Raw genomic sequence first — 115,343 nt, 5'->3', positions numbered from 1 at the left:
GGCGCCACTCCTGCCAGCGCGTTTGTAAGCGCAGGTGGCGGGCCATGTCGGGCTGAAAGGTGCTGTGTTCGGTTAAGAAGGCCTGCAGATCGGCGGTCGACCCCGGATGGAGCGCTTTGCGCGCCAGCAACGCCGCGCCGATGGCTGACAGCTCCGGCACGTCGCTGCGCATCACCGGGCAGCCGAGCAGATCGGCCTGGTATTGCATCAGCCAGTCATTGTTGGTCGGCCCGCCGTCCACCATCAACGCCGTCAGGGTGAATTCCTCATGCTGACGCATCGCCACCACCACGTCGGCTATCTGATAGGTGATGGACTCCAGCGCCGCACGGATCAGATGCGCGCGTTTCACCCCGCGACTCAGGCCGCAAATCACGCCGCGGGCGCTGTCGTCCCACCAGGGCGCGCCAAGACCGGTCAGCGCCGGCACGAAGTAGACCCCGAGGGTTGAGTCGACGGAGGCGGGGAGGGTATTCAGCTCATGGGCCAGCTCGGCGGCAGAGAGTTCGCTCAGTCCGGTGCTGTCCGCCATCCAGGCGACGGCATCGCCGGTGTGGGGAATATTCCCTTCCAGGCCCCACACCAGCTGGTCACCATCGTGCCAGGCGACAGTGGTCGCCAGCGCGTCGATATCGCACTGGGCCGATTTGACCGGGGCCATGACCGAAGAGCCGGTGCCGTAGGTGGCTTTGACGCAGCCGGCCTCGCCGAGCGCGTGGCCGAACAGCGCGGCGTGGGAGTCGCCGATCATCGCCATGATCGGAATACCGTCCGGAATGGCGGCCAGTCCTTTGGTATGGCCGAAGAGGCCGCTCGACGGTTTAATGTCCGGCAACGCCGCGCGCGGAATGCCGAACAGCGTCAGCATCTCGTCGTCCCACTCGCCGCGGTGCAGGTTCAGCAGCTGGGTGCGGGCGGCATTGGAGTAGTCGCAGCAGAAGGCTTCTCCGGCGGTCAGATTCCACAGCAGCCAGCTGTCGATGGTGCCGAGGCAAATCTCACCGCGTTCGGCGCGCAGGTGGCCATCGACAGTCGCATCCAGCAGCCAGCGCATTTTGGAGGCCGAGAACAGCGGGGCGATTGGCAGGCCGGTGGCACACTTAATGTGCTGTTCCTGGCGATCGTGACGCAGTGTGTCGCAGAACGCGGCGCTGCGGGTGCATTGCCAGGTGATCGCCGCGTTAATCGGTTCGCCGCTGTCGCGATACCAGCCGATGGCGGTTTCCCGCTGGTTGCTGATGGCCAGCGCGGCGACGTTTTCCGCGCCAACGTGGGCCACCGCGCTGGCGATCACCGCCAGCGAGGCGGTAACCAGCGCTTCGCCCGATTGCTCCACCCAGCCGTCGCGCGGCGTTTGGATCGCCAGCGGCTGCGAGAATTTGACGATAACCTTGCCCCGGCTATCCAGCACCACCGCTTTGGCGTTGGTGGTGCCTTCATCCAGGGCAATGATGAACTCTTTTGCTGTCGCCTGCATCGTGCTCTCCTCGGTCACTCGGTGTCCTGGAACCGCGGAGACGAGGAATATCTCCCACCGTCTCCTGCGTCTGTGCAGGCCATGTTGTGACATTTCGTTATCATCTTTTTAATCACTGAATATATATTCGATAGTGATTATTTATTTGATACCTTAAGCCACAAACCCGGTGACGGGCTACCGGAAAAATCATCAATTGTGCTGGCAATCACATTTCGCCGATCGGTGAAAGCGGCGGCTGGCGGCTGGAGTGGTTGATTAACTGATTGAATTTAAATGCATTAGCAGAGCCAGCCCTGAAGCTAAAAAAGCACGTCAGGGCGGCAGAAAGGAAAAGCAGCGCGGCAGGTTAGTCGCTAACCAGCATGCGAGCGGTAGGATAATCGGTGATTAAAACATCAATGTAGCCGCCGGTGAGGGCGCCTTTGATGGCCGCGACTTTATCGGTACCGCCGGCCAGCGCGACCACGTTCGGGCATTTTTTGACCTTCTCCAGCGCCATACCGATCACCGGATCTTCATCATCGCGTAACACCGGATGGCCGTTTTTGTCGTAGTAGTGCAGGCAGATATCACCCACCGCGCCGCGCGCCGCCAGCACCTGCAGCATATCTTCATGATAGTAGTTACCGGAGGTTTTCAGCAGCTGGGAGGGTTCGAGAATGCCGATACCGACGATGGCGATATCCACTTCATCAAAGCGCGACACCACGTCAGCGACGTCTTTGCTGGCCAACAGCCGGTTGCGCTCCTCCATGGATCCCTCGATGCTCTGTGACGGCAGCAGCCAGGCGTCGCAGTTCAGGCGCTGGGCGAGGGTCTGGGTAAGAATCGTCGCCTGCACGTTACCGTTTGGCCCGACGCCGCCGAGCAGCTGGATCACGCCGCTGGCTTTCAGGTTTTGCGCATGAACTTCATCGACCATCGCGCGAATGGTTGAGCTCCACGAGGAGACGCCAATCAGATCTTTTGGCCGCAGCCGGGTTTCCAGATAGTGGGCGGCGGCGGAGCCAATCGCCCGCTTGATGGTATGATCGCTGGCCTCTTCCTCGGTATCCACCACCACCGCCTGCTTAAGGCCGTAGCGATCCTCAAGCCCTTTTTCGAGCTTCAGAAAGATGTTGGACGGCTGAACGACGCTGATCTTGACGACGCCTTCTTTCTGGCAGCGGGTAATGGCGCGGGAGACAAATGACTGAGACAGCGAGAGAAGTTGGGCGATATCAGACTGCTTTCGTCCTTCCAGATAGTAAAGCGTGGCAATCTTAACCAATAGCCGTTGTTCATCCTGCTTAGCCATATTAATCCTCGAAAATCATTTATCGCCTTTCTTCAGGCGGTTAGCTGCAGCCATTATCGTAGTGACTTTTATCATACGCGAAAAAAAATCAGACTTAAGTGTGACAGGCGTCTAACTTTTGCCAATCCTCAAAATCGGCTATGGACAAAAACAAAACAGCCAGGCCATAATCGAATAAAGAATCATTATTGAATATATATTCAAGGCGATTTCGAGTCAACGTGTTTATCCGGGCTTCGCCTGGAGCGGGAGGCAGAATGTTCCTGAGTAGGGCGCTGTGGCAGAAGGCTTACCACCCGGCATGGGGATATCTGGTTTTTTTAGTCCTTGCTGGAATAAATATTCCATGCTGAAAATAAATTCAGAGGTATGAAATGAATCCCTACAGATATGATATTCAGACGCTGGAGCGTAAAGCCCGCGCGGTGCGGCGCCACATTGTGCGCTTAAACGCCAATAGTCCGGCCGGCGGCCACACCGGGGCTGACCTTTCGCAGGTCGAACTATTAACCGCGCTCTATTTCCGCGTCCTTAACGTCGCGCCGGACCGGCTCGACGACCCGCAGCGCGATATCTACATCCAGTCGAAAGGCCATGCCGTGGGGTGCTACTACTGCGTCCTGGCGGAAGCCGGTTTCTTCCCGGTTGAATGGCTGGAGACCTACCAGCATGCCAATTCCCATCTCCCTGGCCACCCGGTGCGGCAGAAAACGCCGGGCATCGAGCTGAACACCGGCGCGCTGGGTCACGGTTTGCCTGTTGCGGTGGGGCTGGCGCTGGCTGCGAAGAAAAGCAACAGCACCCGCCGCATTTTTTTGATTACTGGCGACGGCGAGCTGGCGGAGGGGAGCAACTGGGAAGCCGCCCTGGCGGCGGCGCACTACGGTCTGGATAATCTGGTCATTATTAATGATAAGAACAACCTCCAGCTGGCCGGGCCGACGCGCGAAATCATGAATACCGATCCGCTGGCCGATAAATGGCGCGCCTTCGGTATGGAAGTCAGCGAGTGCCAGGGTAACGACATGGCCTCGGTGGTCGCGGCCATCGAGGGGCTACAGCAGACCGGTAAACCGAACGTCATTATTGCCAACACCACGAAAGGCGCGGGGATCTCCTTTATCCAGGGGCGCCCGGAGTGGCACCACCGGGTGCCGAAAGGCGAAGAGATCGCTCTGGCGCTGGAGGAACTGAAAGATGAGTAATACAGAACACCTGGCTAACGTCATGGTCGAGGCCTTTATTGCTGCCGTAGAAAACGGCGTCGATCTGGTGCCGGTGGTGGCCGATTCCACGTCGACGGCTAAAATCGCCCCCTTTATTAAGCAGTTTCCCGGTCGGCTGGTGAACGTCGGCATCGCTGAGCAGAGCATGGTCGGCACCGCCGCGGGGCTGGCGCTGGGCGGCAAAGTGGCAGTGACCTGTAACGCCGCGCCGTTTCTTATCTCGCGGGCCAATGAGCAAATCAAAGTGGATGTCTGCTACAACAACACCAACGTGAAGCTGTTCGGCCTTAACGCCGGGGCCAGCTACGGCCCGCTGGCCAGCACCCACCATGCCATTGACGATCTGGCGGTGATGCGCGGCTTTGGCAATATCCAGATCTTCGCCCCCTCCACGCCGCGCGAATGTCGGCAGATCATCGACTATGCCCTTGCTTATCAGGGCCCGGTCTATATTCGTCTCGATGGCAAGGCGCTGCCGGAGCTGCTTGACGAGTCGTATCGCTTCGTTCCCGGCGCCGTGCTGACCCTGCGTGAAGGCGAGGACGTCGCGCTGGTGGCCACCGGATCGACGGTGCATGAGGTAGTGGAAGCGGCGCAGCAGCTTGCCGACCTCGGTATCCAGGCGAAAGTGGTCAGCGTGCCGTCGATCCGCCCCTGCGATACCGCGGCGCTGCTGGCGGCGCTCCGGCCGTGTGGTTCGGTGATCACCGTCGAGGAGCATAACGTCAACGGCGGGCTGGGCAGCCTGGTGGCGGAGGTGTTGGCGGAAGCGGGGGTGGGCATTGCCCTGCAGCGGTTGGGGATCCTGGACGGGGAGTACGCCGCCGCCGCCGATCGCGGCTGGATGCGCCAGTACCACGGGTTTGATGCCGCCGCCATCGTTGCCCTGGTGCAAAAAAGGGGCTGATGGCCTGAACGCCCGTCGCGTGAAGCGCGGGCGTTTACTGCTGCAATGCGCAAAGCGTGATGACCTGCTCCTCCGACGCTATCCAGTGCAAGGGATAGCGTTGCTCCGCAAACTCAAGCGCTAAGGTGCTTGCCGTTATGTCCACGATCTGAAAATCGGCGAACCCCAGCGCGCGCTGATTTGCCGCAGGCGTCGCCTTAAACCCACTCTCTTTGGCCGAAAACGCCAGCGTCAGCGCCAGCGGAAAGGGCAGGCCGCTGCGCAGCAGCGCCGTTTTTTCCGCCGGACTGATAATGCTGCTCTCCAGCTCCGCCGACAGCTGGGGGGTAAACCGGCGCTCGATATCGACCCCCACCGGCCGATCGGCAACCACCGCCAGCGCGCGCTGGCCGCAGTGGCTGATGCTGCCGAACCAGGGCGTGGGCCACAGCGGCTGGCGCCGATCGCCGATGGCGGGGAGCCGTTTCTCCCCCACCTCGCGCAGGGCGTATGCCGCGGCGATGCGTCCGGCCAGATGCTCCGCCTGCCGCTTGCGGCCCCAGCCGGTCAGGCTGGCGTGATAGGGCAGCCAGAACAGATCTTCAGGCTGGAAAGTCGCCGGGTCGAAGTCGATCTGCTGGATGGTATAGCCGGCCAGCGGCAAAGTGGTGTGATGGTGGCGCATAGGGTAAGGTTACCGCGGTTGTCCCCGCCCTTTATCCTGCAAGGGCGGGGGAGGGAGAACCCGCTATCAGAAGTGGGTGTTGACGCTCATATACCAGGTGCGGCCCGATTCGTTATAGGTCTCGGCACCGGCGCCATACATATAGCCGGTGGTGCCCCCGGTGGTCTGGGCGTTGCCCGCGCGCCAGTGACGCTTGTCGAAGACGTTATCCACGCCGCCGGTCAGACTGACGTATTTGGTGACGTCCCAGGTCGCGCTCAGGCCGAGGATGCTGTAGGGGCTGACCTCGTTCTTCTCGCTGCCGGTAACCGGTTGACCCTTGTAGTTGTACTTCTTCGGCTCCTGCTTGCCGTACCAGGTGAAGGTCGACTGCAGCGAAACGTCATCGCGTACCTGCCAGCTCAGCGTAGAGTTCAGCGTATATTCCGGGATAATCGACAGACGATCGCCGGTCTCTTTGTTCTTACTCTGCAGCATGTAGGTGATGTTGTTGGTCCAGTTGACGGTCTCGCTCACCGGCACGTTCAACGTCCCTTCCAGGCCTTCCACCACCGCTTTTGGTACGTTTTCCCATTGGTAGAGGTCGGTGCCGCTGCCGTTGGTATAGACCGGGGCATAGCCCGCTTCAATCTTGTTGCGGTAGTCGTTGCGGAACCAGGTGACGCCCGCCAGCCAGCCGTCGCGTTTAAACTCGAGGCCAATCTCTTTGTTGATGCTGGTCTCGGCTTTTAAGTCGTCGTTACCCTGCAGATAGCAGCCGGATTTACTGGCGTAGCAACCCTGGCCTTTGCTGTAGAGAATGTAGTTCGGGTTGGTCTGATACAGGCTCGGCGCTTTATAGGCGCGTGCGATACCCATCTTCAGCGTGAAGTCGTCCCACAGGCCCTGCGACAGGTTGAGGGACGGGCTCCAGTTATTGCCGACGATGCTGTGATGATCGAAACGCAGCGCCGGGGTCAGCATGGTGGTGTCGGTCAGCTCCATGTTGTTCTCAGCGAACAGCGAGAAGATTTCCGCCTGCGAGTATGGGCTGCGGCCAGTGCTGTCGTAGCCCGGGATGCTGCCGCCCGACAGCGCCTGGGTGTTGGAGGCGTTATCCTTCATCCGCTGCTGGTTCCACTCGCTGCCCAGCGTCAGGTTCTGATTAACCAGATAGTCGAAGGGAATGCTGACTTCACTGTGCAGCATCACATCCGACAGATCGATATCCGAGAACTGATTACTGTTAAAGATCCCCTCGGTGCCCCCGGCCAGGCCTTCGCCTTTGCGCGAGTTGCGGGTGCGCTCGTACTGCGCCCAGTTGCTGGTGGTCACCCCGTTGTCCCAGGCGCCGTTCCAGGTGACCGAGTAGGTGTTGCGATACAGACGGTTGGTCTCTTTACCGTAGTTCTCTTTCACCAGGTCGTTGGTGTTGGTGTTCTGGGTGTCGCCGGCGTAGAGGTTGCCCTGGCGGCTGTAGCCGGCTTCAAACTCCAGCGACTGCATCGGGGCGAATTCCCAGCGCACCAGACCATCGATGTTTTTATTTTGTACCCCTTCGCGCCCGGCAGGCAGGGTGTCGGCATAGATCCCGGTACGTTCGGACTGATGGCCCTGGTTGATATCCCAGGCGTCGGCCTGCGTTTTGTCGAGGTTACCGAACAGGCGGAAGCTGAAATCGCCGCCCAGCGGGCCGCTGAGGCTGAAGTTAGTGCGTTTGGTGGAGCCTTCATCCTTGTGCTCCGGGGCGTTCATATAGGTGTTCCATGAGCCGTGCCACTCATCGCCGGTTTTTTTGGTGATGATATTCACCACCCCGCCGGCGGCGCCGTTGCCGTAGCGGGCGGCGGCCGGGCCGCGAATGACTTCGATGCGTTCGATCATCTCCGGCGGCACCCAGCTGGTGTCGCCGCGGGTGTCGCGCTCGCCGCGCCAGCCAAGGCGCACGGAATTGCGGCTGGTGACCGGCTTGCCATCGATCAGGATCAGGGTGTTTTCCGGGCCCATGCCGCGGATATCAATCTGGCGGTTATTGCCGCGCTGGCCGCTGGTGGAGTTGCCGGTCAGGTTGACCCCCGGCATGGTGCGAATGATCTCCGAGACGTCGCGCGCTGGCGGGCGTTTGCGGATCTCATCGGCGGTGATCGTGGAGACGCCCGGCGCCTGCAGATTCTGCTCGGCGGCGGTGACCACCATGGTCTCTTCAGCCGCGCTGTTTTTATCGTCGGTGGCGGTTTCCGCTGCGCTTAACGGAAAAGCAACCCCGTAAATTCCCAGATTGACCAGCAAGGCCAGGGATTTGATCCTGTTATTCATTGTTATTCCTGCTCTTTAGTCGCCACGTTCCCCAAACGCCCCTTCCCACCGGGAGGGGAGGCGGCATAAATGTTGCCGGAAGAGGGCAAAGGCACTCCGTCGCTAGCTGAATAAGCTCTCTTCGACATGTTTTGTGAAAGACGCGCTTCCCACGGCGCGCTAATACGCTATTGCAAATGCAAATAGTTATCAATAATATTATCAATAAAGAATTACAATTAATTAAAAAAGTCACGCTATACATAGGGTTAATGACAGAATGTTAAGGACAGGAAGCGAGGAGTGGTGGCAAACCCTGCAGGGGCCGCAGTGCCGCGCAGTGGATGGCGCCATCGAGGTGACGTTCTGGTGGCGGGATCCGGCGGGGGATGAAACGCACTCTCCGCGCCGTCGGGTATGGCTCTATATCACCGGGGTGACCGACCACCATCAGAATGCGCGGCCGCAATCGCTGACGCGCCTGCCCGGGACCGACGCCTGGTCCTGGCGAACCACGCTGTCGCCGACCTGGCGCGGTAGCTACTGTTTTATTCCCTCCGACCGTGACGATGATTTTTCCCCTGAGGTGTTCAGCGCTGACGCGCCCGACCGCGCGCTGCTGCGCGAAGGCTGGCGCAAACTGCTGCCGCGGGCGATAGCCGATCCGCTGAACCCGCACAGCTGGCAGGGCGGACGCGGCCATGGCGTGTCCGCCCTGGAGATGCCGCAGGCGCCCGCGCAGCCCGGCTGGGACCGGCTTAATGAGGCGCATCCTCCCGCCCGATGCCTTGAGTGGCGCAGCGCGCGTCTGGGCAACCATCGCCGGGTCTGGATCTACACCCCCGGCGAGGCCGTCGACCCGCAAACGCGGCCCCTGGCGATCCTGCTCGACGGCCAGTTCTGGGCCGAGAGCATGCCGGTGTGGTCGCCGCTGGCCGCACTGACCCGCGAGGGGAGACTGCCGCCGGCGGTCTACCTGCTGATCGACGCGATCGACAACCAGCGCCGCGGGGTTGAGCTGCCCTGTCATCGCGATTTCTGGCTGGCGGTGCAGGAGGAGCTCCTGCCGCTGGTCCGCGATCGCGCCCCGTTTAGCGACCGCCCGGAGCGGACCGTGGTGGCCGGGCAAAGCTTCGGCGGCCTGGCGGCGATGTTCGCTGCTCTCAACTGGCCGCAGCGCTTTGGCGGCGTACTCAGCCAGTCTGGCTCCTACTGGTGGCCGCATCGCGATGGCCGCGGGACGGGCTTTATCGGCGAACGTCTCCGCCTGGGCGAGGTGTCCGCGGCCGGGCTGCGCATCTGGCTGGAAGCGGGCCAGCGTGAACCGATTATTTTTCGTGCCAACCAGGCGCTGTTGGCGCAACTCACTACGACACAGCAGACGATTTTCTGGCGTCAGGTTGACGGCGGGCATGATGCGCTTTGCTGGCGCGGCGGGCTGACGGCAGGGCTTATCCAGCTCTGGCAGCCTCTGCTGTCGCACCCTTAGCACCGCGCTTTACGACAGGAGTTTGATATGCAATTCAGTAACCCTTTCGACAATCCGCAAGGGCAGTTTTACATTCTGCGCAATGACCAGCAGCAGTACAGCCTGTGGCCGGGGCACTGCGCCCTGCCTGACGGCTGGACGGTGGTGTGCCCCCCGCAGTCGGCCGAGGACTGCAACGCCTGGCTGGCGGCCAACTGGTCAACCCTGACTCCCGCCCATCATGCGTCATAAGGAGCTGACAATGACCACTCGTTTACCGCTGGTTGCCGCGCAGCCGGGGATCTGGATGGCCGAGCGCCTCTCCACTCTGCCAGGCGCCTGGAGCGTGGCCCACTATGTTGAACTGCGGGGCGCACTCGACCCGGCGCTGCTGGGTAAGGCGATTGTCGCCGGTCTGCAGCAGGCGGACACCCTCAGCCTGCGCTTTCAGGAAGAGGAGGGGGAAGTCTGGCAGTGGGTGGCGGCCGACCGCACCTTTGGCGAACCGGCGATCATTGACCTGCGTACGGCGCCGGATCCGCATCGCGCCGCCACGGAGCGGATGCAGGCGGACCTGGCGCAGGATCTGCGTGTCGACGGCGGCAACCCGCTGGTGTGCCATCAGCTGCTGCGCGTCGGCGACGACCGCTGGTACTGGTATCAGCGCTATCACCACTTGCTGGTGGATGGCTTCAGCTTCCCGGCGATAACCCGGCAGATCGCTGCCATTTACCGCGCCTGGCAGCGGGGGGAAGCCACTCCTGAGTCGCCTTTCACCCCCTTCGCCGAGGTGGTGGACGAGTACCAGCGCTACGCCGGCAGCGAGGCCTGGCAGCGGGATAAAGCCTTCTGGCAGGCCCAGCGCCAGGCGTTACCGGCGCCTGCCTCACTCTCTGCCGCGCCGCTGGGCGGACGCGCCGCCGGGAGCGATATCTGGCGGATGAAGCTGGAGATGAACGCCGACGCCTTCCGCCGCCTGGCCGGCCATGCGCCGCAGTGTCAGCCCGCTGACCTGGCGCTGGCGCTCACCACGCTGTGGCTGGGCCGCCTGTGCAACCGGATGGACTACGCGGCGGGCTTTATCTTTATGCGCCGGATGGGTTCAGCCGCGCTGACCTCGACGGGGCCGGTGCTCAATGTCCTGCCTCTGGCGGTGCATATTGTCGCCCAGGAGACGCTGGCAGACCTGGCGATGCGCCTCGCCGGTCAGTTGAAAAAGATGCGCCGCCATCAGCGCTATGACGCCGAACAGATCGTTCGCGACAGCGGCAAAGCGGCAGGGGACGAACCGCTGTTCGGCCCGGTGCTGAACGTCAAAGTCTTTGATTACCAGCTGGATATCGATGGTGTGCAGGCACTGACCCACACCCTCGCCACCGGCCCGGTCAACGATCTCGAGCTGGCGCTGTTCCCGGATGAAACCGGCGGGCTGTCGCTGGAGATCCTCGCCAACAAGGCCCGGTACGACGAAGCCGAGCTCCGTCGCCACATGGCGCGACTGACCGCGCTGCTGGCGCAGTTCGCCGCCGATCCAGCGCTGCGCTGCGGCGAAGCAGAGATGCTCTCCGCCGATGAGCTGGCCCGGCTGGCGGCGGTCAACGATACCGCTGTGCCGCTGCCTGCCACCACCCTCAGCGCGCTGGTGGCCGACCAGGCACGGAAGACGCCGGATGCCCCGGCGCTGGCGGACGCCCGCTGGCAGTTCAGCTATCGCGAGATGCGTCAGCAGGTGGTGGCGCTCGCGCAACTGCTGCGTCAGCGCGGCGTGAAGCCGGGCGACAGCGTGGCGGTGGCCCTGCCGCGCTCGGTGTTCCTGACCCTGGCGCTGCACGGTATTGTCGAAGCGGGGGCCGCCTGGCTGCCGCTGGACACCGGCTACCCGGACGATCGCCTGCGGATGATGCTGGAAGACGCCCGGCCGTCGCTGCTGATCACCTCGGAGGATCAGCTGGCCCGCTTCAGCGATATCCCGGGGCTGGAAAGCCTCTGCTACCAGCAGCCGCTGGCCGCCGGGGATGACGCGCCGCTGGCGCTGTCAACACCGGAGCATACCGCCTACATCATCTTTACCTCTGGCTCCACCGGGCGGCCAAAAGGGGTGATGGTCGGCCAGACCGCCATCGTCAACCGCCTGCTGTGGATGCAGGATCGCTATCCGTTATCTGCCGACGACGTGGTGGCGCAGAAAACGCCGTGCAGTTTCGACGTGTCGGTGTGGGAGTTCTGGTGGCCGTTTATCGCCGGCGCGCAGCTGGTGATGGCCGAGCCGGAGGCGCACCGCGACCCGCAGGCGATGCAGCAGTTCTTCGCCCACTACGGTGTGACCACCACCCACTTTGTGCCCTCGATGCTGGCGGCGTTTGTCGCCTCGCTGGATGCCGACAGCGTCGCCGCCTGCCGCACGCTGCGGCGGGTATTCTGCAGCGGCGAAGCGCTGCCGACGGAATTGTGTCGTGAATGGGAGCGCTTAACCGGCGCGCCGCTGCATAACCTGTACGGCCCGACGGAGGCGGCGGTGGACGTCAGCTGGTATCCGGCCTGCGGCCCTGAGCTGGCGGCGGTGACCGGCAGCAGCGTGCCGATTGGCTGGCCGGTATGGAACACCGGGCTGCGCATTCTCGATGCCGCGATGCGCCCGGTGCCGCCGGGGGTGGCGGGGGATCTTTATCTCACCGGCATCCAGCTGGCGCAGGGCTATCTGGGGCGTCCGGACCTCACCGCCAGCCGCTTTATTGCCGACCCGTTTGCCCCCGGTGAGCGGATGTATCGCACCGGCGACGTGGCGCGCTGGCTGACGAACGGCGCGGTGGAGTACCTTGGCCGCAGCGACGATCAGCTGAAGATCCGCGGGCAGCGCATCGAGCTTGGCGAGATTGACCGGGTGATGTCGGCCCTGCCGGATGTGGCGCAGGCGGTGAGTCACGCCTGCGTCTTCAATCAGGCGGCGGCGATCGGCGGCGATGCCCGGCAGCTGGTGGGCTATCTGGTCTCTGACTCCGGCCTGCCGCTGGATACCGCGGCGCTGAAAGCGCGGCTGACGGAACAGCTGCCGCCGCATATGGTACCGGTGGTGCTGATGCAGCTCGCCGACCTGCCGCTGGGCGCCAATGGCAAACTGGACCGCAAAGCGCTGCCGCTGCCGACCCTCGGCGGTGAACGCAGCGGCCGACCGCCGGAGCCCGGCATGGAAACCCTTGTCGCCGCCGCCTTCAGCCAGCTGCTGGGCTGCGAGGTGAACGATATCGACGCCGATTTCTTCGCCCTCGGCGGTCATTCTCTGCTGGCGATGCGTCTGGCGGCACAGCTCAGCCGCCAGCTGGCGCGGCAGGTGACCCCGGGGCAGGTGATGGTGGCCTCGACGGTGGGCAAACTGAGCGCGCTGCTGGCTGCCGATCTCAGCGATGAGCAGGCCCGGCGCCTGGGGCTGGATACGCTTCTGCCGCTGCGCGAGAGCGACGGCCCGACGCTGTTCTGCTTCCATCCCGCCTCCGGCTTTGCCTGGCAGTTCAGCGTGCTGGCGCGCTATCTCAGCCCGCGCTGGTCAATAACCGGTATTCAGTCGCCGCGCCCGCAGGGGCCGATGGTCACCGCCACCAGCCTCGACGAGGTGTGCGAGCACCATCTGCGCACGCTGCTGGCGCAGCAGCCGCACGGCCCTTATTACCTGTTTGGGTATTCGCTGGGCGGCACCTTAGCCCAGGGCATTGCCGCCCGGTTGCGCCAGCGCGGCGAAGCGGTGGCCTTCCTCGGCCTGCTGGATACCTGGCCGCCGGAGACGCAAAACTGGGCGGAGAAAGAGGCCAACGGGCTGGATCCCGAAGTGCTGGCGGAAATTGACCGCGAGCGCGAAGCGTTCCTCGCCGCCCAGCAGGGGCAAGCTTCCGGCGAGCTGTTCAGCGCCATCGAAGGCAACTATGCCGATGCGGTGCGGCTGTTAACCACCGCCCACAGCGCGAAGTTTGACGGCAAGGCGACGTTGTTCGTGGCGGAGAAGACGCGGCAGGCGGGGATGGATCCGCAGGTCGTATGGGGCCCGTGGGTGGGGGAACTGGAGGTGTTCAGCCAGAACTGCGCCCACGTCGACATCATCTCCCCGCAGGCCTTTGAGGCCATCGGCCCGGTGGTTAGGGAGATTCTGGGGTAACGGTTGAGTTCGGGCTACAGCACGTAGCCCGTCTCAGCGTAGCGCAAGCCGGGGAAAGAGGATATTACCGGCGGCCCAGCGGTACCACCAGCGGCGTATGCGCCACCGGATCCTCAATGATCGTGCAGCGCAGGCCGTAAATCCGTTCAATCAGATCGGCGGTGACGATCTCCTTCGGCGCCCCCTCGGCGACGATCTTGCCGTCGCGCAGGGCGATCAGGTGGGTGGCGTAGCGGCAGGCCTGGTTAAGATCGTGCAGCACCGCCGCCAGGGTATATCCCTTCTCGCGATTCAGCTCGCTCAATAGCTCCAGCAGGTCGATCTGATGGCTGATGTCCAGCCAGGTGGTTGGCTCATCCAGCAGCATAATCGCCGTTTCCTGGGCCAGCACCATCGCAATCCACGCCCGCTGCCGCTGGCCGCCGGAAAGCGTGTCGACGCTCTGCAGCGCCAGATCGCTGATCCCGGTCGCCCGCATCGCCTTGTTCACCGCCTCTTCATCTTCTTTGCGCCAGCGGGTAAACAGCGGCTGGTGCGGATAGCGCCCGCGGGCCACCAGCTCCTGCACCGTGATATCGCCAGGGGTGGTGGCATTCTGCGCCAGCAGCCCGATGCGGCGGGCAACCTCTTTACTGGCGTACTGCTGGATCTGCGCGCCGTCGAGCCAGACGTGGCCGCTGGCCGGCGTCATCAGGCGACTGAGGGTGCGCAACAGCGTCGACTTGCCGCAGCCGTTGGGGCCGATAATGGCGGTGAAGTGGCCGTCAGGGATGGTCACGTTCAGCGACTCGGCGATGGTCTTGTTACCGTAGGCCAGGGTTAACTGCTCGCCGCGCAAACGGGAGGGGGCTGCACTCATTTTTTGCGGGACTCCTGAATCAACAATGCAATAAGGTAAATACCGCCGAGGCTGACGGTTAACACGCCAACCGGCAGCTGCCACGGCATAAACAGCCGCTGGGCGCCGTAATCGGCCAGCGCCAGCAGCAGCGCGCCGCACAGGGCCGACTGGGTCAGTCCCCAGCGGGCCGTGCCGCTCAGGCGGCGGGCGATATGCGGCGCCACCAGCGCGATAAATGAGATCGGCCCGGCCAGCGCCGTCGAGGCGGCGGTGAGCACCACCGCCACCAGCATCAGCAGCAGGCGCGAACGCTCGACCTGTACCCCCAGCGCGCAGGCGGTATCGTCGCCCATCTCCAGCAGCCGCATCCGGCGAACCAGCAGGGCGCTGCCCACCAGCATCAGCAGGATCAGCGGCGCCGACGGCCAGGTTTTACCCCACGTCAGGCCGTTAAGCGATCCGGCGTTCCACAGGCCCGCAGAAAGGGCGGTCTCCAGCGAGGCGCGCAGCAGCAGCCAGGTGTTGAATGCCACCAGCATGGCGCGCACGCCGATGCCGATAATGATCAGGCGGAAGGTCTCGATCCCATTGCGCCAGGCCAGCAGCCAGACCACCAGCGAGGTCAACACCCCGCCGGCCATCGCCGCCAGGGCGATCGCCGTGAGGTTCTGGCCGAAGAGGACCATCGCCACCAGCACGCCGCTCCAGGCGCCGGTGTTAAAGCCCATCACGTCCGGGCTGCCGAGCGGGTTGCGGGTCAGCGACTGGAAAATGGCGCCGCTGACGCCGATCGCGGCACCGATGAGCAGCGCCATTAACACCCGCGGCAGCCGCCATTCGTTCACCACCATCGCGACGTTGCGCGGCGCGTCGCCGAACAGCGCGGAGAACACCTGGTCGATCGTCAGGGGCACCGGGCCTTGCGCCAGCCCGAGCAGGGAAATCAGCAGGCTGGCGGCCATCAGCAGCAGGCAACTGGCTATCAGGCGGCGGGACGGGGCAATCACAGGCCACCTCCCCGCGGCTGGCGGCGCACCAGCCAGATCAGCACCGGCGCGCCGAGAAAGGCGCTCACCACCGATACCCGCAGTTCGCCGGGCACCAGCAGGCGGCCAATCACGTCGGCAAACAGCAGCAGGGCCGGGGTGGCGAGCAGGGTGACCGGCAGCGACCAGCGATGATCGGCACCTACCAGCCAGCGCGCCATATGCGGCATCATCAGGCCGATAAAGGCGATGGGGCCGACGACGGCGGTGGCGCTGCCGCACAGCACGGTGATGACGATCAGGCCGATCAGTTGGGTGCGGGCGACGCGGCTGCCGAGGGCAGTGGCGGTATCGTTGCCCAGGCTCAGGCTGTTAAGCGCCCGGCTCAGCAGCAGGGCGGCGATCCCCGCCATCACCACCGGCAGCAGGACAATTTTCAGGGTTTGCAGGGTGCGGATATCCAGCGAACCGGCCTGCCAGAAGCGCAGCTGATCGTAGACGTCCGGGTTGAGCAGGGCGATGCCGTTTGACAGCCCCTCCAGTACCGCCGCGAGGGCGACCCCGGCGAGGGTGAGGCGCACCGGGCTCAGCTGGCCGCCGCCCTGACTGCCGGTAAAGGCCACCAGCAGCGAGGCGCAGAGCGCGCCGCAAAACGCCAGCAGCAGTTGCTCCTGCGGGGAGGTGATCCCGAACAGCGCCGCGCCGAGGACGATGGCGAAGCTGGCGCCGGAGTTGACCCCCAGCAGGCCGGGGTCGGCCAGCGGGTTACGGGTGAGCGTCTGCATCAGCGCGCCGGCGAGACCGAGGGCGACGCCGGCCAGCAGACCGGCCAGGGTACGCGGCAGGCGCGCGTCCAGCACGATGGTGCAGTCGGCGCTTTGACAGGTTCCGCTGAAGGCGGTGAATACCGTGCCGATCGGCAACGATTTAGCGCCGATGGTCAGGCTAAGCGCGGCGGCTAAGGCGAGTAACAGCAACAATCCGGGCACGGCGACAGAGCGTACCGCGGTCGTAGAAAACGACATAACTGACATCCCTGATATGATAATGATAGTAATTATCGTTATCGATTTTATTCAGCTATGGTAGCATGACCCACAGTAAAAAGGGTATTAAAAATAACGACAAGGCGCTGTAATGAACCGACAATCCTGGCTGCTCAATCTCAGCCTGCTGAAAACTCACCCGGCGTTTCGCGCCGTTTTTATCGCTCGCTTTATCTCTATTCTGTCGCTTGGCCTGCTGGGCGTGGCCATTCCGGTCCAGATCCAGATGATGACTCATTCGACCTGGCAGGTCGGGCTGTCGGTGACCTTGACCGGCGCGTCGATGTTTGTTGGCCTGATGGTGGGGGGCGTGCTGGCTGACCGCTATGAACGTAAACGCCTGATCCTGCTGGCGCGCGGCACCTGCGGCGTGGGCTTTGTCGGCCTGTGTCTGAACGCCCTGCTGCCGGAGCCGTCGCTGGCGGCGATCTACCTGCTGGGGATCTGGGATGGGTTCTTCGCCTCGTTGGGGGTGACCGCGCTGCTGGCGGCGACGCCGGCGCTGGTGGGACGGGAAAACCTGATGCAGGCCGGGGCCATTACTATGCTGACGGTGCGCCTTGGCTCGGTGATTTCGCCGATGATCGGCGGCCTGCTGCTGGCCACCGGCGGCGTGGCCTGGAACTTCGGCCTGGCGGCGGCGGGGACCTTTATCACCACCTTAACCCTGCTGCGTCTGCCGCAGCTGCCGCCGCCTCCGCAGCCGCGCGAGCATCCGCTGCGATCCCTGCTGGCGGGGCTGACCTTCCTCTGCCAGAGCCCGCTTATCGGCGGGATTGCGCTGCTCGGCGGTCTGCTGACCATGGCCAGCGCGGTGCGGGTGCTCTATCCGGCGCTGGCCGACGGCTGGCGGATGTCGGCCGGACAGATTGGCCTGCTGTATGCCGCTATTCCGTTCGGGGCGGCGCTGGGGGCGTTGACCAGCGGCCAGCTGGCCCAGACGGTGCGGCCCGGCGCGCTGATGCTGGCGACGACGGTGGGATCGTTTGTCGCCATTGCGCTGTTCAGCCTGATGCCGCACTGGGCGTTGGGCGCGCTGTGCCTGGCGCTGTTTGGCTGGCTGAGCGCCATCAGCTCGCTGCTGCAGTACACCCTGATCCAGACTCAGACGCCGGAAAATATGCTCGGGCGGATTAATGGTCTGTGGACCGCGCAAAACGTCACCGGCGACGCCATCGGCGCGGCGCTGCTCGGTGGCTTAGGGGCGGTGATGACGCCGGCGGCCTCCGCCAGCGCCAGCGGCTGGGCACTGGCGCTCGTCGGCGTGCTGCTGGTGGGGCTGCTACGCGAGCTGCGCCGTTTCCAGCGCCCGGAAATCGTCAACGAAAGTTAAGTAGGGTGCGATTGCCCGGTGGCGGCTACGCCTTACCGGGCCTACGGTCTGGACTGGGGGACGCTGGCATTGTAGGCCGGTGCAAGCGCTGCGCCGCCCGGCAAGGTGTTCAGGCCGCGTTCCCGTCCTGATGCCCGGTGGCGGCTGCGCCTTACCGGGCCTGGGGTCTGGCTGGCCGGTGCAAGCTCAGTAGGCCGGGCAAGCGCAGCGCCGCCCGGCAAAGAGTTCAGGCCGCATTCCCGTCCTGATGCCCGGTGGCGGCTACGCCTTACCGTGCCTACGGTCTGGCCTGGAGGGCGCTGGCATTGTAGGCCGGTGCAAGCGCCGCGCCGCCCGGCAAAAGAGTTCAGGCCGCATTCCCGTCCTGATGCCCGGTGGCGGCTACGCCTGACCGTGCCTACGGTCTGGCCTGGAGGGCGCTGGCATTGTAGGCCGGTGCAAGCGCCGCGCCGCCCGGCAAAAGAGTTCAGGCCGCATTCCCGTCCTGATGCCCGGTGGCGGCTGCGCCTTACCGGGCCTACGGTCTCGGGCATTGTAGGCCGGTGCAAGCGCAGTGCCGCCCGGCAAGTGATGGTACGGCCCGCGTTAGCCGAACAGGCTGGAGAGACGCTGGAGCACCAGCAGGGCGCTGTAGTAGTCAAGGCGGAAGGTCTCGGTGCCCAGCGGGTAGACGCGTTTGCTTGCCACCGCCGGGAGATGCGCCAGCAGCGGGTTGGCGTAGATGGCATCCGCATCTTTCTGGTCGCCGGCGAACAGGAACAGGCTCTGGCCGTTCAGACCGGCCGCGAGGTTCTCCCCGCCCAGTTGCACGATATCGTGGCGTTTACCCTGGCTATGGCTGGCGGGCAGGCCGCCCGGCAGCGTCGCCAGGCTAAAGCCCAGCTGTTCGAGCATCTGCCCCTGGGCCGATGCCGGCGTCCAGATATTGGCGCTGTGCGCGGCGGCGGTATAGACCAGGGCGGTCACCGGCTGCGGCGGCAGTTTCATTTTTTCTTTTAACGAAACGAGCTGTTTATTGAAGTCGGCAATGCGCGCGCTGGCCTGCTGCTCATGGCCGGTGATCTGCCCCAACTGGGTGAGAAGAGTTTGCCAGCTTTTATCGTCATAGTTGATGACCAGCGTCGGGGCGATCGTTTTGAGCTGATCGTACAGCGGCAGGGCAGAGTCGCCGCCGGTGGCACTCACCAGGATCAGATCCGGCATCTGGGCGGCCACCGCTTCCGCGCTCGGTTCGCCGATGTACAGCCGCGCCAGCTTACGGGCTTTGGCGACCTCGCTCCACTGGCGCAGAAAGCCCTGACTATCGGCGACGCGGTTGTTCGGCGTGGTGGCGCCGCTGGCGACCACCGGGGCGTCAATCGCCAACAGCGAGCCGGTGAGGGTCACGCTGGTGGAGACAATGCGCAGCGGCTGGCTCGCCAGGGTGTGCGTCCCGTAGCTGTCGGTGATCTGGCGCGGCCAGTCCGCCGCCTGGGCTGAGGTAATTCCTAAAAGCAACAGCATGCCGGTCAGCACACCGCGGCGGCAGAAAGAAAAGAAGTTCACGTCATCGCATCCTGATTCGAAAGGTAATAAATGCGTCTCATTTTCAACTTTACATCAGCAGGATGCAAGCCAAAGTGGCGGTGCAATGACGTAACGCGGTTGACATGGCGGGCAATACCTTTTAGGTTAGCCAACCAAAATACAAATGATAATTATTCGTAATATATTTATCGTTTTTTGGAGGATGATATGGAAACGTCACTGGCTGAGGATGTACAGAAACACTCCCAGACCCTGTCTCCGGACAGCTTCTTCTTTATGTCGCCGTACCGCAGTTTTAGCACCTCCGGCTGCTTCCGCCGCTTCTCACAGCCCGCCGTCGGCGGCGATGCGCTGAACGGCGAGTTCCAGCAGCAGCTGGCCGCCGCTTTTGCCGACGCCCGCGCGGCGGGGATCCGCAAGCCGGTGATGGTGGGGGCTATCCCGTTCGACACCTGTCAGCCTTCCGAGCTCTATATCCCCGAGCGCTGGGAAGCGTTCTCCCGCCCGGAAAAACAGCGTTCCGCCCGCTATGCCGCGCCGCTGGAGACAATGGAAGTGGTGGAGCGCCGGGAGATCCCGGAGCAGGACGCGTTTTTAGCCATGGTGGAACGCGCTGCCGCGCTGACCGCCACCCCGGAAGTGGACAAGGTGGTGCTATCAAGGCTTATCGATATTACCACCCGCGACCGCGTCGACAGCGGCGCGCTGATGGAGCGACTGATTGCCCAGAACCCCGCCAGCTTTAACTTCCACGTGCCGCTCTCCGACGGCGGCGTGCTGCTGGGCGCCAGCCCGGAGTTGCTGCTGCGTAAAGAAGGGCCGCGCTTCAGCTCATTGCCGCTGGCTGGCTCCGCTCGTCGTCAACCGGACGATGTGCTGGACCGGGAAGCGGGTAACAGGCTGCTGGCATCCGGCAAAGATCGCCACGAGCACGAGCTGGTGACCCAGGCGATGAAGAGCGTGCTGGGCCCGCGCAGCAGCCAGCTGTCGCTGCCGGCATCGCCGCAGCTGATCACGACGCCGACGCTCTGGCATCTGGCGACGCCAATCGAAGGCACCGCGCTGGCGCAAGAAAATGCCATGTCGCTGGCCTGTCTGCTGCACCCGACCCCGGCGCTGAGCGGCTTCCCACACCAGGTGGCGAAGCGCCTGATTGCCGAACTGGAACCCTTCGACCGCCAGCTGTTCGGCGGCATCGTCGGCTGGTGTGACGATGAAGGCAACGGCGAATGGGTGGTGACCATCCGCTGCGCGCGTCTGCAGCAGCGTACACTGCGCCTGTTTGCCGGCGCGGGCATCGTTCCGGCCTCCTCGCCGTTGGGCGAATGGCGCGAAACCGGCGTCAAACTGACCACCATGCTTAACGTATTTGGCTTGAATTAAGAGGCAAGGATGATTGCATTTACCCGTTGGCCGGAGGCGTTCGCGGCCCGCTATCGTCAAAAAGGCTACTGGCAGGATCTGCCGTTAACCAATCTGATCACCCGTCACGCGGAAAACGACGCCGTGGCGATTATCGATGGCGAGCGGCAGATTAGCTACCGCCAGTTTAATCAGCTGGTGGACAACCTTGCCTGCTCGCTGCAGCGCCAGGGACTGAAGCGCGGGGAAACCGCGCTGGTGCAGCTGGGCAACGTCGCCGAGTTTTACATCACCTTCTTCGCGCTGCTGCGCATCGGCGTCGCGCCAGTGAACGCGCTGTTCAGCCATCAGCGCAGCGAGCTTAACGCCTACGCCGCGCAGATTAAACCGGCGCTGCTGATTGCCGATCGCGAGCACGCGCTGTTTGCTGACGATAGCTTCCTCCATGCGTTTATCGCTGAACATCCTTCCCTGCGCGTCGCACTGTTGCGTAACGACGGCGGCGAGCGCGATCTGGCGACGGAGATTAACCGCCCGGCGGATAACTTTGTCGCCAATCCAACCCCTGCCGACGAAGTGGCCTTTTTCCAGCTCTCCGGCGGCAGCACCGGGACGCCGAAGCTGATCCCGCGCACCCATAACGATTACGACTACAGTATCCGCCGCAGCAACGAGATCTGCGGGATTAACGCTGAGACGCGCTACCTCAACGCGCTGCCGGCGGCGCATAACTATGCGATGAGCTCCCCGGGTTCGCTCGGCGTCTTCCTCGCCGGCGGGCGGGTGATCCTCGCCGCTGACCCGAGCGCCACCCTCTGTTTCCCGCTGATTGAACAACATCAGATCAACGTTGCCTCGCTGGTGCCGCCGGCGGTCAGCCTGTGGCTGCAGGCGATTCATGAATGGGGCAGCAACGCGCAACTGCAATCGCTGGAGCTGTTGCAGGTCGGCGGCGCGCGCCTGTCGGCGACCCTCGCCGCGCGCATTCCGGCGGAAATCGGCTGCCAGCTGCAGCAGGTGTTCGGCATGGCGGAAGGGCTGGTGAATTACACCCGCCTTAACGACAGCCCGGAGCGGATCATCCATACCCAGGGCTGCCCGATGTGCCCGGACGATGAAGTGTGGGTCGCGGATGCCGATGGCAACCCGCTGCCGCGCGGCGAAGTGGGCCGTCTGATGACCCGCGGGCCGTACACCTTCCGCGGCTACTACAACAGCCCGCAGCATAACGCAGAAGCCTTTGACGCCGACGGGTTTTACTGCTCCGGCGATCTGATTTCGATCGACGAAGACGGCTATATCACCGTCCAGGGCCGGGAAAAAGATCAGATCAACCGCGGCGGCGAGAAGATCGCCGCCGAAGAGATCGAAAACCTGCTGCTGCGCCATGAGGCGGTGATCCACGCCGCGCTGGTCAGCATCGAAGACAACCTGCTGGGCGAGAAAAGCTGCGCTTATCTGGTGGTGACCTCGCCACTGCGCGCCGTCGCGGTGCGCCGTTTCCTGCGCGAGCAGGGGGTGGCTGAATTTAAACTGCCGGATCGCGTGGAGTGCGTTGCCGCGCTGCCGCTGACGCCGGTGGGCAAAGTCGATAAAAAACAATTACGTCAGTGGCTGGCCGAAGGCAAGCTGGGCTGAAGGAGAACAGAGAATGGCAATCCCTAAATTACAGGCATATGCGCTGCCGGAAGCCAGCGATATCCCGGCGAACAAAGTCAATTGGGCCTTTGAGCCGTCGCGCGCCGCGCTGCTGATCCACGATATGCAGGAGTATTTCCTCAACTTCTGGGGCGAAAACAGCGCGATGATGGAGAAAGTGGTGGCGAATATTGCCGCCCTGCGCGACTTCTGCAAACAGAACGGCATTCCGGTGTACTACACCGCCCAGCCGAAAGAGCAGAGCGATGAAGATCGGGCGCTGCTGAATGATATGTGGGGGCCGGGTCTGACCCGCTCGCCGGAACAACAGCAGGTGATTGCCGCGCTGGCGCCGGATGAAGACGATACCGTGCTGGTGAAATGGCGTTACAGCGCATTTCATCGCTCGCCGCTGGAGGAGATGTTGAAAGAGGCCGGCCGCGACCAGCTGATCATCACCGGCGTTTATGCTCATATCGGCTGCATGACCACCGCCACCGATGCTTTCATGCGCGATATCAAACCGTTCTTTGTCGCCGACGCCCTGGCGGACTTCAGCCGTGAAGAGCACCTGATGGCGCTGAAATACGTCGCCGGCCGCTCCGGCCGCGTGGTGATGACCGAAGAATTGCTGCCTCTGCCGGCTTCTAAAGCGGCGCTGCGCGCTCTGATCCTGCCGCTGCTCGACGAATCCGACGAACCGCTGGATGATGAAAACCTGATCGACTACGGTCTGGATTCGGTGCGGATGATGGCCCTGGCCGCCCGCTGGCGCAAAGTGCACGGCGATATCGACTTCGTGATGCTGGCGAAGAACCCGACCATCGACGCCTGGTGGGCGCTGCTCTCCCGTGAGGTGCAATAATGGCGGCGCTGGATTTTCGCGGCCAGACCGTGTGGGTGACCGGCGCAGGTAAAGGGATCGGCTATGCCACCGCGCTGGCTTTCGTCGAGGCTGGGGCTAACGTCACCGGTTTCGACCTTGCCTTTGTCGGCGAAGGCTACCCGTTTGCCACCGAAACGCTGGACGTCGCCGATGCCGACCAGGTTCGCGACGTGTGCGCGCGGCTGCTCAACAACATCGAACGACTGGACGTGCTGGTGAACGCCGCCGGGATCCTGCGCATGGGCGCCACCGACCAGCTGAGCGCGGAAGACTGGCAGCAGACCTTCGCGGTCAACGTTGGCGGCGCGTTTAATCTGTTTCAGCAGACGATGGCCCAGTTCCGCCGTCAGCGGGGCGGGGCGATCGTTACCGTCGCCTCCGATGCCGCGCATACGCCGCGTATCGGCATGAGCGCCTATGGCGCCTCGAAAGCGGCGCTGAAAAGCCTGGCGTTAACCGTTGGCCTTGAGCTGGCGGGCAGCGGGGTGCGCTGTAATCTGGTCTCGCCGGGCTCTACCGATACTGATATGCAGCGCACCCTGTGGGTTAGCGACGATGCCGAGCAGCAGCGGATCCGCGGCTTCGGCGAGCAGTTTAAGCTCGGGATCCCGCTGGGCAAAATCGCCCGTCCGCAGGAGATCGCCAATACCATTTTGTTCCTCGCCTCTTCTCACGCCAGCCATATCACGCTGCAGGATATTGTGGTTGATGGCGGCTCGACGCTGGGGGCGTAAATGGCCTGGAAGCGAGAGCTCACGCTGGCGGCGCTGAACGCCAGCAGCGAAAACACCATGGTGGCGCATCTGGGGATCGTCTACACCCGGCTGGAAGCGGGGCTGCTGGAGGCGGAGATGCCGGTGGATGCGCGCACCCATCAGCCGTTTGGCCTGCTGCACGGCGGCGCTTCCGCGGCGCTGGCGGAGACGCTGGGCTCGATGGCCGGTTGGCTGATGACCGAAGAGGGGCAGTGCGTCGTCGGGACTGAGCTGAACGCCAGCCATCACCGGGCGGTCTCCAGCGGGAAAGTGCGCGGCGAATGCCGTCCGCTACATCTTGGCCGCCAGAGCCAGAGCTGGGAGATAGTGGTGTATGACGAGAAGGGGCGGCGCTGCTGTACTTGTCGTCTGGGCACCGCGGTGCTGGGCTAAGGAGCCGCTATTTCCCCGGCTTGCGCTACGCTTAGCCGGGCTACGTATCGGCGCAATGAGTAGCCCGGATAAGGCGCAGCGCGCCGCCATCCGGGAATTTCCCTGCTCGGGCTGCGCTTAGCCGGGCTACGGATCTGTAGGTCGGGTAAGGCGTTAGCCGCCACCCGACAAAAAAAACGGCACCGTTCACGGTAATCCTTTCATTCATTTTCCTGCCTTAAGTGATCTCGCTAGCAATGTGAGACAAATCTCTGTGGGCGTACGGCATCTGCGCTGTTTCGATGTTGTTAAATTCTGCGTTGTGATCTAGAAACAAAATGTAACATCCTGATTACCCTACCGGTGGACCACAACAATGAATAATTCAGGGAAATACCTCATCTGGACATTGCTCTCCGTGATCGGCGCCTTTGCCCTCGGCTATATCGCCTTAAACCGGGGTGAGCAGATCAACGCGCTGTGGATTGTCGTCGCCGCGGTCTGCGTCTATCTGATCGCGTATCGTTTCTATGGTCTGTATATCGCCAAAACCGTGCTCGGCGTTGACCCGACGCGAATGACGCCGGCGGTGCGGCATAACGATGGCCTCGACTACGTTCCAACCGACAAGAAAGTGCTGTTCGGTCACCATTTTGCGGCGATTGCCGGGGCAGGACCGCTGGTGGGCCCGGTGCTCGCCGCGCAGATGGGCTACCTGCCGGGGATGATCTGGATCCTCGCCGGCGTGGTGCTGGCCGGGGCAGTACAGGACTTTATGGTGCTGTTTGTTTCGACCCGTCGCGATGGCCGCTCGCTTGGCGAACTGGTTAAAGAGGAGATGGGGCCGACCGCAGGCGTCCTGGCGCTGGTGGCTTGCTTTATGATCATGGTCATCATCCTCGCGGTCCTGGCGATGATCGTGGTGAAAGCGCTGACCCACAGCCCGTGGGGCACCTATACCGTCGCCTTTACGATTCCGCTGGCGATCTTTATGGGCATCTATATTCGTTACCTGCGTCCGGGACGCATCGGCGAGGTGTCGGTGATCGGCCTGGTGATGCTGGTGTTCGCCATCATCTCCGGCGGTTGGGTGGCGGAAAGCCCGACCTGGGCGCCGTGGTTTGATTACACCGGCGTACAGCTGACCTGGATCCTGGTGGGCTACGGCTTTATTGCCGCGGTACTGCCGGTCTGGCTGCTGCTGGCCCCGCGCGACTACCTCTCCACCTTCCTGAAAATCGGCACCATTGTTGGGCTGGCGATTGGCATTCTGATTATGCGCCCGACCCTGACCATGCCGGCGTTGACCAAGTTCGTCGACGGTACCGGCCCGGTGTGGAGCGGCAACCTGTTCCCGTTCCTGTTTATCACCATCGCCTGCGGCGCGGTCTCCGGCTTCCACGCGCTGATCTCCTCCGGCACCACGCCGAAAATGTTGGCCAACGAAGGCCAGGCCTGCTTTATCGGCTACGGCGGCATGTTGATGGAATCCTTCGTCGCCATTATGGCGCTGGTGGCGGCCTGTATCATCGACCCGGGCGTCTACTTCGCGATGAACAGCCCGATGGCGGTGCTGGCGCCGGCGGGAACCACCGATGTCGTCGCCTCGGCGGCGCAGGTGGTGAGCGGCTGGGGCTTTAGCATTACGCCTGATACGCTGCATCAGATCGCCAGCGAGGTGGGTGAACAGTCGATTATCTCCCGCGCCGGCGGCGCGCCAACCCTGGCGGTGGGGATGGCCTACATCCTGCACGGCTCGCTGGGCGGGCTGATGGATGTCTCGTTCTGGTACCACTTCGCCATTCTGTTTGAGGCGCTGTTTATCCTGACGGCGGTTGATGCCGGCACCCGCGCGGCGCGATTCATGTTGCAGGATCTGCTGGGCGTGATTAGCCCCGGGCTGAAAAAAACCAGCTCGCTGCTGGCTAACCTGCTGGCGACTGCGCTGTGCGTGCTGGCGTGGGGCTACTTCCTGCATCAGGGGGTAGTGGATCCGCTGGGCGGGATTAACACCCTGTGGCCGCTGTTCGGTATCGCCAACCAGATGCTGGCAGGGATGGCGCTGATGCTCTGCGCGGTGGTCCTGTTCAAGATGAAGCGCCAGCGCTACGCGTGGGTGGCGCTGCTGCCGACCAGCTGGCTGCTGATCTGTACCCTGACCGCCGGCTGGCAGAAGTCGTTCAGCCCGGATACCAAAGTCGGTTTCCTGGCGATCGCTAATAAATTCCAGGCGATGATCGACAGCGGCACCATTCCGCCGCAATATACCGAATCACAGCTGGCGCAGCTGGTGTTTAACAACCGTCTCGATGCCGGGCTGACCATCTTCTTTATGATTGTGGTGGTGGTGCTGGCGCTGTTCTCGATTAAAACCGCGCTGGCGGCGCTGAAAGAGGACAAACCGACGGCGAAAGAGACGCCGTATGAGCCAATGCCTGAAAACCTGGACGCGATTGAGACCCAGGCGAAAGGGGCGCATTAACCGGTGTGCCGGGTGGCGGCTTCGCCTTACCCGGCCTACATTTCTGATCCTCCTTCTCCCTTTGGGAGAGGGAAACAAAAGAGAAATGACTTATGTTCGACACCCTTTCCAAAGCGGGAAAATATTTAGGCCAGGCGGCGAAGATGATGATCGGCGTGCCGGATTACGATAACTACGTCGAGCATATGCGAATAACCCACCCGGATCAGACGCCGATGACCTATGAAGAGTTCTTTCGCGAGCGCCAGGACGCGCGCTACGGCGGCAAGGGCGGGGCGAAGTGCTGTTAACCCTCTTTGGGGAGATAGAGGCTGATTTGCTCCTGGGTACAGCCGTAAATCGCCGCCAGCTTCTCGCGGGTGCGCTTCTGCGGACGGGAGTCCAGCGCTTCCAGCTGTGACACCGCGGACTGGCTGATGCCGAGTTTAGCCGCGACCTCCTGCTGGGATAGCCCGCGCAGGATGCGCCACGCGGCCTGCAGGCTGACGTTTTCTTTATGCATCACGTCGCATACTTCGCCAGGCAGCATGACGTTATCATAGATGTCTGATTCATAAGGAATATCTTCCCAATCGTTTTCATCCTCGTCGTCGTACTCCAGCAGCGCCAGGCGCATACGAAAGTAATCACTGTAAGGAATGACGACATACTGGTCTTTTCCTTCTTCATCCTTGATGTACTGAATAGTCATATTCGGTATGTTCCTCATGAAGGTAGGTGGTGGTGGTTCTGCGTTTAACCGCCACGACGTAGCAGGTATCGCCCGGCGGATCCCCAAAGGTGTAGATGACTCTGTAATCACCTAATCGCAGCCGGTAGTGGTTTTCGGGAGAGGACAATTTTTTGATATCCGAGATAGGTGAAGCTTTATCATCCATCTTCTCCAGCCTGGATTTAATGCGGCTCTTATACCGATTATCGATTTTAGAAAATTGCTTATCTGCCGTTTTTGACCAGACAATCTTCATCTGTACCTCCACTGTACGCCCACACAAAATATAAGGAAATAATAAGACTATTAGATAAATTCCGAATTTCTTATGGGGTACTGTAGAGCGGAGAAAAAACGCAGGTAAGAGGCAAAACGCAACCCGTCGAGGCGGAGCGGGAAGGCCTCTGCCGGGTGACAGAGGCTTGCAGAAAATGTGCGATCAGGCGTTCAAACCGCCATCCACGTCCAGCCCCGTACCGGAGATCTGCCCGGCGGCCGGGCTGGCGAGGAAGGTAACCGCCGCGGCGATGTCTTCCGGCTGGCCGTAGTGACCGACCGCAATCATCTGGCGCTGGGCTTCCGCCTGTTCCCCGTCTTCCGGGTTCATATCGCTGTTGGTCGGCCCTGGATGGACAAGGTTAACGGTGATCCCGCGAGGGCCTAAATCACGCGCCAGGCCACGGGTCAGGGAGTTGAGGGCGGACTTGGTCATGGCGTAAACCGCGATGCCCGGCATGGCCACGCGGTTAGCCAGACAGCTGCCGATATTGATGATCCGTCCGCCATCGGCCATATGCACCAGCGCTTCCTGGGTGGCGATGACCACCCCACGAATATTGACGTTGATAAGCGCGTCAATGTCCGCCAGCGTCATGGATTCCAGTGGGCCGCCGCGGGCGATCCCGGCGTTGTTGACCAGAATATCCAGCCCGCCGAGGGACCGGGCCGCATGGGTGACGGCATCCTGAATCGCCTGCGCGCTGGCGCTGTCGGCCTGCACCGCCTCGCCGTGCCGACCCAGCGCCTTTATTTCATCGGCGACTGCCTGGGCTTTATCGGCCGATTTTTCATACGTAATAACCACATCGGCACCGGCGCGTGCCAGCGACAGCGCGATTGCGCGACCCAACCCACGGCTGGCGCCGGTAACCAGCGCCTTCTTACCTGTTAAATCGATCTGCATGATGACCTCGTTGCGAGAGTGGTGAGAATCATCATTAGGTATAGACGGTCGGGGTGATTAACGGCTGAAGTATTCCACCTTCTCAAACGCCGCGCGCAGAACCTCAGGGGTTAACGTCACCGGTAAATAGTGAATCGACTCGCCCGGGCGCAGGGTATGGGCAATGACCCGGTCCAGTTCTGTGCGGTTATTGATATCGACCTCCAGTGCCGCCAGGGTGGTCGGCAGGTTAAAGCGCTGATACGCCTGCACTAACTGCGCCAGCACATCGTCCTGAGCAAGCAGGGCGCTCTGTACCAGAATGCCGTAGGCGACTTTGGTACCGTGGAGGAATTTATCCGTCTGCGGCAGCACCGTCAGTCCGTTGTGCACCGCATGGGCGGCGGCGACCCGGGTGTAACGTTCCCCCAGCCCGCCAACCATCCCGCCGCCGGCGATAATCGCATCTACCACATCGCGAAACGCCTGGGTCAGATCGCCGCGGCGCTGGTCCGCCAGCGCCGTTTCGCTGCTGGCCAGCAGCACGTCGCGGATCGCCAGCGCGCCGTTAATCCCCAGCCGCACGGTGAGCGGCAGCGCCTCCGGCTGCGGCGCCAGCACCACGGCCTCATACCATTTGGCTAAGGTGTCGCCAATGCCCGCCAGCAGATACTCCGCCGGGGCGTTGAGAATGATGCGCGGCTCGACCAGCACCAGGAAGTTGGCGTCATCGAAGATCTCAAAATTCAGGGCCTGTCCGGCGTCGCTGTACCACACCGAGAGCGGCGTCCACGCCGCGCAGGTAGCGGCGATAGTCGGGATGGCCACCAGCGGTACCCCCAGGCGGCGGGCCAGCACTTTCGCGCTGTCGAGCAGCGCGCCGCCGCCGACGCCAATCACTACCGCCCGATCGTCACCGGAGGCCTGCACCAGCTCCGCCACGTCGCGTTCGCTGCAGTGGCCGGTAAAGCGGATCTTTTTTGCCTCCGGCAGGTGGAAGGCCGCCGGCAGAAAAGGTTCGGCACCGGCCAGGGCGCGCTCGCCATAGACCCACACCGCCCGCGAGAGCTGGTCGGCGCTGAAAAAATCGCTCAGCCGCTCAAGGCTGCCAGGGTGGGAGAAATAGTTGGCCGGGCCGGGTACGACGCGGATGTCGCTGTTGCTCATGGAAGCTGTCCTTATAGGTGTTGGGCTAAACTGATGTTATGTCTGGACATCCAGATGGCTAATATTATTTCGTTGTATCTTATGCTTTTTACGCAGTTGTCAGCCAGCGGCGGCTATGAAAAATTCGTTAAATCAGAAGATTAATTACCGCACGGGAACAGTGATGAGCGCGAACCGCCTTGAGATGCATAACATTAGCCTGGCCTTCTCCGGCTTTCAGGCACTGAACAAGGTGGACTTTACCCTTCATGGCGGGTCGGTGCATGCCCTGACCGGGGCCAACGGCGCGGGTAAGTCGACGTTGATGGCCGTGCTGTGCGGGACGCATGCTCACTATCAGGGCGAGGTGACGATCAACGATCAGCCGGTCACCATTCGTTCGCCGCGGGATGCTAAACAGTTGGGGATCCACCTGGTGCAGCAGGAGGTGGATGTGGCGCTGGTACCGGGCCTGAGCATTGCGGAAAACATCATGCTGGACAGGCTGGCGGAGCCGGGCATGGCGTTTCGCTGGTCGCGGGTTCGGCAGCTGGCGCGCGAGGCGCTGGCGCAGCTGGACGTGGCGCTGGACGTCAGACGCTCCATTGACAGCTGCACGCTCGCCGAAAAACAGCAAATCCTGCTGGCCCGCGCCCTGTCGCATCATTGCCGCTTTTTGATTCTGGATGAGCCCACCGCGCCGCTGGATCAGCATGAAAGTGAGCGCCTGTTTGCGGTAGTACGCCGTCTGCAGCAGCAGGGGATCGGGGTGGTGTTTATTTCGCATCGTATCCATGAACTGAAGGCAATCTGCGACACCCTGACGGTGCTGCGCGACGGGCGGCTGATTGAAAGCGGCCCGATGGCGCCGCTGAGCGGCGAACAGATTGTCGAAAAGATGCTGGGCCACGAGCTGAGCGATATCTTCCCGCCGCCGCGCCCGCCGCACGGCGAAGAGGTGCTGCTGCAGATTGACGGTTTGCATGATGAGGCGCTGCTGCAGGATATTTCGCTGCGCCTGCGGAAGGGGGAAATTCTTGGTATCGCCGGGCTGGCCGGCGCGGGCAAAACCGAGCTGTGCAAAGCGCTGTTCGGCGCCAGCAAAAGCCGGGTGCAGCGTGGCGAGCTGAACGGCCAGCCGTGGCGACCGCGCGATCCAGCCGACTCGGTGGGGCGCGGCCTGGCGCTGGTCCCGGAGGAGCGGCGCAAAGAGGGCATTTTCATCGAAGAGCCGATCGCGATGAACCTGGCGGTCAGCGCCGATAACAGCTTTTCGCGCTGGAGCCTGTTTGGCCATCGGCAGGCCTGGCGCTGGGCGGAGGAGGTGATTGCCCGCCTCGGCGTGCGCGCCACTGGCCCGGGGCAGACGCTGCGCCGTCTTTCCGGCGGCAATCAGCAGAAGGTGGCCATTGGCAAATGGCTGCGCAGTCATGCCAATGTTTTGATTTTTGACGAACCGACCAAAGGGGTCGATGTGAAAGCGAAAACCGATCTGTTCATGCTGATCGATGGTCTGGCGCGGGAAGGCAAAGGGGTGATTTATGCCTCGGGTGAATTCGCCGAGCTGGTCGGTTTATGCGACCGCATCTGCGTGCTATGGGACGGACGGATTGTGGCGGAGATCCCCGGCGCGGAAGCCCGGGAAGAGACGTTGCTTTATTATTCAACCGGAGGAGCGGCAGCGTGAGCAAGGCCCTGGCAGTAAACGCGACGGTATCGGGCCGTCAGCGATTTTTTGATTTTCTCTATAAGTGGGGCATGTTGCTGACCGTGGTGCTGCTGGTGGCGGTCTTTGGCCTCGCCTCGGACAACTTCCTTGATCCGTTCAACATCATCAACATTCTGCGCTCGATCGCGATTGTCACGGTGATTGCCATCGGGGTGTCGATTTCTCTCACCATTGGCGGCTTTGATCTGTCGGTGGGATCGACGGCATCGCTGGCTAACGCGCTGGTGATTTCCCTGTTTGTCTGGCATGGCCTGGGGACCACCGAAGCGATTCTGATCACCCTCGCGCTCTGCACCTTGGTGGGGCTGTTTAACGCCTTTCTGATCGTGGTGCTGCGCATTCCTGACATGCTCGCCACCCTGGCCAGCCTGTTTGTGATTCAGGGCGTGGCGATGACTTACAGCTACGGCGGTTCGATTACTGAAAACATGGTGCTGCCGAGCGGCGAGATGGCGGAAGGCACTATCCCGGCGGCCTTTGGCGAGCTGGGGCAGGTGCCGACCATCGTCATCATCATGCTGGTGGTGACGCTGGTCGCTCAGCTGGCGCTGTCGTTCACCACCCACGGACGGCGGATGTACGCCATCGGCGGCAACCCGGAAGCCGCGCGGCTCTCCGGCCTGCGGATCACGCGTTACAAAGTCGCAGCATACGTGATTGCCTCGCTGCTGGCCGGACTGGGCGGCATTCTGCTGGCCTCGCGTATCGGATCCTCGCAGGTCAACGCCGGCGGCGGCTATCTGATGGACGCGGTGGCGGCGGCATGGATCGGCTTTTCGCTGGCGGGCTCCGGTAAACCGAACGCCCTGGGGACGCTGGTGGGGGCGGTGATCCTCGGCGTGCTCTCCAACGGGCTGGTGATGCTCTCGGTGCCGTATTACGCGATGGACATTATTAAAGGGTTGGTCCTGGCTGGCGCGCTGGCACTGACCTATTTTCAGCGCCGTACTTAACATTTTACAGGGTAAACAGCATGAAAAAGATCGCACTCTCTCTGATGACGCTGGGTCTGCTGCAGTCGACGGCGGCGCTGGCCACTGCCCCGACGCCGGTGCCGGCGGCGATTGCCGAGCACAGCGGCCCGATCCGTATTGCGGTGATCCGCAACCTGGGGTCTGACGATAACACCACCCAGTTTGTCTCCGGGGCGCTGCAGGAAGGCAAAAAGCTCGGTTTCAAAATCAGCACCTTCCTGAGCAACGGCGATGACGCCAAATTCCAGGACTTCGTCAACCAGGCCATCAGCCAGAAATACGATGGCATTATTCTCTCCCAGGGGCGTGACCCGTATTCCACCGCCCTGGTGAAGAAGGCGGTGGATGCCGGGATCAAAGTGGCGGTGTTCGATACCGCGGTGAGCGGTGAGATCCCCGGGGTGACGGTCAGCCAGCAGGATGACGCCTCGCTGACCGAGCTCTCTTTTGGTCAGCTGGTGAAAGACTTTAACGGCAAGGCCAACATCGTCAAGCTGTGGGTGGCGGGCTTCCCGCCGATGGAGCGCCGTCAGGCGGCTTACCTGACGCTGCTGAAGCAAAATCCGGGAATTAAAGAACTGGAGTCGATCGGCGCCGTTTCATCCGATGTGCAGGGCGACACCGCTAACAAGGTGGGGGCGATCCTCGCCAAGTATCCGAAAGGGAAAATCGACGCTATCTGGGGCACCTGGGATGCCTTTAGCCAGGGGGCCTACAAAGCGCTGAAAGAGAATGGCCGCACCGAGATCAAACTCTACAGCATTGATATTTCCAACCAGGATCTGCAGCTGATGCGCGAAGCAGGCAGCCCGTGGAAAGTGAGCGTGGCGGTGGATCCGAAGCTTATTGGCGCGACCAACGTGCGGCTGATCGCCAATAAGATCGCCGGCGAGCCGACGCCAGCCACCTACGACTTCAAAGCGGCGGCGATTCCGCAGGCGCTGCTGGCGGCCCAGCCGGGGGCGGTGAACGTGGCGTCGCTGGGGAAAATTATCCCTGGCTGGGGCCAGACTGAAGACTTTATCGCGCCGTGGTTCGCGACGCTGGAAGCGAAAAACAAATAAAATCAAGCCGGGTGGCGGTGGGGGGCGGCCTGGTGCCCTCACCCCGGCCCTCTCCCACAGGGAGAGGGGGAAAAACCATGCCACCGGGCGAAAGGGATCCCCTATGTCAGCATTACCTTCCCCCGAATACAGCCGCAATATGCGGCTGATTGGTCATAGCGATCAGGGCGGTCGTCCGGACGGCGTGCAGCTGATGGTGCATCGCGGATTCGCCTATATCGGCCATATGGTGTCGCAGGGCTTTTCCGTGGTCGATGTTCGCGATCCGACCCGGCCCACCACCGTCAACTATATTGCCGCGCCGCCGGGCACCTGGAACGTGCATCTGCAGGCGCATGACGATCTGCTGCTGGTGATCAACGCCCGGGATCTGTTTGCCGACGCCCGTTTTGCTGATGAGAAAGTCTACTACACCCGCTCGGTGGGCGACACGGTCAGCGATGTGCAGGACAAGGGCTGGAGCGCCGGGCTGCGCATCTTTGATATTTCCACTCCCGCGCAGCCGCGGGAAATCAGTTTCCTGTCGCTTAACGGCATCGGTATTCACCGCATCTGGTACGTCGGCGGGCGCTGGGCGTATGTGTCCGCGCTGATCGACGGTTTTACCGACTACATCTTCCTGACCATCGATCTGGCCGATCCGCGTAAGCCCGAAGTGGCCGGGCGCTGGTGGCTACCGGGGATGCACCAGGCCGGCGGTGAAACACCGGACTGGCCGCAGGGCAAACGCTATGCGCTGCATCACGCCATTATTGCCGGGGATACCGCCTATGGCAGCTGGCGCGACGGCGGTCTGACGCTGCTGGATGTCAAAGACCGTACCCAGCCGACGCTGATTAGCCATCGCAACTGGAGCCCGCCGTTCGGCGGCGGGACGCATACCGCGCTGCCGCTACCGGATCGTGACCTGCTGGTGGTGCTCGACGAAGCGGTGCTCGACAATCAGGAGGACGGCGAGAAGCTGATCTGGCTGTTCGATATCCGCGAGCCGTCAAACCCGGTGAGCATCGCCACGTTCCCGCCGCCGGACGAAGCGGATTATGTGGCGAAAGGGGCGCATTTCGGCCCGCACAACCTGCATGAGAATCGTCCCGGCAGCTTTGTCAGCTCGACGCTTATCTTCGCCACGTATCAGAATGCCGGCGTGCGGGCTTACGATATATCTAACCCGTATCGTCCGCAGGAGACCGGAGCGCTGGTGCCGGCGGCGCCGAAGACGATGATGGATACCCGTCCCGGCCGCCCGCAGGTGATCCAGTCCTGTGACGTGTTTGTCGATGCGCAGGGCATTATCTACAGCACCGATTATAACGGCGGGCTGTCGGTGATTGAGTATCTGGGATGAGGACAAGGTAAACGCAAAATGGTGCTCGCATTTCTGCCGGGTGGCGGCTTTCGCCTTACCCGGCCTACGAAAGACTGCAATATCAAACCGTTATGCGGTTATCTGTAGGCCCGCGCAAGCGCAGCGCCGCCGGGCAAACCCTGAAGATTGCACTTTTTTAGGGTTTGCTCCCTCTCCCTGTGGGAGAGGGTTGGGGTGAGGGCAACAGGCCGAACTCAGCTGTACTGGCGTACCCGCGCCAGCAGCTCGTCGACGCTGTCGATACGCTCGGCCAGCACAATCAGCGCTTTGCCGAGGGTAATGGCGTGGCGCAGGCATTCATGACGCATGGCGTCGTCCTGGATAGTGTCGATATCCGCGACGTGCGACAGCCCGACGCTGCGGCGGATCAGTTCGCTGCCGCAGAAGCCAACCGCGTCGGCCCAGACTTTCTTCAGAAAGGCGGAGGCGTAGCCGGGGTAAGCCAGCGCCGCGTCGCGGGTTTTCTCCGCCGCCAGCGCCTGGAAGCGTTCGGCGAAGGTGGTCCACAGCTGGTGGATATCGTTCAGTCGCTGCTCGCGCGCGGCGGCGGCGTCGCGAATGCCGAGCTGGCCCGGCAGGCCGCAGTAGTTAAGCAGCAGGTTGCCGATGGCGGTGCCGATATCGAAACCAATGGGGCCGAAATAGCCGAACTCGGCGTCGATGGCCTTCAGGCTGCCTTCGGCAACGAAGATCGACCCGCTGTGGATATCGCCGTGCAGCAGCGCTTCCGCATGGGCAAAGAAACGGTGCTTCAGCGCCGCCACAGCCAGCTTTAACTGCGCGTCGTCGCGCAGGGCGGCAACATCGGCCTCCAGCTCCGCCGGGTAGTTATTGCGCTCGTGGATCTGATACGGGTCGTTAAAGAACAGATCCTCGGTGATCTCGCACATCGCCGGGTTACTAAACTGCGCCACCTGCGCTTTTTTCTCGTGGGGATGGAGATAGAAATCGCTGGTGTGAAACAGCACCTGCGCCAGATAGTCGCCAAGCTGGCGGGCCGCCTGCGGGTAGTAGACGTTAGCGATAAGCTCCCCGCGCCAGATGCGGTGGTCGGAAAGATCTTCCATCACCATCACCGCCAGCTCGGGATCAAAGTGATGTATTTTTACCGTGTGCTGCGGGCTGTGCTGATAGTGGGCGACCAGGGTCTGCGCTTCCAGACGGGCACGGTCGAGGGTCAGCGGCCAGGATTCGCCGACACAGCGCACGTAGGGCAGGGCCTGTTTGACGATAACCCGGCTGACGCCCTGGCGATCGAACACTTTAAACACCAGATTGAGGTTGCCATCGCCCACTTCCTGCGCGCTGACCAGCTCAGATGGGTTGTCGATGCCGGCGAACTGTTGCGCGTAAGCCACGGCATCGTGGGCGGTGAAGGTATGGTATTGCGACATTGCCTCGATCCTCGAATTCTGATTAAGCCGTTCAGACGTCTATACTTCTGGATTCCATCCTGACACAATGTGATACAACAACGCAACAGGGATTTAACGACATGCAGACATTACAGACCACCAGCCTGCGGGTGAGTGAAAATCAGCTTTTTATTCTCGACCAGCAGGCCTTGCCGCAGGAAAAACGCTGGCTGGCGGCGGATAACGTTGCGCTGCTGGTGGACCATATTCACGCCCTGCGGGTGCGCGGCGCGCCGTTGATTGGCCTGTCCGCCAGCCTGCTGCTGGCTCTGCTGGCCCAGCGCGGACTGAACCGGGATGAACTCCAGCAGGCGCTGGAGACGCTGCGCGCGGCGCGGCCGACGGCGGTCAACCTGATGAATAATCTGGATCGCATGAAGCAGGCGCTGGCCCGGGAAGATTACCCGCAGGCGCTGGAAGCGGAAGCCCTGCGTCTGGTCGAAGAAGATGAACAGCTGTGCGACCGCATCGCTGAGGCAGGCAGTGCACTGGTGAAGCCCGGCAGTCGACTGCTGACCCACTGCAACACCGGCGGCCTGGCGACCGCCGGGGTGGGGACCGCCCTGGGGGTTATCGCGCTGGCGCACCGGCAGGGAAAGGTGGCCAACGTGTGGGTCGATGAAACCCGGCCGTTGCTGCAGGGCGGACGTTTAACCGCCTGGGAGCTGGGCGAACTGGGCGTGCCGTATCAGCTGATCACCGATTCAATGGCCGCCAGCCTGATGGCGCAGGGGCAGGTGGACGCAGTGTGGGTCGGCGCCGACCGTATCGCTGCCAACGGCGACGTGGCGAATAAAATCGGCACCTACTCTCTGGCGGTTTTGGCCCATTATCACCAGATCCCGTTTTACGTCGCTGCCCCGCAGACCACCCTCGACCGCTATTGCCCGAACGGCGCGGCGATCCCCATTGAGCAGCGCGCCGCGGCGGAAGTGACCGGGGTGGCGGGCAGCTTCGGCGCGGTACAGTGGGCGCCGACGGGGGCTGCCGTTTACAATCCGGCGTTCGACGTCACGCCTGCTGGGCTGATAAGCGGCTGGGTGCTGGACAGCGGGGTGGTCACCCCGGCGCAGGTCGCCGCCGGGGCGTTTGCGCCGGACAACGGATAGCAGACACCGTGCCGGGCCTGGAAAAAACAGCTTTCCCGGGCCCGCGCCGCTACGGCAGAACCATCGTTATCGTGGGGGCGGACGGCCGGTCGATACGCTGACCGAGGGCGGTAATAGCTGCCTGGAAGGGACACAGCGTACCGACGTCGGTCTGACGGCAGCCCGGCTGACGCCACTCCTGACGCAGCATCGGGTGCTGCGCGTCCGGCGTCTGCAGACGACGCAGGTCGTCGAGGCCTTGCGCCTGGAAATAGACCCGCAGATAGCGTTCCCCGCTCTTCGCGTTGCGCCAGCGCTCCAGCACCAGGCTACTGCCCGGCGGGATATTTCCCCGGCTGTAGCCCGGCAGCTGCCAGCTAAAGTTCATCAGCGTACGCACCATGGCGATATTGGTGTCATGCGCCACCAGCAGCAGCCAGCGTACGTTCGGGGTCGCCTCCGGTTTGACGCCGTCGAGCATGGCGTTGAGCAGCACCGACCCGCGTTTTTGCGCGGTATACAACACATCGTTACTCAGATCGTAGTTTTCCGTTAACAGCGGCAGCAGGGCAGTGATCTGACTGGCCTGGGTGATCTTGCCCCACGCCAGCTGGCTGAGAGGCAGGTTTTCACTCCAGCCGAGGCGCAGCGTTTCCACCATGTTGGCCATCACGCTCAGTCCGCTAATGGTGGTTTTCCCGCTTTTGCTCTGCTCGACCTGCCAGGGGGTGTCGAAGATCGGGCAGGGTTTATCGGCCTGACAAACCGCCTGTTTCAATAGCTGGATGGCTGGCGCCAGCGCCTGCCTGCGCTGCGCCAGATCCCCGGCTTTCTCTTTCACCGCTGCCAGCTGACGGGCGGGGTCCGTTTGCGTGGCGGCGAACTTGTCGGTCTGAAACAGGGGATCGGCGTCCCCGCTGACGTAATGGATAGCGACGCCGCAGCCGGGGAAGGCGCCATCCACCAGCGCCTGGGCGGTCGCCCGCGTCCGCTGCAGCGGGCTGGCGCGCACGTAAATCGACTCCGCCGTCGGGCATCCCGCCTGCAGCAGGCCGAGCTGGCGATAGTGCTGGCCTTCCTCACGCCCTTTGTTGACCACGGCGGCATAGCCATGACCGGTGAGCTCGCCGTCATGGGTGGTCCACTCGGTCCACGGTCGTCCGGTGGCGGCCTCGATGGCTTCCCGGTTACCGGCCGTCGGCGGGCGGATACCGTGGCGGCTGAGCTCGACCACTTTCTCCAGTTGCCAGTCCGCGGCGGCGGCAGATTGCAGCGCCAGCAGCGGCAGCGCGCAGGCGATAAACAGGCGTAACAGCCCCTGATGTCTTGCAGGCATCATATCTTCTTCCTTATTCGTTAATCGGTTATGAGGAGAACGAGGTCTGCCGTTCGACGGCATGGCGCCGGGCGACGATGGCGGCAGTGGTAAAACAGAGTAGCGCGGAACCCAGACCGGTACCCACCCAGAACAGCGCCAGCGTGCTGAAATCATACAGCGTTTTGCCGTTCTCGAGGATCGCCGTTTTATCAATAATGATCCCGGTGAGAAACTCGCCCAGGCCGGCCCCGGCGTAGCTGGCGATGCCGATGGTGCCGAGCGCGGCCCCGGCGGCTTTGCGCGAGGAGATATCGACGGCAATCAGCCCGCCGAGGAAGCAGGTCAGGGCGCCAATGGTGGCCCCGAAGATAACCATCGCCAGAATGTCAGTGTAATAATTGTGCGGCGACCAGAGCATCAGGGCGAAGCCGGCGGTGTTCAGCAGGCTGATAAACCCGGCCATCACGCTGCGGTTGCGCGGGAAAAAGCGGTCGGAGAGCATGCCGGCGATGATGGTCCCGGCGATCCCGGCGATGGCGTTGACGCCGATAATCCCGGACGCCTCCAGCGTGGAATAGGCTTTATCCTGCTCGAGAAAGAAGATCCCCCACGAGTTGACGGCGTAGCGGTCGATGTACATAAAGGCGGAGGCGAGGGCGAGGGTCCACAGCGCCGGGTTGCGCAGCGCCAGCAGCTGGTTTTTAAACACCGAGCCGCGCGCTTCGGCCTCCTCCTGCGGTTCATCGCGGATGACGTTGATGGACGGGAAGCCGCTGCTCTGCGGCGAATCGTGCATGAACAGCACCAGCAGCACCACCCCGGCGGCGCCGAGCGCGGCGGTGGACAGGTAGCCCATCTGCCAGCCAAATCCGGCGATCACCGCGGCGATCACCATATAGGTCACCGCCTCGCCGATATTATGCGCCGTCGACCAGATGCCATAGAAGGTGCCGCGCTCCTTAACGCCGTACCAGCGCGCCAGCGAGACCGCGCAGGGGCCGACGCCCATCGACTGGGCCCAGCCGTTGATCCCCCAGAAGATGGCCAGCAGCAGGGCGTTAGTGGTCATCCCCATCATCAGGTTCATCCCGGCGCTGAGCAATAAACCGAGGCTCATATAGCGCACCACGTTGGCGTGATCGGCGATAAAGCCGTTGACCAGTTTGCCGATGGCGTAGCTGAAGAACAGGGTAGAGCCGATCATGCCCAGCTCCGTCGGGGTGATCCCCAGCTCCACCAGCGCGCTTTTGGCGACGGTGAATGATAAACGGCAGACGTAAAAGGTCACGTAGGCCAGGGTCATGGCGATAAAGGTTTGCCAGCGCACCCGGCGAAAACGGTGTTCATCAAACGCGGCGCCCGCTTTCGGCGGCGACGCCCGGAAAAAAGCGATAATTCCAGACATAAGTGGTTCTCCGCAGGTCGGAGGCGTGACTGATTGATGTGGTTCGTCCGTGAGTGAAGTTATCGTTACTGTGTAGAGTACATAATCAGAGATAGCCTGACCCGTAAGGGTTAATGTAAGGGTTGGGGGATCATCTTTTTCAGCTGCGGGTACAGCGTCTGGCTGGCCAGCAGCAGCGGATTGCCGCGCTGGATCCCCTCCTGAGCCAGAAAATCGTTGCTGGCGCCGCCCGCTTCGCGCATCAGCACCAGCCCCGGCAGGGCGTCCCACGGGTTCATGTGCGGCTCGTAGTAGCCAATCAACCGGCCAGCCGCCGCCCAGGCGCTCATCAACGCCCCGGAACCGTTGCGGATAAACATGCCGCCGTCGCTGAGCAGCGCCTGCAGAAACGGCAGAAAGTCCGCCGGGGTGACGCGATGCGAGGTGCCGACGCCCATCACGCCCTCTTTGACCGTCGTCGCGGGGTGTGGACGGATCGGGGCGTCGTTGAGCCAGGCGCCATGGCCCCGCAGGGCGTGAAACAGCTCGCGATGGTTGGGGTCGTAGACCACGCCGATGACCGGTTCGCCGTCGGCGACGATCGCCAGCGACAGGCACCAGGTGTGCAGGCCGTTGAGGAAACAGCTGGTGCCATCGATGGGGTCGACCACCCACAGGATCCGGGCGTCGGGCAGGCGGGTGCCGCTCTCTTCGCCGAGAAAGCCATCTTGCGGAAACGCGCTCTGAATGCGCTGTTTGACAAAGGCCTCCACCCGTTTGTCGGCCACGCTGACCACATCCTGCAGGTCATCGCCTTTATGGTCGACGGTCAGCGCCTCGCGCTGTTGATAGTATTCAAACGCCAGCTCAGCCCCCGCCTTCGCCAGCTCGCAGGCCAGACGGTAGCGGGCCTGTAGCGCTTCTGATTCCTGAGATTGCATAGTGACTCCCTATTTTGCACACGTGTGCATTTTGCGTAAAAAAAACAGCCCCGAAGGGCCGAATGAGTGTGGCCGGGTTTCGCAGAAGATTCTGTGATCGCTCCAGCATAAAATGATTTTTTCATTTAGCGCTATGACGAATAATTAGTTTCACTGGCACTTCGCGATGGCGTGAGGGCAGGCTGAAGCGGGCGATCCGCGTCATCAACAGATCCACCGCGTGGTGCGCCAGCAGGGCGGTATTCTGCTGGACGGTGGTGAGCTGATAGGGCTGCCAGTCCGCCTGCGGGATATCGTCAAAACCGACGATGGCCGGCAGCGGGGCGGGGGCGTCCCGCAGGCCATCCAGGGCGCCCAGCGCCAGCATATCGGTGGCGCAGAACAGCGCCTGCACCCCGGGGTTTTCAGCAACCAATTCTCTGGCGGCCTGGTAGCCGGCCTGATAGCCGCCGCCGTCGCAGAAGCGGCTGCTCACCGTCATACCCGACGTCCGGGCGATAAAAGCCTCATAGCGCTCGCGGGTGCTGAAGTTCTCGCGATTTTCGCCAATAAAGCCAACCTGCTGCCAGCCTCGACGACTGAACAAGCCCGCTACCAGCTTCGCTCCCTGGGCGTTATCGCTGCACACCCGATCGCAGCCGGCGAGGTCCGCATGACGGTTGATCAGAGTGACGGGGATCTTGCGCGCCAGATACTCTTCCGCCAGCGACAGCGGCGGCGCGCCGGAGGTGATGATCACCCCGGCGACGTGATAGCTCAGCAGTTGTTTAAGCGAGGGGGCGAGCTGCTGCGGATCGTCAGCGTTCATCAGCAGCGGCATAAAGCCATTGAGCGCCAGCTGATGGACCAGCGGCGCCAGCAGTTTGCTGCGAAACGGGTTGTCGAAACCGGCGGTGACGATGCCGATAAAATTACTGCTGCCAGTGATCATCGTCCGGGCGATGATATTCACCTGATAGCCCAGGGCTTCCGCGGCGCTCAGCACCTTCTGCCGGGTCTTATCCGACACCGAGGCGCCGGGGGTGAAGGTGCGGGAGACCGCCGAGCGCGAGACGCCGGCCAGTCTGGCCACGTCCTCGGCCTTAATCCATTTTTTATCGCTCATCGTCGTTTCGCGCCGTCTGTTATCCAGGAAGCCGACGCCCGGGCGGGCGTCGGTCACGCACACTGCCTGAAAAGGTATCACAGAAAGGCGTCGTCGCGCAGCGCCTTGCGCCCTATGCCGGGTAGCGGATGTGCTCCACCTCACGCTGCAAAATCACCTTGCCGTGGCGAATGGAGGTCAGCACCCGTGCCTGGCGCCGAACGGCCTCGTAGTCGTTTTCCGCATCGAGGATCAGCAGATTCGCCGGGCGGCCTTCGGCGAGGCCGTAGTTATCGCCCAGACACAGCGCCCGGGCGCTGTTATCGGTGACAAAGTCGAGACAGCGCTGCAGATCGTCATAGCCGAGCATATGGCAGATGTGCAGCCCGGCATCCAGAATACGCAGGATATTGCCGTTCCCCAGCGGGTACCACGGATCCTGAATCGAGTCCTGGGCAAAGCAGACGTTGATGCCTGCGCGATCCAGCTCCGCCACCCGGGTGACGCCGCGCCGTTTCGGCCAGCTATCAAATCGGCCCTGCAGATGAATGCTTTCGGTCGGGCAGGAGATGAAGTTGATGCCCGAGGCTTTCAGCAGGCGAAACAGCTTCGAGCAGTAGGCGTTATCATAAGAGCCCATCGCGCAGGTGTGGCTGGCGGTGACCTGGGCCCCCATGCCGCGCACCCGCGCCTCTTCCGCCAGCACTTCGAGGAAACGTGATTGCGGATCGTCGATTTCATCGCAGTGGACATCCACCAGGCGGCCGTAGCGCTGGGCGAGGTCCATCAAAAACATCACCGAGCTGACCCCTTTGTCGCGGGTGTTCTCATAGTGCGGAATGCCGCCCACCACGTCGGCGCCCATCTCGATGGCGCGGGTCATGAGTCCGCGGCCGTCGGGGTAAGATTCGATCCCCTCCTGCGGGAAGGCGACAATCTGCAGATCGATAAGATCGGCGGCCTCTTGTTTCACCGCCAGCAGCGCCTTCAGGGCCGACAGCGACGGATCGGTGACATCCACATGGGTACGGACGTGCTGGACGCCGAAGTCGCGCAGCATGCCGATGGTTTTCAGCGCCCGCTGGCGGGTGTCCTCCGGGGTAATACTCGCTTTGCGCTGGCTCCAGCGGGTGATGCCTTCAAACAGGGTGCCGCTGCGGTTCCACTCCGGCTCGCCCGCGGTGAGGGTGGCATCAAGATGAATATGCGGCTCGACGAAGGGCGGGATCGCCAGCCGGCCCTGGGCGTCGATATCCCCGGCGTCGGCAGTCTGCATCGCGGCCTGGGCGGTGATGCGGTGAATCATCCCGTCCTGCAGGTCAAGAGTAAACAGCGCCTCCTGGCGGCGCAGGCGAGCGTTAATAATTTTCATGGTGGGTCCTGTAAATGGTTTTGCGATAAACGCCAGATCACCAGCGCGACCGAGGCGTTGAGATGAAACTGAGGGTGGCTGACCGGGTAGCCGGTCAGTTTTTCAATACGCTGGATGCGCTGATGCAATGTGTTGCGATGCAGGCCCAGCCGGTCGGCGGCCCGCACCACATTGCCGTTCTCCTGCAGCAGCGTCTCGAGGGTCTCCAGTAGTAGCCATGGCGCTTTGCGGCCCGGCTCGATCAGGCAGCCCAGAGTGTCGTGCATAAAATCGTTGAGCAGCGCCGGGTCGCTGACCGCGGACAACAGTTTGATAAACCCCAGCTGCTGATAGTCGCTGATGCGCTGGGTCGGCCGCAGGGTATCGCACAGATCCAGCGCCTGGCGCGCCTGCGACAGCGCCCGCGGGTAACCCTGCAGCTGCCTGACCGGCGCGGAGAGGCCGCAGAGCAGCGACAAACTCTCCTCTCCGTCCGCCAGCGCCTGCAGCCACTGCTGCAGCCATTTTTTCTGCTGAAAGCCTTCCCCCTCCTCATCCGGCAGCAGGAAAAGGAACATGTTGCTGCGCTCCAGCAGCGGGAAGGGGTTGCCCTGCTGGTTGAGCTGCTGTTGCAGCTGCTGACGCACGCTGCGGTGGGCCTGCAGCAGCCAGGCTTCGGCCTGTTCGGGCGGGAACTGGCGAAACAGGCGGGACAGCCCCTCCAGACGCAGCGCCGCCAGCCGCAGCGGACGGGTAAAATCGAGCTGCTGGTGGAGGGCGCGCTGATGGAGCATCTGCAGATCCGGATAGTCGCCGGTGACCAGCTGCATCAGAATGTCGCGCTGTGACTGCAGGGCGTTTTCGCTGCGGACCAGCGCGGTGCCGATGCGCTCGGTGACAATCACCATCTTCAGCAGGTAGGGCTGCTCAATCAGCGGAATGCCCAGCTCGTCGGCAAGGGCGATCAGCGTGGCGGGAATGGCGTGGATATAGGCCTCGCCGGTGAGGATCACCATCCCGGCGATGCCGCGCTGTTTGCCCTCCATCAGCAACTGGATCAGGTTGGCTTCATCACGGGGATGGTTGATGCCGGTGATAAAGACCAGCTCGCCGCCCATGATCCACTCGGCGATATGTTCATTTTCCGCCACGTAGTACCAGCGTACGGCCCGCTGCAGCCCTTGCTTTCCCGCCCGCAGACGCAGGGCGGAGAGTCCCTCAAGGGCCAGCAGTTCGCTGACCGTCAGGCTCATGACTCCTGCTCCGCGACGGCGGCAGGCTGGCGTTTGCTTAGCAGGGTCAGGACGATATAGACCAGCGCGGAGACGGTGATCCCCACCAGCGGCGCGATCCACGGTGACAGATAGGCCACCACCGCGCCGGCGGCGTAGGCGCCGAGTCCCAGCCAGTTAAAACGCGGCAGGCGGGCGTTCTGCAGCAGGGGATAGCGCCCGCCGCGGGCGAACCAGTAGTCGGCGAGGATCACCCCGCCAATGGGCGGAATAATACTGCCCAGCAGCACAAGGAAGGGGATCAGCATTTCATACATACCGCCAATAGCCAGCACAATGCCCACCCCGGCGGCGGCGATGGTCAGCGTCCGGCGACGTTCGCTGCGCAGCAGATGGCAGGCGGCGGCAGAGACGTTATAGATGGTGGGTCCCTGAATGGTCAGCAGGTTGAGACACAGCATGATCACCGCGGCGACCGACAGCCCCTGCAGGATCAGGACTTCCACAATATCGGCCTGTTGATAAACGATGGCGCACCAGGCGCCGGCGACGATCATCAGCCCGTTACCGATGAGGAAGCTGCCCATGCTGGCGAGAATGGCGGTCCGGCTGGAGTTAGCCAACCGGGTCCAGTTTGTCGCCTGGGTGGCACCGCTGGCGAAAGTCCCGAAGACCATGGTGATGGCCGCCGACCAGGTCATGGTGTCGCTCGGCGCAATGCGGGTCATTGCCTGCCAGCCACCGGCGTGGTGCAGCGCCAGATACATGGAGACCATCAGCAGCACAAACATCAATGGCACCGACAGGCGCGACAGCGCGTCCAGTCCCTTGTAGCCCACCAGCGCGGTGACGCAGAACAAAATACCAAACAGCACCATCAACGGCTGGGTCAGCGCCTCGGGCAGGGCGAGGATCTTCACCAGCGAGATAGCGACCGTGGCGGTGCCCCAGGCGTACCAGCCCAGCTCGGCAAAGCCAAGAATAAAGTCGGCCAGCTTGCTGCCGATCTCCCCGAAGCAGAAGCGGCCCATCAGCACCGTATTCAGGCCGCTGCGCGCGGCGATCCAGCCCAGCGACGCGGCATAGAGGGCCAGCAAGGCGTTGCCGATGACGGCTATCCACAGCAGATTGACGATGGAAAAGGAGACGCCGAGTTTGCCGCCGGCAAACATCGTGCCGGTGAAAAAGGTAAAGCTGAACAACACCATGGCGATGGAAAATACGCCTTTGCGTCCGGCGGCGGGCGCTTCGACGAGGGGAAAATCATTGCTGTTTGACATCCTGGAACCTCTGGCTGGTAGATGGGCGGTGATAGCCGGAAGTAGCAAGAGATGTGCCAGGAAAAACCGGGCACGGGGAATATCACAGGATGTGCACAGTGCACAGTAATGAGGAGGTAAAGAGGAGGAGATGCCATTTTAGTGGGCATCCTGCCATGTTTTGCACCAGTCCAGGGCAGAGGAGGGCGGTGAGCGCATCCCTGGCGCAGGAGGAGAATTTCAGCCAGGGCGATCCGCCAGTTTTTGGCCAGAGAGTAGTGGAGAATAGCGGTGTACTGAAAACGGTTGGTTAAATCACTGTGAATAAGGGTTATTTAATATGCATTTATGATATAACCATTTGTCTTGTGTGTGTTTCCTGAAATATTGTCCCCTCCGGTTAGCGGTGTTAGTATCGAGTAAATAGCCATTTAGACGGCTAAATAAATCATCGCTAACCTAAGGAACTGCTATGTGGCAAGAAAGACTCGCGCAACTGGTCACCACCTGTCATTGGATCGGGGCGAAAGGCTGGGCGCCGGCGACCGGCGGCAATATGTCGGTGCGTCAGGATGACACCTGGTGCTGGCTAAGCGAGTCGGGCCGCGACAAAGGCAGCCTGACGACCGAGGATTTTCTGCAGGTTGAGATCGCCACCAACCAGGCGCCTTCCGGACGGAAGCCGTCGGCCGAGACCGGCCTGCACACCCTGGTGTATCGCCTGTTCCCGGAAGCCAACGTGGTGCTGCATGTGCATACCGTCAACGCCACCGTGCTGTCGCGCATCGAAAAAAGCGACACGCTGGCGCTGCAGGGGTATGAAATGCAGAAAACCCTTAGCGGGCAGCACAGCCATCTCGATACCGTTCCGGTCGCCATCTTTGATAATGACCAGGATATTGACGCCCTGGCGGCGCGGATTGCCGATTATGCGCAAACGCGCCCGCTGCGCTACGGCTTTCTGCTGCGCGGCCACGGCCTGACCTGCTGGGGGAAAGATATTCAGGAGGCCCGCCGTCAACTGGAGGGGCTGGAGTTCCTGTTCGAGTGCGAGCTGATGCGCCGCCGCTACGAGCCCTGAGCCGGAGCAGGTATGGATTTTTATCTTGGGATCGATATCGGCACCTCGCGGGTGAAAGCGGTGCTGTTTGATCAGCATTTCACCGCCTGCGCCAGCGCCGCGGAAAACACCTCACCCCGCCTGTCGGCCAATGGCTACGCGGAACAGGATATGACCCAGCTGTGGCATTCGGTGCTGGCTATTCTGCGCCAGATTGCCTGCCACCCGGCGCTACAGGCGGGGCGGCTGCGGGCCATCGGCCTCGCCGGGCAAGGGGAGGGGGTCTGGCTCAGCGATGAGCAGGGCGAACCGGTGGGCCCGGGGATCCTGTGGAGCGATACCCGCAGCCACGAGCTGATGAGCGACCTGCTGCGCCGACCCGGCTTCGACCGCCGCTATTTCGCCGATACCGGCACCCACCTGCAGCCCTGCAATACCAGCCTGCAGCTGTACTGGCTGAAACAGTATCAGCCGGCGCGGCTGGCGGCCGCGCGCTATCTGTTTTTCGCCAAGGACTGGATCCGCTTTCGCCTGACCGGCGTGGCGGCGCTGGAGCTGACGGACGCCAGCAGCTCGTTACTTAACCAGCAGACTGGCGGCTGGTCCTCGGTGGTGATGAACGAGATGGGGCTGGACGAACTGCTGCCGCTGTTTCCCCCGCTGCTGGCCCCGGATGCCCCGGCCGGCACGCTGAGCGATGCGGTGGCGGCGCTGACCGGGCTGCCCGCCGCGACGCCGGTGGCCGCCGGGGCGCTGGATGTCTGTAGCGCCGCGCTGGGCTGCGGCGCGGTCAACGAAGGGGATATCTACACGATCCTCGGCACTACCTGCTGCACCGGGATCGTCTGCCGCGGCCCGCAGACGGTGAACGAGGCGACGCGCTTTGTCACCCATACCGAAGCCGGGCAGGTGATCTCGCTGTTTCCGATGCAGGCCGGTACGCCAAACATTGACTGGCTGCAGCAGCATATTTCGCTGGACGCCGATCTGGATCGGCTGGAGCAGGCGATCGCGGAGGTGGAGCCAGGCAGCGGCGGCGTCTTCTGGCAGCCGTACCTCAATGGCGAACGCGCGCCGTTTTACAGCCCGGACGCGCGGGCCGGCTTTTTCGGCATTAGCCCGCACACCACCCGCGCCGAACTGCAACGCGCGGTGTTTGAAGGCCTGGCCTTCGCCATTGTCGATGCGCTACAGGGTTATCCGCAGGGCGGCGAGCTGTATCTGACCGGCGGCGGCGCAGCCTCGGCGACCTGGCTGCAGATTATCGCCGACTGTACCGGGCGGACGGTGGTCTCCAGCGCCTTTAACGAACTGAGCGCGCGCGGCGCGGCGATTCTGGCGGCCCGCAGCGTCGCAGCGCTGGCCGGGACGCCTCCGCTGGCGCAGACCCGCTATCAGCCGCGCCCTCAGGCGCATGCCCGCTACACGGCGCTGTATCCCGTTTACCGCCTGCTGCGTGAGCAGATGCTGCCGGTATGGCAGGCCAGACAGGCCGCCCTTCAACCTCTTTCTCAGGACGTACAACCATGAAAATCGTTTTTACCGCCGAGCATGCTGGCGACCTTAGCGCCTTCCACCCGCTGGGCGAGCTGCTGGTGGAGGGATGGGCGCTGGGGAAACCGAAACTCAGCGCCGGTCAGCTGATCGAGCTCGCCCACGACGCCGAGGTGCTGGTGACCAGCTATGATGAGGTGACGGACGCGGTAATGGCCGCCTGTCCGCGCCTGCAGGTGATCGCCTGTACTCGCGCGAATCCGGTGAATATTGATACCCAGGCTGCGCAGGCGCGTGGCATCCGGGTGCTCTACACCCCGGGGCGCAATGCCGATGCCGCCGCGGAGCTGACGCTTGGCCTGATGCTCAGCCTGGCGCGCCATATTCCGCAATCCCATGCGGCGCTGAAGCGGGGGGAATTCACTCAGGCTGATAATGCCGCCGCCGCCACCCAGTATGGCCTGCGGCGGGATGTGGTCTGGGACGTGAGCCCGGAAAGCCCCTATGAAGTGTTTAAAGGCAGTGAACTGCGTAATAAAACGCTGGGGCTGGTGGGCTATGGCAACATTGGCCGCCGGGTGGCGCGTATCGCCCGGGCGTTCGGCATGGCGGTGTTGGTGGTGGATCCGTTCGTCGCCGCAGAGGATATCAATGAGCCAGGGTTACAGAAAACGACCCTGGAGGCGCTGTTCCGCGACGCGGATATCGTCAGCCTGCATCTGAGCAGCGGGCCGCACAGTGACGGGCTGGTGAATGCGGCGCTGTTAAACAGCATGAAGCCCGGCGCGCTGCTGATCAATACCTCTCGCGCGGCGGTGGTCGACGAAGCAGCGCTGATTGATGCCCTGCGTCACGGCCCGCTGGGCGGCGCGGCGCTGGATGTCTATCACCGCGAACCGCTGTGGCGCGATCATCCTTTTGTCACCGAGTTCGATAACGTGATTATCACGCCGCATATCGCCGGAGCCACCCGGGAGAGTATCGCCAAACACACGGCGATGATTGCCGCCGATCTTCAGCGCTATGTCGCCGGGGAGCCGCTGCTGTACCAGTGGCGTTAAGCCGCTTGCGCCGCTGCGGCGGCGCGGGCCCGGCGTCAGGGGCGATGAGCCGCCATAAAAGCCTGGGTCTGTTCCCAGTCCACTACCCCGGCATCCGATCCCATCCCGGTCGCCACCAGCGCGGCCACCGCCGAGGCGACGTCACACGCTGCTTTCACGCTGAGTCCGCGCGCCAGCGCGGCAATAAACCCGCCGCAGTAGCTGTCGCCGCAGCCGGTGGTATCCACCGCCTCGACCGGCCACGGCGCAATATGCTCCAGCGCGCCATCGCGACGGATAAGCCAGGAGCCGTTCTCGCCGTCTTTCAGAATGCATGTGCCCACGCCGAGCGCCAGGAAGAAGCGGCCGATGGCCTCCGGCTGCGTCTCGCCGGAGAGAAAGGCGGCTTCCTCCAGTGAAGGCATGAAATAATCCACCGACGGCAGCAGGGGCCGCAGCAGTTCCAGGGTGTCTTCATTCGGGGCGATAAGGTCAAAGCTGGTGGTGACCCCGCGCGCTTTGGCCGCCTGCAACAGCCGCGCGCTCTGTCCCTGGTCCATTGCCGCCAGCAGTCCGGTCCCGCCGTGATGCAGGAAGCGACAGTCGAGGACGGCGTCAAATTCCGCTTCACTGACGAACAGGGCGTCGGATGCGCCCCGGCAGTGCAGGGCCGGACGCTCGCCGTTGGGGCGAATCGGCAGGATCGTCGCCGAGGTCTCTTTCAGCGCGGTGCGCTGGATAAGCGAGCAGTCGATGCCCAGCCGGGCATAGCTGGCGAGGATAAAGTCGGCCTTTTCATCTTCGCCCAGGCAGGCCACCGCTGCGGTGCGGATCCCCAGCTTCGCGGCGTTGATATTGGCCCCTGCGGCGGTGCCGGCGGGGTTGAGGCGAATTTGCTCAATAAACGCGACGCCGCCGCGCGGTGGGATCGCCACCACCGGGCGCCCGGCGATATCCAGAATAGTCAGGCCGACAAACACGGCGTCAAAGGTTGCCATCGTTCTCCCGTTTAGCGATGCGTTTGGCGCAGGCGCGCCTGCCAGAAGGAAAGGGCGAGGGCCACCACCAGAATCACGCCGACCAGCGCGTCCTTCACCAGATAATTGAGCCCCATCAGGTTCAGGCCATTATCAATAATGGCAAGGAACAGCACGCCCCCGAGGGTGCCGAGGATGCTGACCCGGCCCAGACGGTTAAAGGCGGTGCCGATAAATACCGCCGCAATGGCGTCCATCAGGTAAGACTGCCCGGCCAGGGGAGTAAACTGCCGCAGGTTGGCGGAGAGGATCACTCCGCCGATGGCGCAGAGCGCCGAAGCGGCCACCAGCACGCCGAGCATGGTCAGGCGATCGCGGATCCCGGCGATACGCGCCGCTTCGCTGTTCTGGCCGATGGCGCGGACATATTTGCCCCACAGCGTGCGCTCGGTGACCAACCATGCCACCAGCCACAGCGCCAGCACAATCACCACCGGCGTGGGGATCCCACCAAGGTTGCCCACTGCCAGATCGTGATATTCCGGGGCCATCCGCCGATAAGCTATCGCGCCGCCGCCGTCGGTATAGATGCGCTCGGCGCTGCTGGCGATAAACCAGGTGCCGAGCGTGGCGAGGAAGGGGCGGATCCGGCAGATGAGGATCAGAAAGGCATTGAGCAGGCCAATCAGCACGCCGCCGAGCAGGGCGCAGCCTACCGCGGCCTGCCACGGCAGATGCCAGGTTTTCAGCGCGACGAGGGCGAAGGCGGCGCCGAAATCGAGTGCGACGCCCACTGACAGATCAATCGCCCCGGCGCTGACGATCAGGGTCATCGCCATCGCCACAATCAGCAGGATCGCGCTGCCCTGCAGCAGGTTGGCCCAGTTATCCACGGTTAAAAATACCGGATTCGCCCAGCCAAACAGGGCGATGGCCAGCAGGGTGATGACGCCAAATCCGGCCCGCGACAGCCAGGCCAGCGGGCTGCTGGCCGTCTGTTCCGCCGGTGCCGGCGTTTTCAGGGTAATTTGGCTCATGCCTCGCCTCCTTTGTGTCTGACCGCCGATGCCGCCAGCACCACCAGAATCAGTCCGCCTTTAATGGCGCCCATCCAGAAGATATTGACCCCCAGCAGGCCGAGCCCGTTAGAGAGGGCGTTGACCAGAATTGCCCCCAGCAGCGCTCCCCAGATGGTGACCACTCGACGGCGCGAGAAGGCAGCGCCGATAAAGGTCGCCAGCACGGTTTCCAGCAGCAGCGGCGTGGCCGTCCCGCTGGAACTGCCGGAGCCCTGGCTGAGCAGCGGCAGAATAGCCAGCCCGGCGGCTATGCCCGCTAACAGCCAGACCCGCAGGGTCAAGCGGCGCACGTTCAGGCCGCTCATCTGCGCCATATCGCGGTTGCCGCCCACCGCCTGCACATGCTGGCCGAAGCGGGAGTGGTGGAGCAGGAACTGGAACAGGATAAACACCCCCAGCAAGTAAATCAGCGGCCAGGGCAGGCCCAGCACGCTGTTATCGCGAAAGGCGACCATCAGCGGATCGCTGACCGCGATGCGTCGCTGGCCGGTCAACAGATCTGTCAGGCCGGTAAACGCCACGGAGGTCGAGAGGGTGGCCAGCAGCGGCGGCAGGCCGGCCGCCAGCACCAGGAAGCCGTTGATCGCCCCGCAGAGCAGGCAAACCGCCACCAGCAGGGCTAGCAGCAGGAGATACGGCGTGTGCCATTCGGCCAGCCCAAGACTGAGCAACGCGACGCCGAGCACCGCCGTCGCCGGCAGGGAGAGGTCGATGCCGCCGGAGACCACGTCATCCCCGCCAACGGCGATGACGCAGACCAGACCGAAACAGAGGATCGCCAGCGGAACGCTCTGGACCAGCATCAGGCTGATATTTTGCCAGCTGAGGAAGAAGGGAGACTGTACGCTCAGCCATACCAGCAGCGCCAGAAACAGGATCAGGGGAAATTTTTCAATCAGCGTCGCCAGGCCCGGACGGCCGCGACGCGGGATAGCGGTACTCATGGTGAAGGCTCCTGTCCGCCGTTGATCGCCACCAGCAGGGCGTCCAGCGTTAGCCCGCGGGTGGGCAGATTGGCCGCCAGCGCGCCGCGCCAGAGGACCAGGATCCGGTCGCATAGTCCGAGCAGTTCGGGGGCATCGCTGGAGGAGACCAGCACCGCCCGTCCTTTATCGGCCAGCTGGCGCGTACGTTGATAAATATCGCGACGGGCACCGATATCGACCCCAAGGGTGGGTTCATCGAGAATAAACAGCCGGGCATCGGTGCCGAGCCAGCGGGCGAGGATCGCTTTTTGCTGGTTGCCGCCGCTCATGTAGCGTACCGGCAGCGCCGGGCGTCCCGGGCGGATCGCCAGCTGTTCTATCCAGTAGCGCGCTTTCTTCTCAGCGATACCCCGCCGCTCCCAGCCAAAGGTAGCGGTCTCCGGCAGTGAGGCGAGATTAATATTGTCGGCGGTGGTGAAGGGCAGGATCAGCCCCTGATGGCGGCGGTCGCGCGGCACCAGCGCCATTCCGGCGCGGATCGCCTGCTTCGGCGTTCGAATGCGCCGCGGCTGGCCGTCGAGGTGGATCGTACCGCGTTCCGCCGGGCGTAAGCCGTAGAGTAAGTCGACCAGCACATCGCGTCCGGCGCCCAGCAGGCCGGCGACGCCGACGATTTCGCCGGGCTGAATATCAAAAGAGAGATCCTGCAGCTGCCGCCCGTCGCTCAGCTGGCGCACCGAGAGCAGCGGGGCCGCCCCGGTGTCTGCCGCCGGGTGCTGGCGCGGGGTATACAACTGGTCGATTTCCCGGCCGACCATCATGGCGATCAGCGCCTCGGTATTCTGCAACAGGTCGCGGTCGGGGTAACCGACCACTTCCCCGTTACGCAGCACGGTGCCGCGGTCGCAGAGGGTGGCTATCTCATTGAGGTAGTGGGAAATATACAGAATGGCAATGCCCTGGTCGCGCAGGCGAAGGATGGCGGAGGAGACCAGACTGGCTTCCTGCGCCTCCAGGGGGGCGGTGGGCTCGTCGAACACCACCAGCCGCGCCGCGCCGTCGATCAGCGCGCGGGCAATCTGCACCAGCTTGCGCTCGGCCAGGCTCAGGTCGCGCACCAGCCGTTCGGGGTCGATCGCCAGCTGCCAGTTTTGCTGGAAAAATTGCGCCGTGGCGGCCTTCATCCGTCGGCGATCCAGCGCCCCCCAGCGGGTGCGATACTCCTGGCCGAGAAACACCGATTCCGCGACGGTAAAGTGCGGGATCAGGTTAAGCTCCTGGTGGATAACGCGGATGCCGGCGGCTTCAATGGCTGCCGGGTTGCCGAGGGGCAGCGGGTGACCGTCGAGGGTCGCGCTGCCGCTGTCGGCCTGATAGACGCCGGCGAGGATCTTGATTAGCGTCGATTTACCGGCGCCGTTCTCGCCAATCAGGCCATGAATTTCCCCCGGATTGAGGCGCAGGGTAACCGCATTAAGCGCCGTAACGCTGGCAAAACGCTTGCCGATCTGGTTCATGACCAGACCCGCGGCGGGGCGCTCCCCGCCAGGGTGTTGATTTATCACTGCAGTTCGCCGTATCCCAACTGTTTATACACCGCTTTCGCCTCCTGCGGACCTTTCACCGGTATCACCGGGATAAAGGTTTGCACCGGCAGTTTCTGACCGGCAAAGTAGCGGGCCACGTTGTCGGCGGAGGTCTGGCCAATCAGATGCGGCTGCTGCGCGACGTTAGCCACAAACGGACTGCCGGGCTCTGCCATGATCTCCAGCGTCTCAGGACCGGCGTCGATGGCCGTCACTTTCACGTCCTTATCACGGCCGGTCTCTTCCAGTGCCTGGACGATACCGATGGCCGGTTGATCCCAGCAGGCGACATGGATCGCATCCAGTTTGCCTTTCGGATACTGGCTGAGTAATTCGAGGGTTTTCTTCCGCGCGTCTTCTGGCGAGTTGGCGAACTGCTCCGCCAGCTCAGGCTGGATAATATGAATATCCGGATAATCCTTAAGGACATATTTCCACTGATCGTAACGAATTCCGCAAATACGCAGCGCGCTGGAGAACGCGTTAAATACGGCGACGTTGCCTTTGCCGCCTAATTCATCCGCCATGTAGCGGCCGATGGTCGAGCCTAAGGTGTAGTTATCGGAGGTGGTATTGTTGACCGAATATTGAGAAACATGATCCACGGTAAATACCGGGATACCAGCATCACGCAATGCTTTAAATTTTGGTTCGACGGCGCTGTCGCCAAGAATACTAATTACCGCGTCCACCTTGCGTGACAGTAAAATATCGTGATTATTGGCATGAACCTGATTATCGCGGCCGCCATCGACGCCAATGACTTTGCCTCCCAGTTTCTCCACTTCCTCTGTCGCACCTTTAAAGGCCTCGCGATCCCAAAAATGCTGAGTGCCAACAACGGCAACGCCAATGGTTTTTCCCTGTAAGGAGAGGGCGTCTGCGGCAGTGACGCTCAGCGAGGCAAGGGAAAGCAGTCCCAGCGCAGCAGGCAATAATTTTCTCTTCTGCGACATTGTTATTATGATCCTGTGATGAAGGTGGTTGCGGACCGGTAGCATGACAAGAAGCACCTCGCCACCTCAAATACAAAATAAGTCTAAGTTATGTCGGGAATGTTATATCGCAGAAACGCCAGAGAAAAAGGTTATTTTGCCACCGGGAACCTGAAAATATTTCATGATGCAAAATATACCTTTTTATTTTGTGGTTTTATTTTTTGCTTATTCCGTGTTTATTTAACGGATAAAGACGGCTTCCTGTTTATTGTGATGGCGTGGAGAAATACGGCCCTTGCTGGGAAATGCAGATGATTGCGCGGGCTAATAGTTTTTTTAGCAGAGTAATGTCTGGCTGGGGCGGGGATATTTCCGTCATTTCCTCGATTTATTTTAACGAGCTTTTTGGCTGAGAAGAACGCGAGTGCTATGAAGAAACAGCATAATTATACGGTGATGCACTGGGGAACGTGGCAGGTGGAGAGCCGCGAGGGCGATATCGTGGCGGTTAATCCGGTGCCCTGGGATAAAAATCCGTCACGCATTGGTCAGTCGCTCCCCGACGCGGTGACCAGCCAAACGCGCATTCGCCGTCCGGCGGTGCGCGCCGGCTATCTTCAGCAGGGGCCGGCGTCACGAGAAGGGCGAGGTAAGGAGCCTTTTGTCGAAGTCAGCTGGGAGGTGGCGCTGGACCTGCTGGCTCGCGAGCTGCGCTCGGTCAAGGCGCGCTGCGGCAATGAGGCGATCTACGGCGGCTCTTACGGCTGGGCCAGCGCTGGACGCTTTCACCATGCGCAGAGCCAGCTGCACCGTTTTCTTAAGGGCTTTGGCGGGTACACCGCCAGCACCAATACCTATAGCAGCGCCGCGGGCGAGCGCATTCTGCCGCATATTCTCGGGCCGCTGAGCCCCCTGCACCGTCAGCATACCCATTTTTCCGAGCTGGCGCGGGAGTGTCAGCTGTTTGTCGCGATTGGCGGTCTGCCGCTGCGCAATGCCCAGGTCAACGGCGGTGGCGCCAATGACCATATGCTGCCGTACTGGCTGGATAAGATGCAGGCCAACGGCACCCGGTTTATGAATATCAGTCCGGTGCGCAATGACCTCAGCGCGGTGCCCGACGCCGAGTGGCTGGCCATTCAGCCGGGCACCGATACCGCACTGCTGCTGGCGCTGAGCTATGTGCTGATCGCTGAGTCCCTTTACGACCAGGCGTTTGTGGCCAGCCATACCGTCGGGTTTGCCCCTTACCGCGCTTATCTGTTGGGCGAGCACGACGGCGTAGCGAAAACCCCGGCGTGGGCGGCGACGATTACCGGCCTGGACGCCCAGCGCATCGCCGACCTGGCGCGGGAGATGGCCCGCCACCGGACGATGGTGAATATCTCCTGGTCTATCCAGCGCGCCCGTCAGGGGGAGCAGGCCTACTGGGCGACGGTGGCCCTGACCGCGCTGCTGGGACAGATCGGCACACCGGGCGGCGGCCTCGGGTTTGGCTACGCCTGCACTAACCTGGCGGGCGCGGTGCGAAAAGCGTTTTCCGGCCCACGCTTACCCGCCGGAGAGAATGCAGTGGACAGCGTTATCCCGGTGGCGCGGCTGTCCGATATGTTGCTGCATCCGGGAGAAGCCTATGAGTTCGACGGTCAGCAGCTGCACTATCCCGACATCCGTCTGGTTTACTGGGCGGGAGGTAATGCGTTTCATCATCATCAGGACATCAACCGACTGTGCGAGGCCTGGCGCCGTCCGGAGACGGTGGTGGTGCATGAGCAGTACTGGACCGCGCAGGCTAAATTCTCCGATATCGTCCTGCCAGCCACCACCTCGCTGGAGCGAGAGGATATCGGCAGCGGCGGTCACGACGGGTTTATGATCGCCATGAGCGCGCAGATCCCGCCGGTGGGCGAAGCGCGTGACGATTACGCCATTTTCCACGATCTGGCCGATCGGCTGGGCTTCGGAGAACCGTTCAGCGAGGGGCGGGACGCCGGGCAGTGGCTGCGTCATCTCTATGAGGAGTCAAGACCGCGGGCGCAGGAGGAGGGTATTGCGCTGCCCTCGTTCGAGGACTTCTGGCAGCAAGGGGTACTGGAGTACAGCGCGCCGGAGCGGCCGCAGATCTTTCTCGCCGATTTTCGCGCCGATCCGCAGCGCTATCCGCTCTCCACGCCCTCCGGCAAGATTGAACTCTTTTCCGCCACCGTCGCCGGGTTTGGCTATCGTGAATGCCCTGGCCATCCGTGGTGGGATGAACAGGAGGCCGCCCGGCAGCGGCAGGAGGCGGCGCGCTGGCCGCTTCATCTGCTCTCCAGTCAGCCGCGCGCCCGCCTGCACAGTCAGTATGACCACGGCAGCGTCAGCCGGGCGACGAAAATTCAGGGACGCGAGCCGCTGTGGATGCATCCGAGCGATGCGCAGGCAAGAGACATCCGCGAAGGCAGCGTGGTGAAGGTCCATAACGACCGCGGGGCAATTCTGGCGGGCGTGCACCTGAGCGAGCAGATTTTGCCCGGCGTGGTACAGATGTCCACCGGCGCCTGGTATGACCCTCTGGATCCGAATGAAAAAGGATCGCTCGATAAGCACGGTAATCCCAACGTGTTAACCGAGGATCGCGGCAGTTCGCGCCTGGGGCAGGGCTGTAGCGCCCAGAGCTGTTGGGTGGAGATCGCCCCGTGGCGGGAGGAACTGCCGCCGATCACCGCCTTTGATCCGCCGAGGTTTATTGAGGTTTAGGTGTGGGGGAGCGCCAGCGGCGGGGCGGGTAGTCCGGAGGAGGCGCGGTATGCGCCGCCTCCGGGAAAGTGCGCGCCAGGCAATTTACTGATGGCAGTGGGACGTTACGCCAGCCGTGGGTAGGCGCTGGCGATATCGTCGCCGGTAAACTGGGCGATCCAGCCTTCCGGGTTATCAAAAATGCGAATGGCGGTGAAGTTCGGTTCTGATCCCATATCAAACCAGTGCGGAGTGTGGGCAGGAACCGAAATCAGATCATTCTTTTCGCACAGTACCTGGAACACCTCGTCGCCAATATGCAGGCAAAACAAACCTGCGCCCTCGACAAAGAAACGCACCTCGTCTTCGCCATGGGTGTGCTCGTTAAGGAATTTCTCCCGCAGCGCCGCTTTTTGCGGGTTATCGGCGCGCAGGCTGATGACGTCCCAGCTCTGGTAGCCCTTTTCGGCGACCAGTTTGTCAATCGCGTGCTGATAGGCGGCAATCACCGTTTCTGCGCTGGGGGCTGCGCCCAGATCGCGGTCGGCCTGCCAGCGCTCGAAGCGGACGCCTTTGGCGTTAAGTTGATCCTGAATCGCTTTGGCGTCGGTGCTGTGCCAGAGCGGTGTTTGCGGATCGGTCACGGAAAAAAGAGTTAATGCGCTCATGCTGGGATCTGCTCCGGATGAATGTCGTCAAAACGCTGAACCTGGGGATGGTGGCTCGCCGGGTCGCGGTCGCCGCGTACCAGCTGGATCGTGCGCAAACCCGCGGCCTCGGCGGCGTCGAGTTCCTGATGGATATCCGACAGGAACAGGATGGTGCCGGGGGCATGGCCCAGGTGTTCAGCAATGTTACGGTAGGATTGCACTTCGCGTTTGGCGCCTACCAGGGTATCGAAATAGCCCGTGAACAGATGAGTAATATCACCTTCATCGCTGTAGCCAAATAACAATTTCTGCGCGGCGACGGAGCCTGAAGAATATACATACAGATCAATGCCCTGCGCTTTCCATTTCTCCAGGGCCGGCAGTACGTCCGGGTAGAGATGGCCGGTAAAGTCGCCATTGAGGTAGCCGTCACGCCAGATGATCCCCTGCAGCGCCTTTAGCGCCGTGGATTTACGGTCTTCGTCCATAAAGGCGAAGAGGGTAGTGATAAGGTCGGCGGTGCTGGCGGCCGGAGCGTCTGTCTCGCGGCGCAGGTTGTCGAGAATGGTTTTGACGGGCTCAGCGTACTGCTGAGCGGTCACAAAGCCGGCCAGTCGTTCGCGGGCGTAGGGGAACAGCACGTTATGCACGAAGCGGATATCGCTGGTGGTGCCTTCTATGTCGGTCACGATGGCGCGGATCATGGTTTCTCCAGAGTGGCGTAGCGCGGAATAACATTAGCATTTAGACGTCTAAGCGTCTTGATTGCCAAATATTAACATCGTGTTATAGTGGCTTCAACAACAGCATTACAATCGGTATAAAAAGAATGAGTAATAACCCTTTGATTCCAGAGAGTAAACTCCCGGCGCTCGGCACCACGATTTTTACCCAGATGAGCGCCCTGGCCCAGCAACATCAGGCCATCAACTTGTCACAGGGCTTTCCCGATTTCGACGGCCCGCGCTATCTTCAGGAGCGTCTGGCGTACCATGTGGCGCAGGGGGCGAATCAGTACGCCCCGATGACCGGCGTGCCGGCGCTGCGCGAGGCGATCGCCGGGAAGACGGCGGAGCTGTATGGTTACCTGCCCGACGTCAATAGCGATATCACGGTCACCGCCGGGGCGACGGAGGCCCTGTACGCGGCGATCACCGCTCTGGTGCGCCGCGGCGACGAAGTGATCTGTTTCGATCCCAGCTATGACAGCTATGCTCCCGCGGTGGCGCTGGCCGGCGGCGAGTTACGCCGTATTGCGCTGCAGCCGCCGCATTTTCGCGTCGACTGGCAGCAGTTTGCTGCGGCGCTGAGCGATAAAACCCGGCTGGTGATCCTCAATACCCCGCACAATCCATCAGCTACCGTCTGGCAGCGCGAGGATTTTGCTGCTCTGTGGCAGGCAATCGCCGAACGCGAGATCTATGTCCTCAGCGATGAGGTTTATGAGCATATCAATTTCGCCGCTGACGGCCACGCCAGCGTACTGGCGCATCCTCAACTGCGCGAGCGGGCGGTGGCGGTCTCCTCGTTTGGCAAAACGTTTCATATGACCGGCTGGAAGGTCGGCTACTGCGTGGCCCCTGCAGCCATCAGCGCCGAGCTGCGCAAGGTGCACCAGTATCTGACCTTCTCGGTGAATACCCCGGCGCAGCTGGCGATCGCCGACATGCTGCGCGAAGCGCCGGAGCACTATCGTGAGCTGCCGGCGTTCTATCGGGAACGTCGCGATCTGTTTATTGACGCGCTGCGCCCGAGCCGGCTGGAACTTCTGCCCTGTGAAGGGACCTATTTCCTGCTGGCGGACTACAGCGCTATTTCCGATCTTGACGACGTCAGCTTCTGCCGTTGGCTGACGACCGAAGTCGGGGTGGCGGCGATCCCGCTCTCCGTCTTCTGCGCCGATCCGTTCCCGCACAAGCTGATCCGCTTGTGCTTCGCCAAACAGCCGGCGACCCTGCTGGCCGCGGCGGCGCGTTTGTGCCAGCTGTAGTTACTTAATCGTCCACGCCTGAGAGAACTGGCGGCCAGCGAACATCTCCGTCAGGCCGCTAATTTGTTTCAGGCGCAGCACCTCATCGGCATCCATTCCCAGCTCTTTGCCGATCTTCTGCGGCGTCCAGCCGAGCTGGGTCAGTTCGCGGACGATTTCCGACATGGCGTGGATTTGGTGGCGTCCGCGCGCCCGGTTGTGGCGTATGGTCGCTGCCATCAGCCCGTCACGCGAGGCGGCTTCACTCGTCAGGCAGGTCACCGGCAGGTAACCTTTCAGCGTTTTTTTCAGCGCGGCTTTGTTGCAGGCCAGCTCATGACGGTGAAAACCGTCGACAATCGTATACGCCTGCGGGCTTTGCTGGATGACGACGACCGGCTGGGTAAAGCCGTCGGCTTCCAGCGACGTTTGCAGCAGGCGTTTTTCCGGTGGCGCCACGTTATTCGGGTTGTAATCGTTGGGGATGACCTGCTCCTGTTTTACCCACAGCACGCAGTCAACGGGCTGGGAGCGGAAGGGGCTGCGCTGGTGGAGCACTCGGCGAAACGCGTTGATTGCCTCGATGCGCGCCTCGTCATCCAGCGTTTGCAGATAAGCGTCCAGCGCCTGCGTCAGTTGTTGTTGCATAATATCCCCCATTGTTGGCGATGTTTTTCCATGCGTTTACGGTAGCGCTGATAGTGGCTGCTTTTGGTCGGGCTAAACGAGAGCTGGCGGCACCAGTAGTCGTTATTGAGCAGCACCTTGCAGACTCGCCGCCAGGACGGGATATCTTTGGTGCCAATGTCTGCGGGCTGGGTGTCGGGAATATCCTCCATGCCTTTTTTCAGATACCAGCGCAGATAAACGGCAATTTTGTTACGGTAGTGCTCGGCAGTGGTTTCCGGCATGCTGTCGAGCAAGAACAGGGCGTAGCTTTTCCACGTCAGGTGGTCGGGTTTTTCGATTTTTCGATGACCGTAGAATTGATTATCATGCCCGGCATAGACCCCACCGCTGTGCGCGCCGCTCACCCGCTGACACATCGCAGCCCAGCGTTCAGGCTCCAGCACATGGTAGAGCCACAGTCCCTGGCGCTGCTCCGGACCGAACGGTTCGCAGATGCGCATATAGCGCAGCGGTACCCCAGCCTGATACATCAGATCGTACAGTGGGTTATAGGACTGACCGCTTTTGGCAAACCAGGTCCAAATGTCGGCGGTTTTCCAGTCATAGAGTGGGTAGATGTACCAGGCATGGCCGCCCGGCGCCGAGGTGGTCCACGGTTTATCGTCGGCGAAACGCTGTTTGCGCTGCGAAGAGATGGTCATAAAGCGATTCAGTGACTCGTCGGCGCGAATGCCGACCAGCACGGCAGCGGGGCGCCGCTGTGAAAACCACTCGGCAAAGTGGCTGACAAAGGACTCAAAGCTCATCCCCGGTTGGTAAAACGAAAAATAGCCCGGGTGGGTAATTGCCCAGGGCGGCGGCTGACGGACCCAGTCGGTCCCGGGCTCCCAGCATTGCCATTGCGGTTTATACTGCGTCAGGGCATTTTGGGTCGTTAGCGGCAGGGCAACCCAGTAAAAGGCGTCGATCACATCCTGATACTGGAGGCGTAGTTTTTCACAGTGGGCGATGGTGCAGGAGAACTGCGCTTCCCAGTCAATAAACAACACACTGATTTTTTTCCCCTGTAACCGTGCCGCCTGGGCGGTTAAATGCAGCATGACGGTGGAGTCTTTTCCACCCGAGAAAGAGACGCAAATACGTGAAAAATTATCCAGCACCCACTGGATGCGCTGCTCAGTTGCCTGCAGCACCGATTCCGGTAAGGGATATTTAATAAACGACATGACCATTAATCCTTTAACAGTAGAAATTCCCGCTCGCTCAGTATAAACGATGAGGGTTGCGAAATTAATGGTCGATTTGCATTCTGACAGGGTGCGAAAAATAGGCAGGAAAGTTACTCGCTGTTATTAAGTTGTGGGCGTGATACATCTCGGTCATTCATTAATATTTTTATTAATTCAGATAAGAAATGATTTTGTGTTGATGATTGGTGATAGTTAATATATATCGTGATGTCCGGAAATAGCTCGTCTATATTGATGACGTGAAGTTGCATGGCCGGCGAAATAAAGTCATATAAATAAGAAGGAACGAAGCCAATTAAGTCGGTTTTATTGATCATGTTAAGAATGGTCATAAAAGAGTCGCTGCGAAAGGCAATATTACGCGGATTTAACCATGGCGTGCTGCTTTGCTGGACGCGCTGAATGACAGGATCGTTGGTGATATAGTGGGTGAAAAATTCCTGCGCCAGCGCATCAATCGACGTGAGTTGCTCTCGCCGCGGATGGTCCGCCCGGCAAACCGCCAGGGTCTGCACCGTCTGATAGGGCTCACACAAAGTGGCACGGTTGGTAACGGGCATTCGGGTGAACACCAGGTCCGCCTGGCGATACGCCAGCAGCTCCTCAGCCGATTCCGTGGTGGTCAGGTTATGGTGCTCAATCTGCAAATTGGCCTGATGACAGAGCTCATTAATCATAAAATGGCTATTGACTGAACAGAACAGCGGGGGGCCATATATCACAATACGTTTACGCAGTTCGGAGCGATTATTGAGATTGATGGTTTTTTCCAGCTGTTCAAGATTTTGTTGCAAATGATAATGAAGATTGATGCAGGCGGTGGTGGGTGTCATCCCTTTCCCGACGCGAACAAATAACGGATCGTCTAACTGCTGGCGCAAACGCTGCAACGACTGACTCACCGCTGACGGGGTGATAAATAACATGGCGGCTGCTTTGCTGATGCTCAAATGTTGATAGATACATTCAAAAATAACCAATAAATTCAAATCGAACTTTTTCAGATCGTAAAGATTTGCCATTAATGCAGTCCTGTGTATTATCAGCGCGGGTAGAAATATTCTTAGTGAGAATGTTGGTTGGCTTAATATTTGCGGTGTGAATTTAATTACCGGGCTATAACGTTAAGTTCTGCTTAATATATCTTATTGTCGACAGGGGCGCCAGCGGTCCTTGTTATCTGGCGCCATTATGCAATGAGATTATTCTTGTTCGCCCATCATGATATGCAGCTTTTCTTTATCTGGCAGACCGACCACCTGCTGTAACATATTATCCTTATTCATATAGTAAATGGCTGGCGTGACGTTGGCCCCCAGCTCGTCCATCAGCTGCTGATTAACGTTGAGCACTTTCATCTTCTCCGGTGGGATAGCCTGCGGGAGCGTCAGGGCCATTTTCCCGTTTGATTGCTCGTAATCATGCCAGGTCTTCGCCGGATCCTTGGTGGCAAGAATGGCGGCGGCGGTGGCCGGGCTTTCTGGCTTGATCACGCCCACCAGCAGGGTGCGAATCTGTACTTTACCGGCTTCCACCCAGGGACGGGATTGCTGCCAGAACTGTTTACAGTAGGGGCAGAAGGGATCGGCAAAGACATACAGCACGATGGGGGCGTCCTTGTGGCCATCCTGCAGCCAGTTGGCCTGAGCCATCTTCTGCCACATCTCCTGTCCTGCCGGAGTGTAGAGTTCTTTCTGAAACAGCTGCTCGCTGAGGTTGGTGCCGTTCTCATCATACATATAGCCGGAGATCGCGTGTTTACCGTCTGGTGTTAGGTAGATGGCGACGCCCATATCCTGATATTTTCCCAGCCAGCCTTTCATTCCCCCCGGTGCGTCAAAAGGTTTGATGATAGTAATGCCCTGTTTTTCAATCGCTTTTACCGGGGAGGGTAGGTCCTCCGCATGGCTGCATAACGGGAAAACGCTGAGTAACAGCAGTCGCTTTAACATGAGTATTCCTTGTAAAATCAGCAGGTAAGGGAAAAGCATTGCCGAACCTATTACAGTCATAGGTAAGAACAGCTGAACGATGGATTGCCCTTTCCTGGCATGGGTGATGTAATCCTGGATGCTGTTACATTAAGGTAATGTAGAGCGCAACACATAGCCAGTCTGACTGGCGCTGAACCTACCTTCGGGTATTTCAGGTAACGGGGCCGCCTGAAAGGGTGGCCTTTTTACTTTTGTCGCGGCAAATGATGCGAAAAACAGCGAACAGCGCTGAACGCGTCGACAGGTTCACAGAGTTGTCTTGTTCCGGTTGTTAGATAACGCTTATTGATTCGATAATGTAAACGCATTGGTCGGGTCAGGAAAAATTCGTTAACTTAGACCTCAACGAAAACACGGAGGAAGTATAGATGTCCTTAATTAACACTAAAATCAAACCGTTCAAAAACCAGGCATTCAAAAATGGTGAATTCATCGAAGTCACCGAGAAAGACACCGAAGGCCGCTGGAGCGTCTTCTTCTTCTATCCGGCTGACTTCACTTTCGTCTGCCCGACCGAACTGGGCGACGTGGCTGACCATTACGAAGAACTGCAGAAGCTGGGCGTAGACGTTTACTCTGTGTCTACCGATACCCACTTCACCCACAAAGCGTGGCACAGCAGCTCTGAAACCATCGCGAAAATCAAATACGCGATGATCGGTGACCCGACTGGCGCCCTGACCCGTAACTTCGACAACATGCGTGAAGATGAAGGTCTGGCTGACCGTGCCACCTTCGTGGTTGACCCGCAGGGTATCATCCAGGCGATCGAAGTTACCGCTGAAGGTATCGGCCGTGATGCGTCTGACCTGCTGCGTAAAATCAAAGCGGCGCAGTACGTTGCTTCTCACCCAGGCGAAGTCTGCCCGGCTAAATGGAAAGAAGGCGAAGCGACACTGGCTCCGTCTCTGGACCTGGTCGGTAAGATTTAAGTCTGTTTGTGCCCGGCGGCGCTACGCTTGCACGGGCCTACAAGATCGTAGGCCGGGTAAACGGCGTGCCACCCGGCAATCAATGGGCGCTTTCGCGCCCATTTTATTCCAACACCATGATGCAAGCGCATTCAGGCCGCCTGGACAAGGCCGCTTGCATGATGATGTTTTAAGCCCAGGAGATAACAATGCTCGACACCAACATGAAAACCCAGCTCAAGGCCTACCTTGAGAAGCTGACCAAGCCTGTTGAGCTGATTGCCACGCTGGATGACAGCGCTAAATCGGCAGAGATCAAGGAACTGTTGGCTGAAATCGCTGAACTGTCAGACAAAGTCACCTTTAAAGAAGACAACACGCTCGCGGTACGTAAGCCATCATTCCTGATTACGAACCCAGGTTCCGACCAGGGTCCACGCTTTGCGGGCTCTCCGTTGGGCCACGAATTTACCTCGCTGGTGCTGGCGCTGTTGTGGACCGGCGGTCATCCGTCGAAAGAGGCCCAGTCGCTGCTGGAGCAGATCCGTGATATCGATGGCGATTTCGAGTTCGAAACTTACTATTCGCTCTCCTGTCATAACTGCCCGGATGTGGTGCAGGCCCTGAACCTGATGTCGGTGCTCAACCCGCGCATCAAGCACACGGCGATTGACGGCGGGACCTTCCAGAATGAAATTACCGATCGTAACGTCATGGGCGTTCCCGCGGTGTATCTGAATGGTCAGGAGTTTGGTCAGGGTCGGATGACGCTGACGGAAATTGTTGCCAAAGTGGATACCGGTGCGGAAAAACGCGCAGCGGAAGAGCTGAACCAACGTGACGCTTACGATGTGCTGATCGTCGGCTCCGGCCCGTCCGGCGCGGCAGCGGCGGTCTACTCTGCGCGTAAAGGTATTCGTACCGGCCTGATGGGCGAACGCTTCGGCGGCCAGGTGCTGGATACCGTGGATATCGAAAACTATATTTCGGTGCCGAAAACCGAAGGCCAGAAACTGGCCGGCGCGCTGAAAGCGCACGTCAGCGACTATGACGTCGATGTGATCGACTCCCAGAGCGCGACCAAACTGACCCCAGCGGCGACAGAGGGTGGCCTGCATCAGATTGAAACCGCCTCTGGCGCGGTGCTGAAGGCGCGTAGCGTCATCATCGCCACCGGGGCGAAATGGCGCAATATGAACGTACCGGGCGAAGATCAGTATCGCACCAAAGGCGTGACCTACTGCCCGCACTGCGACGGTCCGCTGTTTAAGGGCAAACGCGTAGCGGTAATTGGCGGCGGGAACTCCGGGGTAGAGGCCGCTATCGACCTGGCGGGCGTCGTAGAGCACGTGACCCTGCTGGAGTTTGCTCCAGAGATGAAAGCCGACCAGGTGTTGCAGGATAAAGTCCGCAGCCTGAAGAATGTCGACATCATTCTCAATGCGCAGACCACGGAAGTGAAAGGCGATGGCAGCAAAGTCACCGGCCTGCAGTATCGTGATCGGGTAAGCGGTGATGAGCATCATGTCGCGCTGGCGGGGATCTTCGTGCAGATTGGCCTGCTGCCTAACACCACCTGGCTGGAAGGCGCCGTTGAGCGTAACCGTATGGGTGAGATCATCATCGACGCGAAGTGCGAAACCAACGTCAAAGGCGTATTCGCCGCTGGCGACTGCACCACCGTGCCGTACAAGCAGATTATTATCGCGGCAGGGGAAGGGGCAAAAGCGTCGCTGAGCGCCTTCGACTACCTGATCCGCACGAAAACCGCATAACAAGTCAGACAATAAACCTGCATAACAAAGAGGCTACCCTGGGGTAGCCTCTTTTTTTATCTTTTATTTCGTCACGCTTATCTGACGACCATCACCGGGATATGGGCATGGCGGATCACGCTCGAGGCATTGGATCCGAGCAGGTGGGTACTGATGGACGGGTTGCGTGAGCCAATCACCACGACGTCGGCGTTAATTTCGTTGGCCAGCTCGTTGACCATATCGCGCACGCTGCCGAAACGGACATGCAGCTTGATACGCGATGGGTCAATGCTGAAATGGCTGACCATCGTCTGAAGACGGGTTTCCGCCTCATGCTGCAGGTGTTCTTCAAACCGCCGCAGATCGGCGGTAAAGCGGCTCATGGTGAAGCTCGCAGAACCGGGTAATACGTGGAGCAGATGGATCACCCCGTCCTGCTGGGCCAGAAACTCCGCATGCCGGACGGCCTTATCGCTCAGCGCCATCTCAAAGACATCAACGGGCATAATGATAGTCTTATACATATGCATTCCTCCTTGTTCGTTTGCGTCTATATCAACATATTATATGCGGATATAGTGTCATTCAGGTCGCAAAACTGTCAGTCAGGCAGGTGCAAAGCGTAAAAAAAGGTTAGCGGGGGAAGAAACAGCAGAAAGAGGATGTATGGACATCCTCTGAATAAAGCGCGAAACGCCTCAGGCAGCAGGGATTAGCGGTGGAATTCGCCAGCGGCTTCCGGCTGGTACAATAGCTCCAGCACTTTCAGGTGTGTCGATGCACCGCCCGGCAGCTCCCAGTGAATGGTGCTGCCGACTTTCAGACCCAGCAGCGCGGCGCCCACCGGCGCGAGGACGGAGAGCTGGCTGGCGCTGTCAGTCACCTGTGACGGAAACACCAGCGTCCGCACGCGCTCTTCGCCGCTGGTTAAATCGCGGAATTTTACCTTACTGTTCATGGTGACGACGTCATGCGGCATCGCTTCCGGCGCCAGCATTTGCGCGCGGTCGAGCTCGTCATTCAGGGCATCGGCAACCGGTAAGTTAGCGAAAGCCGGCTGCTCCAGCAGCCTGTCGATACGTTCGGCATCCAGTTCGTTAATGATGATAGCGGGTCTGGTCATTGCATACTCCATGTTATCCAGGAACCTGTCCGTAAAAGAAAACCCTCGCCGAAAAGGGCAAGGGTTAAGGTTTTACCATCATACTGAGAGTTGCCGGCGGTTTGAAGTGATGAAACGCACATTCAGCGTGCAACGCCACCCGGAGGGCGGCGTTTTCTGCTCAGCACGTCGCTTTGCGCTACTCACCAACCTTATCCAGGATAAACTGGGTTCCACAGTTGCCCGGGTGAGGCTGTGGCAGAAAGGCGGAAGTGGTCAGCGGGGCGTTAATAGTGGCGGCGTTGAGGGAGATTTGCATCTCAGTCAGATAGGCCGGATTACCGTTACAGGTTAATTTAAACGCCTTCACGCTTTGTGGACCCCAGGCGCGGGCCACCGCGGCATCGAAGTCGGCGCGGCTGACGGTTTGACCATAATGCTTCGCGAGGAAATCGCCTACCGGGCTATGCTTAATTTCCCCATTCAGGCGCACCATGGTGCCAAAATAGCTATCGGGATCAAAGCCGAAGCAGACGCCATGTTTGGCGTATTCGTAGCGCTCCAGGCAGGAGGTGCCGCCCGAACCCGGCATCACGTTATTGAGCTTATTGGCCATCTCCAGCGACAGGCCGGTTTCCGCCGCCTGGCATTTGCGGTTCGCTTTCACTTCCGGCATGTCGGGCACCGGGCGCGTGGCGCAGCCGTAGCGCATCCAGCGTCGTTCATCCACCCCGCGTGCGGCAATCGATTTTGGCAGTCCGGGCCACAGGCCGTGCACGGTCAGAAAATCGGCTTTGTTCGCCGTGTCCTGTTGCAGGCGGCACTCTTCCGGTTCGCTACGGTTGCGGTCAAGCATGCTCTGACAGAATCCGGTTTGCCAGGAGAGGGCAAGGACGTAGCGGTCAAAATCAGCGTATCGCGTCGCGGTGAGCGGTTCAGCGCCGGCCTGAGTGGCGGTGAGCACAAGGGCTATCGCGGCGAAATCCTTCCTGAACATGTTTATTCCTGATTGTGGATGACAAAAGATAACGGGGAGTTATTAAAGCATAAAAAAGGCGCCTGCTGGCGCCTTTTCGCGTGGTTAGACCATTAGTGGATTGCGCTGCCGGGTACGAGGATCTCGGTAGCGATAATCACCACCAGCAGGCCAACCATCACCGGCACGGAGGTGCGTTTAACCACTTCGAACGGCGAAATTTTCGCCATCCCGGCGACGGCAACCACTACCCCGGAGACCGGCGATATCGTGCGGCCGAGGTTAGAGGCCTGCAGCATCGGAATCGACAGATAAGCCGGATTGATGCCGGAAGAGTGCGCCAGCTTGGGGATCATCTCAACAAAGGCATAGAACGGAGCATTACCGGAGCCGGTAGTCATCGCCGCCAGCATGGTCAGGATCACCAGTACCAGCATCAGAATAATACTGGCCGAGCCGAACGACGTGGCGATGGAGATCAGCCCGTTGATAAAGCCGATAGTGCTTAACCCCTGGGCAAAGACGCCGGCAGCGACCAGCAGCATTACCACGCCGGCGAAGGCGTCGGCCATGCCGCGGTAGGCAACTTCCAGCCCGCTGAAGACATTTTTGGTGTTAAACCCGCGCAGGAACTCAAGGATCGCCGCCAGCAGCATGCAGCCAACGAGGATAGTGATAATGTGCAGTTCCGGTCCCCATTTACCATCAAAGATCAGTACGCCGATGATCGGGGTAAACGGCAGAATGGCGTACAGCGCCGGGGCGGTGGTGGTGATGTCGTTGACATCCAGCATTTCGTGGGAAATGTTCTCTTTTTTATCCAGATAACGCTGCCAGAAGAAGTGGGCAATCGCCATGCAGATAATGGCCGCGATGGAAATAGGCAGCGTGGTCTTGAAGGCAAAGTCGATCAGCGGCATTTCAGCGGCTTTCGCCGCCAGCACGACATCGCCAGAGGTGGGCGAGAGGATAATGGCCGCTGGTGAAGCGCAGATGGCGGCAGCCGCGCCGCGGCTGATACCGACGTTCACCATCACCGGGAACAGCGTCGCCATCAGCAGCACGCCAAGGCCGGTCGCCGAGGAGACCGCCAGCGACATCAGGCAGGCGACAAAGTAGGCGGCAATCATCAGCAGATAGGGCGAATTAATATAGCGCAGCGGCTTTGACGCTAATTTAACCACCATGTCATTGGCGCCAATATGGGTCATATAGGTGGCGAAGCCGCACAGCATCATAATCATCATACCCAGATCGCCACCGCGGCTCATGAGTAGAATCTTAATGTATTCAATAATATCGGTAGCGGAATAGCCGGTGCTGTCGGTGTTTCCCGGCAAGACTTTATGCCCCAGCAGGGCGCTGACGATCAATAAGATTAAGCCCCCGACGAACAGCACCCCGGTGGCCGAGTAGCCCTTAATGATATAGCGGGCGACGCCCACAATGACCACAATCCCGATCAGGATCTCAACAAACGTCAGCATTTATTACCCCTAAGCCCAAAGAATATGTAGATAAAAAGCGTCACACCAAATTTTAATGTGCGAATGTGCCGAAAAAACGGACAAAACTCGCTGATGCAAATCAATAAAGCGATAAGAACTACGCGTCACCCGTCTCGCCTGGATATAATCACCAGATGGATAGTTAAAAGGTTCTGATGGTCACCGGGCGAAAATCAGGAGTTTGCCTTATTTCGTTCAACCTGTATTGAGGCTATCTTTGCTATTTTAGGCGGCTTTTAAATGAAAGTGGTAATGGAAAAGTGTTGATGTTACGTCGTTTTTCACTGTTTTCTCTTGGTTTTTTTGGATGGTTGTTGGTATCCGTAAACGCCAGCGCGTCGTTTTCATCGACCCTCAGCGAAGGTTACCATACCTTAAGTAATAACGTGGCGCAGACCTGGAATGAGCCGGAGCACTATGACTTGTACGTTCCAGCCATCACCTGGCACGCGCGGTTTGCCTACGATCAGGAAAAGATCGATAAGTATAACGAACGCCCCTGGGGGGCGGGTTTTGGCGTCTCGCGCTGGGATGAGAAAGGAAACTGGCACGGTCTGTACCTGATGGCGTTTAAAGATTCTTTCAATAAATGGGAGCCTATCGGCGGCTACGGCTGGGAGAAAACCTGGCGCCCGCTGACCGACCAGAACTTCCACCTTGGCCTCGGCTATACCCTCGGGGTAACGGCGCGCGATAACTGGAACTACATTCCTATCCCGGTGATCTTGCCATTAGCATCAATAGGTTACGGTCCAGCAACCTTTCAGATGACCTATATTCCAGGCACTTACAATAACGGTAACGTTTACTTCGCCTGGGCTCGTATACAGTTTTAATTCGCTAAGTCTTAGCAATAAATGAGATAAGCGGTGCGTCTTGTGGAAAAACAAGGACTAAAGCGTTACCCACTAAAAAAGATAGCGACTTTTATCACTTTTTAGCAAAGTTGCACTGGACAAAAGGTACCACAATTGGTGTACTGATACCCGACACAGCATTAGTGTCGATTTTTCATATAAAGGTAATTTTGATGTCTAAGATTAAAGGTAACGTTAAGTGGTTTAATGAGTCCAAAGGATTCGGTTTCATTACTCCGGAAGATGGCAGCAAAGATGTATTCGTACACTTCTCTGCAATCCAGTCCAACGGTTTCAAAACTCTGGCTGAAGGTCAGCGCGTAGAGTTCGAAATCACTAACGGTGCCAAAGGCCCTTCTGCTGCAAACGTAATGGCTATCTAACCAACACGTCAGTAGAATATAAAAACCCGCTTTAAGCGGGTTTTTTTTTGCCTGTTTTCAGGGTCTTAACGGCTGGCAGCCTGCGAGAAAAGCCAGAAGGCGGCCGCTGTCATAGCAAACGACCCCAGCAAATTTACCAGCACGTTGAGGAGTGCCCAGCTCACCCGTCCCTGTTGCAGGAGAAAGACCACTTCCGCAGAGAAAGTGGAGAAGGTCGTCAGCCCACCGCAGAATCCGGTGGTAATCAGCAACTTCCACATCGGGTCAATATCGGTTAGACGATTAAACCACGCCAGCCCGGCGCCAATCACAAAGGCACCTACCAGGTTGGCCGTCAGCGTCCCAATCGGGATAGCATGATGCATAGGATTGAGCTTCATGCCGAGCCACCAGCGCAATACGCTGCCGGTGCCACCGCCGATAAAAACGGCGCAAAGAAGTTGAAACACGGTTGTTTCCTGCTATTTGATATAAGAGAGCCTCAAGTGTAGCGCGCGACGGGCGCGGTTGGCTATTCATAACCTGACGGAGAAAAACATGCGGGTAGCGGCAGGACAATTTGCCGTCACGCCAGTATGGCGGACGAATGCGCAGACCTGTGTGGCGATGATGCAACAGGCTGCGCGTGAAGGGGCGGCGCTGCTGGTGCTGCCGGAGGCGTTGCTGGCGCGGGATGACAACGACCCGGACATGTCAGTGAAATCGGCTCAGTCGCTGGATGGGGAATTTTTGCAACTGCTGCTGGCTGAGAGCGGGCGTAACCGTTTGACCACGTTCCTGACACTGCACGTGCCGTCAGGAGAGGGCAGAGCGACCAATACGCTGGTGGTATTGCGGGGTGGCGAAGTGATAGCTCATTATCACAAGCTCCATTTATATGATGCCTTCGCAATGCAGGAGTCGCGGCGGGTGGATCCTGGCCAGCAGATCCCGCCGGTGATTGAGGTGGCGGGATTACGCGTTGGCCTGATGACCTGCTACGATCTGCGCTTTCCGGAACTGGCGCTATCGCTGGCGCTGAACGGGGCGGAGCTGCTGGTACTGCCCACCGCATGGGTGAGGGGGCCGCAGAAAGAGCACCACTGGGCGACGCTGCTGGCGGCGCGCGCCCTTGATACCACCTGCTATATCGTGGCGGCAGGCGAGTGCGGGACGCGGAATATCGGCCAGAGCCGCATTATTGATCCGCTGGGAACGACGCTGGCGGGGGCAGGGAGTGAGCCGCAGGTGATCTTTGCCGATGTCTCCGCGGAATACCTTGCCCGGGTTCGCGAGCGTTTGCCGGTGCTGCAGAACCGACGATTTGCGCCACCGCAATTATTGTGATGTTTTTTTAAACAAGGCTTGATTCACCTTGTTACAGATTGCTATTGTGTCCGCGCGTCAAATACCCGTATTGTTTATCCGAATAATTCGCTGTGCACGTCAGGATGGACACCTCTGCACTAACTCCTTGAGGAGAAGGCTCTGGGCCGAATCACGCAGCCCACGCACAGGTGGATTACAATATGACGGATAAATGCGTGTATGATGGCGTATTCGCAGCTTGTATAGAGAAGAAGGTTAGCTATGGGTGAGATTAGTATTACCAAACTGCTGGTAGTCGCAGCACTGATTATCTTAGTGTTTGGTACCAAGAAATTACGTACGCTGGGCGGCGACCTGGGTTCGGCTATCAAGGGCTTTAAAAAGGCCATGAACGAGGATGACGATAGCGCGAAGAAAGCCACCGTGGAAGAAGAAGCGCCGGCGCAGAAGATCTCTCATAAAGAGTAATTGATTCGATGCGTCCCTCCGGAGGGATGCTGGCGGAACGGCGAAGAGGCCGCGACGAATATCGTTGCGGCCTTTGTCGTTTTTGGCGATGCCGCGCAGAAAAGATGCAACGAACTGTTACGAAAACGCGAAGCAGAGGAAGCGGAGAGGGGCCGCTGCGGCGAAAAATCGCGCAGCGGCAGAAGCGGTAGTTACTTAACTTCCATCCCTTTAGCCTGCAGGTCGGCATGGTAGGAAGAGCGAACGAAGGGGCCGCAGGCAGCGTGGGTGAAGCCCATCGCCATTGCTTCCGCTTTCATTTCTTCGAACTCTTCCGGGCTGACGTAGCGCTGTACTGGCAGGTGGTGACGGCTCGGCTGCAGATACTGACCTAACGTCAGCATGGTGACGCCATGGCGACGTAGGTCGCGCATTACTTCAATGATCTCGGCGTTGGTCTCACCCAGACCGACCATCAGGCCGGATTTCGTCGGGAGCTCCGGGTGCGCTTCTTTAAAACGCTCCAGCAGCTTCAGCGACCAGTTGTAATCCGCGCCCGGACGCACCTGACGATAAAGACGTGGTACGTTTTCGAGGTTGTGGTTAAAGACGTCCGGCGGGGTCACCGTCAGGATTTCGAGCGCGCGATCCATACGGCCGCGGAAATCCGGCACCAGCGTTTCGATCTTAATTGACGGGTTTTTCTCGCGAATGGCGCTAATGCAGTCGGCAAAATGTTGCGCTCCGCCATCGCGCAGGTCGTCACGGTCCACTGAGGTGACCACGACATAGCGCAGACCCATATCGGCGATGGTTTGCGCCAGCTTCTGTGGCTCGTTCGCATCTGGGGTGACCGGACGTCCATGCGCAACATCGCAGAACGGGCAGCGACGGGTACAGATCGCGCCGAGGATCATAAAGGTCGCGGTACCGTGGTTGAAGCATTCTGCAAGGTTCGGGCAGGAGGCCTCTTCACACACGGAGTGCAGGCCGTTCTTACGCATCGCTGCTTTGATACCCTGGATACGGGACGAATCTGCCGGAAGTTTGATTTTCATCCATTCCGGTTTTCTGAGCAGAGCTTCACGCTCAGTTGCCACGTTTTTCACCGGGATAAGGGCCATTTTATCGGCGTCGCGGTACTTAACACCGCGTTCCATCACAATGGGTTTACTCATAGCGTGCGTGTTCCAGTTGCGAGTCACGAAGGAAAGCGAATTAATTCAATGAAATGTTGCAATTATCAACTATTTTTGAATCAAGAGCAGGCAGTATACCATTGAAAAGGGGCAGAAAGCAGCCTGCCTGCCTCGCAAATTGTAAAATAGTTGTTGTTTTATCCTTTTCCTTTCCGTGCGCTACGCCTTAAATGCCTGGATTACCGTCTCGATAATCTCTTTCAGCAACGGCTCCTTCCCACTTTGTTTATTGTAGTGCAGTGCGACATTAATTTTTTCGTCCTGCAGGGGATTGAAATCAAGGGGTTGCAGCGGCCAGAGCCGGGATACCATGGCGAACAGGCGCTCGGTGGTTAGCCCCAGCATGTCGCTCTCGGCGATCATGGCTGCCTGGGTCAGCAGGTTAAAGGTGCTGAATCCGCAGCGTCGTTCGCCCATCTCTTCCTGCAGTCGGCGGTGAAGGGTAGGGTAGCGCTGGCCTTCCGGCAGCAGCAGCGCAAACTCATACTGAGCGAGGTGAGTTTCATCCTGCGGGCCGTGCAGCGCGGGGTGTCCAGCGCGGCAGTACATCCGCACCCGATCCTGGTACAGCACATGATGGCTTATCGCCTGGCCGCTGTGCAGATGAGTGTCAATTAACAGATCCACCTGGCGCTGGTCGAGCTGTCGCGCGGCGTCGGTGATGGCGATGTTGTGCAACAGGATCTGCGGAAAGGCCGGTTTCAGCGCGCTGGCCACGATGGGCATCAGCAGCGCCCCCATTCCTGGCGTGGTGGCGATAGTGATCACCCGCTGCTGGTGGGGGCTACCGGCGATATCCAGTGCACTGAGGAAAGCCTCCATACCCCGGCTGATGTACTGATGAAGATGGGTGGCATACGCGGTGGGCATCACGCCTTGCCCCTTGCGGATAAACAGCGGGTCAGGAAAAAGCGCCCGCAGTTTGTTAATCGACTGGCTAATAGCCGACGGCGTGATATTCAGTATCTTAGCGGCGTTGACGATGCCTTTATGGACGTAAACGGCTTCGAAAATAGTTAACAGGTTGAGGTCAATATTGCGCAGGATGCGAAACATCTGGCGGTCATAACGTTCATCCTGTCGTTCAGGGGATTCTGACGGAGACGTATTCTCTGGCACACGATGAGTCCGGTTGGGAATGATAGGGCAAGTATAGCGGCCCACCGCATCCCGTACGTGACAATTGATTGCAAAAATAATGTGTTAATCGTTTAGCGCCCCGCCGCCAGCGGGGCGCTGATCTGCCGTTTACTGCTGGGGGAGATATTCGTGCGGGGGATGGTCCAGCAGCGCCAGCAGATTGGCGACCAGCCGCGGGGCGACCGTCTCTGGAGTCACCTCTGGCTGCCACTGGCGCATTTGCGTCATCTCCATGCCGGCATAGCCGCAGGGATTGATGCGCAGAAACGGCGCGAGATCCATCGCGATATTGAGCGCCAGGCCGTGGAAAGAACACCCTTTGCGGATCCGCAGTCCCAGTGAGCAGATTTTGCGATCGCCGACGTAGACGCCTGGGGCGTCGGCGCGGGGATGCGATTCGATGCCATACTCGGCCAGGGTATTAACGACCGTTTGCTCCAGCAGCGTCACCAGCTCGCGCACACCCAGCTTGCGGCGTTTAAGGTTCAACAGGACGTACATCACCTGCTGTCCTGGACCGTGATAGGTCACCTGGCCGCCGCGATCGCTCTGGATCACCGGAATATCGCCGGGCACCAGCACGTGTTCCGCTTTGCCTGCCTGGCCCTGAGTGAAGACCGGGTGATGTTCCACCAGCCAGATCTCGTCGAGGGTGTCTTCATCGCGGGCGTCGGTGAATTCATGCATCGCCTGCGAGATGGGTTCGTAAGGTTGCAGGCCAAGCTGCCGGATAAGAATTTTATTGTGCTGCAAAACAACATCTCCGCCGGGAAGAGAGGACTCAGGGCGGGGAGTATATCACAGCAGGGCGGAAGGGGATGAAAGGACCCGGCACGGCGGCCGGGTCGGGGAAAAGGTTACAGCACCATCCGTACGATATCGATATTGCCTAACTCTTCGTACAGCGTTTCCACTTGCTCAATGTGGGTGGCGTTGATGGTGATGGAGACCGAGTGGTAGTTACCTTTGCTGCTCGGTTTTACTGACGGCGAGTAATCACCAGGCGCATGGCGCTGTACCACTTCCACCACCTGATCAACCAGCTCCGGCAATGCCTGCCCCATTACTTTGTAAGTAAAGGGTGTAGGGAATTCCAGCAGTTCGTTAAGTTTGGTTTTCATGTCAGCTCCGGTGTTACGACAAAATAATAACTCCCACCAAGGGCGGGAGTTATCAGGTTACTTGGATAAATAGTATATGGGGATGGAAATCACACTTTCAAGTGTTCGATTTTTAACCAAACCAGTGGTGGAACATTAACTTAATGTAATCAATAATTTTGCCAAAGAAATTCCCTTCCGGAATTTCCTGCAGCACCACCAGCGGGCGCTGATCGATGGTTTTGCCATCCAGCTGGAAGTTGATGGTGCCGACCACCTGATTTTTCTGCAGCGGGGCGTGCAGTTCAGTGTTATTCAGCACATAGCTGGCTTTCAGATCTTTCATCCGGCCACGCGGAATGGTCAGGTAGACATCTTTATCCACCCCCAGCGAGGCGCGATCGCTGTCGCCGAACCAGGCCGGTTCGGACGCAAACTCTTTGCCGGCTTTAATCGGGTTGACGGTTTCGAAGAAGCGGAAACCCCAGGTCAGCAGTTTTTTACTTTCCGACTCACGACCTTTGAAAGTACGCCCGCCCATGACCGCCGAGATAAGACGCATCTGGCCTTCGGTGGCAGAGGCGACGAGGTTATAGCCCGCCTTGTCGGTATGACCGGTTTTGATGCCATCGACGTTCAGGCTGTTATCCCACAGCAGGCCGTTACGGTTCAGCTGGCGGATACCATTGAAGGTGAACTCTTTCTCACGATAGATGGAGTACTCGTTCGGCACATCGCGGATCAGCGCCTGGCCAATCAGCGCCATGTCGCGCGCGGAGCTGTACTGCCCGTCGGCATCAAGACCGTGAACGGTCTGGAAATGGGTGTTTTTCAGGCCCAGGGCGTTAACATAGTTGTTCATCAGGCTGACGAAGGCGTCCTGGCTACCGGCAACAAAGTCGGCCATGGCCACGCAGGCATCGTTACCCGACTGCAGGTTGATACCACGGATCAGCTGCGAAACCGGAACCTGCATTCCTGGCTTGAGGAACATCAGGGAAGAGCCTTTGAAAACCGGGTTGCCGGTGGCCCAGGCATCGTTGCCGACAGTGACCAGATCGGACTCTTTGAATTTACCCGCTTTCATCGCCTGACCGATAACATAGCTGGTCATCATTTTAGTCAGACTGGCCGGGTCGCGACGGGAGTCGGCGTTATTTTCTGCCAGCACTTTGCCGGAGTTGTAATCAATAAGCACCCAGGATTCGGCGTCAATCTGCGGGGCGCCTGGGATCATCGTTTTGATATTCAGGTCATCGGCGCGGGCAGCGGAGGAGAGCGCTGCAACGGAGAGCGCCGTGATGAGTAAACGAGCGGTGAAAGAGGTCTTCATGGTCAGAACAACGGCATCCGTGATGGAGTTAAAAAAAGTGCCTTACTATAGCAAATGCTCTGCGGGCCAGCATCCGACATTGCGCATGAGTTTGTTAATGACTTTTACATGCGCATCTTGAGCGGGCCGCCCGCGGCGTTTAGTTGGCGTGAGTAATAAAGGACTGCAGCTGCGCTTCGCTTTGCAGGCGCTGCTGAACCGCGCTGGCCTGCGCCTTGTCAGCAAACGGGCCCAGTTGAATACGCCATACCGCGCCATTCTGCATGACCCGGCCTGGTACGGAGAACTGCTGGCTCAGGCGCTGTTGATACTGCTTCGCCCGCGCCTGGTCGCTTACCGCGCCAACCTGGACGACAAAATTACCGCTGGCGCTGGAGGTGGCGGTAGAGGAGGCGGCAACGGCGCCGGCGGTCGCGGCAGTGGCCGCTGTAGCCGCTACGCTACCCTGGATGGAGCCTGGCGCGGTGACGGGAGCCGTTTGCGTCGCGACGGCAGCAGCAGGGGCCGCAGTGGCAGCGGTCGTGGCTGCCGGCTCGCTACTCTCCAGCACGCCGCTGTTCAGCGGCGTCGGGGCGCCGAGGAAACCGCCGCTGTTCACCGGTGCGCCGACGCTGTCTTCCGGCTTCAGGGTGTTGTTGCTGATCGGGCGAACGTCAGCAGGCGCAGGCTGGCTCATGCCTGTGGCGTCACCGCCGTCCAGATTCGGTCGAGCGGGCAGGGCGTACGTTTGTTTGGCGACGGTGGTGCAGGCCATTCCCGGACCGGAAAGCGAACCGTCAGGCGCAACGATGATGGGGTCGATACGCACCTTGGTGTTGTTCGAGGTGTTCAGACGGTCAGCGGACGCACGGGAGAGCGAGATGACGCGATCGTTACCATACGGGCCGCGATCGTTAATCCGTACGACGATCATGCGCCCGTTAGCTAGGTTGGTGATCCGCGCATAGCTCGGGATTGGCAGTGTGGGGTGCGCTGCGGTCAGTTGCGTCGGATCGAAGGCTTCGCCGCTGGCAGTCAGGTTACTGTTGGGCTCAGCGTCATAGATCGCCGCAAAACCGGTCTGAGTAAAGTTTGCCGGATCCTGAACGACTTTGTAACTTTTGCCGTCGCGCTCATAATCCTGATTCGCCGTGGCGTTCGGCGTTTCATACTGCGGATCGGCACCACTGATCTCAACCGTCGGGCCATTACAGACGGCCGGCTGTGGAGTACTGACCGTTTTTTGTTGCACGTCATCACTCGAACATGCCGCCAGCAGCCCCGCTGCTATGCAGATCCCCAGCCATTGCTTACGCATTGCAAACCCCTTTAAACGCTTTTCGACAACATTTTTCTGTGGGTATGGATCGACATCACGATACCAAACCCGGCCATCAATACGATCAGGGCGGAGCCCCCGTAGCTCACCAGCGGCAACGGTACGCCCACCACCGGTAAAATACCACTCACCATACCAATATTTACGAAGACATAAACGAATAAAATCAACATTAAACCACCGGCCATGACCCGGCCAAAGGTGGTTTGTGCCTGGGCGGCAATCCACAGTCCGCGCATGATCAGCAGGATATACAACGCCAGCAGGATCAGCACGCCAATCAGCCCCAGTTCTTCGGCCAGTACGGCGAAGATAAAGTCGGTGTGGCGTTCCGGCAGGAACTCCAGCTGCGACTGCGTGCCGTGCAGCCAGCCTTTGCCGCGCAGACCGCCGGAGCCAATGGCAATTTTAGACTGAATAATGTGATAGCCGGCGCCCAGCGGGTCGGTTTCCGGATCGAGGAGCATCATCACGCGCTGGCGCTGATAGTCATGCATCAGGAAGAACCACAGGATCGGAATAAAGGCGGCGACCAGCACCACGGCGATCCCGATAAGACGCCAGCTCAGGCCGGAAAGGAACAGCACAAACAGCCCGGAGAGAGCGATCAGAATCGAGGTGCCGAGGTCGGGCTGCGCTGCCACCAGCAGGGTCGGCAGGAAGATCAGCACCAGCGCAATCGCGGTGTTCTTCAGCGAGGGCGGACAGACGTCGCGGTTAATAAAGCGCGCGACCATCAGCGGCACGGCGATTTTTGCTATCTCCGACGGCTGAAAGCGAACGATACCGAGATCCAGCCAGCGCTGCGCCCCTTTGGAGATGGCGCCGAAAGCATCAACGGCCACCAGCAGAATAATACAGAAAATATAGAGATAGGGCGCCCAGCCTTCATAGACCCGCGGCGGGATCTGCGCCATGACGATCATGATCACCACGCCCATGGCGATCTGGCCGATTTTACGCTCCATCATGCCGACGTCCTGACCGCTGGCGCTCCAGATAACCAGCGCGCTATAGGTCAGCAGCGCCAGCAGGATCAGCAGCATGGTGGGGTCAAGATGGATTTTATCCCACAGCGATTTTTTGTTCGGATTATCCGTCATTATTGATCCTCCCCTGCGGTGACCGCCGGGTTTTCGCTTGGCAGCGTGGTGTTGTTATCGCCCAGCATAATGTGATCGAGGATTTGGCGCATAATGGTGCCGACCGCCGGGCCGGCGCCGCCGTTTTCCAGGATCATCGCCACGGCAACCTGAGGGTTGTTATAAGGCGCAAACGCCGTCATCAGTTTGTGGTCACGCAGACGTTCAGAGATGCGGTGCGCGTTATAGGTTTCGTTAGCTTTCAGACCGAATACCTGGGCGGTACCGGACTTGGCCGCGATCTTATACGGCGCGCTGGCGAAGTATTTGTGCGCGGTGCCGTTGCCGCGGTTGGCCACGCCGAACATGCCGTCTTTGGCGATTTCCCAGTAGCCGGAATGGATGTCGCCCACCGGCGGCTCATGCGGCTGGACCCACGGAACGGGCTTGCCGTCTTCCACGGTGCTTTGCAGCAGATGCGGTACTTTCACCACCCCGTCGTTAATCAGGATCATCAGCGCTTTGTTCATCTGGATGGGAGTGGCAGTCCAGTACCCCTGACCGATGCCCACCGGAATGGTGTCCCCCTGGTACCAGGGTTTCTTGAAGCGCTTGAGCTTCCATTCGCGGGTCGGCATGTTGCCCGAGCGCTCTTCAGAAAGGTCGATACCGGTGTAGTGGCCGTAGCCAAACTTGCTCATCCACTCTGAGAGGCGATCGATGCCCATGTCATAGGCGACCTGGTAGAAATAGGTATCCGCAGACTCCTCCAGCGCTTTGGTGACGTTCAGGTGGCCGTGGCCCCATTTTTTCCAGTCACGATAGCGTTTATCGGAGCCAGGCAGTTGCCACCAGCCAGGGTCGAACAGGCTGGTATTGCGAGTGATCACCCCGGCGCTCAGCGCCGAGACGGCGACGTACGGTTTTACCGTCGACGCCGGCGGATAGACCCCCTGCGTCGCACGGTTGACCAGCGGCGTGTTCGGATCGTTGAGCAGGCCGGAGTAATCTTTACTGGAGATGCCATCGACGAACAGGTTCGGGTCGTAGCTCGGCGTAGACACCAGCGCCAGAACGGCGCCGGTACGTGGATCGGTGACCACCACGGCGGCACGACTACCGGCCAGCAGGGTTTCGATATACTGCTGCAGCTTGAGATCGAGGGTGAGGTAGATATCGCGTCCGGCCTGCGGCGGCACCTCTTTCAGCTGACGAATGACGCGGCCGCGGTTGTTCACTTCAACCTCTTCGTAGCCGGTCTGACCGTGCAGGACGTCCTCATAATAACGCTCAATACCCAGCTTACCGATGTCGTGGGTCGAGGCGTAGTTAGCCAGTTTGCCCTCTTTGTCGAGGCGGTCGACGTCTTTATCGTTAATTTTTGAGACGTAGCCAATGACGTGCGTCAGCGCGGAGTTATAGGGGTAGTAGCGACGCTTGTAGCCTTTGACTTCCACACCGGGAAAGCGGTACTGGTTGACGGCAAAGCGGGCAACCTGCACTTCACTGAGGTTGATCTTTACCGGAATCGAGGTAAAGCGATGGGAGCGGGCTCGCTCCTTTTTGAAGCCGGCGATATCGTCGTCCGTTAAATCGACGACGTCACGCAGCGCATCCAGCGTCTGCTGCACGTTATCGACTTTCTCCGGCATCATCTCCAGCTGATAAATGGTGCGGTTAAGCGCCAGCGGGGTGCCGTTGCGATCGTAAATAATGCCGCGGCTCGGCGGGATCGGCACCAGCTTGATGCGGTTTTCGTTCGAACGCGTCTGATAGTCATTGAAGCGAACGATTTGCACATTGTACAGGTTGGCGACCAGAACGCCGGTAAGCAGCAAAATCCCCAAAAAAGCGACCAGCGCCCGGCGCACGAACAGCGAGGATTCAGCCGTATAGTCGCGGAAAGAATTCTGTAATTTCATTCGCTGCTTAGTCTACCCTGATCATCATTACTCACGGTGGTACGGGTGGTTGGTGGTAATGCTCCACGCCCGATACAGACTCTCGGCCACCAGTACGCGCACCAGCGGGTGAGGTAAGGTGAGGGTGGAGAGCGACCAACTCTGTTCCGCCGCTGCTTTACAGGCTGGAGAGAGGCCTTCCGGGCCGCCTACCAGCAAACTGACGTCGCGCCCGTCCTGTTTCCAGCGTTCCAGTTCGCGCGCCAGCTGCGGCGTATCCCATGGTTTTCCCGGAATATCCAGGGTCACGATACGGTTCTTACCGGCAGCGGCCAACATCATCTCGCCCTCTTTTTCGAGGATGCGCTTGATATCGGCGTTCTTGCCGCGTTTACCGGCGGGGATCTCCACCAGTTCAAACGGCATATCTTTGGGAAAACGGCGCAGATACTCGCTAAAGCCGGTCTGTACCCAGTCCGGCATTTTGGTGCCAACGGCCACCAGCTGCAACTTCACGCATTAACTCCAGAGTTTTTCCAGCTCGTACAGACGACGGCTCTCTTCCTGCATGACGTGAACCATCACGTCGCCGAGGTCGACGACGATCCAGTCGGCGGCGGCTTCCCCTTCAACGCCCAGCGGCAGCATGCCGGCGGCGCGGGATTCCTGAACCACGTGGTCGGCGATGGACATCACGTGACGGGTGGAGGTGCCGGTGCAGATAATCATGCAATCGGTGATGCTGGATTTGCCATGTACATCAATGGCGACGATGTCCTGACCTTTCAGGTCATCAATTTTGTCGATAACAAAATCCTGGAGTGCTTTACCCTGCAAGTGTTCCCCCTGGGTGCATGAAGATTGATAATGATAAAGAGCCTGACAGTATACCTGAACTGATGAAAAAGTCGGGTGAAATGTCTGTCGGCAGGCGTTCGTGGCGGGGTATCATCCCATCCCTCGCCGCGGATTGCATCGCCATTTTTGTAAAACAATTTCTGCAAACATGCTGTGGCGGATGCTGCCCGGCAGCGGAGAATAGCAGCCTGCTCTGGCCTGTCAATGGTCTGGCGGGAATTCTTCTTGCGGCTGCCAGACGGCCTGGCTATTTAATACGCGCAGGGTGGTGAAATCGTCGCGCATATCGAGGAGGCTCCAGGCGCCATGGGCAATCGGGAAATGCCACATCGCCGCCGGGGGCATCTGCAACAGCAGGGCCGTCAGCAGGCTCAGAACGCCCTGATGGCCGACAATCAGCAGGTGGTCAAGATGGCGGCAGTCGGCCAGCGTTGTGGTGAATTCGCTGACGCGGCGGGCAAAATTCTGAAAGCTTTCGCCGTTGGTGGGGGCCACGTGCTGCCAGTCAGCACACCACGCGGCATAGTTTTCCGCATCCTCTCGCTGAAGGTCGCGATGATGACGCATCTCCCAGTCGCCGAAAAACATTTCATTGAGCGCGGCATGGCACTCACGCGGGATATGGCGATCGCCAAGCAGCAGATCGGCCGTTGTCCCGGTTCTCGCCAGCTCGCTACAGAATACTTTATCGAAAGGCACCGCGCGCAGCCGTTCGCCGAGCGCTCGCCCCTGGGCGACGCCGCGCGGCGTCAGAGGAGTGGGGGCGTGGCCGCTGTATAACCCGGCAACGTTGGCTTCGGTTTCGCCGTGGCGAACTAACCATAATTTCATGATGATGCTCAGACAGGCGGTGGAGACGTGGCGCTACGATAGCGCTTTTTTAGCATCAGGCCCAGTCCGGGGTCAGCAATAGAGTCCCTGCTCGCGGATGTAGTCCAGCACGGTGGCCGGTAGCATCTCGGCGCAGGATTCCCCGCGCTCGAGGCGCTGGCGGATAATCGTCGCTGAGATATCGAACCATGGCGTCTCAGCCAGGTAGATGGCCCCGGCGGGGCGGTTATGCAGACGCTCTACGTCGTGGGTTAAGTGGCGATCCAGCCACTGCTGATCCGCGTCGTGCGCCATGGTCAGCGGGTAACCCGGGCGGCGGCAGACGATCAGATGAACGTTATCAAGGATGGTTTCATAGCGATGCCAGGTGGGGAAGGTGAGCAGCGAATCCTGGCCGATGATAAACGCCAGCGGTTTTTCTGACCCCTGCTCCTGACGCCACGCCTGCAGCGTGTCTGCCGTCCAGGAGGGGGTGTCACGCTGCAGCTCGCGTTCGTCGAGCGTGAACAGCGGCTTATCGGCGATCGCCAGCTTAAGCATATGCACGCGCTGGGCGCTGGTGGCTTCCGGCTGGGGACGGTGCGGCGGAACGTTGTTAGGCATGATGATGACCTTGCTCAGGCCAATCTGATTCGCCAGGATCTCGACCGGCTTGAGGTGACCATAATGCACCGGATCGAAGGTGCCGCCATAGATTGCCTGCAACTGAGTCATATCAACCATCAATAAAAACGTCCGCCAGGGCTTTGTGGCAGAGCAACAACGAAAGACTTTCCAGTTCGGGCCAGACGTCGTGCCCGTAATCCTGTTTAAAGGTCAGTTCTGCACGGGTCAGGAGGGTCACCGCCTGGCGCAGCTGTTCCCCGCTCAGTCGGGCGAGGGCATCGCTGAGCAGCTGACGGCGGTTTTGCCAGACCCGATGTTTATCAAACAGCGAGCGCAGTGGCGTGTGCGTCGACTGGCGTTTGAGCGTGACCAGCAGCAGCAGCTCCCGCTGTAGCGTGCGCAGCAGGATCGCCGGCTCGCAGCCTTCAAGGCGTAGCTGTTGCAGGACATGCAGCACGCGCTTGCTTTTGCCTGCCAGCAGCGCATCGACCCAATGGTAAGGGGTAAAGTGGGCGGCATCGTTTACCGCTTGCTCAACGCGAGGCAGGGTCAGCTTGCCGTCCGGCCAGAGTAGCGCCAGACGCTCCAGCGCCTGCGCCAACGCCAGCAGGTTGCCTTCGTAACAATAGCACAGCAACTGACTGGCCGCGTCGTCGAGCTGCAGCCGATGCTGTTTGGCCCGGGCGGCCAGCCAGCGCGGCAGCTGCGCGTATTCCGGCGTCTGGCAACTGACCTGGACGGCCCGCTGCGCCAGGGCGGTGAGCCACGCGGCATTCTCCTGGGCTTTGGTCAGCTTATTCCCGCGAACCAGCAACAGCAGATCGTCGTGCAACAGGCTGACCAGGGTCGCCAGCTGTTCGTTGATCGCCGCGTTAGGGCCGTTTTCCGGCAGGATTAGCAACAGCGTTTGCCGGCTGGAGAACAGACTCAACGCCTGGCTTAACGCGAAAATCGCCTGCCAGTCGGTGCTGTTATCGATGGTGAAGGTGTGGTGCTCGGTAAAGCCCTGGGCGGCAGCGGCATCACGAATGGCGTCCTGGCTTTCCTGCAACAACAGGGGATCGTTGCCAAGCAGCAGATAGGCCGCGCGCAGCCCTTCAGTGAGCTGCGCGCGGAGCTGTTCCGGGTACAACCGAATCATCATTGACCCAGAGTGGTGGAGACGCGGTTACCCGAGGAAGCCGGTGCCGTGCTGCCGGCGACCGGTTTCTCTTCCTGCTGGGTTGCTTCAACATCTGCAACCTGTACGCTCGGCAGCTTACGAATCAGCTGTTCCGCTGCTTTGTCGTACATTTCCTGGATAATCATATCCTGCTCGGCGTCTTTCGCTAACGCCGCCTGCGGGTTATCGAAGAACGAACGATAGACCTTAGTGGTAATCGGATAGATATCGTGACCCGGGATCAGGACGCTGGCATGAACGGTCATGACCATCTGATACTCCGCGGTACGACCATCCTGGAACACCGAGGCGGTATCTTTCTGAATCGACGAACCATCGAGGCGCAGAGAAGGAACATCTTTACGCAGCGTGCTGGCGTCAATCAGGTCCACGCCATTAAGACGCAGCTGATTACGTACCGCGCGACTTAACGGTCCGTTCGGATCGCTCGACTGAAGAATCATGGTTTTCATGGTGGTGGGCACCTTCGTAGTGCTACGCAGATGCCAGCCACAGCCGGCGGTGACAAGCACCGCCAGGGATAACAACATTGTTACCAGATATCGCACGCTTCCTCCCGCGCTTAGCCAACGACCAGATTGAGCAGTTTACCCGGAACGTAAATCACTTTACGCACGGTTTTACCGTCGAGATATTTCGCAACCAGATGTTCCTGGCCGGCACGCTCGCGGACCTGCTCTTCAGTTGCATCTACCGCAACGGTAATTTTACCACGAACTTTGCCATTGACCTGGACGACGACGAGGGTGCTGTCTTCCACCATCGCGCTTTCATCCGCCACCGGCCACGGCGCGTTGTCGATATCGCCTTCGCCGTTCAGCTCGTGCCACAGGGTGAAGCTGGCGTGCGGGGTGAACGGGTTCAGCATACGCACCACCGCCAGCAGCGCTTCCTGCATCAGGGCACGATCCTGTTCGTCTTCCTGCGGCGCTTTCGCCAGCTTGTTCATCAGTTCCATGATCGCCGCGATGGCGGTGTTGAAGGTCTGACGACGGCCGATGTCATCGGTCACTTTGGCGATAGTTTTGTGAATATCGCGACGCAGCGCTTTCTGATCTTCACTCAGCGCCGCCACGTTCAGTGCCGCAACGTCCCCCTTGGTGGTGTGCTCGTAGACCAGCTTCCAGACGCGTTTCAGGAAGCGGTTAGCCCCTTCAACGCCAGATTCCTGCCACTCGAGGGTCATATCCGCCGGGGACGCAAACATCATGAACAGACGCACGGTGTCTGCGCCATAACGCTCAACCATCACCTGCGGATCGATGCCGTTGTTTTTCGACTTGGACATCTTGCTCATGCCGGTGTACACCAGTTCATGGCCCGCCGCGTCTTTCGCTTTCACGATGCGGCCTTTTTCGTCGCGCTCAACGATGGCGTCAACCGGGGAGACCCAGTTACGCTCGCCGTTTTCGCCTACATAGTAGAAGGCGTCAGCCAGCACCATGCCCTGGCACAGCAACTGCTTCGCCGGCTCATCGGAGTTGACCATGCCCGCGTCACGCATCAGCTTGTGGAAGAAACGGAAGTAGAGCAGGTGCATGATGGCGTGTTCGATACCGCCGATGTAGATATCTACCGGCAGCCAGTAGTTGGCCGCTTTCGAATCCAGCATCCCTTCCTGATACTGCGGGCAGGTGTAGCGCGCATAGTACCAGGAGGATTCCATAAAGGTGTCAAAGGTGTCGGTTTCGCGCAGCGCCGGCTGGCCGTTAACGGTGGTCTTCGCCCACTCAGGATCGGCTTTGATCGGGCTGGTGATGCCGTCCATGACCACATCTTCCGGCAGGATCACCGGCAGTTGATCTTCCGGGGTCGGCAGCACGGTGCCATCTTCCAGGGTCACCATCGGGATCGGCGCGCCCCAGTAGCGTTGACGGGACACACCCCAGTCACGCAGGCGGAAGTTAATTTTACGCTCGCCCACGCCCATGGCAGCCAGTTTGTCGGCAATGGCGTTGAAGCCGGCTTCATAATCGAGGCCGCTGAACTCGCCGGAGTTAAACAGAACGCCTTTCTCGGTCAGCGCCTGTGTGGAGAGATCCGGCTCGGAGCCGTCGGCAGCGAGGATAACCGGCTTGATGTTCAGACCGTATTTGCTGGCGAACTCATAGTCACGCTGGTCGTGGCCCGGAACGGCCATGACCGCGCCGGTGCCGTATTCCATCAGCACGAAGTTTGCCGCCCAGACAGGAATTGCTTCGCCGGTCAGCGGATGAATGGCTTTAAAGCCAGTATCGACGCCTTTTTTCTCCATCGTCGCCATGTCGGCTTCGGCCACTTTGGTGTTACGGCATTCGTCGATAAAGGCAGCCAGTGCCGGATTGTTCGCTGCAGCCTGCTGCGCCAGCGGGTGACCCGCCGCGACGGCCAGGTAGGTGCAGCCCATAAAGGTGTCCGGACGGGTGGTGTAGACGGTCAGCTTATCGGCGTAGTTGTTGACGTCAAAGGAGATTTCCACCCCTTCGGAACGGCCGATCCAGTTGCGCTGCATGGTCTTCACGGTGTCTGGCCAGTGATCCAGTTTATCCAGATCGTTCAGCAGTTCATCGGCGTAGGCGGTGATTTTAATAAACCACTGCGGGATCTCTTTACGCTCGACTTTGGTATCGCAGCGCCAGCAGCAGCCGTCAATAACCTGTTCGTTGGCCAGTACGGTCTGGTCGTTCGGGCACCAGTTCACCGCGGAGGTTTTCTTGTATACCAGGCCTTTTTTGTACAGCTCGGTGAAGAACTTCTGCTCCCAGCGGTAGTATTCCGGGGTGCAGGTCGCCAGCTCGCGGCTCCAGTCATAGCCAAAACCCAGCATTTTGAGCTGGTTTTTCATGTAGGCGATGTTGTCGTAGGTCCATGGTGCTGGCGCGGTGTTGTTTTTCACTGCCGCGCCTTCCGCCGGCAGACCAAACGCATCCCAGCCGATCGGCTGCAGGACGTTTTTGCCCAGCATACGCTGGTAGCGGGCAATCACATCGCCGATGGTGTAGTTACGCACGTGACCCATGTGTAGTCGACCAGAAGGATAAGGAAGCATCGACAGGCAGTAATACTTCTCTTTGCTCTCGTCTTCAGTTACTTCAAATGTACGATTTTCGTCCCAGTGAAGCTGGACTTTCGATTCTATCTCTTCCGGGCGGTATTGCTCTTGCATGGCAGCCAGTGGTCCTGTTTTCAATACAGCTACAAAATGTAGCCAATGGATGTGTTATTTCAGATCGGCATAGCATAGCCCAAACGCCCCCGTCAAAACAGCCTTTCGCACATTAACATCGGCAAAAGCCGCGCTGATTATTTCGCGACTCTGTGGCTTGTCAGACACAGCGGGAGAGGAATAAGGTCTATTATCAGAAGACGTTAACCACACCGGAGGCGAAATGATGAACAAGGTTGCTCAATATTACCGTGAACTGGTCTCCTCGCTCAGCGAACGGCTCCGCCATGGAGAGCGAGACATCGATGCGCTGGTGACACAGGCGCGTGAAAAAATCGTCCGCGCCGGCGATCTCACGCAGAGCGAGGTCGAGTCGGTGATTGCGGCGGTGAAGCGCGATCTCGAGGAGTTTGCCCGCAGCTACGAAGAGAGTCATGAAGACGAGAGCGATAGCGTATTTATGCGAGTGATCAAAGAGAGCCTGTGGCAGGAGCTGGCTGATATCACTGACAAAACGCAGCTCGAGTGGCGGGAGGTCTTTCAGGATCTGAATCACCACGGCGTGTACCACAGCGGCGAAGTGGTCGGTCTGGGTAACCTGGTGTGCGAGAAGTGCCACTATCATCTGGCGGTGTATACCCCAGACGTGCTACCGCGCTGCCCGAAGTGCGGCCACGATCAGTTTCAGCGTCGGCCCTTTGAACCCTAAGCGGAACAAAAAAAACGATGCGCGAACCCTCGCGCATCGTGGACTGCCTTATTTCACGGTGTTGACTTCAGTGCTCTTGAAATATTGTTTCCCGCCCATGTCGCTAACATATTTCTGCGATGAGTTCAGTACCAGCTTGTCAGCAGTTAACGTCCCTACGCCGCATTTCGCCAGGCCCATTATGCCGCAACTTTTTCCACCATTGACCACTTTGGTGGCGGTTAACGTCATGTTGTCGCCCGCGCTGAGGGTTGAATAGTTGTAGATCACGCCTTTATTTTGGGTATTTAAGGTCAGGTCGCCGGCGCTGCGGATCTGCCCTTCGTTAGTGATGTCTGAAGTGGTAGTAATAGAAATATTATTTGCAGTGATATTGCCAGAGTTACTGACCACGCCGTGATCGGTGGTGATATCGGTGGCTTTCATGTCACCATTCTGATTCAGCCAGTAGCTGTGGGCGGTAATGGCATTGGTAGCCTCTATTCGTCCATTGCTGCTTTGCGCCAGCGTACCGTTGGTCTGCAGGTTGATATTTTCGCCGGTGATATTGCCGAGGTTATAGATCTCGCCCGTATTGGCGCTGCCATCCTGCTTAAGAGACTGAACGGTGGTTTTGCTGGTGGAAGTGATGTTACCGGTATTCTTAAAGCTATCGCCTACAAAAGAGAGGGTGGTGTTTTTGGCGCTGATTTTCCCTTCGTTGAGAAAGTCACCCATTGCTGTTGCAGAGATTTGGTTATTGGACAGCATAGAGGCTTTGGCTTCATTACGGATTTGAGTACCACTGGTCAAACTTAAACCATTGGTGCCGGTCATTGTCCCGGAATCGCCGTTATTAATATTTCTGCTGGCGGAGGCAATGAGTTGTCCACCAGTCATGGTGCCGACATTGACGATATACCCTTGAGTGGACAGCATGAGATAATAGGCGCCGGACAAGGTACCTTCATTCGTCACACCGCTGGCTGTAGAGATAGTGCTCAGCAGGCCATTACCTTTAATTGTGCCTTTATTTTGCAGGTCGCCGTTGCTGGTGAGCTGCAGTGTGCTGTTCGCGACAATTGAACCTTTATTACGTACGCCAAAGCCAATGTTATTGCCGACCATGCTGATACTGTTGGCCTCGATCCCGCCAAGACTGCTAACGTCGATACTGTATTGCGGATTGACCGTCATCTGGATAAGGGTGGCCTGCTTACCGGCGGAGGTCACCGAGCCGGTGCTGTTATCCATGGTGAAGTTGCCCGCGCTGACCAGGGCGTTGTTGGCCTGCACTTTGCCATTAATTTTGATGGCGTCGGCGAGCAGAACTGCATAGCTGTTGGCGGCGTTCATGCCGTTTTCGCCGATGGTGAGGGTGCCGCCCGTCACGGTATAGCTGCCGATAGCGCCGTCGCTGGTCATGTTGACTTTACCGGTGGTCAGGATGGCCTTGTTGGTATTGACAAAGCTACAGCCGGAGCAGGTGATGCCGTTCGGGTTGGCGATCACCACGTCCGCTTTCTGGCCGTTGACTTCGATAAAGCCCTTTAGGCTACTGGCGTTTTTGGAGGTGACCTCGTTCAAAATCACCGAGGCGCTGCCGGCGGTCAGGTTGTTGTTGCGGGCAATATTGCCCAGCGTGCCGTGGCTGACATCCTCGCCGCTGTTATTAAGGACGGTGCCATTAGTACCGACGTTGAAATCGCGGTACAGGTTATGGGAGACGCCGGCGGCGTTCGGCTTTTCAATATCGATAACCGTGGCGCCGGACGAATGCGTATAGCTGGTCGGGTCGGCATAGACCACCGACGAGGTTAATACTGCCGCCAGCGCGACATATGAAGCTTTAAACTTAAACATTTTATTTATTCCTTTAAATTAAGATTAATAAACAACGTAGCTGAAAGGGTCGATAATGACTGAATTAATACCTCCACTGTAATGAAAAGCCCATATTCAGGGCGTCGCTATGAAACTTATCCGGCTTACTGAGCGGGGTGCTAATAAACAGATCGTATTGCGTTGACCATAATTGTCCGCGCAGGCCGCTGACGGCGCCGGAGAGCACTTTGCCTTTTTGATACAGATCGGCGCCGATAAGGCGACCCACATCCGCGCCCAGATAGAATTGCCGCTCGTGGGTGGGCAGATCCCAGATAAAATCGTTGCGCCAGTACCATCCCTGATTGCCGGACAGGCTGTTTTCACCGTCAAAACCGCGCACGCTCCAGCGGCTGCCAAGATTGAATTTATTATCGGAAGCGAGTTTGTCCGGGCTGAACTGGGCGCTGAAGCGGGGAGCCCAGGTAAATTTGTCGCCGGTGGCGTCAAATTTCATTAGCGCCTGCATATTACCATGCACGATCCGCGACAGCGGGCTGTATAACCCGGCCTTTTCCTCCGGCGTTGGCGTTGAGCTGAGCCACGGCAGGCTGCGCTGGATGCCGATGCTGGCATCGACAATCTTTTTGTTAAAGTAGTGCTGGTGGTTGAGGGTGAACTCCCAGGCGGGCGTTTGCTTACGCATCACCTGTAGTTCACTGCCGCCGAAGTAATAATGCGAGGTACTCTTGGCGATCCGCAGATCGGCTGTGGTTTTTTGCTGCCGGGTGTGGGAGAGCAAACGGCTCAGCGTGGCGCTGTAGTAGCGATTCTTACTCTTATAATCCATCGTCGACCAGTTGCCGTTAAACTGCTGGCGATACTGGCTGTATGCCCCGTAGGCGCTCAATGACCAGTAGCCGAAGGGAATAGAATAATACAGGCTGCCGTTGTGGTTGCCGTCGTTATGCTGATTGAATTCAATATCCCCCCCGCCGGAAAGGTACAGGATATCGTTGAGAGTAGTCAGGTCATAGAGATAGAGGGCCCCGCCGGCCTGGTAGCGGCCGCTGGCTTTGCTGCCGGCGTCGTCGAGCCAGGCGCCAAGCTGCCATTTTTTCTCCAGGCTGCGGGCAATCTGGATATCGCTTTCCCCCTCGTGCTGCCCCGGCAGCAGTTTCATGTGCGCGGTGGCGCCGGGCAGACGCTGCAGATTGGCCATGCCCTGCTCGAGGTCGCTTAAGCGCAGGATCGTGCCGGAAGAGGTTGGCAGTGAATTCCACAAGCGGGTGGTGTCTGAGCCGTCGGCATAGTCGATAGCGCCCACTTTGCCATAGTGCAGCGTCAGCCTGAGAATGCCTTGCTCCAGCGACTGGGAGGGCACATCAATCAGCGAGGTGATGTAGCCTTGCGCGATCAGCTCATTTTGCAAGGTATAGGCCAGCAGACGAATGCCTTCACCACCCAGACAGCGCCCCTGCGCCTGCTGCGCCGTTTTCGCCAGTAATTGGTGGGTGAGCGTCTGGTTATCGGAGTCGATATCGACCCGGTTGATCAATTTGCAATGCGTTTCCTCAGGAAAAGGCATACCCTGCGGCGCCACGCGCTGTTGCGAAGACTGAAAATCCTGTTGCTGCGGCGCCAGCGCCTCCTGACGGGCTTTATCCTGCTCCGTCTGGTGAGCAGAGGTGGTCAATTGTGCGGCCCCGGCGGCTGAGGTGCCCGCCAGCGTGATACACAGCAGCCCGGTGAGCGTGCGAGATCGAATTAACATGAAGCAATATCCATTTGTTTCATTGGTTCGGTGACGCATCAGTTATCCTGCGGGTGGCAGAGAACACTGATGGTCTTTATTTCGGCGCAGGCGAGGTCAGGCAAGAATATTATATTCAATTAATAAAATAATCGTGCGACGAACCTGTTACGAGGCGTTATATGCTAGCGGCGGTGGTGAGGCAGATCCACGAATTCATTATTGAATTCTTTATGAATTGATCGATTAAATAAATAAGTTCAGATTTTATCGGTGAGGTTTATTTAGTACGTAAATGGTAGTGGCGATAAACAGCCGCATAAATAATATTGACGAATAATATGGCGGGAAAGATAAGCTGCGCATACCGGGCGGTATGCGCAGAGAAAAACCATTAATGAAGTATTTTGGCGAGGAAATCTTTGGCGCGATCGGATTGCGGATTGGCAAAGAAGGCTTCTTTATCGGCATCTTCGACAATCTTCCCTTCATCCATAAAGATCACCCGGTTCGCCACCTTGCGGGCAAAGCCCATTTCATGGGTCACGACCATCATGGTCATCCCCTCGTTGGCCAGTTCGACCATGACGTCCAGCACCTCGTTGATCATCTCCGGATCAAGCGCTGAGGTGGGTTCATCAAACAGCATGGCGATCGGGTCCATACACAGGGCACGAGCAATGGCCACACGCTGCTGCTGGCCGCCGGAGAGCTGCGCCGGATATTTTTCCGCATGCGCCGCCAGACCAACGCGCTCCAGCAATTTGAGGCCTTTCTTGCGCGCTGATGCTTTATCGCGGTTAAGCACTTTGACCTGCGCCAGCGTCAGGTTGTCGATAATCGACAGATGCGGGAACAGTTCAAAATGCTGAAATACCATCCCGACGTGCGAGCGCAGTTTGGCCAGATTGGTCTTTTTATCGTTAACCACGGTGCCGTCGACGATAATCTGCCCCTGTTGCACGGGCTCAAGACCGTTTACCGTTTTAATCAGCGTGGATTTACCCGAGCCTGACGGCCCGCAGACCACCACGACTTCGCCTTTTTTCACTTCCGTGGAGCAATCGGTCAGCACCTGAAAGTGACCATACCATTTTGAAACGTTTTTCAGGGTAATCATTACACAGTCCTTTTCTTCAACCAGCTGACCAACAGCGAGGCGCTGAGGCTAATCACAAAATAGACGCCGCCCGCGAACAGGATCATTTCGACCTGGGTTCCGTCACGCTCGCCAATCGTGGAGGCGGTACGGAAGAAGTCGGCGAGGCTCAATACATACACCAGCGAGGTATCCTGGAACAGGACGATCCCCTGGGTTAGCAGCAGTGGCACCATGGCGCGGAAGGCCTGCGGCAGGATCACCAGCCGCATTGACTGCCAGTGTGTCATCCCCAGCGCCAGCGCGGCGCCGGACTGGCCGCGGGAGATGCTCTGGATGCCGGCGCGGATAATCTCTGAGTAGTAGGCGGCTTCGAACATCGAAAAGGCCACCATCGCCGAGATCAGGCGAATATCCGTCTTCGGCGACAGGCCCAGCACGTTCTGCAGGAAGCCCGGGACAATCAGGTAGAACCACAGCAGGACCATCACCAGTGGGATAGAGCGGAACACGTTGACGTAGGTTTTAGCAAACCAGGCCAGCGGCAGAAAGCTGGACAGGCGCATCACCGCCAGCAGGGTGCCCCAGACGATGCCGAAAATAATGGCTATAACCGTAATTTTCAGGGTTATCACCAGCCCCGCCAGCAGATAAGGCATGGACGGAACGATCGAACTCCAGTCAAAATCGTACATTATTTGCCTCCCAGATTGCCAGGCAGGCGAACCTTACGCTCGACCACATACATAATCAGCATAATCACCGCGTTGATGAAGACGTAGGCCAGGGTGATGGCGGTAAAAGACTCCCAGGCATGAGCGGAGTAGTCCAGCAGTTTGCCCGCCTGCGCGGCCATATCGGCAAGACCGATGGTGGAGGCGATGGCCGAGTTTTTCACCAGGTTCATCATTTCCGAGGTCATCGGCGGCACGATAACGCGGTAGGCGTTCGGCAGCAGCACGTAGCGGTAGGTTTGCGGCAGGGTCAGGCCCATCGCCAGACCGGCGTTCTTCTGCCCGCGCGGCAGCGACTGAATGGCGGCGCGAACCTGTTCGCAGACGCGCGCGGCGGTAAACAACCCCAGGCACAGCATGGAGGAGACAAAGAACTGAATGTTCGGATCCAGCTCGGATTTAAACCACATGCCGATATTTTCCGGCAGGAACTCCGGCACCACCAGGTACCAGGTAAAGAACTGCACGATCAGCGGCACGTTGCGAAACAGTTCGACATAGCAGGTGCCAATCCCTGAGAGCAGACGATTGGGGACCGTGCGTAAAATGCCAAACAGTGAGCCGACGAGAAAAGCGATGATCCAGGCCGAGATGGAGAGAGCGACGGTTATCTGAAAACCGCTCCACAGCCAGCCCAGGTAGGTAGTGTTGCCGAAGGGGGCCTGTTGCAGGAAAATCCCCCAGTTCCAGTCTATTGACATACATGACTCCTGGAAAAAAAAGGGTAGCCATTGCTACCCTCGAAGACGGTTGTCCAGCTTGTTTCGGTATTCGCGGCGGCTGGGGAACGACCAGCCACCGTATAGTCTGTCCGTGCTGTGACAATCATCGGGAGGGCAGGATATCCCGCCCCTGGTTGTTATAATTAGTTCAGTGCTTTGTCATTAGGTGATTTGAACAGCGCTTTCATGTCGTCAGACAGTTCGAAGTTCAGGTTAAGGTTTTTCGGCGGAATTGGATTTTTGAACCATTTATCAAACCATTTCGCCGCTTCGCCAGAGGTCTGGGCCTGAGCAACGGTTTCATCGACCAGCGCTTTGAACGACGGATCGTCTTTACGCAGCATGCAGCCATAGGCTTCTTTCGACTGTGCGGTGCCGACGATTTCCCAGTTATCCGGTTTCTTCGCCTTCGCGCGTTCGCCGGCCAGCAGGGCGTCATCCATCATAAAGGCCACGGCGCGTCCGCTTTCCAGGGTGCGGAAAGAGTCGCCATGATCTTTGGCGCTGATGATGCGCATATTCATTTTTTTCTCATCGTTCAGCTTATGCAGCAGGATCTCTGAGGTGGTTCCGGAGGTGACAACAACGGCTTTGTCTTTCAGGTCCGGGAAATCTTTGATCGGACCGTCTTTCTTCACCAGCAGACGGGTGCCGACCACGAAGATGGTATCGGAGAAGGCGGCCTGTTTCTGGCGCTCGAGGTTGTTAGTGGTTGAGCCGCACTCGAAATCAAAGGTGCCATTCTGCAGCAGCGGGATACGGTTCTGCGAGGTGACCGGGATCAGTTTGACCTGCAGGTCCGGCTTGTTCAGCTTTTTCTTGATGGCATCAACGATGGCGTTGGAGTAGTCCTGAGAGTAGCCCACAACCTGCTGCTGGTTATCGTAGTAAGAGAACGGGACTGAAGATTCACGATGACCGACAACGATAACCCCATTTTTGGCGATCTTATCCAGGGTGCTCTGGCCTGCCGCCGGGGCGGCATCTTCTGCGTGTGCCACACCGGCGGTCACACCCATGACCAGCATTGCGGCGGCCAGTTTACGTAATTGCATATCCAACTCCTTATCCGTAGCGTTAGCGACGCTATTGATACCCATTGTGATTGTGTGTGTTGTTATTCGGGGCACGCGTCCACGTGCCGCATTTGTATGTGTTTGTTAGCATTTAGTTTGGCTTAATGTAAAGATTTTGCTGTTTTATTGTTTATTTTTGCGAAGTGCTCCGCACCAATGGGAGGCAAATATCTTCCATTGCACCAAAATAGCGCGACCGCCGAACGTTTATGGTGCAACCCGGTTGCACTGGGTCGGACGATGTCGCTACCAGGGAAAATAAAGCAATGACTGTGCCAGGATGGCAAACAGGGTGAGAAAAAACGCCGGCGACGGGCGTCGCCGGCGGAGAGACTTATCGGCGACGCTGACGCAGGCTCATCAGCAGCGCAGCGAAGCCAAACAACGCCGTCAGCGTCCATAGCGGCCAGTTGCCGGTGCGGGCGTAAGGGGTTAAGCCGCTGGTGGGTGTCACGGTGGTGGTCAACACTTCGCGGGTAAACTGCGGGATCATCTTCTGGATCTCGCCGCGCGGGCCGATCACCGCAGTAATGCCATTATTGGTGCTGCGCAGGAGTGGGCGGGCGAGCTCCAGCGCACGCATCCGCGCCATCTGGAAGTGTTGCCACGGACCGATGGACTTACCGAACCAGGCGTCGTTGGAGATGGTCAGCAGGAAGTCGGTGTCCGGCCGGAAGTTATCGCGTACCTGTTCCCCGAGGATGATCTCGTAGCAGATGGCGGCGGTCAGCTTCAGGTTATGCGCCATCAGCTGCGGCTGCACGTAGGGGCCGCGGCTGAAGGAGGACATTGGCAGGTCAAAGAACGGCGCCAGCGGACGCAGAATCGATTCCAGCGGCACAAACTCACCGAACGGCACCAGATGGTTCTTGTTGTAACGGTTGGTCGAGTCGTAGCGGTACGGGTTATCTTTACCGAGGGTAATGATGGTGTTGTAGGTATCGTAGCGGTTCTGCTTATTGAGACGCGCATCGACAATGCCGGTGATCAGCGAACTGTCTTTTGCGCGCAGCAGATCGTCCATCATGCTGAGGAACTGCTGCTGGTTGATCTCCAGATCCGGGATCGCCGACTCGGGCCAGATAATCAGCTGCGAGTGGCCGATATGCGGCTGGGTCAGCGCCAGGTACGTTTTCAGGGTGTTGACCAGCTGCTTCTCGTCCCATTTCATGGCCTGCGGAATGTCGCCTTGCACCAGCGAGACCTGGGTCGCGCGCTCCGGCAGCAGCTGATACCACTGGATATAGCGCAGCGGGAACGGCAGGGCGAACAGCAGCGCGGCAATAGCCAGCGGCTTCCAGTTGCGCTGGACGAGGGCCAGGGCCAGCAGGCCGCTAACCATCATCAGCAGGAAGTTGATCGCCTCGACGCCCATCACCGGCGCCAGACCTTTCAGCGGGCCGTCAATCTGGCTGTAGCCGAACTGCAGCCACGGGAAACCCGTCAGCACCCAGCCGCGCAGGAACTCGGTGATTTGCCAGACGACGGGAGCGGCGATAGCCACCCGCAGCCAGCTGGTTTTGGGCCACAGCCGGGCGAGCAGGCCGGCAAACAGGCCGGTATAGAGCGAGAGATAAGCCGCCAGCAGAACGACGAGGAAGACGTTAACCGGACCTGGCATACCGCCGAATTGCGCGATGCTGACATAGACCCAGTTGATACCGGTGCCAAACAGCCCGAATCCCCAGAAATAGCCGATCCCGGCGCTCTGCAGCGGGCGTCGGTTGAGGGTCAACGCCTGCAGACCGGCCAGCGAAACGATAGCCGCCGGCCAGAAGTCATAAGGTGAAAAAGCCAGCGTTCCGCTGGCTCCGAATAGCAGCGCCAGCAGCAGACGTACGCGCTGACGTTCAAGAAGAGAGGCAAATACCATTTAGGCTAATCGTCCCGTAAATTAACGCCTGTTGCCACAGGCAATGCTGTTTGCCAGCAGGGGGAGGGGACAGCCGGGGATCGCCCACGGTCTGTCTCCCGGCTGGCCGTGACCTTCAGCGCCGCGGTTTACTCTTCCAGCTTCGGCTGGGGAGCGTCATCGGGCAGCTTTACATGCACCTGAATGATACGACGGCTATCTGCCATTGCTACCTTGAATTGGTAACCATCAATGTCGATAGATTCGCCGCGAGCCGGTAGATGGCCGAAGGCCTGCATCACCAGCCCACCAATGGTATCCACTTCTTCATCGCTGAAGTGCGTGTCGAAGGCGTCGTTGAAGTCTTCGATGGAGGCCAGAGCGCGCACCGTCCAGGTGTGGCGGCTCAGCTGGCGGAAATCAATATCTTCTTCTTCGTCGTATTCGTCTTCAATTTCCCCGACGATGAGCTCAAGGATATCCTCGATGGTCACCAGGCCGGAGACGCCGCCGAATTCGTCAATAACGATCGCCATATGGTAGCGCTGTGAGCGAAACTCTTTCAGCATGCGGTCGACCCGCTTGCTTTCCGGGACGACAACCGCCGGCCGTAACACTTTTTCCATGCTGAAGGCTTCGGCATCGCTGCGCATAAACGGCAGCAGATCCTTAGCCATCAGAATCCCTTCGATGTGATCTTTGTCTTCACTGATGACCGGGAAGCGCGAGTGAGCGGATTCGATGATGACATCAAGGCACTCGTCCAGCGTCTGGTTGCGTTTCAGGGTTATCATTTGTGAACGGGGGATCATAATGTCGCGGACCCGCTGGTCGGCGATATCCATTACCCCTTCGAGCATGTCACGCGTATCTTCATCGATAAGATCGTTCTGCCCGGAATCACGGATCAGCGCCAGCAGTTCATCACGGTTTTTCGGTTCTCCGTGAAAAAGCTGGCTGAGTAACAGGGAGAAAAATCCCTTTTTGCTGTTTACTGTGTCACTACTGTGTGAATTGTCGTCGCTCATGGCGTCGTTTGGGTTCTCATGTTGATTTAACTGTCGCTCGTCGCGCGTAAACTCAGCGCCGGACGGCATGGGTTGCCTGACGATCAGGCTGGTAAAATGCAGGAACAGCGGCCGGATGCGGCGCAAGCGCCGCCATCCGGCAGGGGGCTATTCAGCAATCTTCTCGGAAATGTACGGGTCCTCATAGCCCAGAGCAAGCATTATCTCTGTTTCGAGGCCTTCCATCTCTTCCGCTTCGTCGTCTTCGATATGATCGTAGCCCAGCAGATGCAGGCTGCCGTGCACCACCATATGCGCCCAGTGCGCCTCCAGCGGCTTACCTTGCTCGCTGGCTTCCTGCTCCACCACCTGACGGCAGATGATCAGATCGCCGAGCAGCGGCATTTCAATCCCCGGCGGCGCTTCAAACGGGAAGGAGAGAACGTTGGTCGGTTTATCCTTGCCGCGGTAGGTCAGGTTCAGCTCGTGGCTTTCTGCAACATCGACCAGACGAATCGTTAACTCTGACTCCTCCTGAAATGGCGGAATGACGGCATCGACCCAGCGCTGAAAAAGGGCTTCGTCCGGCAGGCCGCTGGTCTCTTCGCAGGCCAGCTGTAAATCGAGGATCACCTGACTCATTTTTGCTCCTGTTCCTGGGCTTCGCGTTTGCGCTCGGCGGCCAGTTCTGCTTTACGTTTCTGGTCTGCGGCTTCCCACGCCTCATAGGCGTTAACGATGCGGGCAACCACCGGATGGCGCACCACGTCTTCGCTATGGAAGAAGTTGAAGCTGATCTCATCGACTTCGGCCAGCACTTCGATGGCGTGGCGCAGACCGGATTTGGTGCTGCGCGGCAGGTCAATCTGCGTGATGTCGCCGGTGATCACCGCCTTGGAGTTAAAGCCGATGCGGGTCAGGAACATCTTCATCTGTTCGATGGTGGTGTTCTGGCTTTCATCAAGAATGATAAAGGCGTCATTCAGCGTTCGTCCGCGCATATAGGCCAGCGGGGCCACTTCGATGACGTTACGCTCAATCAGCTTTTCCACTTTCTCAAAGCCGAGCATCTCAAACAGCGCGTCATACAGCGGGCGCAGATATGGGTCGACCTTCTGGCTCAGATCGCCGGGCAGGAAGCCGAGCTTTTCGCCAGCCTCGACGGCCGGACGGGTCAGCAGAATACGGCGGATCTCCTGGCGCTCCAGCGCATCGACCGCCGCCGCCACCGCCAGATAGGTTTTACCTGTACCCGCCGGGCCGACACCAAAGGTAATGTCGTGATCGAGAATATTGGCGATGTACTGCGCCTGGTTCGGCGTACGCGGTTTGATCACCCCGCGCTTGGTCTTGATATTGACGGCTTTCCCGTACTCCGGCACGCTCTCGGCGCTCTGCTCCAGTACGCGTGCTTCTTTGATCGCCAGGTGGATCTGCTCCGGCTCAATATCCTGAATCTGACCGCGCATCGGCGCCGTATCGACATACAGGCTGCGCAGAATATCGGCGGCGGCGTGTACGCAAATGGCGCGTCCGGTCAGTTTAAAGTGATTGTCACGGCGGTTGATCTCAATGCCTAACCGACGCTCCAGCTGTTTGATGTTGTCGTCAAACGGGCCGCACAAGGCTAACAGGCGTGCGTTATCCGCTGGCTCCAGGGTAATTTCACGAGTGTCTATGTTCAAACTGTTCCTCTTTACGCAGGTGGCCGGACGCGGCGCGTGGCCGGCTAATCAGGAAATTATTTACGTCACAGGAAAATGGCGCAAGCATTGCTGTAGATATAGGGACGGAGAGAGGAATTACAAGGCCTGCCGGAACCGACAGGCCTGAAGGGATCACGGCTGATAGATACCCACGCCAAGATCGTTCTCTTTACGGGTGCGGGCAATCACTGATTCAGGTGATTCAGCGATACGCAGACCCATCTCCGCCTCGGTACGCACGATTTTGCCGCGCAGCGAGTTGGTGTAAACATCGACGATTTCAACATCGACGAATTTACCGACCATATCCGGCGTACCTTCGAAGTTGACCACGCGGTTGTTCTCGGTGCGCCCGGAAAGTTCCATCAGGCTCTTACGCGACGTGCCTTCCACCAGAATGCGCTGTACCGTGCCGAGCATGCGACGGCTCCAGGCCATTGCCTGCTGATTGATCCGCTCCTGCAGAATATACAGACGCTGCTTTTTATCCTCCTCCGGCACGTCATCGACCATATCGGCCGCTGGAGTGCCCGGGCGAGCGGAGAAGATAAAGCTGTAGCTCATATCGAAATTGACGTCGGCGATTAGCTTCATCGTCTTTTCGAAATCGTCTGTGGTTTCGCCAGGGAAGCCGACAATAAAGTCGGAGCTTATCTGAATATCCGGGCGCGCCTCACGCAGCTTGCGAATAATCGCTTTGTACTCCAGTGCGGTATGGGTGCGTCCCATCAGATTCAGAACCCGGTCAGAACCGCTCTGCACCGGCAGGTGCAGGAAGCTCACCAGTTCCGGCGTATCGCGATAGACCTCGATGATATCGTCGGTAAATTCGATCGGGTGGCTGGTGGTGAACCGAATACGGTCGATGCCGTCGATGGCGGCGACCAGACGCAGCAGATCGGCAAAGCTGCCGGTGGTGCCGTCGTAATTCTCACCGCGCCAGGCGTTAACGTTCTGGCCCAGCAGATTGACCTCACGCACGCCCTGCGCCGCCAGCTGGGCGATTTCAAACAGGATATCGTCGCACGGACGGCTGACCTCTTCTCCGCGGGTGTACGGCACCACGCAGTAGGTGCAGTATTTGTTGCAGCCTTCCATAATCGAAACAAAGGCGGTCGGGCCGTCGGCGCGCGGCTCTGGCAGGCGATCGAACTTTTCAATTTCCGGGAAGCTGATATCCACCACCGGGCTGCGGTTGCCGCGCACGGCGTTAATCATCTCCGGCAGGCGGTGCAGGGTTTGCGGCCCGAAAATAATATCGACATAGTGCGCGCGCTGGCGAATATGGTCGCCTTCCTGAGAGGCCACGCAGCCGCCAACGCCAATAATCAGGTCCGGATTCTTCTCTTTCAGCAGCTTCCAGCGTCCGAGCTGATGGAAAACTTTTTCCTGGGCCTTCTCACGAATTGAGCAGGTATTGAGCAACAGCACATCTGCTTCTTCCGCCACTTCGGTCAGTTGATACCCATGTGTCGCATCCAGCAGATCGGCCATCTTTGATGAATCATACTCGTTCATCTGACAGCCCCAGGTTTTAATATGGAGTTTTTTTGTCATTGACTTGCTCATGCTCAGTAATAGATATCCAAAACGCGGGGATATATACAGGGTGAATTTCGCTTTCCAGGGCGCGTATTGTAATGCTTTGGTCGCCCCCTGACCAGTGCGAGCGTTATCACCGCAAGGGGACAAAAAATCCGGTAAACTTAACGGATTCTGCTTTAAGGATAATAGCCATGACAATTCACGCAACAGATGTCGCCATCGTGGGCGGCGGCATGGTCGGCGGCGCCCTGGCGTTAGGGCTGGCGCAACAGGGATTTACCGTGACGGTGCTTGAGAAAGCGGCGCCACCGGTTTTCGATCCGGCATCCGCCCCGGATGTGCGGATCTCGGCTATCAGCGCGGCTTCGGTCGGCCTGCTGAAGAGCCTCGGCGTCTGGGATGCCGTAAGGGCGATGCGCGTCCACGCTTATCGTCGTCTGGAGACCTGGGAGTGGGAGAGCGCGCACGTCGCCTTTGACGCCGCAGAGCTCAAACTGCCGGAACTGGGCTATATGGTCGAGAACAAGGTCCTGCAATGGGGCCTCTGGCAAGCGCTGGCGGCGCATGAAGGGGTCACCCTACGCGTTGGTAGCGAACTGGAGGCGATGCAGCGCGGCGAGGCGCATACCGCGCTGCATTTACGCGAGGGAGAGGCGATCCACGCCCGGCTGGTGATCGGCGCCGACGGCGCCAATTCCCAGGTGCGGGAGATGGCCGGCATCGGCGTACACGCCTGGCAATATCAGCAATCCTGTATGCTGATCAGCGTCGAATGCGCCGACGATCCCGGTGACAGCACCTGGCAGCAGTTTACCCCCAGCGGACCGCGCGCCTTCCTGCCGCTGTTCGACAACTGGGCCTCGCTGGTCTGGTACGACGCGCCGGCGCGGATCCGTCAGCTGCAGGGCATGACCATGGCGCAGCTCCAGCAGGAGATCGCCAGTCACTTTCCGGCACGGCTGGGTCGTGTGACGCCGCAGGCGGCCGGCGCTTTTCCGCTCACCCGGCGTCATGCGCTGCAGTATGTCCAGCCCGGCCTGGCGCTGGTGGGCGATGCGGCACATACCATTCATCCGCTGGCGGGGCAGGGGGTTAACCTTGGCTACCGCGATGTGGATGCCCTGCTGGAGATCCTGGCGGAAGCGCGCGGTCGAGGCGAAGACTGGGCCAGCCTGCCGGTGCTGAAGCGCTACCAGGCGCGGCGGCGAGCGGATAATTTTATCATGCAGTCGGGGATGGATCTGTTTTATGCCGGATTCAGTAATGACCTGGCGCCGGTGCGGATGCTGCGCAATATTGGCCTGATGGCGGCTGAACGCGCCGGGGTATTGAAGCGTCAGGCGCTGAAGTATGCGTTAGGCTTGTAAAACTGGCTTCCCGGGCAGGGGCGGAGTGGAAAGCGCCTGCCCGGTAGTCAGTACCGAGTATGGTCGTCAGGACGCCAATAGCAAAAAAGCCCACCGAAGTGAGCTTTTTTGCATTTAAGTGGCTGGGGTACGAGGATTCGAACCTCGGAATGCCGGAATCAGAATCCGGTGCCTTACCGCTTGGCGATACCCCAATTGTCTGTTGCGCTTTACCGTAACTACCCCGGTTGAGGGCAACAGTGCGTTCATTGCTGAGCGACTTTTTAATTTGGCTGGGGTACGAGGATTCGAACCTCGGAATGCCGGAATCAGAATCCGGTGCCTTACCGCTTGGCGATACCCCAACAAATTGTTTACGGATTTATCGATGCGTATCGATACGTCCTGAATATGGTGGCTACGACGGGATTCGAACCTGTGACCCCATCATTATGAGTGATGTGCTCTAACCAGCTGAGCTACGTAGCCAAATTGTCTCACTGTTTCTTCGATGGCTGGGGTACCTGGATTCGAACCAGGGAATGCCGGTATCAAAAACCGGTGCCTTACCGCTTGGCGATACCCCAATACCGTCGCGGTGAACCGCAAATATCGAAGAAATATGGCTGGGGTACCTGGATTCGAACCAGGGAATGCCGGTATCAAAAACCGGTGCCTTACCGCTTGGCGATACCCCATCCGTACAACGCTGACTGGTGAATGGTGCGGGAGGCGAGACTTGAACTCGCACACCTTGCGGCGCCAGAACCTAAATCTGGTGCGTCTACCAATTTCGCCACTCCCGCAAAAAAGATGGTGGCTACGACGGGATTCGAACCTGTGACCCCATCATTATGAGTGATGTGCTCTAACCAGCTGAGCTACGTAGCCATCTTTTTTCGCGTAACCTTATCGGCGTTGCGGGGCGCATTATGCGTATTGGGCCTGCGAGCGTCAACCTCTTTTTCAAGGAAAATCGTTGTAATGTGACTGTTTGGTTAGGTTGCGAACAGCTCGCTGCAATATTCGGCAATTATTGGTTATTTATCGTTTTTCAGCGGTATAAATCCTGCAAAAAGAAAACGGACCCCGGAGGGTCCGTTTGGCGTTTCAGCACCCGTCAGGGCTTATTTGTAGGCCGACTGGTGGACGCCCACCGCACGGCCTGATGGATCGTTCATGGTCTTGAACGCTTCATCCCACTCAATGGCTTTCGCTGAAGAGCAGGCCACCGACGGACCGCCAGGGACACACTCTGCCGCGCTCGGCAGCGGGAACAGCTCTTCGAAGATCTCGCGGTACAGATAGCCTTCTTTGGAGGTCGGCGTGTTGTACGGGAAGCGGAAGCTCGCCGTTTCCAGCTGCTGATCGCTGACCTGTTTCGCGGCCACTTCTTTCAGCGTATCGATCCAGCTGTAGCCGACGCCGTCAGAGAACTGTTCTTTCTGCCGCCAGGCAACGCTGGCCGGCAGGTAAGATTCGAAGCATTCACGCAGTACGTGTTTTTCCATTTTGCCGTTGCCGCACATCTTATCCTGCGGGTTAATGCGCATCGCCACGTCGAGGAATTTCTTATCGAGGAACGGCACGCGGGCTTCCACGCCCCAGGCGGACATCGCTTTGTTGGCGCGGGCGCAGTCAAACATATGCAGCGCCTGCAGCTTACGCACCGTCTCTTCGTGCAGTTCTTTGGCGTTCGGCGCCTTATGGAAATAGAGGTAGCCGCCGAACACTTCGTCCGAGCCTTCGCCGGAAAGCACCATCTTGATGCCCATGGCTTTAATTTTACGCGACATCAGGTACATCGGCGTCGAGGCGCGGATAGTGGTCACATCGTAGGTTTCGATGTGATAGATAACGTCGCGGATCGCATCCAGCCCTTCCTGGACGGTAAAGTGAATTTCGTGGTGTACGGTGCCGAGGTGGTTGGCCACTTCCTGCGCCGCTTTCAGGTCAGGAGAGCCTTCCAGACCGACCGCGAAGGAGTGCAGCTGCGGCCACCAGGCTTCGCTACGCTCCTGATCTTCGACGCGACGGGCGGCGAATTTCTTGGTGATAGCCGAGATGACCGATGAATCAAGACCGCCGGAGAGCAGCACGCCGTAAGGCACGTCGGACATCAGGTGGCTTTTCACCGATTCTTCCAGCGCCTGACGCAGCTCGTTCTTATCGGTAACGTTGTCTTTCACCGCGTCGTAATCGAACCAGTCGCGCTGATAGTACTGGCGAATTTCGCCGTCTTTGCTCCACAGGTAGCTACCCGCCGGGAACTCTTTAATGGTGCGGCATACCGGCACCAGCGCTTTCATTTCGGAGGCGACATAGAAGTTGCCGTGTTCGTCATGGCCCATATACAGCGGAATAATACCGATATGGTCGCGACCAATTAAGTACGCGTCTTTCTCGCTGTCGTACAGGGCGAAGGCGAACATCCCCTGCAGGTCGTCGAGGAACTCCGGGCCTTTTTCCTGATACAGCGCGAGGATCACTTCGCAGTCAGAGCCGGTCTGGAACTGATAGCGATCGCCATACTCCGCGCGCAGTGCCTGATGGTTGTAGATCTCGCCGTTAACGGCCAGCGCATGGGTTTTTTCGGCGTTGTACAGCGGCTGGGCACCGGCGTTGACGTCGACAATAGACAGGCGCTCGTGCGCCAGAATCGCTTTGTCGCTGGCATACACGCCAGACCAGTCCGGACCGCGATGGCGCATCAGGCGGGAAAGCTCCAGCGCCTTTTTACGCAGCTCGCCTGCGTCAGTTTTAATATCCAGTACGCCAAAAATAGAACACATAACCTTCTCCATTACCCTGTCGTGTTTGATGTTGTGCTGGCTTCGTCTCGTGGCGAAGCCTGAGTGCGTGTTTAAGAAAATGCCGTAAAGGGGGCGCTGGCGCAAGGGTTTTGCAGCCTGAAAAAGAAAAAACGCAACTGTGATTGTTGAACAGTAAAAAAAGAGTATCTTTTGAGCGGCTTTATTGAGGAATGCGCATTTATAAGCCGTTTTTATTAGATGAATGACTTTTGGCAGGCGCTATAAATGAAAAACCACGTCCTGCGACGTGGTTGGCATCAGAAAATATCGATTTCCGCAACGGAAGGGTAAATCCACGATGGGCGAAACGGCATGCTGTCGATGTCATCGAGGGTGGAGACCCCGGAGAGCACCAGAATAGTCTCCAGCCCCGCCTGGAAGCCGGCCAGAATGTCGGTGCGCAGGTTATCGCCGACGATCACCGTCTGCTCGGAGTGAGCCTGCATTTTGTTCAGCGCTGAGCGGATGATCCACGGGCTCGGTTTACCGACGTAAAACGGCTTGCGGCCGGAGATCTTCTCAATGCCGGCGCACAGTGCGCCACAGGCCGGGTAGAAGCCGCGACCGTGCGTATCCGGGTTGGTGGCAATGAAGCGGGCGCCGTTGGCAACGAAGAAGGCGGCCTTATGCATCATCTCCCAGTTGAATGAACGGGTTTCTCCGACGATGACAAAATCCGGGTTCACATCGGTGATGGTAAAGCCGGCTTTGTAGAGTTCGTGGATCAGCGCCCCTTCACCCACCACATAGGCTTTCTTGCCTTCCTGGCGGCGCAGGAAATCGGCGGTGGCCATCGCCGAGGTGTAAAACGCGGTATCCGGCACGTCGATGCCGGCTGTGGCGAAGCGGTTGGCCAAATCCTGGCCGGTTTGCGACGGGTAGTTGGTCAGCATCACCAGCGGCATGCCTTTATCGAGGATGCGTTTGATAAACTCGGCAGCGCCGGGAACGGCGACGTTATCGTGCATCAGCACGCCGTCAATATCACAAATTATGTTTTGAATGGTCATGGTGGGTCCAGAATCATTAACAAAGACGAAACTATACTCGTCATCGATGAGGTTTCACATCTCTGGTGGGGCTATGCCCGCCAGAGACAGGGATGATGCGGATCGTTTCGCGCTATCAATAAAGAGGCGATTAGCTCTCAAGCAAGCGCTGCAGCAGCGTGCCATTGAGCATGGCGCGTTTGACCAGCGCGAAGGCGCCAATTGCTGAGCGATGGTCGAGAGTAGAGCGCACCACCGGCAGGTTCTTGCGAAACGCCTTCAGCGCCTGGGCGTTAATGCAGCCTTCGATGGCCGGAAGAAGGACCTTCTCAGCTTCCACTATTTCGCCGGCAACGACGATTTTTTGCGGATTGAACAGGTTAATCGCGATGGCGATCGTTTTCCCAAGGTGACGCCCCACGTACTCAATCACCTCGCAGGCCAAGGCATCGCCCTTGTTGGCCGCTTTGCAGATAGTTTTGATCGTGCAGTCATCCAGCGTTAGACGGCTCTGGTAGCCCTGCTCAAGCAGGTGGCGAACCCGCTGTTCGATGGCGGCATTGGCCGCGACGGTCTCGAGGCAGCCGAAGTTGCCGCAGTGGCAGCGCTCGCCCAGCGGGTCGACCTGTATATGGCCTATTTCGCCGACGTTGCCGTTCCGGCCAATAAAAATGCGCCCGTTGGAGATGATGCCCGCGCCGGTACCGCGGTGTACGCGCACCAGGATGGAGTCTTCGCAGTCCTGACTTGCACCGAAATAGTGCTCGGCCAGCGCCAGGCTGCGGATATCGTGCCCGACATAGCAGGTGACGTTGAAGCGTTTTTCCAGCGCTCCGACCAGGCCCCAGTTTTCCACCGCAATATGTGGCATATAGCGGATCACGCCGCTTTCCGGATCGACCAGCCCCGGCAGGATCACCGAGATGGCGATCAGCTCGCGAATTTTGCGCTGACAGTTTTCAATAAAGGTAGCGATGATATTCAGCAGGGCGTGTTCCAGCGTTTCCTGGGTGCGCTCGGGCAGGGGAAAATGTTCCTCTTCCAGCGTCTTGCTGCTTAAATCATACAGGGTCAGGGTGGCGTCATAGCGGCCAAGCCGCACGCCGATGGCGTTAAAGTTGCGGGTTTCTGCGATGATAGAGATGGCGCGGCGGCCTCCGGTGGAGGCCTGCTGATCGACTTCTTTGATCAGGCCGCGCTCAATAAGCTGACGCGTGATTTTGGTCACGCTGGCAGGGGCAAGCTGGCTTTGTTCGGCTATCTGAATGCGCGAGATGGGCCCATGCTGGTCAATCAGGCGGTACACGGCCGCGCTGTTCAGTTGTTTTACGAGGTCAACGTTACCAATTTGAGCTTGTCCGCCTGCTGTCATACTTTTACTTACTCAGTGACGACCTCGTTACCATTAACGATGGTCTTGGTGATTTTATAATCGCGTGTAAAAGCGGTCAGGTTAGCGACCATGCCAGGCGCAATGCTGCCGAGCTGCTTGTCCACGCCAATGGCGCGTGCCGGATAGAGCGTCGCCATCCGCAATACTTCATCCAGTGCCACACCGCAATGCTCAACCAGATTACGCACCCCTTCAATCATGGTCAGGGAGGAGCCGCTGAGCGTGCCGTTTTCATCTACGCACAGTCCATTGCGGTAGTATATTGTTTTCCCGGCAAAAATGAACTGGTCAATATTCGCCCCCGCCGGCGCGGTGGCATCGGTGACCAGGCACAGCTTGTCACCTTTCAGGCGCTTGGCGTTGCGCACGTTGGCGTAATCGACATGCATCCCGTCAACAATGATACCGCAGTAGACATCCGGCTCGTCAAAAATCGCCCCGGCCAGGCCGGGTTCGCGTCCGGTAATGTACGGCATCGCGTTATACAGGTGAGTGGCGAAGGTAATGCCAGCGCGGAAGCCCACTTTCGCCTCTTTCAGCGTGGCGTTGGAGTGACCGGCGGAGACGACGATCCCGGCGGCAACCAGTTTACGGATCACTTCCGGCTCAACGCGTTCAGGGGCGAGGGTCACCTTGGTGATCACATCGGCGTTATCGCACAGGAAATCGACCAGCGCAGCGTCCGGTTTACGCACGTAGTCCGGGTTGTGGGTGCCTTTCTTGACGATATTCAGCCACGGTCCTTCCAGATGCAGACCCAGCGCCTGATTCGGGTGTTTTTGCAGGTATTCGCGCATGACGCGGATACCTTGCTTCATCAGATCGTCACTGGAGGTAATCAGCGTCGGCAGGAAGCTGGTGCAGCCTGAACGTTCGTTCGCCTTCTGCATGATCTCCAGCGTTTCAACGGTGACCGCTTCTGGGCTGTCGTTAAACTGCACGCCGCCGCAGCCGTTCAGCTGAACGTCGATAAAACCGGGGGCAATTATTGCGCCGTTGACCGAGCGCTGCTCCATGTCAGACGGCAAATCCGCCAGCGGACAGAGACGTTCGATTAGGCCATTGGCGATAACAACCGCATGGTCATCGAGAATTTCATGACCGGTATAAACCCGGCCCTGGGTTAATGCATACATTACGACCCCCGGTATATACGCCCCATCAGGTCAGCAATCGTTCATTTGCCGCCGGCCTGATGATGCATACAAAGAAAAAGAGGGTCCCGCGCAAGTCGCGGGACACGACTACATTACAGACCTTTAATATTTTCAGCTTCTAATTCGTTGAAATATTTCAGGGTTTTCACTTTCAGCTCCATGGTGGACGGCTCGTCGCAGACAATCACCGCCTTCGGATGCAGCTGCAGACAGGTAATGGTCCACATATGGTTGACGTTACCTTCTACCGCCGCCTGCAGCGCCAGCGCTTTCTGATGACCCAGCACCAGAATCATCACTTCTTCTGCATCCAGCAGGGTGCCTACGCCCACGGTCAACGCGTATTTCGGCACCAGATCCACATCACCATCGAAGAAGCGGGAGTTCGCCACACGGGTGTCATGGGTCAGGGTCTTAATACGGGTACGGGACGCCAGAGAAGAGGCCGGTTCGTTGAACGCGATGTGGCCATCGTTGCCCACGCCGCCCATGAACAGGTGGATTTTACCGTAGGAACGAATTTTTTCTTCATAGCGACGGCATTCCGCATCGATATCCGGCGCGTTACCATTCAGCAGGTTGATATTTTCTGTCGGAATATCAACGTGGTCAAAGAAATTACGGTGCATGAAGCTATGATAGCTTTCCGGATGCTCTTTTGGCAGGCCGACATATTCGTCCATATTAAAGGTGACGACGTGTTTGAAGCTAACCTGGCCTGCTTTATGCATTTCAACCAGCGCTTTGTAGGCGGTCAGAGGAGTGCCACCGGTTGGCAGACCCAGCACGAACGGGCGGTCCGCAGTCGGTTTGAATGCATTAATACGGTTAACGATGTGGCGGGCAGCCCATTTACCGACCTGCTCAGCGGTTACCAGGGGGATCAGTCTCATTCTTCACCTCTATAGTTAAAGTAGATTCTGGCGGATTGGCGCCAGCACTCTGAGGAGAGTATTGCAGCAACTGCGCCGACCGGGGTCAATCCGTGTTGATTTTTTGAATGATAAAATAAGTTTTCGATGTTAGCCAGTGAAAGGGAGGGGGGAATACGATATTTGGTGATAATTATCACAAAAAATACCCGTTTAATTTGCGATACGAATTAATTTTTCACACACTTTGCCGGTAAGTGATAAAACCGACCTTGTTACACAATAAAAAAGTGGCTTAGAAAATGAGCCTCATCGGGGTCTCATAGGGGGAATAAGATGAATATTTTAGGTTTCTTTCAGCGACTGGGTAGGGCGTTGCAGCTCCCTATCGCAGTGCTGCCGGTCGCGGCATTACTGCTGCGTTTCGGGCAACCAGACCTGTTGAATGTACCCTTCATCGCGCAAGCGGGTGGGGCAATCTTCGACAATCTGGCGCTGATCTTCGCGATTGGTGTGGCATCAAGCTGGTCCAAGGATAACGCCGGTTCTGCGGCGCTGGCCGGTGCAGTAGGGTATTTCGTGATGACCAAAGCGATGGTCACCATCAACCCGGAAATTAACATGGGCGTGCTGGCCGGTATCATTACCGGTCTGGTGGCAGGGGCGGTGTACAACCGCTGGGCCGGCATCAAGCTGCCGGACTTCCTGAGCTTCTTCGGCGGCAAACGCTTCGTGCCGATCGCCACCGGCTTCTTCTGTCTGATCCTCGCCGCACTCTTCGGTTACGTCTGGCCGCCGGTACAGCACGCTATCCACGCGGGTGGTGAATGGATCGTCTCCGCTGGCGCGCTGGGTTCCGGTATCTTTGGCTTCATCAACCGTCTGCTGATCCCAACTGGTCTGCATCAGGTGCTGAACACCATCGCCTGGTTCCAGATTGGTGAGTTCACTAACGCCGCAGGCGCTGTGTTCCACGGCGACATCAACCGCTTCTACGCCGGCGACGGCACCGCGGGGATGTTCATGTCTGGCTTCTTCCCGATCATGATGTTTGGTCTGCCGGGTGCGGCGCTGGCGATGTATCTGGCGGCGCCGAAAGCGCGTCGTCCGATGGTCGGCGGTATGCTGCTGTCTGTTGCCATCACTGCGTTCCTGACCGGGGTAACCGAGCCGCTGGAATTCCTGTTCATGTTCCTGGCTCCGCTGCTGTACCTCCTGCACGCGGTGCTGACCGGTATCAGCCTGTTCATTGCAACAGCGCTGGGGATCCACGCGGGCTTCTCCTTCTCCGCGGGTGCAATCGACTACGTGTTGATGTACAGCCTGCCGGCCGCCAGCAAAAACGTCTGGATGCTGCTGGTGATGGGCGTGGTGTTCTTCTTTGTCTACTTCCTGCTATTCAGCGCGGTTATCCGCATGTTCAACCTGAAAACGCCGGGTCGTGAAGACAAAGCCGACGACGTCGTCACTGAAGAAGCCAACAGCAACACCGAAGAGGGGCTGACCCAGCTGGCGACCAGCTATATCGCCGCGGTGGGCGGCACTGACAACCTGAAAGCGATTGATGCCTGTATCACCCGTCTGCGTCTGACCGTGGGCGATTCGGCGAAAGTGAACGACGCCGCCTGTAAACGTCTCGGCGCATCCGGGGTGGTGAAACTGAATAAGCAAACCATCCAGGTTATCGTCGGTGCGAAAGCAGAGTCTATCGGCGATGAGATGAAAAAAGTGGTTACCCGTGGCCCGGTAGCGGCAGCGGCAGCCGCAACGGCTGGCAATGTCGCCACCGCAGCGCCAGCGGCAAAACCGCAGGCGGTAGCGAACGCGAAGACCGTTGAGTCGCTGGTTTCACCGATTACCGGTGACGTAGTGGCCCTCGAGCAGGTGCCGGACGAAGCCTTCGCCAGCAAAGCCGTCGGCGACGGTATCGCGGTGAAACCGACCAGCAATATCGTGGTGGCCCCGGCCGCCGGTACCGTGGTGAAAATTTTCAACACTAACCACGCGTTCTGCCTCGAAACCAACAACGGCGCGGAAATCGTCGTCCACATGGGTATCGATACCGTGGCGCTGGAAGGCAAGGGCTTCAAACGTCTGGTTGAAGAGGGCACGGACGTGAAGGCCGGTGAGCCGATTCTGGAAATGGATCTGGACTTCCTCAACGCCAACGCGCGCTCGATGATCAGTCCGGTCGTCTGCAGCAACAGCGATGACTACAGCGCGCTGGTGATACTGGCGAGCGGTAAGGTTGTTGCCGGCCAGACGCCGCTGTATGAGATTAAAGGCAAGTAAGGCTCCTGAGTCGAGTTTATGCCTCAGCGGCGAAGGGAAACCTTCGCCGCTTTTTTTTCCAGCAATCGGCCCCATAATCCTCTTCTGATACCCATTTTACGTAACTAATAGTTGTCACTACGTCCTGCTTGTAAGATCATGTGCCGTTATACGTTGTTTACGCTTTGAGGAACCCGTGATGAGTGAGGCAGAAGCCCGCCCGACTAACTTTATCCGTCAGATCATTGATGAAGATCTGGCTACCGGTAAACATACCACCGTTCACACCCGCTTCCCGCCGGAGCCGAACGGTTATCTGCACATTGGCCATGCGAAATCCATCTGCCTGAACTTCGGCATCGCGCAGGATTATCAGGGCCAATGCAACCTGCGTTTCGATGACACCAACCCGGTGAAAGAAGATATCGAATACGTTGAGTCGATTAAAAACGACGTGCAGTGGTTAGGTTTCCACTGGTCCGGGGACGTTTGCTACTCGTCTGATTACTTTGATCAGCTGCATCAATATGCGGTTGAGCTGATCAACAAAGGTCTGGCCTATGTTGATGAACTTTCTCCTGATGAAATTCGCGAATACCGCGGCACCCTGAAAGCGCCGGGTAAAAACAGCCCGTATCGCGACCGCAGCGTGGAAGAAAACCTGGCGCTGTTCGAAAAAATGCGCAGCGGCGGCTTCGAAGAGGGCAAAGCCTGCCTGCGCGCGAAGATCGATATGGCGTCGCCGTTCATCGTGATGCGCGACCCGGTGCTGTACCGCATTAAGTTCGCTGAGCATCATCAGACCGGCAACAAGTGGTGCATCTACCCGATGTACGACTTTACCCACTGCATCAGCGATGCGCTGGAAGGCATCACCCACTCGCTGTGTACCCTGGAGTTCCAGGATAACCGTCGTCTGTACGACTGGGTGCTCGACAACATCAGTATTCCGGTTCATCCGCGTCAGTATGAATTCTCGCGCCTGAATCTCGAATACACCGTGATGTCCAAGCGTAAGCTGAATCAGCTGGTGACGGAAAAGCATGTGGAAGGCTGGGATGACCCGCGTATGCCGACTATTTCCGGTCTGCGCCGTCGCGGCTATACCGCTGAATCCATCCGCGAGTTCTGCAAACGCATCGGCGTGACCAAGCAGGACAACACCATTGAGATGGCGTCGCTGGAGTCGTGCATTCGTGAAGATCTGAATGAAAACGCCCCGCGCGCGATGGCGGTGATCGATCCGGTGAAACTGGTTATCGAGAACTATCCGCAGGGCGAAAGCGAAATGGTGGCGATGCCGAACCATCCGAACAAGCCGGAAATG

The 115,343-nt window shown here is 59.3% G+C and carries 100 protein-coding genes and 7 tRNA genes (2 of these 107 only partly in view); 33 read left to right on the top strand and 74 right to left on the bottom strand.

The features are described 5' to 3' along the window. Both CWM57_RS20555 and CWM57_RS20550 read right to left on the bottom strand, forming a co-directional pair. Positions 1–1,477, bottom strand: the 5' portion of a protein-coding gene (locus CWM57_RS20555) for an FGGY family carbohydrate kinase (protein WP_100631576.1). It extends 44 nt beyond the left edge of the window; only the first 1,477 of its 1,521 coding nucleotides appear in the window; the start codon lies at positions 1,475–1,477; its stop codon lies off the left edge, out of view. A gap of 349 nt (positions 1,478–1,826) precedes the next feature. Beyond that, positions 1,827–2,777 carry a sugar-binding transcriptional regulator gene (locus CWM57_RS20550; protein WP_002893602.1) on the bottom strand — a complete coding sequence of 317 codons (951 nt, stop codon included), beginning with the start codon at positions 2,775–2,777 and terminating at the stop codon, positions 1,827–1,829. 374 nt (positions 2,778–3,151) lie between these two features. Between CWM57_RS20550 and CWM57_RS20540 the strand changes: the two genes are divergently transcribed. Both CWM57_RS20540 and CWM57_RS20535 read left to right on the top strand, forming a co-directional pair. Then, positions 3,152–3,982, top strand: a complete 831-nt coding sequence (locus tag CWM57_RS20540; RefSeq protein ID WP_074386586.1) for a transketolase — start codon at positions 3,152–3,154, stop codon at positions 3,980–3,982. Then, a complete protein-coding gene (locus tag CWM57_RS20535) occupies positions 3,975–4,910 on the top strand; it encodes a transketolase family protein (protein WP_100675933.1) in 936 nt (311 codons plus the stop codon). Before CWM57_RS20540 ends, CWM57_RS20535 begins: the two co-directional genes overlap by 8 nt. Positions 4,911–4,944: 34 nt before the next feature. Here CWM57_RS20535 and entD read toward each other — a convergent pair whose 3' ends face one another. Further along, the gene (gene entD / locus CWM57_RS20530) at positions 4,945–5,574 is read right to left on the bottom strand and encodes an enterobactin synthase subunit EntD (RefSeq protein WP_100675932.1); all 630 of its coding nucleotides are present in this window, start codon (positions 5,572–5,574) and stop codon (positions 4,945–4,947) included. Between the two features lie 66 nt (positions 5,575–5,640). Next, a complete protein-coding gene (gene fepA / locus CWM57_RS20525) occupies positions 5,641–7,869 on the bottom strand; it encodes a siderophore enterobactin receptor FepA (protein ID WP_032729591.1) in 2,229 nt (742 codons plus the stop codon). A gap of 259 nt (positions 7,870–8,128) precedes the next feature. Here fepA and fes point away from each other — a divergent pair, with 259 nt between their 5' ends. The 3 genes from fes to entF are packed head-to-tail and all read left to right on the top strand — an operon-like array spanning position 8,129 to position 13,460. Next, positions 8,129–9,337 carry an enterochelin esterase gene (gene fes, locus CWM57_RS20520; protein ID WP_100631573.1) on the top strand — a complete coding sequence of 403 codons (1,209 nt, stop codon included), beginning with the start codon at positions 8,129–8,131 and terminating at the stop codon, positions 9,335–9,337. A 27-nt stretch (positions 9,338–9,364) separates the two neighbouring features. Next, positions 9,365–9,568: an MbtH family protein gene (locus CWM57_RS20515; RefSeq protein WP_074386583.1), complete on the top strand. Its 204-nt coding sequence runs from the start codon at positions 9,365–9,367 to the stop codon at positions 9,566–9,568. Between the two features lie 10 nt (positions 9,569–9,578). Next, a complete protein-coding gene (gene entF, locus CWM57_RS20510; protein ID WP_100675931.1) occupies positions 9,579–13,460 on the top strand; it encodes an enterobactin non-ribosomal peptide synthetase EntF in 3,882 nt (1,293 codons plus the stop codon). Between the two features lie 64 nt (positions 13,461–13,524). Here the strand turns inward: entF and fepC are convergent, their stop codons facing one another. From fepC to fepD, 3 genes are read right to left on the bottom strand one after another with little or no spacing between them, the layout of a single operon-like run. Further along, positions 13,525–14,319, bottom strand: a complete 795-nt coding sequence (fepC, locus tag CWM57_RS20505; protein WP_074386581.1) for an iron-enterobactin ABC transporter ATP-binding protein — start codon at positions 14,317–14,319, stop codon at positions 13,525–13,527. Continuing rightward, positions 14,316–15,308: an iron-enterobactin ABC transporter permease gene (fepG, locus tag CWM57_RS20500; RefSeq protein ID WP_165784232.1), complete on the bottom strand. Its 993-nt coding sequence runs from the start codon at positions 15,306–15,308 to the stop codon at positions 14,316–14,318. The genes fepC and fepG overlap by 4 nt, the downstream gene beginning before the upstream one ends. Then, positions 15,305–16,312 (bottom strand): Fe(3+)-siderophore ABC transporter permease, encoded by a 1,008-nt coding sequence (gene fepD, locus CWM57_RS20495; protein ID WP_008805582.1) that lies wholly within the window; start codon positions 16,310–16,312, stop codon positions 15,305–15,307. Before fepD ends, fepG begins: the two co-directional genes overlap by 4 nt. A gap of 112 nt (positions 16,313–16,424) precedes the next feature. Between fepD and entS the strand changes: the two genes are divergently transcribed. After that, a complete protein-coding gene (gene entS, locus CWM57_RS20490; protein ID WP_100675930.1) occupies positions 16,425–17,666 on the top strand; it encodes an enterobactin transporter EntS in 1,242 nt (413 codons plus the stop codon). 585 nt (positions 17,667–18,251) lie between these two features. Here entS and fepB read toward each other — a convergent pair. Continuing rightward, positions 18,252–19,211, bottom strand: coding sequence for a Fe2+-enterobactin ABC transporter substrate-binding protein (fepB, locus tag CWM57_RS20485; protein ID WP_100675929.1), 960 nt, complete (start codon positions 19,209–19,211; stop codon positions 18,252–18,254). 189 nt (positions 19,212–19,400) lie between these two features. Here fepB and entC point away from each other — a divergent pair, with 189 nt between their 5' ends. The 7 genes from entC (at position 19,401) to CWM57_RS20450 (ending at position 26,978) form a co-directional block, all read left to right on the top strand. Further along, positions 19,401–20,576: an isochorismate synthase EntC gene (gene entC / locus CWM57_RS20480; protein ID WP_100675928.1), complete on the top strand. Its 1,176-nt coding sequence runs from the start codon at positions 19,401–19,403 to the stop codon at positions 20,574–20,576. Between the two features lie 9 nt (positions 20,577–20,585). Then, entirely contained in the window at positions 20,586–22,193 is a 1,608-nt protein-coding gene (gene entE, locus CWM57_RS20475) for a (2,3-dihydroxybenzoyl)adenylate synthase EntE (RefSeq protein WP_049155941.1), read from the top strand. 13 nt (positions 22,194–22,206) lie between these two features. Next, positions 22,207–23,058: an enterobactin biosynthesis bifunctional isochorismatase/aryl carrier protein EntB gene (gene entB / locus CWM57_RS20470; RefSeq protein ID WP_074386576.1), complete on the top strand. Its 852-nt coding sequence runs from the start codon at positions 22,207–22,209 to the stop codon at positions 23,056–23,058. Continuing rightward, positions 23,058–23,813, top strand: coding sequence for a 2,3-dihydro-2,3-dihydroxybenzoate dehydrogenase EntA (gene entA / locus CWM57_RS20465; protein ID WP_133122273.1), 756 nt, complete (start codon positions 23,058–23,060; stop codon positions 23,811–23,813). The genes entB and entA overlap by 1 nt, the downstream gene beginning before the upstream one ends. Next, a complete protein-coding gene (entH, locus tag CWM57_RS20460) occupies positions 23,814–24,227 on the top strand; it encodes a proofreading thioesterase EntH (RefSeq protein ID WP_025714607.1) in 414 nt (137 codons plus the stop codon). It begins immediately after the preceding gene. 355 nt (positions 24,228–24,582) lie between these two features. Then, positions 24,583–26,688: a pyruvate/proton symporter CstA gene (cstA, locus tag CWM57_RS20455; RefSeq protein WP_100675927.1), complete on the top strand. Its 2,106-nt coding sequence runs from the start codon at positions 24,583–24,585 to the stop codon at positions 26,686–26,688. 92 nt (positions 26,689–26,780) lie between these two features. Continuing rightward, entirely contained in the window at positions 26,781–26,978 is a 198-nt protein-coding gene (locus tag CWM57_RS20450; protein WP_002893903.1) for a YbdD/YjiX family protein, read from the top strand. On the opposite strand, the gene CWM57_RS20445 is transcribed toward CWM57_RS20450, so the two are convergent. From CWM57_RS20445 to CWM57_RS20430, 4 genes are all read right to left on the bottom strand, one after another. Next, the gene (locus tag CWM57_RS20445; protein ID WP_002893905.1) at positions 26,975–27,379 is read right to left on the bottom strand and encodes a helix-turn-helix domain-containing protein; all 405 of its coding nucleotides are present in this window, start codon (positions 27,377–27,379) and stop codon (positions 26,975–26,977) included. The two genes, CWM57_RS20450 and CWM57_RS20445, sit on opposite strands and share 4 nt — an antisense overlap. After that, the gene (locus tag CWM57_RS20440; protein ID WP_061155386.1) at positions 27,354–27,656 is read right to left on the bottom strand and encodes a type II toxin-antitoxin system RelE family toxin; all 303 of its coding nucleotides are present in this window, start codon (positions 27,654–27,656) and stop codon (positions 27,354–27,356) included. The genes CWM57_RS20445 and CWM57_RS20440 overlap by 26 nt, the downstream gene beginning before the upstream one ends. A 183-nt stretch (positions 27,657–27,839) precedes the next feature. After that, the gene (locus tag CWM57_RS20435; protein ID WP_100631565.1) at positions 27,840–28,583 is read right to left on the bottom strand and encodes an SDR family NAD(P)-dependent oxidoreductase; all 744 of its coding nucleotides are present in this window, start codon (positions 28,581–28,583) and stop codon (positions 27,840–27,842) included. Between the two features lie 57 nt (positions 28,584–28,640). Beyond that, positions 28,641–29,729, bottom strand: a complete 1,089-nt coding sequence (locus CWM57_RS20430) for an oxidoreductase (RefSeq protein WP_074386572.1) — start codon at positions 29,727–29,729, stop codon at positions 28,641–28,643. A gap of 163 nt (positions 29,730–29,892) precedes the next feature. On the opposite strand from CWM57_RS20430, the gene CWM57_RS20425 reads away from it, so the two are divergent. From CWM57_RS20425 to CWM57_RS20410, 4 genes are all read left to right on the top strand, one after another. Beyond that, positions 29,893–31,395 carry a sugar ABC transporter ATP-binding protein gene (locus tag CWM57_RS20425; protein WP_074386571.1) on the top strand — a complete coding sequence of 501 codons (1,503 nt, stop codon included), beginning with the start codon at positions 29,893–29,895 and terminating at the stop codon, positions 31,393–31,395. Next, positions 31,392–32,390, top strand: a complete 999-nt coding sequence (locus CWM57_RS20420; RefSeq protein WP_074386570.1) for an ABC transporter permease — start codon at positions 31,392–31,394, stop codon at positions 32,388–32,390. Before CWM57_RS20425 ends, CWM57_RS20420 begins: the two co-directional genes overlap by 4 nt. A 20-nt stretch (positions 32,391–32,410) precedes the next feature. Next, on the top strand, positions 32,411–33,475 hold the full coding sequence (locus CWM57_RS20415; protein ID WP_100675926.1) for a sugar ABC transporter substrate-binding protein: 1,065 nt from the start codon (positions 32,411–32,413) through the stop codon (positions 33,473–33,475). 103 nt (positions 33,476–33,578) lie between these two features. Next, positions 33,579–34,820, top strand: coding sequence for an LVIVD repeat-containing protein (locus CWM57_RS20410; RefSeq protein WP_100631563.1), 1,242 nt, complete (start codon positions 33,579–33,581; stop codon positions 34,818–34,820). 215 nt (positions 34,821–35,035) lie between these two features. Here CWM57_RS20410 and mtnK read toward each other — a convergent pair whose 3' ends face one another. Next, positions 35,036–36,235 carry an S-methyl-5-thioribose kinase gene (mtnK, locus tag CWM57_RS20405; RefSeq protein ID WP_074386568.1) on the bottom strand — a complete coding sequence of 400 codons (1,200 nt, stop codon included), beginning with the start codon at positions 36,233–36,235 and terminating at the stop codon, positions 35,036–35,038. A 101-nt stretch (positions 36,236–36,336) separates the two neighbouring features. On the opposite strand from mtnK, the gene mtnA reads away from it, so the two are divergent. Further along, positions 36,337–37,365, top strand: coding sequence for an S-methyl-5-thioribose-1-phosphate isomerase (gene mtnA, locus CWM57_RS20400; protein ID WP_100675925.1), 1,029 nt, complete (start codon positions 36,337–36,339; stop codon positions 37,363–37,365). 49 nt (positions 37,366–37,414) lie between these two features. Here mtnA and CWM57_RS20395 read toward each other — a convergent pair whose 3' ends face one another. The 7 genes from CWM57_RS20395 to codB form a co-directional block, all read right to left on the bottom strand. Further along, a complete protein-coding gene (locus tag CWM57_RS20395) occupies positions 37,415–38,683 on the bottom strand; it encodes a histidine phosphatase family protein (protein WP_061155380.1) in 1,269 nt (422 codons plus the stop codon). 25 nt (positions 38,684–38,708) lie between these two features. Then, positions 38,709–40,067, bottom strand: a complete 1,359-nt coding sequence (locus CWM57_RS20390; RefSeq protein ID WP_100631562.1) for an MFS transporter — start codon at positions 40,065–40,067, stop codon at positions 38,709–38,711. Between the two features lie 110 nt (positions 40,068–40,177). Then, a complete protein-coding gene (locus CWM57_RS20385) occupies positions 40,178–40,987 on the bottom strand; it encodes an inositol monophosphatase family protein (protein ID WP_023287364.1) in 810 nt (269 codons plus the stop codon). A 121-nt stretch (positions 40,988–41,108) separates the two neighbouring features. After that, on the bottom strand, positions 41,109–42,059 hold the full coding sequence (locus tag CWM57_RS20380) for a LacI family DNA-binding transcriptional regulator (RefSeq protein ID WP_165784235.1): 951 nt from the start codon (positions 42,057–42,059) through the stop codon (positions 41,109–41,111). A gap of 145 nt (positions 42,060–42,204) precedes the next feature. After that, positions 42,205–43,443 (bottom strand): cytosine deaminase, encoded by a 1,239-nt coding sequence (gene codA / locus CWM57_RS20375; protein ID WP_100675924.1) that lies wholly within the window; start codon positions 43,441–43,443, stop codon positions 42,205–42,207. After that, positions 43,440–44,675 carry a PucR family transcriptional regulator gene (locus CWM57_RS20370; RefSeq protein ID WP_074386563.1) on the bottom strand — a complete coding sequence of 412 codons (1,236 nt, stop codon included), beginning with the start codon at positions 44,673–44,675 and terminating at the stop codon, positions 43,440–43,442. Before CWM57_RS20370 ends, codA begins: the two co-directional genes overlap by 4 nt. Next, positions 44,672–45,934, bottom strand: a complete 1,263-nt coding sequence (gene codB, locus CWM57_RS20365; protein WP_100675923.1) for a cytosine permease — start codon at positions 45,932–45,934, stop codon at positions 44,672–44,674. The genes CWM57_RS20370 and codB overlap by 4 nt, the downstream gene beginning before the upstream one ends. A gap of 451 nt (positions 45,935–46,385) precedes the next feature. On the opposite strand from codB, the gene CWM57_RS20360 reads away from it, so the two are divergent. From CWM57_RS20360 to CWM57_RS20350, 3 genes are read left to right on the top strand one after another with little or no spacing between them, the layout of a single operon-like run. Beyond that, entirely contained in the window at positions 46,386–46,994 is a 609-nt protein-coding gene (locus CWM57_RS20360; RefSeq protein ID WP_008805607.1) for a methylthioribulose 1-phosphate dehydratase, read from the top strand. 12 nt (positions 46,995–47,006) lie between these two features. Next, positions 47,007–48,503, top strand: a complete 1,497-nt coding sequence (locus CWM57_RS20355) for an FGGY-family carbohydrate kinase (RefSeq protein WP_100675922.1) — start codon at positions 47,007–47,009, stop codon at positions 48,501–48,503. Continuing rightward, on the top strand, positions 48,500–49,528 hold the full coding sequence (locus CWM57_RS20350) for a 2-hydroxyacid dehydrogenase (RefSeq protein ID WP_074386560.1): 1,029 nt from the start codon (positions 48,500–48,502) through the stop codon (positions 49,526–49,528). Before CWM57_RS20355 ends, CWM57_RS20350 begins: the two co-directional genes overlap by 4 nt. A 35-nt stretch (positions 49,529–49,563) precedes the next feature. Here CWM57_RS20350 and CWM57_RS20345 read toward each other — a convergent pair whose 3' ends face one another. From CWM57_RS20345 to CWM57_RS20325, 5 genes are read right to left on the bottom strand one after another with little or no spacing between them, the layout of a single operon-like run. Next, entirely contained in the window at positions 49,564–50,505 is a 942-nt protein-coding gene (locus CWM57_RS20345) for a carbohydrate kinase family protein (RefSeq protein WP_074386559.1), read from the bottom strand. A gap of 11 nt (positions 50,506–50,516) precedes the next feature. Beyond that, positions 50,517–51,521 (bottom strand): ABC transporter permease, encoded by a 1,005-nt coding sequence (locus CWM57_RS20340; RefSeq protein ID WP_046622420.1) that lies wholly within the window; start codon positions 51,519–51,521, stop codon positions 50,517–50,519. Further along, a complete protein-coding gene (locus tag CWM57_RS20335; RefSeq protein ID WP_061155370.1) occupies positions 51,518–52,507 on the bottom strand; it encodes an ABC transporter permease in 990 nt (329 codons plus the stop codon). The genes CWM57_RS20340 and CWM57_RS20335 overlap by 4 nt, the downstream gene beginning before the upstream one ends. Next, a complete protein-coding gene (locus CWM57_RS20330; protein WP_165784234.1) occupies positions 52,504–54,006 on the bottom strand; it encodes a sugar ABC transporter ATP-binding protein in 1,503 nt (500 codons plus the stop codon). Before CWM57_RS20330 ends, CWM57_RS20335 begins: the two co-directional genes overlap by 4 nt. 44 nt (positions 54,007–54,050) lie before the next feature. Next, on the bottom strand, positions 54,051–55,031 hold the full coding sequence (locus CWM57_RS20325; RefSeq protein ID WP_008805613.1) for a sugar ABC transporter substrate-binding protein: 981 nt from the start codon (positions 55,029–55,031) through the stop codon (positions 54,051–54,053). Between the two features lie 411 nt (positions 55,032–55,442). Here CWM57_RS20325 and CWM57_RS20320 point away from each other — a divergent pair, with 411 nt between their 5' ends. Then, the gene (locus CWM57_RS20320; protein ID WP_100675920.1) at positions 55,443–57,752 is read left to right on the top strand and encodes a molybdopterin-dependent oxidoreductase; all 2,310 of its coding nucleotides are present in this window, start codon (positions 55,443–55,445) and stop codon (positions 57,750–57,752) included. Positions 57,753–57,856: 104 nt separating this feature from the next. Here CWM57_RS20320 and CWM57_RS20315 read toward each other — a convergent pair whose 3' ends face one another. Both CWM57_RS20315 and mtnC read right to left on the bottom strand, forming a co-directional pair. Beyond that, positions 57,857–58,399, bottom strand: a complete 543-nt coding sequence (locus tag CWM57_RS20315) for a 1,2-dihydroxy-3-keto-5-methylthiopentene dioxygenase (RefSeq protein ID WP_061155367.1) — start codon at positions 58,397–58,399, stop codon at positions 57,857–57,859. Then, the gene (gene mtnC / locus CWM57_RS20310) at positions 58,396–59,085 is read right to left on the bottom strand and encodes an acireductone synthase (protein WP_008805616.1); all 690 of its coding nucleotides are present in this window, start codon (positions 59,083–59,085) and stop codon (positions 58,396–58,398) included. Before mtnC ends, CWM57_RS20315 begins: the two co-directional genes overlap by 4 nt. A 140-nt stretch (positions 59,086–59,225) precedes the next feature. Here mtnC and CWM57_RS20305 point away from each other — a divergent pair, with 140 nt between their 5' ends. Next, complete coding sequence (locus CWM57_RS20305; protein ID WP_162678329.1) at positions 59,226–60,371, top strand: pyridoxal phosphate-dependent aminotransferase; 1,146 nt, start codon at positions 59,226–59,228, stop codon at positions 60,369–60,371. On the opposite strand, the gene CWM57_RS20300 is transcribed toward CWM57_RS20305, so the two are convergent. The 4 genes from CWM57_RS20300 to dsbG form a co-directional block, all read right to left on the bottom strand. After that, positions 60,372–60,998 (bottom strand): IbrB-like domain-containing protein, encoded by a 627-nt coding sequence (locus tag CWM57_RS20300; protein WP_074386619.1) that lies wholly within the window; start codon positions 60,996–60,998, stop codon positions 60,372–60,374. After that, positions 60,983–62,206, bottom strand: a complete 1,224-nt coding sequence (locus CWM57_RS20295; RefSeq protein ID WP_100631557.1) for a phosphoadenosine phosphosulfate reductase — start codon at positions 62,204–62,206, stop codon at positions 60,983–60,985. The genes CWM57_RS20300 and CWM57_RS20295 overlap by 16 nt, the downstream gene beginning before the upstream one ends. A 113-nt stretch (positions 62,207–62,319) precedes the next feature. After that, complete coding sequence (gene citR / locus CWM57_RS20290; RefSeq protein WP_100675919.1) at positions 62,320–63,252, bottom strand: DNA-binding transcriptional repressor CitR; 933 nt, start codon at positions 63,250–63,252, stop codon at positions 62,320–62,322. Between the two features lie 180 nt (positions 63,253–63,432). Next, the gene (gene dsbG, locus CWM57_RS20285; protein ID WP_100675918.1) at positions 63,433–64,182 is read right to left on the bottom strand and encodes a thiol:disulfide interchange protein DsbG; all 750 of its coding nucleotides are present in this window, start codon (positions 64,180–64,182) and stop codon (positions 63,433–63,435) included. 410 nt (positions 64,183–64,592) lie between these two features. Here dsbG and ahpC point away from each other — a divergent pair, with 410 nt between their 5' ends. After that, complete coding sequence (ahpC, locus tag CWM57_RS20280; RefSeq protein ID WP_002894394.1) at positions 64,593–65,156, top strand: alkyl hydroperoxide reductase subunit C; 564 nt, start codon at positions 64,593–64,595, stop codon at positions 65,154–65,156. A 188-nt stretch (positions 65,157–65,344) separates the two neighbouring features. Next, complete coding sequence (gene ahpF, locus CWM57_RS20275) at positions 65,345–66,910, top strand: alkyl hydroperoxide reductase subunit F (protein WP_074386552.1); 1,566 nt, start codon at positions 65,345–65,347, stop codon at positions 66,908–66,910. A 77-nt stretch (positions 66,911–66,987) separates the two neighbouring features. Here the strand turns inward: ahpF and uspG are convergent, their stop codons facing one another. The 4 genes from uspG to dcuC form a co-directional block, all read right to left on the bottom strand. Beyond that, positions 66,988–67,416, bottom strand: coding sequence for a universal stress protein UspG (gene uspG, locus CWM57_RS20270; protein ID WP_061155360.1), 429 nt, complete (start codon positions 67,414–67,416; stop codon positions 66,988–66,990). Positions 67,417–67,604: 188 nt separating this feature from the next. Further along, positions 67,605–68,015, bottom strand: a complete 411-nt coding sequence (rnk, locus tag CWM57_RS20265; RefSeq protein ID WP_100675917.1) for a nucleoside diphosphate kinase regulator — start codon at positions 68,013–68,015, stop codon at positions 67,605–67,607. Between the two features lie 178 nt (positions 68,016–68,193). Beyond that, positions 68,194–68,991, bottom strand: a complete 798-nt coding sequence (rna, locus tag CWM57_RS20260; protein ID WP_074386551.1) for a ribonuclease I — start codon at positions 68,989–68,991, stop codon at positions 68,194–68,196. Positions 68,992–69,083: 92 nt separating this feature from the next. Beyond that, positions 69,084–70,457 (bottom strand): anaerobic C4-dicarboxylate transporter DcuC, encoded by a 1,374-nt coding sequence (gene dcuC / locus CWM57_RS20255; RefSeq protein ID WP_100631553.1) that lies wholly within the window; start codon positions 70,455–70,457, stop codon positions 69,084–69,086. A gap of 332 nt (positions 70,458–70,789) precedes the next feature. On the opposite strand from dcuC, the gene pagP reads away from it, so the two are divergent. Continuing rightward, positions 70,790–71,314, top strand: a complete 525-nt coding sequence (gene pagP, locus CWM57_RS20245; RefSeq protein ID WP_319823402.1) for a lipid IV(A) palmitoyltransferase PagP — start codon at positions 70,790–70,792, stop codon at positions 71,312–71,314. 194 nt (positions 71,315–71,508) lie between these two features. Continuing rightward, positions 71,509–71,718, top strand: a complete 210-nt coding sequence (cspE, locus tag CWM57_RS20240) for a transcription antiterminator/RNA stability regulator CspE (protein WP_012542460.1) — start codon at positions 71,509–71,511, stop codon at positions 71,716–71,718. 65 nt (positions 71,719–71,783) lie between these two features. On the opposite strand, the gene crcB is transcribed toward cspE, so the two are convergent. Next, complete coding sequence (gene crcB / locus CWM57_RS20235; RefSeq protein ID WP_100675915.1) at positions 71,784–72,167, bottom strand: fluoride efflux transporter CrcB; 384 nt, start codon at positions 72,165–72,167, stop codon at positions 71,784–71,786. 88 nt (positions 72,168–72,255) lie between these two features. Here crcB and CWM57_RS20230 point away from each other — a divergent pair, with 88 nt between their 5' ends. Together CWM57_RS20230 and tatE are read left to right on the top strand one after the other, a co-directional pair. Continuing rightward, the gene (locus CWM57_RS20230; RefSeq protein ID WP_100675914.1) at positions 72,256–73,044 is read left to right on the top strand and encodes a deaminated glutathione amidase; all 789 of its coding nucleotides are present in this window, start codon (positions 72,256–72,258) and stop codon (positions 73,042–73,044) included. A gap of 243 nt (positions 73,045–73,287) precedes the next feature. Next, positions 73,288–73,494, top strand: a complete 207-nt coding sequence (gene tatE / locus CWM57_RS20225; RefSeq protein WP_008805630.1) for a twin-arginine translocase subunit TatE — start codon at positions 73,288–73,290, stop codon at positions 73,492–73,494. 191 nt (positions 73,495–73,685) lie between these two features. Here tatE and lipA read toward each other — a convergent pair whose 3' ends face one another. From lipA to leuS, 15 genes are all read right to left on the bottom strand, one after another. Further along, positions 73,686–74,651, bottom strand: a complete 966-nt coding sequence (gene lipA / locus CWM57_RS20220; protein WP_061155356.1) for a lipoyl synthase — start codon at positions 74,649–74,651, stop codon at positions 73,686–73,688. A 180-nt stretch (positions 74,652–74,831) separates the two neighbouring features. Next, on the bottom strand, positions 74,832–75,791 hold the full coding sequence (locus CWM57_RS20215; RefSeq protein ID WP_074386546.1) for a YbeF family transcriptional regulator: 960 nt from the start codon (positions 75,789–75,791) through the stop codon (positions 74,832–74,834). 129 nt (positions 75,792–75,920) lie between these two features. Next, positions 75,921–76,565: a lipoyl(octanoyl) transferase LipB gene (gene lipB / locus CWM57_RS20210; RefSeq protein ID WP_074386545.1), complete on the bottom strand. Its 645-nt coding sequence runs from the start codon at positions 76,563–76,565 to the stop codon at positions 75,921–75,923. A gap of 104 nt (positions 76,566–76,669) precedes the next feature. Next, the gene (gene ybeD / locus CWM57_RS20205; RefSeq protein ID WP_002894474.1) at positions 76,670–76,933 is read right to left on the bottom strand and encodes a DUF493 family protein YbeD; all 264 of its coding nucleotides are present in this window, start codon (positions 76,931–76,933) and stop codon (positions 76,670–76,672) included. A 112-nt stretch (positions 76,934–77,045) separates the two neighbouring features. Then, a complete protein-coding gene (dacA, locus tag CWM57_RS20200; RefSeq protein WP_061155353.1) occupies positions 77,046–78,245 on the bottom strand; it encodes a D-alanyl-D-alanine carboxypeptidase DacA in 1,200 nt (399 codons plus the stop codon). A gap of 139 nt (positions 78,246–78,384) precedes the next feature. Continuing rightward, positions 78,385–79,542: an endolytic peptidoglycan transglycosylase RlpA gene (gene rlpA / locus CWM57_RS20195; protein ID WP_074386544.1), complete on the bottom strand. Its 1,158-nt coding sequence runs from the start codon at positions 79,540–79,542 to the stop codon at positions 78,385–78,387. Between the two features lie 11 nt (positions 79,543–79,553). Continuing rightward, complete coding sequence (mrdB, locus tag CWM57_RS20190; RefSeq protein WP_008805635.1) at positions 79,554–80,666, bottom strand: peptidoglycan glycosyltransferase MrdB; 1,113 nt, start codon at positions 80,664–80,666, stop codon at positions 79,554–79,556. After that, positions 80,666–82,567, bottom strand: a complete 1,902-nt coding sequence (gene mrdA / locus CWM57_RS20185) for a peptidoglycan DD-transpeptidase MrdA (RefSeq protein ID WP_061155351.1) — start codon at positions 82,565–82,567, stop codon at positions 80,666–80,668. Before mrdA ends, mrdB begins: the two co-directional genes overlap by 1 nt. A 27-nt stretch (positions 82,568–82,594) precedes the next feature. Continuing rightward, positions 82,595–83,062, bottom strand: coding sequence for a 23S rRNA (pseudouridine(1915)-N(3))-methyltransferase RlmH (gene rlmH, locus CWM57_RS20180; protein ID WP_002894620.1), 468 nt, complete (start codon positions 83,060–83,062; stop codon positions 82,595–82,597). Positions 83,063–83,065: 3 nt separating this feature from the next. Further along, positions 83,066–83,383, bottom strand: a complete 318-nt coding sequence (gene rsfS / locus CWM57_RS20175; RefSeq protein ID WP_002894623.1) for a ribosome silencing factor — start codon at positions 83,381–83,383, stop codon at positions 83,066–83,068. A 222-nt stretch (positions 83,384–83,605) separates the two neighbouring features. Then, on the bottom strand, positions 83,606–84,235 hold the full coding sequence (locus tag CWM57_RS20165; RefSeq protein WP_100631549.1) for an adenosylcobalamin/alpha-ribazole phosphatase: 630 nt from the start codon (positions 84,233–84,235) through the stop codon (positions 83,606–83,608). A gap of 72 nt (positions 84,236–84,307) precedes the next feature. Next, positions 84,308–84,958, bottom strand: coding sequence for a nicotinate-nucleotide adenylyltransferase (gene nadD, locus CWM57_RS20160; RefSeq protein WP_008805638.1), 651 nt, complete (start codon positions 84,956–84,958; stop codon positions 84,308–84,310). Next, positions 84,951–85,982 carry a DNA polymerase III subunit delta gene (holA, locus tag CWM57_RS20155; protein ID WP_100675913.1) on the bottom strand — a complete coding sequence of 344 codons (1,032 nt, stop codon included), beginning with the start codon at positions 85,980–85,982 and terminating at the stop codon, positions 84,951–84,953. Before holA ends, nadD begins: the two co-directional genes overlap by 8 nt. Then, complete coding sequence (gene lptE / locus CWM57_RS20150) at positions 85,982–86,572, bottom strand: LPS assembly lipoprotein LptE (RefSeq protein ID WP_008805640.1); 591 nt, start codon at positions 86,570–86,572, stop codon at positions 85,982–85,984. Before lptE ends, holA begins: the two co-directional genes overlap by 1 nt. Positions 86,573–86,586: 14 nt before the next feature. Further along, positions 86,587–89,169 (bottom strand): leucine--tRNA ligase, encoded by a 2,583-nt coding sequence (leuS, locus tag CWM57_RS20145; RefSeq protein ID WP_100675912.1) that lies wholly within the window; start codon positions 89,167–89,169, stop codon positions 86,587–86,589. A 226-nt stretch (positions 89,170–89,395) separates the two neighbouring features. On the opposite strand from leuS, the gene CWM57_RS20140 reads away from it, so the two are divergent. Beyond that, entirely contained in the window at positions 89,396–89,878 is a 483-nt protein-coding gene (locus CWM57_RS20140) for a zinc ribbon-containing protein (RefSeq protein ID WP_061156401.1), read from the top strand. 48 nt (positions 89,879–89,926) lie between these two features. On the opposite strand, the gene CWM57_RS20135 is transcribed toward CWM57_RS20140, so the two are convergent. From CWM57_RS20135 to miaB, 11 genes are all read right to left on the bottom strand, one after another. Next, on the bottom strand, positions 89,927–91,720 hold the full coding sequence (locus tag CWM57_RS20135) for a filamentous hemagglutinin N-terminal domain-containing protein (protein ID WP_100675911.1): 1,794 nt from the start codon (positions 91,718–91,720) through the stop codon (positions 89,927–89,929). A 64-nt stretch (positions 91,721–91,784) separates the two neighbouring features. Beyond that, positions 91,785–93,455, bottom strand: coding sequence for a ShlB/FhaC/HecB family hemolysin secretion/activation protein (locus tag CWM57_RS20130; protein WP_100675910.1), 1,671 nt, complete (start codon positions 93,453–93,455; stop codon positions 91,785–91,787). A gap of 373 nt (positions 93,456–93,828) precedes the next feature. Further along, positions 93,829–94,554, bottom strand: a complete 726-nt coding sequence (locus CWM57_RS20125; protein ID WP_008805645.1) for an amino acid ABC transporter ATP-binding protein — start codon at positions 94,552–94,554, stop codon at positions 93,829–93,831. Next, complete coding sequence (gene gltK, locus CWM57_RS20120) at positions 94,554–95,228, bottom strand: glutamate/aspartate ABC transporter permease GltK (RefSeq protein ID WP_074386537.1); 675 nt, start codon at positions 95,226–95,228, stop codon at positions 94,554–94,556. Before gltK ends, CWM57_RS20125 begins: the two co-directional genes overlap by 1 nt. Then, positions 95,228–95,968, bottom strand: coding sequence for an amino acid ABC transporter permease (locus CWM57_RS20115; RefSeq protein WP_061155342.1), 741 nt, complete (start codon positions 95,966–95,968; stop codon positions 95,228–95,230). Before CWM57_RS20115 ends, gltK begins: the two co-directional genes overlap by 1 nt. Before the next feature lie 164 nt (positions 95,969–96,132). Beyond that, positions 96,133–97,044 carry an amino acid ABC transporter substrate-binding protein gene (locus tag CWM57_RS20110; protein ID WP_061155341.1) on the bottom strand — a complete coding sequence of 304 codons (912 nt, stop codon included), beginning with the start codon at positions 97,042–97,044 and terminating at the stop codon, positions 96,133–96,135. A 355-nt stretch (positions 97,045–97,399) separates the two neighbouring features. Then, positions 97,400–98,938: an apolipoprotein N-acyltransferase gene (gene lnt / locus CWM57_RS20105; protein WP_100675909.1), complete on the bottom strand. Its 1,539-nt coding sequence runs from the start codon at positions 98,936–98,938 to the stop codon at positions 97,400–97,402. Between the two features lie 128 nt (positions 98,939–99,066). Beyond that, on the bottom strand, positions 99,067–99,945 hold the full coding sequence (corC, locus tag CWM57_RS20100) for a CNNM family magnesium/cobalt transport protein CorC (RefSeq protein ID WP_004197606.1): 879 nt from the start codon (positions 99,943–99,945) through the stop codon (positions 99,067–99,069). Between the two features lie 147 nt (positions 99,946–100,092). Beyond that, positions 100,093–100,566 (bottom strand): rRNA maturation RNase YbeY, encoded by a 474-nt coding sequence (ybeY, locus tag CWM57_RS20095; protein WP_002894722.1) that lies wholly within the window; start codon positions 100,564–100,566, stop codon positions 100,093–100,095. Further along, complete coding sequence (locus tag CWM57_RS20090) at positions 100,563–101,609, bottom strand: PhoH family protein (RefSeq protein WP_008805649.1); 1,047 nt, start codon at positions 101,607–101,609, stop codon at positions 100,563–100,565. Before CWM57_RS20090 ends, ybeY begins: the two co-directional genes overlap by 4 nt. Positions 101,610–101,762: 153 nt before the next feature. After that, positions 101,763–103,187 (bottom strand): tRNA (N6-isopentenyl adenosine(37)-C2)-methylthiotransferase MiaB, encoded by a 1,425-nt coding sequence (miaB, locus tag CWM57_RS20085; protein ID WP_012542448.1) that lies wholly within the window; start codon positions 103,185–103,187, stop codon positions 101,763–101,765. A gap of 179 nt (positions 103,188–103,366) precedes the next feature. On the opposite strand from miaB, the gene ubiF reads away from it, so the two are divergent. After that, positions 103,367–104,542, top strand: coding sequence for a 3-demethoxyubiquinol 3-hydroxylase (ubiF, locus tag CWM57_RS20080; protein WP_100675908.1), 1,176 nt, complete (start codon positions 103,367–103,369; stop codon positions 104,540–104,542). Positions 104,543–104,661: 119 nt separating this feature from the next. Here ubiF and CWM57_RS20075 read toward each other — a convergent pair. The 12 genes from CWM57_RS20075 to nagB all read right to left on the bottom strand — a co-directional run bounded on the left by CWM57_RS20075 (position 104,662) and on the right by nagB (position 111,766). Next, positions 104,662–104,736 (bottom strand) — tRNA-Gln (locus CWM57_RS20075). 75 nt (positions 104,737–104,811) lie between these two features. Continuing rightward, positions 104,812–104,886: transfer RNA gene (locus tag CWM57_RS20070), tRNA-Gln, on the bottom strand. Positions 104,887–104,933: 47 nt separating this feature from the next. After that, positions 104,934–105,010, bottom strand: a tRNA-Met gene (locus CWM57_RS20065). 23 nt (positions 105,011–105,033) lie between these two features. Beyond that, positions 105,034–105,108: transfer RNA gene (locus tag CWM57_RS20060), tRNA-Gln, on the bottom strand. 36 nt (positions 105,109–105,144) lie between these two features. Next, positions 105,145–105,219 (bottom strand) — tRNA-Gln (locus CWM57_RS20055). 23 nt (positions 105,220–105,242) lie between these two features. Beyond that, positions 105,243–105,327: transfer RNA gene (locus CWM57_RS20050), tRNA-Leu, on the bottom strand. 8 nt (positions 105,328–105,335) lie between these two features. Then, positions 105,336–105,412: transfer RNA gene (locus CWM57_RS20045), tRNA-Met, on the bottom strand. 236 nt (positions 105,413–105,648) lie between these two features. After that, the gene (gene asnB, locus CWM57_RS20035) at positions 105,649–107,313 is read right to left on the bottom strand and encodes an asparagine synthase B (protein WP_061155338.1); all 1,665 of its coding nucleotides are present in this window, start codon (positions 107,311–107,313) and stop codon (positions 105,649–105,651) included. Positions 107,314–107,591: 278 nt separating this feature from the next. Then, positions 107,592–108,344, bottom strand: coding sequence for an HAD-IIA family hydrolase (locus CWM57_RS20030; protein ID WP_022065694.1), 753 nt, complete (start codon positions 108,342–108,344; stop codon positions 107,592–107,594). A 130-nt stretch (positions 108,345–108,474) separates the two neighbouring features. After that, a complete protein-coding gene (gene nagC / locus CWM57_RS20025) occupies positions 108,475–109,695 on the bottom strand; it encodes a DNA-binding transcriptional regulator NagC (RefSeq protein ID WP_061155337.1) in 1,221 nt (406 codons plus the stop codon). 8 nt (positions 109,696–109,703) lie between these two features. After that, complete coding sequence (gene nagA / locus CWM57_RS20020) at positions 109,704–110,852, bottom strand: N-acetylglucosamine-6-phosphate deacetylase (protein ID WP_074386533.1); 1,149 nt, start codon at positions 110,850–110,852, stop codon at positions 109,704–109,706. A gap of 113 nt (positions 110,853–110,965) precedes the next feature. After that, positions 110,966–111,766 carry a glucosamine-6-phosphate deaminase gene (nagB, locus tag CWM57_RS20015; RefSeq protein WP_100675907.1) on the bottom strand — a complete coding sequence of 267 codons (801 nt, stop codon included), beginning with the start codon at positions 111,764–111,766 and terminating at the stop codon, positions 110,966–110,968. Positions 111,767–112,081: 315 nt separating this feature from the next. On the opposite strand from nagB, the gene nagE reads away from it, so the two are divergent. Both nagE and glnS read left to right on the top strand, forming a co-directional pair. Next, positions 112,082–114,037: a PTS N-acetyl glucosamine transporter subunit IIABC gene (gene nagE / locus CWM57_RS20005; protein WP_074386531.1), complete on the top strand. Its 1,956-nt coding sequence runs from the start codon at positions 112,082–112,084 to the stop codon at positions 114,035–114,037. A 178-nt stretch (positions 114,038–114,215) separates the two neighbouring features. After that, on the top strand, positions 114,216–115,343 hold the 5' portion of the coding sequence (gene glnS / locus CWM57_RS20000) for a glutamine--tRNA ligase (RefSeq protein WP_061155335.1). Its footprint extends 540 nt past the window's final position; the window shows 1,128 of its 1,668 coding nt (coding positions 1–1,128); its start codon is at positions 114,216–114,218; its stop codon lies off the right edge, out of view.

The organism is Klebsiella sp. G-Nf4, assembly GCF_002810615.1.
Classification (GTDB): Bacteria; Pseudomonadota; Gammaproteobacteria; order Enterobacterales; family Enterobacteriaceae; genus Klebsiella; species Klebsiella variicola.
Note: the sequence above shows the minus strand (reverse complement) of the source record. Positions and strands in the feature narration are given on the sequence as shown.

What these genes read in the sequence shown, in the direction of transcription:
- CWM57_RS20550 (WP_002893602.1), bottom strand. Translation starts at nt 2,777, where the DNA reads ATGGCTAAGCAGGATGAACAACGGCTATTGGTTAAGATTGCCACGCTT.
- CWM57_RS20540 (WP_074386586.1), top strand. Translation starts at nt 3,152, where the DNA reads ATGAATCCCTACAGATATGATATTCAGACGCTGGAGCGTAAAGCCCGC.
- CWM57_RS20535 (WP_100675933.1), top strand. Translation starts at nt 3,975, where the DNA reads ATGAGTAATACAGAACACCTGGCTAACGTCATGGTCGAGGCCTTTATT.
- entD (WP_100675932.1), bottom strand. Translation starts at nt 5,574, where the DNA reads ATGCGCCACCATCACACCACTTTGCCGCTGGCCGGCTATACCATCCAG.
- fepA (WP_032729591.1), bottom strand. Translation starts at nt 7,869, where the DNA reads ATGAATAACAGGATCAAATCCCTGGCCTTGCTGGTCAATCTGGGAATT.
- fes (WP_100631573.1), top strand. Translation starts at nt 8,129, where the DNA reads ATGTTAAGGACAGGAAGCGAGGAGTGGTGGCAAACCCTGCAGGGGCCG.
- CWM57_RS20515 (WP_074386583.1), top strand. Translation starts at nt 9,365, where the DNA reads ATGCAATTCAGTAACCCTTTCGACAATCCGCAAGGGCAGTTTTACATT.
- entF (WP_100675931.1), top strand. Translation starts at nt 9,579, where the DNA reads ATGACCACTCGTTTACCGCTGGTTGCCGCGCAGCCGGGGATCTGGATG.
- fepC (WP_074386581.1), bottom strand. Translation starts at nt 14,319, where the DNA reads ATGAGTGCAGCCCCCTCCCGTTTGCGCGGCGAGCAGTTAACCCTGGCC.
- fepD (WP_008805582.1), bottom strand. Translation starts at nt 16,312, where the DNA reads ATGTCGTTTTCTACGACCGCGGTACGCTCTGTCGCCGTGCCCGGATTG.
- entS (WP_100675930.1), top strand. Translation starts at nt 16,425, where the DNA reads ATGAACCGACAATCCTGGCTGCTCAATCTCAGCCTGCTGAAAACTCAC.
- entC (WP_100675928.1), top strand. Translation starts at nt 19,401, where the DNA reads ATGGAAACGTCACTGGCTGAGGATGTACAGAAACACTCCCAGACCCTG.
- entE (WP_049155941.1), top strand. Translation starts at nt 20,586, where the DNA reads ATGATTGCATTTACCCGTTGGCCGGAGGCGTTCGCGGCCCGCTATCGT.
- entB (WP_074386576.1), top strand. Translation starts at nt 22,207, where the DNA reads ATGGCAATCCCTAAATTACAGGCATATGCGCTGCCGGAAGCCAGCGAT.
- entA (WP_133122273.1), top strand. Translation starts at nt 23,058, where the DNA reads ATGGCGGCGCTGGATTTTCGCGGCCAGACCGTGTGGGTGACCGGCGCA.
- entH (WP_025714607.1), top strand. Translation starts at nt 23,814, where the DNA reads ATGGCCTGGAAGCGAGAGCTCACGCTGGCGGCGCTGAACGCCAGCAGC.
- cstA (WP_100675927.1), top strand. Translation starts at nt 24,583, where the DNA reads ATGAATAATTCAGGGAAATACCTCATCTGGACATTGCTCTCCGTGATC.
- CWM57_RS20450 (WP_002893903.1), top strand. Translation starts at nt 26,781, where the DNA reads ATGTTCGACACCCTTTCCAAAGCGGGAAAATATTTAGGCCAGGCGGCG.
- CWM57_RS20445 (WP_002893905.1), bottom strand. Translation starts at nt 27,379, where the DNA reads ATGACTATTCAGTACATCAAGGATGAAGAAGGAAAAGACCAGTATGTC.
- CWM57_RS20440 (WP_061155386.1), bottom strand. Translation starts at nt 27,656, where the DNA reads ATGAAGATTGTCTGGTCAAAAACGGCAGATAAGCAATTTTCTAAAATC.
- CWM57_RS20435 (WP_100631565.1), bottom strand. Translation starts at nt 28,583, where the DNA reads ATGCAGATCGATTTAACAGGTAAGAAGGCGCTGGTTACCGGCGCCAGC.
- CWM57_RS20430 (WP_074386572.1), bottom strand. Translation starts at nt 29,729, where the DNA reads ATGAGCAACAGCGACATCCGCGTCGTACCCGGCCCGGCCAACTATTTC.
- CWM57_RS20425 (WP_074386571.1), top strand. Translation starts at nt 29,893, where the DNA reads ATGAGCGCGAACCGCCTTGAGATGCATAACATTAGCCTGGCCTTCTCC.
- CWM57_RS20415 (WP_100675926.1), top strand. Translation starts at nt 32,411, where the DNA reads ATGAAAAAGATCGCACTCTCTCTGATGACGCTGGGTCTGCTGCAGTCG.
- CWM57_RS20410 (WP_100631563.1), top strand. Translation starts at nt 33,579, where the DNA reads ATGTCAGCATTACCTTCCCCCGAATACAGCCGCAATATGCGGCTGATT.
- mtnK (WP_074386568.1), bottom strand. Translation starts at nt 36,235, where the DNA reads ATGTCGCAATACCATACCTTCACCGCCCACGATGCCGTGGCTTACGCG.
- mtnA (WP_100675925.1), top strand. Translation starts at nt 36,337, where the DNA reads ATGCAGACATTACAGACCACCAGCCTGCGGGTGAGTGAAAATCAGCTT.
- CWM57_RS20395 (WP_061155380.1), bottom strand. Translation starts at nt 38,683, where the DNA reads ATGATGCCTGCAAGACATCAGGGGCTGTTACGCCTGTTTATCGCCTGC.
- CWM57_RS20390 (WP_100631562.1), bottom strand. Translation starts at nt 40,067, where the DNA reads ATGTCTGGAATTATCGCTTTTTTCCGGGCGTCGCCGCCGAAAGCGGGC.
- CWM57_RS20385 (WP_023287364.1), bottom strand. Translation starts at nt 40,987, where the DNA reads ATGCAATCTCAGGAATCAGAAGCGCTACAGGCCCGCTACCGTCTGGCC.
- codA (WP_100675924.1), bottom strand. Translation starts at nt 43,443, where the DNA reads ATGAAAATTATTAACGCTCGCCTGCGCCGCCAGGAGGCGCTGTTTACT.
- CWM57_RS20370 (WP_074386563.1), bottom strand. Translation starts at nt 44,675, where the DNA reads ATGAGCCTGACGGTCAGCGAACTGCTGGCCCTTGAGGGACTCTCCGCC.
- codB (WP_100675923.1), bottom strand. Translation starts at nt 45,934, where the DNA reads ATGTCAAACAGCAATGATTTTCCCCTCGTCGAAGCGCCCGCCGCCGGA.
- CWM57_RS20360 (WP_008805607.1), top strand. Translation starts at nt 46,386, where the DNA reads ATGTGGCAAGAAAGACTCGCGCAACTGGTCACCACCTGTCATTGGATC.
- CWM57_RS20355 (WP_100675922.1), top strand. Translation starts at nt 47,007, where the DNA reads ATGGATTTTTATCTTGGGATCGATATCGGCACCTCGCGGGTGAAAGCG.
- CWM57_RS20350 (WP_074386560.1), top strand. Translation starts at nt 48,500, where the DNA reads ATGAAAATCGTTTTTACCGCCGAGCATGCTGGCGACCTTAGCGCCTTC.
- CWM57_RS20345 (WP_074386559.1), bottom strand. Translation starts at nt 50,505, where the DNA reads ATGGCAACCTTTGACGCCGTGTTTGTCGGCCTGACTATTCTGGATATC.
- CWM57_RS20340 (WP_046622420.1), bottom strand. Translation starts at nt 51,521, where the DNA reads ATGAGCCAAATTACCCTGAAAACGCCGGCACCGGCGGAACAGACGGCC.
- CWM57_RS20335 (WP_061155370.1), bottom strand. Translation starts at nt 52,507, where the DNA reads ATGAGTACCGCTATCCCGCGTCGCGGCCGTCCGGGCCTGGCGACGCTG.
- CWM57_RS20330 (WP_165784234.1), bottom strand. Translation starts at nt 54,006, where the DNA reads ATGAACCAGATCGGCAAGCGTTTTGCCAGCGTTACGGCGCTTAATGCG.
- CWM57_RS20325 (WP_008805613.1), bottom strand. Translation starts at nt 55,031, where the DNA reads ATGTCGCAGAAGAGAAAATTATTGCCTGCTGCGCTGGGACTGCTTTCC.
- CWM57_RS20320 (WP_100675920.1), top strand. Translation starts at nt 55,443, where the DNA reads ATGAAGAAACAGCATAATTATACGGTGATGCACTGGGGAACGTGGCAG.
- CWM57_RS20315 (WP_061155367.1), bottom strand. Translation starts at nt 58,399, where the DNA reads ATGAGCGCATTAACTCTTTTTTCCGTGACCGATCCGCAAACACCGCTC.
- mtnC (WP_008805616.1), bottom strand. Translation starts at nt 59,085, where the DNA reads ATGATCCGCGCCATCGTGACCGACATAGAAGGCACCACCAGCGATATC.
- CWM57_RS20300 (WP_074386619.1), bottom strand. Translation starts at nt 60,998, where the DNA reads ATGCAACAACAACTGACGCAGGCGCTGGACGCTTATCTGCAAACGCTG.
- CWM57_RS20295 (WP_100631557.1), bottom strand. Translation starts at nt 62,206, where the DNA reads ATGTCGTTTATTAAATATCCCTTACCGGAATCGGTGCTGCAGGCAACT.
- citR (WP_100675919.1), bottom strand. Translation starts at nt 63,252, where the DNA reads ATGGCAAATCTTTACGATCTGAAAAAGTTCGATTTGAATTTATTGGTT.
- dsbG (WP_100675918.1), bottom strand. Translation starts at nt 64,182, where the DNA reads ATGTTAAAGCGACTGCTGTTACTCAGCGTTTTCCCGTTATGCAGCCAT.
- ahpC (WP_002894394.1), top strand. Translation starts at nt 64,593, where the DNA reads ATGTCCTTAATTAACACTAAAATCAAACCGTTCAAAAACCAGGCATTC.
- ahpF (WP_074386552.1), top strand. Translation starts at nt 65,345, where the DNA reads ATGCTCGACACCAACATGAAAACCCAGCTCAAGGCCTACCTTGAGAAG.
- uspG (WP_061155360.1), bottom strand. Translation starts at nt 67,416, where the DNA reads ATGTATAAGACTATCATTATGCCCGTTGATGTCTTTGAGATGGCGCTG.
- rnk (WP_100675917.1), bottom strand. Translation starts at nt 68,015, where the DNA reads ATGACCAGACCCGCTATCATCATTAACGAACTGGATGCCGAACGTATC.
- rna (WP_074386551.1), bottom strand. Translation starts at nt 68,991, where the DNA reads ATGTTCAGGAAGGATTTCGCCGCGATAGCCCTTGTGCTCACCGCCACT.
- dcuC (WP_100631553.1), bottom strand. Translation starts at nt 70,457, where the DNA reads ATGCTGACGTTTGTTGAGATCCTGATCGGGATTGTGGTCATTGTGGGC.
- cspE (WP_012542460.1), top strand. Translation starts at nt 71,509, where the DNA reads ATGTCTAAGATTAAAGGTAACGTTAAGTGGTTTAATGAGTCCAAAGGA.
- CWM57_RS20230 (WP_100675914.1), top strand. Translation starts at nt 72,256, where the DNA reads ATGCGGGTAGCGGCAGGACAATTTGCCGTCACGCCAGTATGGCGGACG.
- tatE (WP_008805630.1), top strand. Translation starts at nt 73,288, where the DNA reads ATGGGTGAGATTAGTATTACCAAACTGCTGGTAGTCGCAGCACTGATT.
- lipA (WP_061155356.1), bottom strand. Translation starts at nt 74,651, where the DNA reads ATGAGTAAACCCATTGTGATGGAACGCGGTGTTAAGTACCGCGACGCC.
- ybeD (WP_002894474.1), bottom strand. Translation starts at nt 76,933, where the DNA reads ATGAAAACCAAACTTAACGAACTGCTGGAATTCCCTACACCCTTTACT.
- dacA (WP_061155353.1), bottom strand. Translation starts at nt 78,245, where the DNA reads ATGAAGACCTCTTTCACCGCTCGTTTACTCATCACGGCGCTCTCCGTT.
- rlpA (WP_074386544.1), bottom strand. Translation starts at nt 79,542, where the DNA reads ATGCGTAAGCAATGGCTGGGGATCTGCATAGCAGCGGGGCTGCTGGCG.
- mrdB (WP_008805635.1), bottom strand. Translation starts at nt 80,666, where the DNA reads ATGACGGATAATCCGAACAAAAAATCGCTGTGGGATAAAATCCATCTT.
- mrdA (WP_061155351.1), bottom strand. Translation starts at nt 82,567, where the DNA reads ATGAAATTACAGAATTCTTTCCGCGACTATACGGCTGAATCCTCGCTG.
- CWM57_RS20165 (WP_100631549.1), bottom strand. Translation starts at nt 84,235, where the DNA reads ATGAAATTATGGTTAGTTCGCCACGGCGAAACCGAAGCCAACGTTGCC.
- nadD (WP_008805638.1), bottom strand. Translation starts at nt 84,958, where the DNA reads ATGGTTGATATGACTCAGTTGCAGGCAATCTATGGCGGCACCTTCGAT.
- holA (WP_100675913.1), bottom strand. Translation starts at nt 85,982, where the DNA reads ATGATTCGGTTGTACCCGGAACAGCTCCGCGCGCAGCTCACTGAAGGG.
- leuS (WP_100675912.1), bottom strand. Translation starts at nt 89,169, where the DNA reads ATGCAAGAGCAATACCGCCCGGAAGAGATAGAATCGAAAGTCCAGCTT.
- CWM57_RS20140 (WP_061156401.1), top strand. Translation starts at nt 89,396, where the DNA reads ATGAACAAGGTTGCTCAATATTACCGTGAACTGGTCTCCTCGCTCAGC.
- CWM57_RS20135 (WP_100675911.1), bottom strand. Translation starts at nt 91,720, where the DNA reads ATGTTTAAGTTTAAAGCTTCATATGTCGCGCTGGCGGCAGTATTAACC.
- CWM57_RS20130 (WP_100675910.1), bottom strand. Translation starts at nt 93,455, where the DNA reads ATGTTAATTCGATCTCGCACGCTCACCGGGCTGCTGTGTATCACGCTG.
- CWM57_RS20125 (WP_008805645.1), bottom strand. Translation starts at nt 94,554, where the DNA reads ATGATTACCCTGAAAAACGTTTCAAAATGGTATGGTCACTTTCAGGTG.
- gltK (WP_074386537.1), bottom strand. Translation starts at nt 95,228, where the DNA reads ATGTACGATTTTGACTGGAGTTCGATCGTTCCGTCCATGCCTTATCTG.
- CWM57_RS20115 (WP_061155342.1), bottom strand. Translation starts at nt 95,968, where the DNA reads ATGTCAATAGACTGGAACTGGGGGATTTTCCTGCAACAGGCCCCCTTC.
- CWM57_RS20110 (WP_061155341.1), bottom strand. Translation starts at nt 97,044, where the DNA reads ATGCAATTACGTAAACTGGCCGCCGCAATGCTGGTCATGGGTGTGACC.
- lnt (WP_100675909.1), bottom strand. Translation starts at nt 98,938, where the DNA reads ATGGTATTTGCCTCTCTTCTTGAACGTCAGCGCGTACGTCTGCTGCTG.
- corC (WP_004197606.1), bottom strand. Translation starts at nt 99,945, where the DNA reads ATGAGCGACGACAATTCACACAGTAGTGACACAGTAAACAGCAAAAAG.
- ybeY (WP_002894722.1), bottom strand. Translation starts at nt 100,566, where the DNA reads ATGAGTCAGGTGATCCTCGATTTACAGCTGGCCTGCGAAGAGACCAGC.
- miaB (WP_012542448.1), bottom strand. Translation starts at nt 103,187, where the DNA reads ATGACAAAAAAACTCCATATTAAAACCTGGGGCTGTCAGATGAACGAG.
- ubiF (WP_100675908.1), top strand. Translation starts at nt 103,367, where the DNA reads ATGACAATTCACGCAACAGATGTCGCCATCGTGGGCGGCGGCATGGTC.
- asnB (WP_061155338.1), bottom strand. Translation starts at nt 107,313, where the DNA reads ATGTGTTCTATTTTTGGCGTACTGGATATTAAAACTGACGCAGGCGAG.
- CWM57_RS20030 (WP_022065694.1), bottom strand. Translation starts at nt 108,344, where the DNA reads ATGACCATTCAAAACATAATTTGTGATATTGACGGCGTGCTGATGCAC.
- nagC (WP_061155337.1), bottom strand. Translation starts at nt 109,695, where the DNA reads ATGACAGCAGGCGGACAAGCTCAAATTGGTAACGTTGACCTCGTAAAA.
- nagA (WP_074386533.1), bottom strand. Translation starts at nt 110,852, where the DNA reads ATGTATGCATTAACCCAGGGCCGGGTTTATACCGGTCATGAAATTCTC.
- nagB (WP_100675907.1), bottom strand. Translation starts at nt 111,766, where the DNA reads ATGAGACTGATCCCCCTGGTAACCGCTGAGCAGGTCGGTAAATGGGCT.
- nagE (WP_074386531.1), top strand. Translation starts at nt 112,082, where the DNA reads ATGAATATTTTAGGTTTCTTTCAGCGACTGGGTAGGGCGTTGCAGCTC.